Below are 111,911 nucleotides of genomic sequence, written 5' to 3'. Positions count from 1 at the left end.
TTTCTCGTCAGCCACTACATCTTCCGCTGGCGCACCGCCATGAACAATTACTACATGTCGCGCTGGAAAGAGGTCCGGCATATCGAGGGCGCCTCGCAGCGTGTCCAGGAAGACACCATGCGCTTCGCCGGCATCATGGAAGGGCTCGGCGTCAGCATGGTCGATTCCGTCATGACGCTGTTTGCGTTCCTGCCGGTCCTGTGGAGCCTGTCGGGCTATGTCAGCGAATTGCCGATCATCGGCGAAATCCCGTCGCCTCTGTTCACGGCCGCGATATTCTGGTCGCTCTTCGGCACAGTGCTTTTATCCGTTGTCGGGATCAAGCTGCCCGGTCTGGAGTTCAAGAACCAGCGGGTCGAGGCGGCCTACCGCAAGGAGCTGGTCTATGGCGAGGACGATGAGAAAAGGGCGCAGCCGCCGACCGTCGCCGAACTCTTCAACAATGTCCGCAAGAACTATTTTCGCCTCTATTTCCACTATATGTACTTCAATATTGCCCGGGGCTTTTTCCTGCAGGCGGACAACATCTTTGCCTATTTCATACTCATTCCGACGATTACCGCCGGCAAGATCACCCTCGGCCTCATTCAGCAGATCCTGACGGCCTTTGCCCAGGTCTCCAATTCGTTCCAGTACCTGGTGAACTCGTGGACGACGATCGTCGAGCTGATGTCGATCTACAAAAGGCTGAAGGCATTCGAGGCCGCGATCAGGAACGAGCCGTTGCCGGAGATTGACCAGGCCTATCTGGCGCGCATCGATGCCTCGTCCGATCCGCTTTCATCGGTGATCGAGGCAGAACGTCCTTAAACTGGAGATGATGGGTTTCTATGCGCCGCCGTCGACGCGGCTTCGCGCCTTGATGGTGTCGAGCGCGCCGGCATAGGTGATGCAGGAAACGTCCTCTCGGCCGCAGACATCGCTTAAGAGCCGCTCCACCGCCCGCCAATAGGCTCCGCCGTTCATTTCGACGAAATGCATCCCGATCTGCAGCGGCCGGCGCGGCCCCCGGTATTGCCGGTCGAAGGCGCGCCGGAAGGCCTGGTAGGCGCGCTCCTCATAGACCCCGGACTTGGCCGCGTTCTCGATGCCGCCGGAGTGGCGCACGAACATGTTGTAGTCCATGGCGATCACCCGCCTGTTGCCAGGACCCTCGGGAATGAGCGGCAGATCGAACGTGCTGAAGGCGAGGCCCGTGCGCGGTTGCACCGGCCCGCGCGACACGCCGCTCGCATCATAGGCGTAGCCGGATTTTTTCAGGGCGGGGTTCAGATTGCCGTTGGTCGACAGGTAAGGCGCCCTGAATCCGGTCACGTCCTCGCGGACGAAAGCCTGCCAGCCTTCCGGTTCCCGGTCCGCCACGCCTGCATTCGACCAAGCGTCTTCCATTGTCTTTGAAAATGCCGAGAGCTCGGACCGCCACTGACGCTCGCTCCAGTCGCCGCCGTCGAAATGTCCGCAGGCGTGGCTGGCAATCTCGTGGCCTTCGTTGCGCGCCTGCCAGATATGGTCAAGCCGCCTCTGCACCTCGGCCTCGTCCCTCGCAAATCCCACATTGGAGCGTCCGGCCTTCTGTGCGGGAGCCTTGTAAGACCATCTCTGGTCCTTCGTCATGAGGAACGTACAGGACAGGAAATAGGTGAAGCGCGCGCCGGTTCGCCGGGCGATATCCCGGCTCTTTTGCCACAGATCATTGTCGTGCGCGCCGTCGAACGAGACGATGACGAGCTGTTCCGGTCTGGTGTCCTTTGCCTGGGTTTGCGGTACGAGCAATGCGGATAGAAATACGATCGCGGTGAGTTTGTACAACTTGAACATGAGGCCCTTCGGATTCAGGGTAATTCACAATATCACGCGACTGCTTGATGCAGTGACGACCGCGCGATGACGATACAACGCCGAACCTGGTCGGGCAATTTACTCAAGTGACATTGTCAGGCGGATGCCTCGGCTACGAAGCACAATGCACACATTTTTCAGCCATTGGGTCGATTTCAAGGCGGCCGTCGGGGATTTCCTCGTCACATTCCGTGCAGTAGCCGTACTCGCCGTCCTTGATTCGCCGCTCGGCCATTTCGATTCGCACCAGGTCGCGCTTGCGCTGGCGCTCCTGCGCTTCGGCCATGGCCTGCTGCTGCATCGAATCCATGCGCGACAGCCGGCCGACCGCCTGCTGGTCGAGCACCACGGTCGATCGTGACTCTTCGGAAAGCTTCGACAGGGCCTCTATTTCGGCCTTGCGCGCGGCGAGCCGCGTTCTTGCAATTTCAAGATCAATGGCCATTTTCATATGCTAAGGATGCGATTCCGGTGACGCAAGTTGTGTCCGGCGCCATGGTGAACGCGCCGCAAACACCTTGATCGACGGCCGGCAGCCAGCGGTGGGGCACGTCTTGCTTGTTTGCGGCGGTGACCCGGGCAAGCAAGAGGGGACATCATGCTTATACTGATACTTGGACTGATCCTGTTCCTGGGCGTTCACTCTGTGCGCATATTCGCGCCCGACTTCCGCGCCCGCTTTATCGAGACCCGCGGCGACAATGCCTGGAAGGGGGCCTATTCGCTGGTCTCGCTGGTCGGCTTCATCCTGATCATCTGGGGGTTTTCAATGGCCCGCTTCGAGGGGCCTATCCTCTATACGCCACCGGTCTGGATGAGCCACATTGCGCTGTTCATAATGCTGCTTTCCTTCATTTCGCTCGCCGTCTACGGCGTTCCTACGGGCAGGCTGAAGGCGGTTTTGAAGCACCCGATGCTTCTGGCGGTCAAACTGTGGGCCTTTGCCCATCTGCTGGCCAATGGCGACCTCGCATCGGTGCTGTTGTTCGGCACCTTCCTGGCCTGGGCGGTGGCCGACCGGATATCGGTCAAACGGCGCGTGCCCGAGGGGCAGGCGCAGGATGTGGAACAAGGACCGGTGCGCAACGACGTCATCGCCGTGGTGGCGGGCGCCGCCATCTATGTGCTGTTCGTCTGGAAGCTGCACGAGTGGCTGATCGGTGTGCCCCCGGTCGTACTGTGAGCGGCAATTGAGCAATTTTGACATTTTTTCTTACATACGCTGTAAAATCGGCTACAAGGCCCGCCTGAACAAGAAGAGCAGATGGCGGCGGGCCGATGCCCGCGCCGAGTTGAGGGCCGGTGGATCCGGTAGGCACCATGTCTGACGACAGTTTTATCCGCGAGGTCGATGAAGAGCTGCGCTCCGACCGGATGAAATCGATCTGGAAGCGGTTCGGCAAATACATTATCGGCCTTGCCGTACTGATCGTGGTCGGCACGGCCGGCGTGCGCGGTTACGAATATTGGCAGCAGACCCAGGCCTCGCGGTCGGGCGATGCCTTCCTCGCCGCCCTCAATCTTGCCCGCGAGGGCCGTCAGGACGAGGCGCTGGCGGCGCTGCGCGAGCTCGAGACCACCGGCTACGGATCCTATCCGGCGCTGGCGCGCATGCGCGCTGCCACGGTGCTGGCCGACAGGGGCGATCACGAGGCGGCCATCGCCGACTTTTCGACCATCGGCAACGATCGTAGCGTTCCGGCCGCCATCCGCGACATCGCCCGCATCAGGGCCGCCTATCTGCTCGTCGATTTCGGCTCCTATGACGATGTCGCCGTTCAGGCCGAGGCGCTGAGCGGCGCCGACAATCCGTTGCGCCACTCGGCCAGGGAAGCGCTCGGCCTGTCGGCCTGGAAGCAGGGCGACTTCGTACAGGCGCGGCAGTGGTTCGAACTCATCGCCGGCGACACCGGTGTTCCGGGCGGCATTTCCCAACGCGCGCAACTGATGCTGGATGTTATCGCCGCCAGCGGGCAGGGCGGGCAGCAGTCCTGACCCATTGGACCGCTGCGTCGTCTCGAGACGGTCGGACACATGACATTTTCCGTGGCAATTATCGGGCGTCCCAATGTCGGCAAGTCGACATTGTTCAACCGGCTGGCCGGACGCAAGCTCGCCCTTGTCGATGACACGCCGGGCGTGACCCGGGACCGCCGTCCCGGCGAGGCTCGCCTTGTCGACCTGAAGTTCGGCATCATCGATACGGCCGGGCTCGAGGAGTCGGGCCCCGATACCCTCGAAGGCCGCATGCGCGCCCAGACCGAGGCCGCCATCGACGAGGCCGATCTGGCCCTGTTCCTCATCGATGCCAAGATGGGCGTGACACCGGCCGACGAGACGCTGGCAACCATCCTGCGCAAGCGCGGCAAGCCGGTCGTCCTCGTTGCCAACAAGGCCGAGGCGCGGGGCGCGGAGGCAAGTCTCCTCGATGCCTTCCGGCTCGGGCTCGGCGAGCCCTGTCCCATTTCCGCCGAGCACGGCGAAGGCATGCTCGATCTGCGCGATGCCATCGTCGCGGCGCTTGGCGAGGAAAGGGCCTTGCCGGCCGAAGACGAGGAAGCCGTCACCAATGTCGATATCGTCCCGTCCGAAGAGGACGAAGCGGAATCGGAGGACTATGACGAAAGCAAGCCGCTGCGGGTCGCGATCGTCGGCCGGCCGAACGCCGGCAAATCGACGCTGATCAACCGCTTTCTCGGCGAGGAGCGGCTTTTGACCGGTCCGGAGGCCGGTATCACGCGCGATTCCATATCCGTTGAATGGGATTGGAAGGGGCGGCGCATCAAGATGTTCGACACCGCGGGTCTGCGCCGCAAGGCGCGCGTCCAGGAGAAACTCGAGAAGCTCTCGGTCGCCGATGCGCTTAGAGCCATCCGCTTCGCCGAGGTCGTGGTGATCGTGCTCGACGCCGACGTGCCGTTCGAGAAGCAGGATCTGCAGATCGCCGATCTCGTCATCCGCGAGGGTCGGGCGCCGGTCATCGTTTTCAACAAGTGGGACAAGATCGAGGACCGTCAGCAGGCGCTTGCCGATCTGAGGGAAAAGACCGGGCGTCTGCTGCCTCAGGCGCGCGGCATCCGCGCAGTGCCGGTGTCCGGCCTGACCGGCTCCGGTCTCGACAAGATGATGCAATGCGTGATCGACACGCACCGGGTCTGGAACCGGCGCATTCCGACCGCCAGGCTCAATCGTTGGCTCGAATCCATGCAGGTCCAGCACCCGCCGCCGGCGGTCTCCGGCCGCCGCATCCGGTTGAAATACATGACGCAGGTAAAGGCCCGCCCGCCGGGTTTCGTCATTTCCTGCTCACGGCCCGAGGCCCTACCGGCCTCGTATACACGGTACCTGATCAACGGGCTGCGCGAGGATTTCGACCTGCCCGGCGTTCCCCTGCGGGTGTCCTACCGCAAGGGCGACAATCCGTATGCGCCACGCAAGAAACGGCGGTAGCTGATTTGTCGGCTGACCAAATGCTACACGTGTGAAACAATAATTTATCCGAAGATTGTGAAAAAAGGCGGGCCTGCCCGATTAACGCTCCATAAAGGTTAATACTCCATCATCCGAACAATAGTGTTCAGTACGGGTGCGCGGAGTAGGGTTTTTGCGTCAAAGATTAGCCGATTTGGGCCGGCTTGCGTCAATTGACCGTGGCTGGACAGCGCCCGTTGCGTTTGGGGTGCTGGGTTTCTTCATTTCGACATCGTCCACGGCATTTTCCGATATGGCCAGCGTGGTCACCGGGGGAATGAGTGGTGTTGACCGGTGGCAGACCTATCTCGTCGATGCGCCCGCGGGCTCCATCCACGATGTCGAACTGGTTTTCACCGACCCGATCACGACAGGCTCCACGGCCGGCAATGTCAGCATGAAGACGGCGGACGGGCGCACCATCGCGTTCCGCCACAAGAACGGCAATACGGATGCAGGACCGGACGAGGACCGCGTCACACGTGACCAGAAGCGCGGGCGGGTGACGAGCACCGTGCCGGTGGCGCCGCCCAGGCATTTCTCCGCCGGATCGATCCTTGAGCGCCGCAGCATGGTTACCATGCCCGCCGATCCCGACGGGCTGCGGATGGCCTTTTCCGAACCGGACATCCGCGGGCGGGAGGTCGAGATCGCCACGGCCTTCCACAGGCGCTCGGCCACCGGGACCAAGAGCAAGGTGCCGGTCATGCTGGCAAGCCTGGTCAACAACGACAATCACGACGTGCTTGCCACCGCCTATGCGCCGGAACCTGACTATGCAAGCGATTCTCCGTTCGCTTCGGTACTGCGCGACGAGGGCGGCCGCTTCGTTCCGCCTGCGCAGAAGAACGACCATGCCTGGGCGCGGCACGTGCTGCCGGAGCATGTCTTTTCCGATCGTGAACAGCGGTGCCTCGCCTCCGGTGTCTATTTCGAGGCGCGCGGCGAGCCGGTGAAGGGTCAGGCGGCGGTTGCGCAGGTCATCTTGAACCGTGTGCGCAACCCGGCCTATCCGAACACCATCTGCGGCGTCGTCTACCAGAACAAGCGCTGGCGCAACCGCTGCCAGTTCTCCTTCGCCTGCGACGGCATCCGCGACCGTGTTCGTTCGCGGCGCCACTGGTCGATTGCCAAGGACGTGTCCATGGCCGTGACCGCCGGCAAGATCTGGCTCGACGAGGTGGGTTCCTCGACCCATTACCATGCCACCTATGTGCGGCCGAAATGGGCGCGCCGCATGAAGCGCGTCGGCCGGATCGGTCTCCACATTTTCTACCGCACTTATGGCGGTGGCTGGAGCTAGTCACCAAGAACTCTGAAGTGCGTGAATCGCGCCGGCGCTTGCCGCCGGGCGCGACTGCGCCTATCTGTGGCGCACGGCGATGCGCCGTCTGACGCGCCGCGATTTTACTGAAAAGGGGAACCCATGGCGACCTGCAACATATGCGGCGGCACCGCCTTCCGGCCGGGACCGTCCGGCCGTCTGGCGAAGAACGGACAGGCGCCGCGCTGCATAACCTGCAAGTCGCTGGAGCGCCACCGCATCATCCGGCAGGTCTACGACGCACTGCCCGACACCATGCTCTCCGAGGCGTCCGCACTGCAGTTCTCGCGTGACATTGCCGCCCCGAAGGAGCGGTTCAAGTCCTTCGAGATTTCCGTCTTCGAGGAGGAGAACAGCCTCGATCTGAGCGCCATCGACCGTCCGGACGGAAGCTATGACTGGATTGTCGCGAATCATGTGCTCGAGCATGTCGAGGATGATTTTGCCGGCATGCGCGAGCTGTTTCGCGTGCTGCGGCCGCACGGTGTCCTTCAGATCACCGTTCCGGTCACCGCCTTCTGCGTCGAGACGTTCGAACTCGGACGGGCGGCGCCCGAGAGCCACTATCACTGGCGCGGCTACGGCAGCGACCTGCCGATGCGGTTTCGGCGCGAACTGGACGGGAAATTCGGCCTCGCGGCCATCGGCAGCGATGCCATGACGGAACGTTGGGACGTCGTCTACCTCTTCACGCCGGACCATGCGGTTATGCTGCAACTGAGCGAGGCCTTGTTCGCCGCCAACATGCCGGTGCTGCGCTGCTGCTGAGACGCGATCGACGGCAAACACGGGCGAGCGGGCGCCGGCCGGGAAATTGCCCGTCGCCGCCGCCGCGCCGCGGGCAAAGTGCCGCATCGCGGAATGATTCTTTGACACTTAAGTCTGAGAATCCGATGGCGAACCTATAATTTATTGATTTTTAATAAGAATTTCAGGCTGATATCGGTTCGAATGTCGCCTTGACTTGGCATGGGTGGAAAACTATGTTGCGCCCGACTTCGGAACGGTCCCGTTCCAGATCGTCAGGCACCTTGTGGAGCGCGACTTTCATGCGAAAACCAGCGCAAAACAAAGGAACAGATAAAACTGCTCCTGACGACGGCGAACGGAATGATCAGGCCGATGGTCTGGAAGAGCGCCGCAGGCAGCTGGAGGCAGAACTCGCTTCCCGCCGGCCGGCCGACAAACCGGGCAAGGAAGCCGAATGGGCGGGCAAGTCGTCCTACGCCAAGGCGTTTCAGCTTTCGACCGAATTTGTCGCTGCGATTTTCGTCGGTGCGCTTCTCGGCTATCTGATCGACCGTTTCCTGGGGACGACGCCGTGGGGGATGATCCTGTTTCTTCTGCTGGGTTTCGTTGCCGGGGTTTTGAACGTCATGCGTTCGGCCGGTCTGGTGGCGGATAACCGCCTCGACCGCAAGGACGACCGGGGCAAGAACCATAACGCCAATGGCTGAACGGGCCGGCGCAAAGAGAGAGGCATAAGGTGGCAAACGATCCGATCCACCAGTTCCAGATCAGCAAGATCATCCCGATCGAGGTCGGCGGTCTGGATTTCTCCTTCACCAATTCGTCGCTGTTCATGGTCGCCACGGTTGCCGCGGCATCCGGTTTCCTGTTTCTGACGACATCAAACCGCGGAATGGTCCCGAGCCGCATGCAGTCGATTTCGGAAATGTGCTACGAGTTCGTGGCCTCGATGCTGCGTGACGGGGCGGGATCCGCCGGCATGCGGTTCTTCCCGATGGTCTTCTCGCTCTTCATGTTCGTGCTGGTCGCCAACCTGCTCGGCATGTTCCCCTATTTCTTCACCGTTACCAGCCACATCATCGTCACCTTCGCGCTCGCCATCCTGGTGATCGGAACCGTGGTGGTCTACGGTTTCATGAAACACGGCCTCGGCTTTCTCAATTTGTTTGTCCCCAGCGGCGTTCCAGGCATGCTTTTGCCGCTGGTCGTGCTCATCGAGGTCATCTCGTTCCTTTCCCGTCCGATCAGCCTTTCGGTTCGTCTTTTCGCCAACATGCTGGCCGGACACATCACGCTCAAGGTTTTCGCGGGCTTCGTCACGTCCCTGGGCGCGCTGGGCGCGCTCGGCATCGGCGGCGCCATATTGCCACTGGTCATGACGGTCGCGCTGACCGGTCTCGAGTTTCTGGTCGCCTTCCTGCAGGCCTATGTTTTTGCGGTACTGACATGCATGTACCTCAACGACGCCCTGCATCCCGGCCACTAGGAGAAGAACACGGCGGCGAGGCCGCCTGTCACATAGCCGCAATTTTCCCATTCGAAGGAGTTCATCATGGAAGCGGAAGCAGCAAAATACATCGGCGCAGGCATTGCTTGTCTCGGCATGGGCGGTGCGGGCATCGGCCTCGGCACCATCTTCGGCAACTACCTGTCCGGCGCGCTGCGCAACCCGTCGGCAGCCGACGGCCAGTTCGGCCGCCTGATCTTCGGCTTTGCCGTTACCGAAGCCCTGGGCATCTTCTCGCTGCTCGTTGCACTGCTCCTCCTGTTCGCCGTCTGATCAAGCCGGCGTATCCGGCCATGCCGAACGGTGTGGCCGCGAGTGGTCCGCGCGAGCGAGCCGCTCCGGATATTGAACCGCGGTGCCTGGGCGCGATTGGCCGCCCGCGGCATTGTGGAACCCATTGGAGGCAATCATGCTCGTAACAGCGGCCCATGCAGCCACTGAACAAGCTGCTGAACATGCGGCGGAAGGCAACTTCCCGCCGTTTGACAGCTCCACATTTGCTTCTCAGCTGCTTTGGCTGGCCATTACCTTCGGCCTGTTCTACCTGTTCATGTCCCGTGTCGTACTGCCGCGCATCGGCAGCATCCTCGAGACGCGCCGCGACCGCATCGCCCAGGACCTCAACGAGGCAAGCCGCCTGAAGGAAGAGGCGGACCAGGCATTCGCGGCCTATGAGCAGGAACTGGCCGACGCCAAGTCCAAGGCCCATGAGATAGCCCAGGCCGCACGCGATGCCGCCAAGTCCGATGCCGATGACGAGCGTGCGAAGGTCGAGGCCGACGTTGCCGGCAAGCTGGAGAAGGCAGAAGCCGAAATCGCCGCCGTCAAGAAGAAGGCCCTGGCCGAGGTCGGTGCCATTGCCGCCGACACCACGGCAGCCATCGTAAGCCAGCTTATCGGCGGTACGGTCACCAAGGCCAAGCTGAACGCTGCGGTCAAGGCCGCAGCCGAGGGGAGGGATTAATGGACGCCACATTCTGGGCCCTGGTTTCGCTCGTCCTCTTCCTTGCGCTGATTGCCTATCTCAAGGTTCCGGGCATGGTCGCCAAGTCGCTTGACGAACGGGCCGACAAGATCCGCAACGAACTGGATGAGGCGCGCCGGCTGCGCGAAGAGGCGCAGCAACTCCTTGCCGAGTATCAGCGCAAGCGCAAGGACGCCGAGAAAGAAGCCAGCGAAGTCATCGCCGCCGCCGAACACGAGGCGGCCGGCCTTGTTGCCGAGGCGCGGGCCAAAACGGAAGAATACGTCACCCGCCGAACGGCAATGGCCGAGCAGAAGATTGCTCTCGCCGAAACCGAGGCCGTGAACGAAGTTCGCCAGTCGGCGGTCGACATCGCGGTCGCTGCGGCACAGACGCTCATCGCCGAGAAGGCCGACGAGAAGAAGACCGCGGAACTGTTCGAGGCGTCCGTCGCCGAGCTGAAGGAACGGCTCAACTGAGGCGTATCGACGATCGGATTGGACAAAGGCCGGGTTCGCCCGGCCTTTTCTTTTGCCGGTTTTTGATTTATCGCTTTGTGCGCACCGGCGGGAAACCTGCCGGCGCATTCGTTCTCAGGGCGGGGTGAAATTCCCCACCGGCGGTGACGAAGCCCTTAAGCGACAGCGACAGGGATTCGAAGCCCGCGAGCGCCCGGTCCGCAAGGATCGGGGTCAGCAGATTCGGTGCAATTCCGAAGCCGACGGTCACAGTCCGGATGGAAGAGAGCGGGTCAGGACACGGACGCATTCCGCCTTTGGAATGCCGACGGTCATGCCTGTATGCCCTGATTCTTATAGGTTCTTTTGAAGGAACATGTGATGAATCAGATCAATCCCCACTCAAATTCGCGTTCTTTTCAGCACAATCCGGCACTGGCCGGAGCCGCCTACATGGTTCTCGGCGGCGCAGCCTTCGCGCTCGTCAATGTCGGCCTCCAGGCCGTCACCATGCGGTTCGGCATGTTGCCGGCCTCGGCGGCGTTCTGGCAGTATCTCGTCGCCATGCTGTGCGGCCTGCCGTGGATCGTCCGCACCGGAATGGGCGTGTTGAAGACGGCCAATGCCGGCGCCCACGTGATGCGTGTGGCGCTGGCCGCGATCGGTGTCCAGTTCTGGGTCGCCGGCCTTGCGTCGGTGCCGATCTGGCAGGCGATCGCGCTCATCATGACATCGCCATTCTTCGTCACGCTCGGCGCCGGCCTACTGCTCGGCGAGCGTGTCGGCCCGGCACGCTGGCTTGCGACACTTCTCGGTTTCGTCGGCGGCATGATCATCCTGGCGCCGTGGTCCGACGCCTTCACCGGCGCGACGCTGCTGCCGGTCGCCGCGGCCGTGTTCTGGGCGGCGACGTCGCTGATGACCAAGAAGCTCACGGATACCGAATCCTCGCAGACCATCACGCTCTACATGCTGCTGTTGCTGACGCCCATCAATGCGGGCCTCGCCACGACGGCCGGCGGCTTCGCCATTCCCGGCATGGTGGCTGCGGCGCTGATCGTCGGCGCCGGTGTCATGACCATGGCGGCGCAGTTCCTGATCGTGCGTGCCTATGCCAGCGCCGACGCGGCCTACGTGCAGCCCTTCGATCACCTGAAGCTGCCGCTCAACGTGGTGGCCGGCTGGGTCGTCTTCGGCTTCGTGCCCACCGGAAACCTGTGGTTCGGCTCGTTGCTGATCGTCTCGGCGTCGATCTACATCGCCCATCGCGAGGCGCGCGAGCCGGCTGCGCAGGCGGCCTGACGGATTTGGGCGCGCGGTCAGTCGAGGACGGCGAAATCATCCGTCCGTGGCAGCGCGTCCATGCCGTCCAGCAACGCTTGCGGGCCGGTAACGGCCTTGCGGCGCTTCAGGTCGAACCACACGAACAGGCTCCGGATCTCGGCGTGGATCTGACCGTCCGTGCCCCTGGTCCTCCTCGAGCAGTGGCGATCGTCTCAGTGTGGGATTTAGGCCTAGAAACGCTGTGTCGCGTTGGGCTGAGTGCGACTTTGTCGCGAAATTGCCTTTCTGGACTTCCTGCTGTTTACTGATCGCAATACAAGAGGGCCGGCCCTTGATGTACCACCGTGGAAATCGAGACCTCCAAGACGCGTTTGGGTCGACATCTTTGGCTGACAGGCTCGTCGAGCAGTACAACCGGACTCAATTCGACGAAACCGACGTCAGTTTTGTTGGACAACTTCCATTCTTTTTTCTGGCAACATCTACCCCCGAAGGACAGCCCGACTGCTCATTCAAGGGTGGTCCGCCTGGATTTGTGAGGATCACTGGTCCGGATTGTTTGGTCTTTCCTGATTATGACGGGAATGGCATGTTCAAAAGCCTCGGTAATATCATGTCGAATCCGAATGTTGGCCTGCTGTTCATTGCGATGGGCGATACCCCAAGACGCTTGCGTGTCAATGGGACAGCGGTCGTGGATTTGGAGAGCCCTCTGATACATGATTTCGATGGCGCACAGGCCATTGTCCAGGTCACGCCCAGGCACATATTCCCCAACTGCCCGCGATATATTCCCGATTTGGAGAACGGCAAACCCTCCAGGTATCTGCCGGATGACAATGAACCTCCGGTCGAACCAGCCTGGAAAGGCTATGAGCAGTTCAAGGACGTTGTCCCAAGGAGAAGAAGGTAGCAGGCTCGTTCCAATGAGTCAGATTCCCTCTGCGCTGTTCTAACCGCAACATCCCCAACTCGGTAGAAATGGGCTCTGAACGGTCGCTGCCCGCTATCCGGCTCCGCCTGCGCGCTTATGAGCCCGTAGCTTAATCCCGCCGCATCGGCCGAAAGCTCATGCGGTGCAGCGGGCAGGGGCCGGTCTCGGCGATCGCCTTGCGGTGCGCCGCGGTAGCGTAACCCGCGTGTCGTTCGAAGCCGAATGCCGGGTGGTCGCGGGCCGCCCGTTCCATCATCCGGTCGCGGGTGACCTTGGCGACGATCGATGCGGCGGCGATCGACAGCGACCGGGCGTCGCCCTTGATCACCGCCCGTGCCGGACAAATGAGGCCGGGCGGCACGTCCCGCCCGTCGATCAGCGCGTGATCGGGCCGGTGTGAAAGCGCCGCGACCGCCCGGCGCATGGCGTCGAGGCTCGCCTTGAGGATGTCGGTGTCGTCGATGCGGGCGGGGCCGGACGATGCAACGGCGACGACGGCGGATGAAAGGATCTGGTCGAACAGCGATACGCGCTTTGATTCGGGCAGTTTCTTCGAATCGTCCAGCCCATCCGGAATGCGGTCCGGGTTGAGGATCACCGCGGCCGCGACCACCGGTCCGGCCAGCGGCCCGCGCCCGGCCTCGTCGGCGCCGGCGATCAGGCGTGCCGGCGCTCCGGCCTCGCGCTCCAGGCTGAAATCGGGAGCGTTGTCCGGCAGCGCGAACAGCGTTGCCTGTTCGCTGCCGTTTGATCGGCTCCGGGTGTTTGGTTTGCGAGAATCAGGTGGGGTGCGAGCCATGTGCGGCAAACTCGCACGCCCACCCGATCCCCTGCAAGTCCCTCCGTGAAAGAGCATTGTCCGGACGGCAGAAGCCGGATCAACTGCCCCTTGAAGACCGGATTCCCGTGTGAGGCTGGGTGGCGGGAATCCGGCTGCGGCTTGGCGGAGGGAGCCGCCGTCATGAACGCAGTCGGGGTAGGGCGGTCATGACGGAACCGGTGTCTACAGGAGATTGAGCTGCACGCCGGTGCCGTGCGGCGGCGTGAAGAGGTCGGTGCGCAGGGCGCGCCATTTCCTGTCCAGCCCGAGCTTCCTGGTGGTGATCTCGAAACGCCGCGCCAGCTGCCAGGCATAGGGGCCGCTGCCCTTCATGCGCTTGTTGAACTCGGCGTCGTAATCCTTGCCGCCGCGCATCGAGCGCACCAGCGACATGACATGGCGGTAGCGGTCTGGGTAGTGGCGCAGCAGCCAGTCGCGGAACAGCGGGCTGACCTCGAGCGGCAGGCGCAGCAGGATGTAGCTTGCCGTCGAGGCGCCGGCGGCCTTGGCCGAATCGAGGATGCGCTCCATCTCGTGGTCGTTGAGGCCCGGTATGACCGGCGATGCCATGACGGCGACCGGAATGCCCGCATCGGCAAGCCCCTTGATGGCCTCAAGCCTGCGCACCGGCGTCGAGGCGCGCGGCTCCATCGTCCGCGCCAGCTGCCGGTCCAGCGTCGTCACCGACACCGCGACCTTGACGAGATCCTTTTCCGCCATCTGCGACAGGATATTGGTATCGCGCAGCACCGTCGCCGACTTTGTCACGATGCCGACCGGATGGTCGCAGGCATTCAGCACCTCGAGGATCTGGCGCACGATCCGCCATTTCTTCTCGATCGGCTGGTAGGGATCGGTGTTCGTCCCGATGACGATGACCCGCGGCTTGTATCCGGACTTGGCCAGTTCCCGTTCCAGCAGCTTCGGCGCGTCCGGCTTGGCGAACAGGCGCGATTCGAAATCGAGGCCCGGCGAAAGACCCATGAAGGCGTGCGTCGGCCGCGCGAAACAATAGATGCATCCGTGCTCGCAGCCGCGATAGGGATTGATCGAGCGGTCGAAGGAAAGGTCCGGCGACTCGTTCCTGGTAATGACGGTGCGCGGCCGTTCGACCTGGACCTCGGTCTTGAAGGCGGGAAGGTCTTCCAGCGTTTCCCAGCCGTCGTCAAAGACATGACGGGTCTTGCTTTCGAAGCGGCCGCTCGGATTGATGCCGGCGCCGCGTCCGCGCCGGCGATCGATATCGATGCGCATGCCGGACCGGGCTGCAAGCGCATCGGCGACATCAGCCCGCTTCGCGGGGTCGAGCGCGTTCTGCCTGAAATGATCCATTTCACCCATGGCAACAGCCTTCCGTCATCACTTGGTTTGTGAATTTATTCCTAACAAAGGAATGAGAACATATCAAGAACAAAATGATGCCTGTGGAGAGAAGTTTCAAGACCGGGCCGTTGACCGCACCCGGCGCCGGTGCCAGCATCCTGCCGGGCAAAACTAGAGGCAATGGAGTGCGCAATGGGCGGAGCAAGCGGGCAGAAGGTAAAAACGGAACAGAAAGGCCCGGTCACCATCGTGACGATCAACCGGCCCGAAAGACGCAACGCGGTCGACCCGGAAACGGCCGGTCTTCTGCTCTCCGCCTTCGAGGCCTTCGAGGCGGATGACAGCCAGTCCGCCGCAGTGCTCTGCGGAACGGGCGGGACCTTCTGTGCCGGATTCGACCTTCACGCGGTCTCCGGAGGCGCGCTGGAATACGATCCGGTGGGCGAGGGGCCCATGGGCCCGACCCGCATGCTGTTGTCAAAGCCGGTGATCGCCGCCGTCGAGGGCCATGCGGTGGCCGGCGGTCTCGAGCTTGCTCTGTGGTGCGACATGCGGGTCGCCGCCCAAAGCGCCGTCTTCGGTGTGTTCTGCCGCCGCTGGGGCGTGCCGCTGATCGACGGCGGCAATGTGCGCCTGCCGCGGCTCGTCGGCCACAGCCGGGCGATGGACATGATCCTGACGGGACGGCCCGTGGGCGCCGAGGAGGCGCTCGCATTCGGCCTTGCCAACCGCATTGTCCCGGACGGCGAAGCGCTGACGGAGGCGGTCGACCTGGCGACGGACCTCGCGCGGTTTCCGCAGACCTGCCTCAGGACCGACCGGATGACCGCCTATCGTCAATGGGGCATGGATGTCGGCGAGGCGTTGCGTCTTGAAGGCATCGACGGCGAGAAACCGGTGCGCGAGGAGGCGCAAAAGGGCGCGTCCCGCTTTGCCTCCGGAAAGGGAAGGTCCGGTAGTTTCGAGGAGATCTAGTTTCGGATGTGGATGTTCAAGATAGCGATTGCCCTGGCCGGAGTCTACGCGGCGATCGTCGTCGCGGCCTATTTCCTGCAGACGCAGCTGATCTTTCCGGCCGGTCTTGTCGGTCGGTCCGCGCCGCCGCCGGGCGGCCGCAATGTCGAACTGACGACGTCGGACGGCGAAACGGTCGTTCTCATCCGTCTGTCGCCAGTCGGTGCTGAAACCGGCGAGCGGCCGGTTCTGCTCGGGTTCGGCGGCAATGCGTGGAGTGCCGATGCCGTCGCCGAGTTGCTGCACCGGATTTTCCCCGAATACGAGATCGCGGCGATGCACTACCGCGGATACGGCCCGAGCAGCGGGCGGCCGTCCGCTAAGGCGCTTTTCGAAGACGCGGCCCTTGCTTTCGATCACCTGTCCAGGCAGTCGCAGGCCGGCGTGGTGGCGGTCGGCTTCAGCATCGGCGCATCGGTCGCGGTCGATCTGGCGGCCAGCCGGCCGCTCAAGGGGCTGGTCCTTGCGACCCCCTTCGATTCGCTGAAAGAGCTCGCGGCAACACACTATCCCTGGCTTCCGGTGCGCCTGCTTTTGCGCCACCGCATGGAATCCGCCGCCACGCTGCGCGCTCTGACGCTGCCGGTGGCGATCATCACCGCCGACAATGACACCGTCGTGCCAGCGCCGCGTTCGAAGCCCGTTCGTGAGGCCGCGGCCGATCTGCGCGCCGACACGGTGATCGCCGGCGCCGGCCACAACGATATCTATGAACGGGCTGAATTCGTCGCGGCCCTGCGCCAATCGGTCGAGGCGGTTTCGAATGACTGAATATCGGGCGACGCGTGCGCTGATTTGCCGGTCCGCGGTCTTCCTTTGCCTGGCCGGCACCGCCGTTGATGCGCAGACCTTGCAAAAACGACAGGATGCCGAGGGCAACGTCCACTACGGAACGCCCGCCAATCCCGAGCTGTGTTGCATGTGCCAGCCGGCCCTGCGCTACGAAACGGAAGGTGGCCGCACGCGTTTTCATCTGCGCTACGGCATCGAGCGCGCGGTCGCAAACGAGCGGGTCTTTCTGTCGGAAGACGGCTCGGCCTGGTACTGTGAGGGTGCCCGGGAAATGGGCAATGCCGGCCGCAAATGCGGCCTCGTCCCGCCGGTCATGTGAAGGCAATCCGCACAGTTAGTTCCGATGTCACAGGTCTCGAAAGCCATTTCCACGCGGCTATCGCCGAAGACAACTCACTCATGATCCTCTCGCAACGCTGGTCCGAAGATCCGGCCCTGCGTAGCGGATTAGCAGAAACCCGGCGAAAATGGCGCCGATGACTATGGTGGCAAGAGCCGCCCGCCATGCATCGAAGAACCCGGCGATCAGCAAGAGCGCGCCGGCCAGCAAGCCAATGATCGAAACGGCCATGCCCAGGGTGCGGCTCCTTCGCCCGTGAATCTCCATTTGAAGAACGGCGAAATTGAGGATGACGTGTAGAAGTGCCAGCGGCCACCAGACGGCTCGGAACTCCGGAGCCAAGAGTGCGGCGCCGAATGCGATCATACTGCCGGTGAGCATCGGATGCCTAACCAGCGAGAAAGGAAACCCGATGACGCGTACAGGCGGCATGCCGCCGACCTCGACGCCGTAATAGGTGCGCTCGATGCCGAGGGCTCTGGCCGCCATGATGTTGAGCGCAAAGCCGGTAGCCATGACGATCAGAGACAATAGACTGGGATGTGTTTGGATAAAGGCGAAAGCAAAGGCGAGCAGCGATATCACCTTCAGCAATATCGAATCCCGGATGAAACGCTGCTGCGGGATCCGTCGCCAGAAGAAGGCCATTACATAGACCAGATAAATCCAGAAGCTCAGCGCGTAGACAGCAACATCCCATCGCCCGCTGGCGTACGCTACACCAAGCACGAGGAGCACGAAGGCAAGGATCCAGATCGGTGCCCGATCGCCTGACAGCACATCTTTCAGACCTTCCGCCGCTCGTGACATTCTCTCTATATCTCGTCCAAACCGCCGACCGGAAGAGATTGTACCTCGACGAAGATTCTTCGATTCCTCCGGGAGGCTAGGTCTATTGGTCTTTCGTATAGGAAGTATTACCCGAGGTTCCCAAAATGGCTTGCAAATTCGATTGGTTGGTAGCCGACCGGGCTCCATTTTGGAACCATGAATCGCAGCACCCCCGTCTTACCTCACCCGCCGGGTGATCCGTTCCGCGCCTTCAATTCCCGCGTTTCAAGTGCTCGTCCAGCCGCGGCATGATCTCGATGAAATTGCAGGGCATGTGCCGGTAGTCGAGCTGCTGGCGCAGGATCCCGTCCCAGGCGTCCTTGCAGGCGCCGGGCGAGCCCGGCAGGACGAACACGTAGGTCGCGCTGATGACGCCGCCGGTCGCCCGCGACTGGATGGTCGATGTGCCGATCTTGTCGTAGGAGATACGGTGGAAGACCTCGGAGAATCCGTCCATCTGCTTCTCGAACAGCGGCACGACCGCTTCCGGCGTTACGTCGCGTCCGGTAAAGCCGGTTCCGCCTGTCGTGATGATGACATCGATCTCCGGATCGTCCGCCCAGCCCTTGACCAGCGCGGCAATCTTGTCGGCGTCGTCGGTGACGATGTCACGCGCCGCCAGCACATGGCCGGCTTCCTCGATGCGCCCCGCCAGCGTGGCGCCCGACCGGTCATCCTCCAGGCTGCGGCTGTCCGATACCGTCAGCACCGCGATCCGGACCGGGATAAACGGGCGTGAATCATCTGTTTTCGACATCGGCCGTCTCCTGTTTTGCCGCGCCGCCGGTCACCGTCGAGCGCACCCACCAATGCGGATATTTATCACGAAGCACATCGCCGGCAAGGCGCGCCTCGACCGGATCGTGAAAGATGCCGAAAAATGTCGCGCCGGAGCCCGACATGCGCGCAAAAAGCGGATTGCAGTCCGCGAGTGCCGCGCGCACCTCGTCGACGACGGGCGCGATCCGCGCGGCCGGCGCTTCGAGATCGTTGCGCGTCGCCGCCAGCGAGCCGACGGTCCCGGCAAGATCGGTCGGGACTTCAGGAAAGTCCAGTTGATCGTTGTTTTTATTATCCAAAGCGCCAAAGACTTCTGGTGTCGAGACCGCTTCGAGCGGATTGACCAGCACCACCGGCATGGCCGGCAGACCGTCGATGGCGGTAATCTCGTCGCCGACGCCGCGCGCCAGCAGCGGCCTTGAGACGAGGCACATCGGCACGTCCGCCCCGAGCCCGGCGGCGATCGGGGCAAGATCGATGTCGGCCTGCGAAAGGCCCCACATGCGCGCAAGGCCGCGCAGGCAGGCGGCTGCGTCCGCCGAGCCGCCGCCGATGCCCGATGCGATCGGCAGGTTCTTTTCCAGATGAATGGCCGCGGGTGGCGCGGGAAGGCCACGCTCGGCGGCGGCATCGCGCAGTCTCGTGCGCGCCTTGAAGACAAGGTTGTCGTCTTCCGAGCCGAGTTCTTCGGCAAATATGCCGCTGATCGCCAGGCTGTCGTGGTCGCTTGATGAAAATGTCAGCACATCACCGAGCTCGGCGAATGCAACGAGACTGTCGATCAGGTGATAGCCGTCCGGCCGGCGGCCGGTTACATGAAGCGCGAGATTGATCTTGGCCCGCGCCGTTTCGGCCGTTTCATGCACGGGCGCTAGGGCAGCAGGATGATCTGCCCCGGATGAATGACGTCCGCGCCCTCTTTCAGCGAGGGATTGAGCAGGATGATTTCGCGATAGCGGTTGCCGTCGCCGAGAACCTCGTCGGCGATGGTCCAAAGCGTCTGCCCGGGCTTGACCTTGTACTGCGTGGCGGTCTCCTGGTTCCCGCCCTTCAACTGGCTTTTCTTGGGCGCGTCGACAGGTTTCACCGAGCCGTCGACATCGTCCTTGTCGCCGTCCGAATTGAGGGCGGACGGTGCCTTGGGTGCAAGTTCCGGAAGGCCCTTTTCGATCTTCGACCGGATTTTCGGGATCTCGGAGAGTTCCGGTTCCATGGTCAGCGACCGTTCCCACTGATACCGGGCTTCGATACGCCGGCCGGCCCGCCAGTAGGCATCGCCCAGATGATCGTTGATCGTCGGATCGCCGGGACGGATTTCCACCGCGCGTTCAAGTTCCTCAACGGCGCTCTCGAAATCGCCGAGACGGTAATAGGCCCAACCGAGCGAATCGACGATATAGCCGTCATTCGGACGCAGCCGCACCGCTTCCCGGATGAGATCCATTCCCTCCTCGAGGTGAATGTTCATGTCGATCCACGAATAGCCCAGATAGTTCATGACCTGCGGCTGGTTCGGATAAAGCTCCAGCGCCCGCTGGAAATTCGGTTCCGCCTTCTCCCATTCCTTCAGACGCTCATAGGCGATGCCGCGCTGGTAGAAGATGTTCCAGTGCGAGCGGTCGGGCAGCACGCCGATCGCCTGGACGGCGCGGTCGTAATTGTCGGCCATGGCCCGGTAGTCCTTGGCGTCCGACAGCACGCTGCCGAAGGCGATGTAGGAGCGCATGTCGGAGGGGTCGTCGTCGATCAGCTTCGCAAGGTGTTGCTTGGCTTCGTCGAGACGGCCGAGGTCGGCAAGGTTGAGCCCGAGCTGCAGTTCCGATTCCCGGTGAACGATCGAATCCTCCGGAATGCTCTCGTAGATCGCGATGGCCTTTTCCGGGTTGCCCTGGTTTTCGGCAAGGCTGCCGAGCATTATCAGCGTCGACGCATTCTTGGGATCGAGAACCCTGGCGAAATTCAGGTAAAGCGAGACGAAATCCTCGGCGCCGCTGCGATTGAGGGCGCTGCCGATCGTGTAAAGGACCGCCGAAGCACCTTCAGAGGGTGTACGGATTTCGGCACGCGGAACATTGTCCGACGCGATGCGGTCCTGCATCGTCTTCAACGGAGCATAGCCCGGCGCGAAGGCGCTTCCCGTGGCGATGGCGTCGAGCGCTTTTTGCTTGCCGCCGTTGCGCGCCTCCATGACGGCGAGCGCCATTGCGGCACGGATATAGGTGTCCGGTGCCATGCCGGCACTGTTCTGATCGGTGATGACGGACGTGTAGAGCCGGCGCGCCTCATCCGTGTTGCCCAGGGCCTCCTGCAGGGCCGCGCTGTGGAAACCCTTGAATATGCCGTACCATTCGGGGCCTTCCAGCGCATCGATCGTTTCCTGCGCCTTATCGCCCTGTCCGTCGCCGAAATAGGCCCAGGACTGCAGCAGGCCGTGCAACAGGCGTTCCAGATCGCTGACACCGGCATAGTCGAGCAGCGTTTGCGCGTTCTTGTATTCGCGCTGCCGGATGGCGTTGATGCCGAGTGCCAGCCGCGCCGTGCTCTCGATCACCGGGTCGCCCTTGAGGCCCTCGGCGAGCGCGACGCCCTCGTCGAAATCGCCATTGTTGAAATAGAGGACCATCAGCCGCTGCTGGATATCCGAATTGTCCTCTTCGAACTCGAGCGCCTTGCGGTAGAGGTCGATGGCGGTTTCCGCATCGCGGTCCGCCTCGGCCGTACGGCCCGCCAGTATCGCGCCGGCGAAGCTGTCGACGGTCTCGGTTTCGAAACTGTTCGGGTTTCGCTCGCCCTCCGCCGCAGCCGGCAGACCCATCATCAGCCCGATGACGGCTGCGCTGGCGGTCATGGTGAGAATCTTAAGCCGCATCTGATCCCGTTCCCGCTGTCTTATTCCTCAAAAGCGATTCCATAACGTTCTTCCAAAGCATGGCCTTTTTCGGCCTGCACGGCAAGCACGCGGGATAAATGTCCGAATTCTGTCAGTAAACTCTGCTGATGCAGAAATCGATCACCTCGAGCAGCGCCGATTTGGCCGGTGTATCGGCCAGCGGCGCAAGCGCGTCGCGTGCGATGGCGCCGTAGTGTTCGGCCCGCGCGGTTGTATCCTTCAGCGCATTCGATTGCGCGATGAGCGACAGCGCCTTTTCAAGCGCCGCGTCGTCATTGTTTCCGTCCTCTATGGCCGAGCGCCAGAAGGTCCGGTCCTCGTCGTTGCCGCGGCGGTAGGAAAGCACCACCGGAAGCGTGATCTTGCCCTCGCGGAAGTCGTCGCCGACATTCTTGCCGAGATCCTGGGCCGAGCCGCCATAGTCGAGAACGTCGTCAACGAGCTGGAACGCCAGGCCGAGATTGGTTCCGTAGGACCGGAGCGCGTCCCGTTCGGCCTTGGTTGCGCCGGCGATGATCGGCCCGACTTCGGCCGCGGCCGAAAACAGCGCCGCGGTCTTGGCGCGGATGACGGCGAGGTAGTCGTCTTCCGTCGTTTCCATGTTTTTCGCGACCGAAAGCTGTAGCACCTCGCCCTCGGCGATAATGGACGCGGCGTTCGACAAGACGTCGAGCGCATCCAGCGAGCCGACCTCGACCATCATCTTGAATGCCTGTCCGAGCAGGAAATCGCCGACCAGGACGCTGGCCTGATTGCCCCAGATCATGCGGGCCGTTGACTTGCCGCGGCGCAGGTCGCTCTCGTCGACGACATCGTCGTGCAGCAGCGTCGCGGTGTGCATGAACTCGACGCTGGTCGCGAGTTTCACATGCCCGTCGCCCTGGTAGCCGAACATGGTTGCCGAGGCCAGAGTCAGCATCGGCCGCAAACGCTTGCCGCCCGATGAAATCAGGTGATTTGCCACCTCGGGGATCATTTCGACATCGGACCCCGCTTTCGCGAGGATCAGCTGGTTCACCATGCCCATATCGGATTTGGTCAGGTCAACCAGCGGCTTGACCGATGCAGTATTCTTGCTTTTGTCCTTAAGCGGTACAACAACACCCAAAATGCGACTCCTCAAATGCTTCGACAGACAATAGAAACTGGCCGGTTCCGGTACAAGTGAAGAATCGACGCACCACGTGCTTTGCCGCCGACATTCGCTCACTTTTGCGTTGACGCGGCTGTCGCTGATGACAAATTGCCTGCAGACCTGCATATAAGGGTAAATGACACGACGACAATGGCTCCGGCGCCGGCCGGACCGCAATTGAATTGTTATCCGAAAGGCCTTGAAAATATGGAGGAATTGATCCGCACCAACAATGTCGTCACGCTTTCGTTTGTCGGATCGCTCCTCAAGGAGGCCGGCATTCAGTATTTCATCGCCGATGAGAATATGAGCGTGCTCGACGGATCGATAAACGCGCTTTCAAGACGCCTTCTGGTCGATGCCGAGCGCGTCAACGAGGCGCGCAGGCTTGTCGAGGGCGCCGGACTCGGCGACGAACTCAGACAACCGGGTCTATGACCGGGCGGCCGGACAGCGCCGGGCCCGAAAAGCCGCCGATACCGCAAACCACAGTCGACGCATTCCATCGGGGCCGGTTCCACCTTGTACAGCCGCGGGGCAGGGGCCACCGGGCCGGTGTTGACGCCATGCTGCTGGCATCGCTGGTTCCCGGCGGCGCGACCGGCAGGCTGGCCGATTTCGGCGCCGGTTCGGGCGCCGCCGGCATGGCCGTCGCCAGCCGCATCGAAACGATCGATGTGGTCCTGGTCGAGCGATCGGCGCACATGGCGCAGTTGGCGTCGGAATCGGTCCGCCTGCCCCAAAACGCGGGTTTTTCGGGCCGCGTGACGGTGCTGGCCGCCGATGTGACGCTGACCGGGCGCGAGCGGCTTGTGGCGGGGCTCGAGGACGCCGCATTCGACCATGTGATCATGAACCCGCCCTTCAACGATGCCGCCGACCGCGCGACGCCCGATTCGCTAAAGGCGGAAGCGCACGCGATGTCCGACAGGCTGTTCGAGCGCTGGATCAGGACGGCGGGCGCGGTTTGCAGGCCCGGCGGACAGTTGTCTCTCATTGCCCGGCCGCAATCGCTGCTTGAAATCCTGGGCGCCTGCCACAACCGTTTCGGCGGCTTGCAGGCGATTCCGGTTCACCCCCGACCCGGCGAGGATGCGATCCGTGTCCTGCTGACAGGAATCAAGGGAAGCAGGGCGCGCCTGACCGTGCGCCCGCCGCTTTTCATACATGACGGCGCGGAACAGGCGTTCTCGGTCGAAATCGACAATCTCAACAACGGCCGCGCCTTTATCGAACGCAAATCGGCGCACGGCTGACGGGCCATTGTGTTTTGCCGGAAAAGACTTACATCAGGCGGCAGTTATTCACGCAACACGGGCAGGATTGATGGCGTCCTTCAGGTCTTTACTTCCACGGCGTTTCAGAAAAAGCGACACCACCATCCCGGTGGTCAGGCTCCAGGGCATGATCATGGCCGGCGGTACGCAGTTCCGTCCGGCGCTGAATATGGCCACCGTCGCACCGCTGCTCGAAAAGGCCTTTGCGGACAAGAGGGCGCCCGCGGTGGCGATCGTCGTCAATTCGCCCGGCGGCTCGCCCGTGCAGTCGCGCCTGATTTTCCGGCGCATCCGCGATCTTGCCGAGGAAAAGGAAAAGAAGGTCTTCGTCTTTGTCGAGGACCTCGCCGCCTCCGGCGGTTACATGATCGCCATCGCCGGCGACGAGATCATCGCCGATCCGTCGTCGATTGTCGGCTCGATCGGCGTGGTTTCGGCCAGCTTCGGCTTCAACGAGATGATCAAGAAGATCGGCGTCGACCGTCGCGTCCACACGGCCGGCAAGAACAAGGTGACGCTCGATCCGTTCCAGCCGGAAAAGAAGACTGATGTCGATCACCTCAAGGCGCTTCAGCTCGAGGTGCACCAGGTGTTCATCGATCTGGTGAAGGAGCGCCGCGGCACAAAACTTGCCGACGACGGCGATCTCTTCACGGGTCTGTTCTGGTCGGGCATAAAGGGCAAGGAACTCGGCCTCGTCGATTCGCTGGGCGACCTGCGTTCGGTGATCAAGGAGCGCTATGGAGAAAAGGCGCGCCTGCGGCTGATAACGATGCCGCGCGGCCTGTTCGGCCGCAGGATGGCCGGAGCGGGCTTCGGCGACATGTCCACGCAGATCGCCGGTGCCGCGGCGGCCGGCCTTCTGGAAGCGGCGGAGGAAAGGGCGCTCTGGGGGCGGTACGGCCTCTGAAGACGTCGGCCCGGGGGAGGCATAGATGGTTCAGATCCTGCTACTGATCGCCGTGCTGATTGTCGGCTGGATGGGATACAAGCGTTTCCTGAAGGAGGCTGAACGGGTCAGCAAGTCGGTGCGGCGGCACGAGAAGGAGGCCAAGACCGGGGCGCAAGGCACGCTGGTCGAGGATCCGAAGACGGGCGAATACCGCGTCGAAAAGGACGAGGACGAGCAGTAGCGAGGGAGCCGGAGCTTCTTTCGCCGCTCGAAACCCTTGACCCCGCTGGGCCCGCATGGCACCTGTCGCGCCGAATTCCAATTGTGTCCGGAACCGATCCATGTCTTCGTCAGCGCGCCCAACGGCGTCCTTACTGCATCCCAGCCGCTCGTTTCAGGGGCTGATCCTTGCCCTGCACAATTACTGGGCCGAATATGGCTGCGTCATCCTTCAGCCATACGACATGGAGGTTGGGGCCGGTACGTTCCACCCGGCGACGACGCTGCGCTCGCTGGGACCGCGTGCGTGGAACGCGGCCTATGTCCAGCCGTCGCGCCGGCCGACCGACGGACGCTATGGTGAAAACCCAAACCGGCTGCAGCACTACTATCAGTACCAGGTGCTTTTGAAGCCCTCGCCGCCCAACCTGCAGGAGCTTTACCTCGGCTCGCTCGAGGCGATCGGCATCGATCCGCTGCTGCACGATCTGCGGTTTGTGGAGGATGACTGGGAAAGCCCGACGCTCGGTGCCTGGGGGCTTGGCTGGGAGTGCTGGTGCGACGGCATGGAGGTCTCGCAATTCACCTATTTCCAGCAGGTCTGCGGCATTGAGTGCGCGCCCGTTTCCGGCGAGCTCACCTACGGCCTTGAGCGCCTGGCGATGTACGTTCAGGGCGTGGACAACGTCTATGATCTCAATTTCAACGGCGGCAGCGACAGCGACAAGGTGACCTATGGCGATGTCTTCCTGCAGGCCGAGCGGGAATATTCGCGCTACAATTTCGAATATGCCGATACCGCCGCGCTGCTGCGCCATTTCGACGATGCCGAGGCCGAATGCCTTGCGCTGCTGGAAAAGGGCGCTGGCGAGCGCGGTCCTGCCGACGCGCACAAATGCGTGCTGCCCGCCTATGACCAGTGCATCAAGGCCTCGCATGTCTTTAATCTCCTCGATGCCCGCGGCGTCATCTCGGTGACCGAGCGCCAGAGCTATATTCTGCGGGTGCGCAATCTTTCGAAAATGTGCGGCGAGGCTTATCTGCTGACCGAGGCGGGCGGCTTCAGGGCCGATGCGGCCTGATGCGGCCCCGAACTGAATATGTGGAAATGAGTTGAAGATGCCCGACCTGTTGCTCGAACTCCGCTCCGAGGAAATCCCGGCCCGCATGCAGCGTCAGGCGGCGGGCGATCTCAAGAAGCTCGTCACCGACGGGCTGGTCGATGCGGGTCTAACCTATGAGGCGGCGCGCGAATACTGGACGCCGCGGCGCCTTGCGCTCGACGTGCGCGGTGTGACTGCGCGCTCCGCCGATATCCGGGAGGAGAAAAAGGGCCCGCGCACCGACGCCCCGGAAAAGGCGATCGCCGGCTTCCTGCGCGGCGCCGGACTGCAGTCCGTGGACCAGGCGGCGGTCCAGTCGGATCCGAAGAAGGGCGATTTCTATGTTGCCGTGATCGAGAAACCCGGCCGTCCGGCCGAGGAGATCATCGCCGAAATCATGCCCGGCATCATCCGCAATTTCCCCTGGCCGAAATCGATGCGCTGGGGCGAGGCCTCGGCGAAGCCGGGTGCCCTGCGTTGGGTGCGTCCGCTGCAGTCGATCGTCTGCACCTTCGGTCCCGAGACCGAGGAACCCGTCATTGTCGAGTTCGAGATCGGCGACCTGAGGTCGGGCAACGTGACCTACGGTCACCGCTTTCATGCGCCGGGGCCCATCACCGTCCGCCGTTTCGACGACTATGCCGAACAGCTAGAAAAGGCCAAGGTGGTGCTGGATGCGGGCCGCCGCCGCGAGATCATTCTGTCCGACGCGCGCAACCTCGCGTTCGCCCAGGGCTTCGAACTCGTCGAGGACGAGGCACTGGCCGACGAAGTCTCGGGCCTGGTCGAGTGGCCGGTGATCCTGATGGGCGAATTCGAGGAGGACTATCTGTCCATTCCGCCCGAGGTCGTTCGGCTGACCATCAAGGAAAACCAGAAATGTTTCGTGCTTCGTCCGCAGGGTAAGCCCGATGAACTGACCAACAGGTTCATCATAACGGCGAACATAGAAGCCAGCGACGGCGGCGCGGAAATTGCCTACGGAAACGGCAAGGTGGTGCGTGCGCGTCTCGCCGACGCGCTGCACTTCTGGAAGACCGACCAGGCGGACCTGCCCGATCTCGAAACGCTCTCGGCATCGGCCACAAGCTTCGGCCTCGACCTTGCAAAGCCGCTCGACCAGCGCATGGCGAAGCTCGATGCGCTCAACGTCACCTTCCACGCGAAGCTCGGCACGCAGGGCCAGCGCATCGGCCGCATCCGCAATCTGGCGCGGCAGCTCGCCCCGGTGATCGCGGAAGATCCCGAACTGTCGGCGCAGTCCGATCGCGCGGTGCTGCTGGCAAAAGCGGACCTGACGACGGAAGCCGTCGGGGAGTTTCCGGAACTGCAGGGTACGATGGGCCGCAAATATGCGCTGCTTCAGGGCGAAGCGCCGGAGATCGCCGCCGCCATAGAGGAGCATTACAAGCCGCAGGGGCCGTCGGACGACGTGCCGTCAAATCCCGTCTCGGTGGTCGTCGCGCTGGCCGACAAGCTGGACACGCTGATCGGCTTCTGGTCCATCGACGAAAAGCCGACCGGGTCGAAGGACCCGTACGCATTGCGCCGCGCGGCGCTCGGCGTCATCCGGCTGGTGCTCGAGAACGAAATTCGTCTGCCGCTCTCCGAGATCGGTGTCACGGAAGACCTGCTGTCGTTCTTCCACGACCGGCTGAAGGTTCACCTGCGCGACAACGGCGCACGCCACGACCTGATCGATGCCGTCATAGCGCCGGACGCGGACGATCTCCTGATGATCTGCAAGCGCGTCGAGGCGCTGGCCGAGCTGCTTGAATCCGAAGACGGCAAGAACCTTCTGGCGGGCACCAAGCGGGCCGCGAACATCCTCGCGGCGGAAGAGAAGAAGAAAACCCGCATAGCGGATTCCGTCGACTCCGCGCTGCTTCAGGAACCTGCGGAAAAGTCCCTGTCGGAAGCGGTCGACAAGGCGGAGGAAAGCGCCGCGGCCGCCATCGCAACCGAGGACTTCGCCACCGCGATGCGCGCGCTGGGCGCGCTGCGCCAGCCCGTCGACACGTTCTTCGATGATGTATTGGTCAATGCCGAGGACGATGCCGTGCGGGCCAACCGGCTGGCGCTGCTACGCCGCATCCGCACGGCGACGGAAACGGTCGCCGACTTTTCCCGCATCAGCGGTTGAACCCGACCGGTCGCATTATTTCACAAACGAAAAGGGGGTGATGCAATGATCACCCCCTCACGGAATTCGAAATCTTGGAAATCCGGCTAGTGCGTCGGGCGCAGCTCGATAATTTCCGGACCGTTGTTGTGCGGCTCCTCGCCGCCTTCCGGCGCTTGCGGACCTGCATTGTTATGCTGCGCGTCGGTCATATTCACCGACGAGGTCTGCGAGTCGTCGTCGACACCGTCCTTGCGGACATTGTTTTCGCCGACTTCCTCGACGTTGAATTCGCCGCCGCCCTCGAAGGTCGTGCCGCTGTCGGCAACGACGGGCTCCGCGCCCGGCTGAATGTGGATCGTGCCGTGGTGCTTGGAGGCAACGTTCGTTCCGGCCTTGCTGTGCGTGACGGTTTCGCCGGCATAATGCGGATCGGACGATGACGCCCGCACCGTGCGCACGGCGCTGCCGCCCATCATGTTGTCGGTCTGAACGGTTTTGCGCTGGCCGCCGATTTCCGTCTCGATCACTTCGACTCCGTGGACCGCCGATCCCTTTTTCTTCGGTTTCAGCGGCGGGCATGCCGAGCAGTCGACCTCGATGACGCTGCCGGCGCCGAGCGTGTCGGAGGTAACGTTGATGACAGAGTCGCCGGCCAAAGCCGGGCTAACGGCCAGGGCAAGAAACGATGTGAATACTACTAGGCGGGTCATGTCATTCTCCAGGGTTTTCCCCTCGAAGCTAACATACAAGCCTTTTCAAGCGGTTTTCAGGCATGGTTAATGTTCCGCAAACGCGGAATCGGGAAATTCCGCCTATTTTTCGCGCTCGATGGCGCGCCAGCCAATGTCGCGCCGGCAAAAACCCTGCGGCCAGTCGATCAGGTCGACCGCCATATAGGCCTGGTCATGGGCAGCCTTGACCGTCGCCCCCAGCGCCGTCACGCCCAGGACCCGCCCGCCATTGGCGACGATTGCATCGCCCTCGCGTTTCGTGCCGGCGTGGAAGATCTCGACATCGTGCAGGGCGGATGCCGCCTCGAGATTGCCGATTTTCGAGCCCTTGTCATAGGCGCCCGGGTAGCCCCTGGTCGCCATGACCACGCACAGGGCGGCCTCATCAATCCAGCGCGCGCTCATCGTCCACAGCAATTCGTCGGCCGCAGCCTTCATGAGCATCAGGATATCGTCCTTGAGGCGCATCATCAGTACCTGGCACTCCGGGTCGCCGAAGCGCACATTGTATTCGATGAGCTGCGGTCCCGACGCGGTGATCATCAGGCCGGCGTAAAGGACGCCGGTGAAGGGCGTGCCGCGGTCAGCCATACCGCGCAGGGTCGGCTTGATGATGCGCTCCATGGTCTGTTCGACGCGTTCGTCGGTCATGATCGGCGCCGGCGAGTAGGCGCCCATGCCGCCTGTATTCGGGCCGGTGTCGCCGTCGCCGACGGGTTTGTGGTCCTGTGCCGTGGTCAGCGGCAGAGCATTGGTGCCGTCACAGATGCAAAAGAAGCTTGCTTCCTCGCCGACCAGAAACTCTTCGACAACCACCTCGGCGCCGGCATCGCCGAAGGCGCCCTCGAAACAGTCGTCGATCGCTGCCAGGGCTTCGTCGAGGGTCCGGGCGACGGTCACGCCCTTGCCGGCGGCAAGCCCGTCCGCCTTGATAACGATGGGCGCGCCCATTTCCCGCGCATAGGCCTTGGCCTTGGGAGCGTTGTTGAACCGCATATAGGCGCCGGTCGGAATGTTGTAGCGGTCGCACAGGTCCTTGGTAAAACCCTTCGAGCCCTCGAGCTGCGCTGCCGCCGCCGTCGGGCCGAACACGGGAATGCCGGCCTCCTGCAGCGAGTCGGCGATGCCGGCGACGAGCGGTGCCTCGGGCCCGACGACGACGAGGCTGACTTCCATTTCGGCGCAGAAGGCGACAACGGCGTGGTGGTCGTCTACGTCGATATCCACACATTCCGCCTCTTGCGCGATGCCAGGGTTTCCGGGCGCGCAATAGAGCTTCTGAAGAACCGGAGAGGCGGCGATCTTCCACGCCAGTGCGTGTTCGCGGCCGCCGGAACCGATCAAAAGCACATTCATTGCCGCTATCCTCTTTTGTCCGGCCCCGTTTGCCGCGCAGGGCGCGGTTCCCAAAGCGTCAATCCGGCCAACGGGGTAGCATGCTGTGACGCAGGGTCAAGTGCCCGCTGGGGATGAGCGACGCACTCCCGGTCAACGCTAGGGCAACTGGCCGGCGCGTTTCGCCAGTTCGGTGCGGTTTCGCACGCCAAGCTTGCGCAGACTGTTTCCGACATGTGTGCGAACCGTCCAGAACGCGATGCCGAGTTCGGCCGATATTTCCCGGTCAGTCAGGCCCTCGGCAACCAGGGCGGCGACCTGCTTTTCCCGCCTGGTCAGGTCCGGATACCGCAAGCCGCCGCCCTGGGATCGCGGGATCACCGTGCACAGGATCGCGCAGTCCGAGTGAGCCGCGACATTGCGCCAGCCGATCCTCAGATCGAAACGCTGGAACCTTGCCGTGTTTTTGCGGCCGCGGACGGCGGCGATCACCGTGTTTTTGAATGCGCTCTCGCTGATATCGTCCTGATGCGCGATCCAGTCGATCAGCGCCGGCGAGCAGATGTACCGCCGCAGATCGGCCGACATGGCGACCGCCAGCAGGCCGTGACCGCTCACCGCGTCTTCGAGGGCTTCGCCAGAGGGCATCGCTCTGTAGGCATTCTTCAGCATCGGCCGCAAGGCACCGAGCAGCACTCGTTCCCTGCGCCCGAATTCGAAGGACGCCGATTTGCGCCAGATCCGGAAATCGCCGACGATTTTGCCGTCCTCGAACAGATATTGATCAAGCCCGTGCGAAACCCCGTGCGGCTGGAGAAAATCGCAGTAGTATTCGCTGCGCTCCAGCGCCCCGCGCGCGATGACCTCGTAAGTGGACGTTGCCAGCCGGCGGGTTCGGATGTGTTTCGAGATCGGGTCGCAATGCTGGTAGTAGGCCTCGAACTCCCAGGACATGCGCTGGTCGCGGTTGTAGCACAGCGGTTTCTCGAACACCCGTTTCTCCGGGTTCCACTGCGTCTGTCCGAGGAAGTCGGCGCGAAACAGCGACAGCAGCCGCTCCGCGAGCCGGCGTCGCGCAAGGATCGGCCGGTGGTCCGGCTGCGCGAGCGCATAGGCGACATGCGCCAGGTCGTTCATGGCTTGCGTGTTCAGGATCGGCTCATCCTCCAGTGGCCGGTCCCTATTTATAGCGATTGCGGTGGTTCCGATAAACCTCCTAGCCTTCGGCGGAAGTTCCTGGGAGGTATCGAATGACACGCATGATCAAGCTGCTGGCGGTTGCTGCAGCGGCAACCGCAATGGCAATGCCGGCAAAATCCGAACGTCTGGCCGGACTTGTGCCTTCGACGGTGACATCGCCCGACGGGGTGACGATTGCCGTGGTGGAAAGCGGCGAAACCGACGGTCCAACCATCCTCTTCGTGCACGGCTTTTCGCAAAGTGCCGCGGCATGGCGCAATCAGATGTTAAGCGATCTCGCCGACACCCACCATATGGTCGCCTTCGACCTTCGCGGCCACGGGTACTCGGCCAAACCGGAAGACCCGAAGAACTACATCGACAGCAAATTGTGGGCCGACGACATCGCCGCCGTGATTGCAGACAAGCAATTGGACGACGTGGTGCTGGTCGGTTGGTCCTATGGCGGCTTGCCGGTTCTTGACTATGTCGCCGAGCACGGCGAGGACAAATTGTCGGGCCTCGTCTTCGTTGCCACCGGATACAATCTCGATCTGCGCCCGCCGGACGCCGGTGGGCCGGAACCGGTCCTCGGGCCGGGCGTGGTCGAAAACACCGGTCCCATGGCCGGCATCCCCGCCGGTCCGCCCGATGCCGATCTCGACGGCTGCGCCGCCGCCGGAAATTGCGGCGATTACGGTCGGCAGCTCGCGGGGACCCGGCGCTTCCTCGAGATGGTTCCCGGCACGCCGCTGTCAGAGGCGGCCATGGCCGAGGCGCTGGCCTACAATCTCCAGACGCCGCCATACGTGCGGCGCGCCATGGTCGTCGACCGCTTCGTCGTCGGCGGTCCGCTCGATCACTCGCCGACGCTCGGCACGATCACGGTGCCGGTCCTCTTGATGCACGGCACGAAGGATCAGCACGTCCTTCCGCGCTCGACGGAGATCATGAAAGAGCTGATCGAAGCCGGCGGCGGATCGACGCAGCGGATCGTGCTGGAGGGCTTCGGTCACGCGCCGTTTGTCGAGGACCCGGCACGTTTCAACACCGAGCTGAAGGCCTTTGTCTCCGGCCTTTAGCGTATCGTCCGCATTGTTCCAATCCGGTATTGCTTCCGGCGGTACCGGGTTCTTGCGACGGCCCGCAGGCCGTTGCCGCCGCGTGCCGAAGGCTTGACTTCTTGCGGCCTATGCTGCCACCAAGGCCGCATGCAGGACATGTCGACTGATACCGGGCGGGTCGCCGACGCACCGTCCGACAATTGGGTCTACCGGCTGTTGCCGCCGTGGCTGTGGCCCTACGCGCAGCTCGCCCGCTGGGACCGGCCGATCGGCTGGCAACTTCTGATGTGGCCCTGCTGGTGGTCGACGATGCTAGCGGCCAACGCGCAGACGCTGTCGGGTCCGCTGCAGCCGGGCCTGGTGATCGGTCATCTGCTACTCTTCATGATCGGCGCCGTTGCGATGCGCGGCGCCGGATGCACCTATAACGATCTTGTCGACCATGATATCGACATGCAGGTGGCGCGCACCCGCTCGCGGCCGCTGCCGTCCGGGCGCGTATCGCGGACACAGGCCAAGATCTTCATGGTCGTGCAGGCGCTCGTCGGCCTCGTCGTCCTGCTGCAGTTCAACCTGTTCGCCATCGTGCTGGGCATCTGTTCCCTCGCGGTCGTCGCGATCTACCCCTTTGCCAAGCGCTTCACCGACTGGCCGCAGTTCTTCCTGGGCCTGGCATTTTCCTGGGGCGCTCTGATGGGCTGGGCCGGCGCCTTCGGAAGCCTGAGCGCTGCGGCAATCGTGCTTTACGCCGGCGCGGTGTTGTGGACGATCGGTTACGACACGCTCTATGCCCACCAGGACAAGGAGGACGATGCGCTCATCGGCGTGCGTTCCACGGCGCGCCTGTTCGGGGAGCGCACCAAGGCCTGGCTGACCGGCATCTATGCTGGAACGATCCTGTTGCTTGCCTCGGCTTTCTGGCTGGCCGGCGCCCCGTGGCTGGCCTTTGCCGGGCTTGTCGCCGCCGGCCTGATGCTTGCATGGCAGATCGCCGTCGTCGATATCGACGACGGCGACCAGTGCCTGGCGCTCTTCAAGTCCAACAACCGGGTCGGCCTGGCGATTTTTCTCGGGCTGTGCGCCGGTGTCGGCGCGAATGTTATCTAGGCCGTCGTCACCGATGTGGCGTGCTGGCCCTTTTCGCCTTCCATTTCGGTGTAACGTACTTCCGTTCCTACGCTCAATGCGCGCCAGCCGTCTCCGGTGACGTTGTCACGCTCGAAGAACAGCTCCCGCCCGTCCGGCGTTGCGACGAACCCGTAGCCGTCATCGGAAAACAGCCGGGCGACGGTTCCGTGCCCGCGCGGCGCGTGCTCCTTGACGCGGATTCCGCCGCGTTTCCTGAAATGGTCCTCGAGTTGCCGTTGCGCGGCGTTGAATGCATCCCGGACCGCCACGTAGACGTCCTCATGGGCGTGGTTCTTGCCCGGTTCGCGATTGACGATGATGTCGCGGCCGGGCACGCCCACATCGATGCGCACGTCGAATATCTTGCCCTTTCGGCTGTGCCGGTGGGGCGCCGAGACCGAGACCCGGCAGGACACGATGCGTTTATGATACTCCTCCAGCTTGTCTATGCGTTCCATGATCCGGGCTTCCACCGCGGGGGAGGGGTCCATGCCATGAAAACTGATTTTCGGGGGGACTTGCATTGTGTTTTACTCCGCATTTCAAAGCTGTTGTCGGTGATCCTGCGCGCTTGGGCAGGCACCTGCGTTGATTTGGATCAAGACCGCCGGCGCAGCTCGATTGACGCAGGAAATCAGATGGTTGATTTGACCCATCTCAAATCCGTCGCCCTCAATTTCATGTAGTTATTCTTATCGGCTCCGCAAGCGTGCGGAGCGCAGGATTGACCTTCGCATGGAGGATTGGGCAGTGATGGAAATTTCTACGGAAAAGGTCTGCTTCACGATCATCAAGGCGCGCGAATTCGACGTCAAGGACGCGGTCACCGACCCTGATCCCGGGTCGAACGCATCGGACGATGCGATGTATTCGGTGCTTGAAAGCCACCGCGACGATGCCGTCGAGGAGGAGCTGACATCCTTCATTTCGTCGCTTTCGGTCGACGAGCAGATCGACCTTGTGACCCTCGCCTGGCTCGGGCGGGAAGATTACGACCGCAGCGACTGGGACGACCTGCGCTCGCAGGCCACGGACGCCCACAATGAGCGCACGGCGCAGTATCTGCTCGGCATGCCGATGCTGGCCGACCATCTCGAAGAAGGGCTGGCGCAGATGGGGCACTCGTGCGAGGAGTTCGAGTACAACCGGCTTTAGCGCGCTTGCGGCGGGCCGGGCGCCGCCGCCATTTGCCTCGGATTTGCGGCGCGCCGTTTACCTCGTTTCAACGGCCATGCGCTAATTCTGGATCACCGATCGGCGGAGCAATCCCGCATCGCCGGTTCGACGTGGTTCGGGGTATCGCATGACTGTCCGACAGGAAGACGCGCCGGCGCTGTCCATTGCCGGCCTGTTCAAGAGTTTCGACAAGCCGGCCGTGTGCGGGCTCGACCTTGAGGTCGAAGCCGGGGAGTTCTACGCGCTGCTCGGCCCCAACGGAGCCGGCAAGACAACCACATTGCGCATGGTCGCCGGCCTGCTGCCGCCCGATTCCGGTTCCATTTCCATCTATGGTATCGACGCCCTGTTCCATCCCGTCGAGGCCAAGCGTGTCGTTGCCTGGGTCTCCGACGAGCCGATGATCTACGACAAGCTGTCGCCGCTCGAATATCTGGAATTCGTTGCCGGATTGTGGAGCGTCGACAACCGTGCGGCGGAGGCGCGCAGCGGCGAACTGCTGGAACTGCTCGGCCTTGCACCGCATGCCCACGAGCGTTGCGGAGGTTTCTCCAAGGGCATGCGCCAGAAGGTTGCGCTGGCGGGCGCGCTAGTCCATGAGCCGCGGCTGATCATCCTGGACGAGCCGCTGACCGGTCTCGACGCCGGGTCCGCCCGCCAGGTCAAGAGCGTGCTGCAGGAACGCGTCGCCGGCGGCGTCACCGTCATCATGACAACCCATATTCTCGAGGTGGCCGAGCGGATGGCTCGCCGCATCGGCGTGATCGACCGCGGCAGGCTGATTGCCGAGGGCACGCTGGAGGAACTGCGCGCCAGATCGGGCCGCGACGGCTCCAACCTCGAGGATATCTTCCTCGACCTGGTCGCCGAGAGCGGTTCCGGCGCCGACGAGGCGGCGGCCTGATGTCCAGCGCCTCGTTCGCCTGGTTCGCGCGCCACGAGATCGGCCTCTTCTGGCGCGACTGGACCGCGCTCGTGCTGCGCGGAAAGCCGCACCGCAGGATATTCGTCGGGCTTGCCATTGCCGGTTTCATCATCGGAATGCACGTCGTCGCCTGGTTCACGGTCACCGATACCGTCGATCTTGCCGCGACCGATCCGCGTGCCGTCTTCATATTCGTCTCCGGCTGTGCGCTCGTCTCGCTGAGCCTGATGGTGTCGCAATCGCTGGAGATGGTGACCCGGGCCTTTTACGCGCGCGCCGATCTTGACCTCATCCTGACGTCGCCGGCGCCCTCGGCCCGCATATTCATCGTGCGGTTCTGCGCGGTCGCGCTGATGAGCGTCGTCATGTCGGCGGCGCTCGCCGCGCCGTTCTTCAACGTCATGGCGTTTCTGGAGGGTCCGGTCTGGCTGCTCAGCTATTTCGCGCTGCTGTCGATGTCTGCAATTGCGACGGCGATCGCCATTGTCGTCGCGGTCGCCCTGTTCGCCACGGTCGGGCCGCGGCGCACCCGGGTCATTGCCCAGATTATTGCTGCCGTCATCGGCGCCGGCTTCGCCATCGCCATGCAGCTCGTCGCCATTGTCTATTTCGGCAATGTTTCGCGCCTGAGCGTATTGACGTCCCCGGAACTGACCGGCAGCCTGCCGCCGGTGGCTTCGCCTCTCTGGATTCCGGCACGCGCACTGCTTGGCGATATCTCCGCGGTCCTGGCCTTCTGCATCGCCGGTTTCGGCATTCTTGCACTGTCGATTGCCGCCTTCTCGTCGCGGTTCGCGACCCTTGCCCTTTCAACCGTCGGCGTGAGCGAGCAGAGCGCGGCCAATTCGGCGCGGCCGGCGCGGTTCCGGGCGGGAACCGTCCGCCGGACGCTGCGGCGCAAGGAACTGGTGCTGCTGGCGCGCGATCCCTGGCTTTTGTCCCAGACGCTCATGCAGATGCTCTATCTTCTGGTGCCGGCCTTCCTGCTGTGGCGCAACTACGGCACCGACATCGGCGCCGTCATCGTCGTCGTGCCCGTCGTGGTGATGGCGTCCGGACAGCTTGCCGGCGGGCTCGCCTGGCTGACCCTTTGCGGCGAGGACGCGCCTGATCTGGTGCAGTCCGCGCCGATGTCGCCGCATATTGCCTTGCAGGCGAAGATCGAGGCGGTGCTGATCGCAGTCGGTCTTGCCGTCTCTCCGATCGTCGCGTTCCTGGGGCTTGTCGATCTGCGTGCCGCGGCAATCACCGCCGGCTGCATGGTCCTGTCCGCATCGGCCGCCACCGCCATGCAGGTCTGGTTCCGTGCCCAGGCGAGGCGAAGCCACTTCCGCCACCGCCACGCCTCTTCGAAGATCGCCACCCTTGCGGAGGCGTTCTCGTCCATATGCTGGGCGGGAACCGCCGCGTTCCTGGCGCTCGGCAACTGGCTGGCCGCGATCCCGGCCGCGATGGCGATCCTGGTGCTCGTATTCGTCTGGATGATCAGGCCGCGCGAAGCGTAGCGCGCATATCTGGTTCTTTCAGAAGCTTCCGCTCAAACGGAAGCCGCGATCGCACGGACTGTGCAATCGCGGCTAACGCTTGAAACAGTGTGTCCGGCCGGTTTACTTGCGGGCGATGATTTCCTCGCCCTTGATGGCCATGCGGACGCCCAGCGTGCCGGTGCTTCGACGCACCAGGAAGCGCGGGCGGCGCGCGGTCAGGAACGAGTGGCGCCTGCGCGGCTTCGAAGCCTTCGTCTTGATCGGTCCGAGTTGATCGTCCAATGGCCTGGCTGTCCCGTCCGCGTCGATCATCAGCATGGGCAATTTATAGATTTCGCACCACGAATGCCAGTCCGCGGCGATGTCGTCGAGGTCATGCGCGACCAGCAGCGGCACGCAAAGATCGCTGTCCTGGTGATGCAGTTCCAGGGTCACGGTGACGGTGTCGTCGCCATGATCCATGGCCCGTGCGGCGATGCCCTTGAAGGCGCGCGCCGGCAAGGCGATGGAAAGCGGCAGACCGCTCTGCGGCAGCGTCCGGCGCAGGACCGCACCGCGCTTGTCGAGCGTGAAGGTGATGCAGTCCGTGTCCTGCCGCGACGCATAGGTGACCTGCTGGGGAAATCGCCCCGGGTCCAGTCGCAATTCGTCCCCGGCCCAGGCCGGTTTGCGCAATGAATTCGTCATATTTGCCTCTGTCTCTTCTGAGAGCCGGATCAATCCGGTGCGGGACTTTTGTCCTCTTGCAATCAGCAACTTACGCGAATTCCCTTCGAGCGGACTTAAAATCTACGGTTAAGAAAATGCTGCTTTCGCAAATGGTTAGCGAATTCACACAGGCGATAATCGTTTTTTAACGGGGCAGGTCGAGCGCCGATATCGCAGCGTTTGCGGATCAGTCGGGGCGGGCGACCACCTTGCCCGGGTTCATGATGCCGGCCGGATCGAACGCCGTCTTGATGCGCCGCATGAGATCGATCTCGATCGGCTGGCGGATTGCCGCGAGCCGGTCGCGCTTCATCTGCCCGATGCCGTGCTCGGCCGAGATCGATCCGCCGAATTCAAGGGCGATGTCGTAGATCCGTTCATTGATCTCGAAGCGCCGGGCAAGATAGGCGTCGGGGTCGGCGCCCGCGGGCTGCGAGATGTTGTAGTGGATGTTGCCGTCGCCCATGTGGCCGAAGGCGAAGATGCGCGCGTCCGGCATGGCGTCAAGCACGGCCCGGTCGGCGCGGGACATGAAACGCGCAATCTCGGCGACCGGCACCGAGACGTCGTGCTTGATCGAAGCGCCCTCGTGTTTCTGCGATTCCGACATCGTTTCCCGCAGGCGCCAGAATTCCGCGCGTTGCGTTTCCGACTGGGCAATGACCGCGTCGCCGATCAGCGTCTCCGTCAGCGCGTCTTCGAGCACCGCCTGCATCATCGCGTCGGCCGCTTCCTGCGATTGGCCGGAGGAGATGTCGATCAGCACGTACCACGGATGTTTCCCGGAGAGCGGATCCCGGTTGCCCGGAATGTGCGCCACGGTGAATTCCACGCCGATGCGCGGCATCAGCTCGAAGCCGGTGAGGGCGCCGCCGCAGCGCCTTTCCGCGAGCTTCAGCACGGCCAGCGCCGCCTCGGGGCTCTCCAGACCGGCGATCGCCACCTGGTGTCCGGACGGGACGGGGAAAAGCTTCAGCACCGCCGCCGTGATGACGCCGAGCGTTCCCTCCGCGCCGATGAAAAGGTCGCGCAGGTCGTAGCCGGTATTGTCCTTCTTCAGGCTGCGAAGGCCGCTCCACACCTCGCCGGTCGGCAAGACGACCTCGAGGCCGAGGCAGAGTTGCCTGGTGTTGCCGTAGGCCAGTACCGCCGTGCCGCCGGCATTGGTCGACAGATTGCCGCCGATCTCGCAACTGCCCTGCGAGCCGAGCGACAGGGGAAACATGCGCTCGATCTCGCCGGCTGCCCTGTGGATGTCCTCGAGGATGCAGCCGGCCTCCACCGTCATGGTGTTGCCCGTGGCATCGACCGCGCGGATCCCGTTGAGGCGCGAAACCGACAAGATGAGCTGGTCCCGCGTCCCTTCCAGCGGAACCTGGCCGCCCACATGGCCCGTGTTGCCCGCCTGCGGCACGATGGCCGTTCCCGTTTCAGTCGCCAGTCTCAGGATCTGCGAAACCTCGTCGACGGATCCCGGCCGAAGCACCATCGGTGTGTTGTCGTGATAGATGCCGCGCGGCTCCACGAGGAAGGGCGCGATTTGATCGGCGTTTCGAAGGGCGTTCCTTTCGCCGACGATGGCGGCAAAGCGGTCGAGCATGTCTTTCGTCATGCGCCATTAATAGCCACGACGCCTGCGCTGGTCTATTGGGGCGTGAGCCGTCAGGTGGAAATTGCGCCAGGTTCGGGGTTCATAGAGCCGGCACCGCTAATGGCAGCTTTGAGCCCGTTACGGACTCGGCAAAACCTGTGGCAGATGTTCTTTCTAAGTCGAGATTTCGTCTGTCGAGCTGGCGAGTTGAAGCGCAACAGTGAGTCGAACCTGCCCAAATTGGCTTAGCCCGACCCGGTATTGATCCAGGTTAAGTGTCTCTTCAACTACAATCGGTTCCGACGCCATATTTGGAACGTCAAGCCGAACAATGTCTATGTTTGGCAGGAGCAGCCTGAAGTACTCACAATCAGTGTCTGGGATTTGTTCTAAAACAACGATTTGATCTTTGCTCGACTCTGTCAGTCCGATTGCAAGAAGGATTTCACAACATCTCATATGTTCGACAAAGGTGCGCCGTGACCTTTGCAGCTCTTCTCTAAGTCGGTCTTCGGTCAGACTTCCAATAAGCTTCATGCGGGCAACATATTTAAAACCCTGTGACAAACGAAATTTTTGATTGGATGAGTGGGGTCACAGCCGCTGACATGCAAAATAGACTTCTATCGAACACCAACGGCAGCTTAGTCCGCGTTGCTGTCATTCACCAACTAAATTCAGCCCAAAGGCGGCCTGTCTGGAGCGACAGCGTCCGTTTACACTCTGTCCGGGCGCGGACATACTGTCGCTCATGACATTACCGCTTCAGGCAATAGGGGTCCGTCCGGACCCCGATCCACCGGCAACGTGAACCGCGCTCGGCTCCTTGAACTGGGCTTTGACCTAGGCCGTGCCTTTGGCGGGCGGTCCCAAGGCGCCTGGTCGGCGACGGCGCCCAACGGCACGCCTGTGGTCCTCAAATGGTCTGAGGACACTGCGATGGCCGGGCAGTACGCGGCGCTTCTGCCGGCGCTCGACGAACTGCGCGCCCGCGGCGTTCCTGTGCCCGACTACCTGCAGGTGACGCCCTTTGACGGCGGAACGCTCTCCGCGCAACGGTTTCTGCCCGGTCAGTCGCAAGACAACCCGTCTCCAGCGGTCATCGAAGCCGTGATCGAATGCATCGCCGCGCAGGACGGCATCGCCGGGCCGCCGCCTCCGGATGGCCAGCCCACATGGGGCGCGTTTGTCGTCCGCACGCTGACGGTCGGCCGGGACGGGATGCACGAGCCGCTGCGCAGCTGGAATCAGGGCACCGAAGCCGTGCTTGACCGCATCAAGGCGGTCGGTGCTGAAGCCGACCCGGACTGGTGCCCAGACGGCGGGCTGGTTCACCTCGACCTGCACACCGACAACATCCTCATCGATGGCGACACGCTGACCGGCATCATCGACTGGGAGGAGGCCTGCGCCGGTGACCACCGGTACGACCTGGTGCAATTCGCCTTCGATCTCGACGGTCACGACCAGCCGGTCTGGGACATCGTCGATGCCGCGGGCATCGAGCCGCGGGTGCTGCGCGCCTACATCGCGTTCCTCGTGCTGAAATGCACCTCCTCGGCGATCGTCCACCACCCCGAAGACGTGACGCGCCAGTTCGCCCGGGCCGGGCGGGTTTTCGACCGCTACGGGATCTGAGGTGCCGCAAACCGGTTGGGTGTCAATCGGGATAGTGAAGAGAGGCCGCCGCATCGGCGCGCTTCATGGTGTCGAACAGTTTGGCGGCGGCCTCGTGCAGGTCGCCGGCGGTGAGTGGTTCCGCCAAGCGCCGCTTGAGGCCCTTACCCTCGATCAACCGCATTCCAGGCAGGAGTGTCCACATTGGCGTCTGCAAACGATGCGGCATCGAAGACAGGTTGCTGCTTACCTGCACTCAACTGCGCCTTGTAGTCCTTGATGAGGACCAGAGCTTTCGGGAAAAGCATGGAAATGACAACAAGGTTGATCACCGCCATCAGGCCGAGAAGAGGGTCAAGAAAGAAAAGAACATTGTGCACCGTCGGGGTGAGCGCGCCCATAAACACCGCGACAATCGCGACAATTCGCAAGGCATGAAGCGCGATCCTGTTGCCCGTCAGGAAGGCCAGGCCGTTTTCAGCCATGTAATAGGCGTAGGTTATGGTGGTGAGCAGGATTAGCGTAATCACGAAAGAAAGCACGGGCGACGTCCAGCCGCCCAGTTCCGTGGCGAGTGACCTTTGAGCCAGCGCGATGCCGTCGACCTCTGTCGCACCCGGCACATACACATCGCTCAGCAGGATGATAAAGGCGGTGCAGGAACAGATGACAATCGTGTCTATGAATACTCCGAAGGCCTGGGTGATACCCTGATCCACCGGGTGTTTGGCGAAGGCCGCGCCCGCGACGTTCGAAGCCGACCCCAGTCCGGCCTCGTTGGACAAGAGTCCGCGTTGCATTCCATGGAGGATTGCGGCACCGACGCCGCCGCCAACGGCTTCGCGCAGTCCAAAGGCATTTTCCAGAATCAACAAAAACACTGCCGGGACTGCGGATATGTTGGCAACGATCACCAACAGCGCCATGACAATGTAGGCAATTGCCATCACCGGAACCATCACTTCGGAGGCAACGGCAATTCTTCGAATACCCCCCAGGATAATGGCCCCGACAATACCCGCCAGAATCAAGCCACCGATCCAGGGACTGAGGCTCAAACCTTCCTCAATGGCGGCGGCGGCACTATTGCTCTGGAAAGCCAATACAGCAACGCCATAGGCCGCGATCATGCAAAGGGCAAAGATCGCGGCGAGCCATCGGAATTCGCTGCCGAGTCCGAAGATAATCGTCTGGAGCGGGCCGCCCCGAAAGGTGCCGTCGGACATTTTTTGCTTGTAGAGTTGCGCGAGCGAGCATTCGACCAACATCGTCGCCATGCCGACGATCGCAAGCGCCCACATCCAGAAGACGGCGCCGGGCCCTCCGAGCGTTATTGCGACCGAGACGCCGGCGATATTCCCGGCACCGACGCGCCCCCCGACGGAAAGCAAAAGAGCCTTTCGATTGGAAATTCCGGTTTCAGCCTCGGTGCCCTTCTTAAGACCGGCAAACATGCGGCGGAAAAAACGCACCTGCGAAAACCGCGTGAAGAGTGTGAACACAATTCCAAAGATGACCAACATGGGGATGGTGGCAAAGCCCCATGTTGCAGCTTCCAGAAGATCAAATAATTGTTTCATAAGAATAATTTAATCCAATGCAATGCAATGCAGGAGGATGATGGACCTGACCTTGGTCCTTGACCGAGACCATTTGCATAAAAACGGAGCGCTTTGGGAATTTACAATCAAAGTGTTACTTTTTTGCTCGAATCCTCATCCCGGGCAGAACCGTTCTCACCAACTGGTCCGCCGTCATCAAACGCATCCGGATATCGTCCCGCAGTCTGCATTGCCGTTACGGGGATATCTTGGCTTTGAACACCCTGAGCCGCCGGCTACGACCTGGGCGCCGCCGCTCGCTGGAGCCGGTCGTTGATCGCTTCCCCGAGCCCTTCATTCGGGATCGGCGCGACGACGATTTCGTTTGTGGCAGCTTCGTCGGCGCGCTTCATGGTGTCGAACAGGTTGGCGGCGGCCTCGTTGAGGTCGCCGGACGGGGAGAGGTCGAGGACGATCGATGCATTCTCGGCGCCGGAAAGGGCGGCGCCGGCAAAGGTGATGACCGCGTCGCCGGCCGCCGCTGTCTGCGCGTTGATGCGCAAGGCGGCGCCCGGCGCATAGTGTGAGCGCAGCATGCCCGGCGCCTCGATGGCGGGCGCGGCTTCCTGCGGGCGCGCAAGGCGCACCCCGCAGACGGCCTCGATCTCGGCTGCGGCGAGGCCGCCCGGGCGCAAAAGGTCGACGCCCCTGTCGGTCGGCTTCACGATGGTCGATTCGAGGCCGATGGCCGCCGGGCCGCCGTCAAGGATCAGCGATACCCGGTCGCCGAGATCGGCGGCGACATGTTGCGCGGTGGTCGAACTGATCCTGCCGGACGTGTTCGCGCTGGGCGCGGCGAGCGGCTTGTCGAACCGGGCGATGAGGCTGCGTGCGAAGCCGGTCGGGACCCGGACCGCCAGCGTGTCGAGGCCGGCCGATGTCAGCGGGTGAACGGCGGCGCCCGGCTTCAGCGGCAGCACGAGCGTCAGCGGGCCCGGCCAGAAGGCTTCGGCAAGGCGCTCCGCCATCGCGTTGAATTCGACATAGCGCCGGGCCATGGCAATGTCGCTCATGTGGCAGATGAGCGGGTTGAACCGTGGCCGGCCCTTGACCTCGAAAATGCGCGCCACCGCACGGCCGTCGGTCGCGTCGGCGGCAAGGCCGTAGACGGTCTCCGTCGGCAGGGCGATCAGGCCGCCTTCCGACAGCGTCCTGCAGGCGTGCCTTCGCGCGCGGTCCTCGTTCTGTGCAATACTCAAAATAGCCATGTCTGCAACCGTTTTCAGGGCAGATAGCAGTCTTGCGGCCGGCGCTCAACGGGGCAGGGGGCGGTCTGCAGGAGATTGTTCAACCTTGCTGAATTTAATTGACGTTTACGTAAAAATCACATACGCCCTAGGCCAATAGCGAGCGAAGCCGTATTTCGTGTGGACAGGACCGTCGAAGCCTGCTGTTTTGGCGTGCAATTCAATTCCAAGGGAGGATGGAGCGACATGTACCGCGCACCTGTGGAGGATATCGCATTTACCCTGAAACATGTCGCCGGGCTGCAGGCGGCGCTCGACGCGGGCCATCTGGGCGACCTGACGGACGATCTGGTCGACGCGATCCTGACAGAGGCCGGGCGCTTTGCCTCCGAAGAGGTCGCGCCGCTCGCCGAAGAGGGCGAGAGGGGGACGCCGGTCAAGGACGGCGTGGTGACGACGCCGCCGGGATGGGCTGATCTTTACAGGAACTGGATCGCCGGCGGCTGGAACAGCCTGACCGGCACGCCCGATTACGGCGGGCAAGGCCTGCCGACGATGCTTTCGGTGGCAACGAGCGAGATGTGGAATTCCAGCTCCATGGCCTTCAGCCTGTGCTCGCTCCTGACGATGGGCGCCGTCGAGGCCGTCGAGGCGCATGCCGATGAGCGGCTCAAGCGGATTTACCTGGAAAAGCTCATATCCGGCGAGTGGACAGGGACGATGAACCTGACCGAGCCGCACGCCGGATCAGACCTCGGCGTTCTGAAGACGCGCGCCGAACCCGTCGGCGACGGCTCCTACCGCATCTTTGGCCAGAAGATCTTCATCACCTACGGCGAGCACGATTTCGCCGACAACATCATCCATCTCGTCTTGGCGCGCCTGCCGGATGCACCGCCCGGCACCAAGGGGATCTCGCTGTTCCTGGTGCCGAAATTCCTGGTCAACGACGATGGAAGCCTCGGCGCCCGCAACGACCTGATCTGCCACAGCGTCGAGCACAAGCTCGGCATCCACGGTTCGCCCACCTGCACCATGATCTATGGCGACGGCAAGTTCGGCGACGAAGCCGGTGCTATCGGATGGCTGGTCGGCGAGGAGAACAGGGGCCTTGCCTGCATGTTCACCATGATGAACAACGCCCGCCTCAATGTCGGCATCCAGGGTGTCGCCATGGCCGAGGCCGCCTATCAGAAGGCGCTTGAATACGCCAGTGAGCGCACCCAGGGCAGGGCGCCCGGCTGGCAGGGCCAGGGCATGAGCCCGATTGTCGAGCACCCGGACATCCAGCGCAATCTGTTGACCATGAAATCGCTTGCGCAGGCATCACGCTCGATCGCCTTCAGCTGCGCCCATGCGATCGACATGGCCGACAGCGCCGATGAGCGCGGCGACACCGAGGCTGCGAAGTTCTGGCGCGAGCGCGCCAACCTGCTCACCCCGATTGCCAAGGCCTTTTCGACCGACATCGGCGTCGATGCCGCATCCATTGGAGTCCAGGTGCATGGCGGCATGGGCTTTATTGAGGAAACGGGCGCGGCAAGGCTGCTGCGCGATTCCCGCATCGCGCCCATCTATGAGGGCACCAACGGCATTCAGGCCATCGATCTGGTGACCCGCAAGCTGCCCCAGTCCGGCGGCGAGCACGTCAAGGGCTATATCGGCGAGCTGAAGGAAATCGCAGCCGAGGTGGGCCGTAAGAACAACCCGGATTTCGGCATGACGGCGGACAAGCTGGAAGAGGCGCTGGCCGACCTGGAAACGGCAACGAGCTGGCTGCTCCAGGCGCTGCAGGACGGGCGCGTCGAGGAGGCGCTTGCCGGTGCGACGCCCTATCAACGCCTGTTCGGACTGACGTCCGGGGCGATCTATCTCGCCAAGGGCGCGCTCGTCGAAACCGGTGACGCGCTGGAGAACGGACGCATCGCCCTTTGTCGTTTCTGCGCCGAGAACCTGCTCGGGGAGACATCGGCGCTCAGGAACGCCGTGACCGAGGGCGCGCAGAGCCTGATCCAGGCGCGCAGCGCCCTGAACTGAACGAGGGAGAGAACATCGTGAGCGAACACATCATAGTCGAGCGGCCTGCGGAGCATGGCGGCGCGGTCCAGGTCATGCGTTTCAACCGGCCGGACAAAATGAACGCCATCACGCAGGACATGTACCGCATCCTGGTCGAGGCGATGCAGGCGGGCGATGCCGACGATGCGGTCCGTGTCCACGTCTTCCTCGGCACCGAGGGATGTTTCACCGCCGGCAATGACATGCAGGATTTCCTTTCCTACGCCATCAGCGGCCGGATCGGCGAGGGCCATGTCGGCCGCTTCCTCAAGGCGCTGGCGACCGTAAAGAAACCGATGGTTTCGGGCGTTGACGGCCTGGCGATCGGCATCGGCACGACCATGCATTTCCACTGCGACCTGACATTCGCCACGCCGCGTTCGCAGTTCCGCACGCCTTTTGTCGACCTCGCGCTCCTGCCGGAAGCGGGCTCCAGCCTGCTTGGCCCGGACGTGATGGGCTATCAGCGCGCCTTCGCGATGCTTGCAGCCGGAACCGGCTTTTCCGGCGAGGAGGCGCGCGAGGCCGGCCTGATCTACCAGGTCGTCGAGGAAGAAGCGCTGGAGGATGTCACCCTCGCGGCGGCCGCCGATATCGCGTCCAAGCCGCCGCAGGCCATGCAGCTCGCCCGCGACCTGCTGCGCCGCACCGACCGCGAATCCGTGGTCGCACGCATCGAGGAGGAATCGGCACTGTTCGGCGAGCGGCTTTCCTCGCCGGAGGCACGCGCCGCCTTCGAGGCCTTCATGGCACGAAAGAAAAGCGCTTAGCGTTCCAATAAAGCGATTGCCTCGACATGCGGCGACCACAGGAACTGGTCGATCGGCGTGACCGAGACCAGTTTGAAGCCGCCATCGATGAGAATGCGCAGGTCCCGCGCAAGCGTTGCGGGATTGCACGACACCGCCGCGGCCTTCGCAACGCCGGAAGCGGCGATTTCCCTTGCCTGCGCCTGCGCCCCGGCACGCGGCGGATCGAATACGATAGCGTCGGTCTTCTTCAGTTCAGCGGCGGTGACGGGCCGCCGGAAGAGGTCGCGCCGCTCCACGGTCACGGGTTTCAGGCCGGGCGTATGGCGCGCGGCATGATCGAGCGCCTTGAGCGCCGCGCCGTCGCTCTCGACGGCATCCACGGCACCGTGACGCGCCAGCGGCAGCGCGAATGTACCGCAACCGGAGAACAGATCGGCAATCCGTTTCGCGCCGTCGAGGTGTGCTGCGACGGTTTCGATCATCGCCTCCTGCGCTTCCGCGCTTGCCTGGACGAACCCGGCCGGCGGGGGCGAGACGTCGATGCCTGCGAATCGGAGCAGCGGCTTGCGCGCTTCCACCAGGATTTCGGTGCCGAGCGACAGCCGCGCATAGCCGAGTTCGAGCGCCCGGCCGATCGCCTCCTGCCGCTGTTTCTCCGGCAGGCCGCGAAGGCCGTCCACCGCGACATCGAGGCCCGTCAGGCTTTCCAGCACCTGCAGGCGGAACGGTTTGCCGCCGCGGGCGATCGCGCCGGCGAGCGTGCGAAGGCCGGGAAGCGCCTCGACAATTGACGGCCTGAGGACGGCGCATTCCCTGATGTCGGCGATGGTGTGAGTGCCGGCCCGGTTGAAACCGAGCACGATGCCGCCCTTGACGGCACGCGCCGAAAACACCGCGCGGCGTCGGCTGCCCGTCCTGCAGGCGATCAGCGGTGCGATATCGGCGTCGATGCCGCGGGCGGACAAGGCATCCGCCACAAGCTGTTTTTTCCAGCTATTGTAATAGTTTATGTCAAGGTGCTGAAGTAAGCAGCCGCCGCATCTGTCGCTGGACGGGCCGAAATGGCGGCATGGCGGACTGGTGCGCTCGGGCGCTGATGCGTCGATTGACACCGCTTCGCCCCGCGAACCGATGCGGTTGATCGTCACCCGCTCGCCTGGCAGCGTATACCCGACATAGACGGGTTCGCCGCCGACCGTCGCGATGCCGTCGCCTTGTGCGCCCAGCCGCTCGATCGTGACGGTTTCCACGCTCATCTCTTTAATCCTCCGAGCAGGAACTCCCGGTTGCCGCCGCCGCCCTCGATGGGCGAGGGGCAGGTTCCCTTGCTTTCCCAGCCGGGTTGCGCGCCGAGCCAGTCGGACAGGTCCTTTGCGATCCGCGGTCCCAGCGATGGATCCTTCAGCAACCCGCCCTTGCCGAGCGCGTCCTTTCCGGCCTCGAACTGCGGCTTCACGAGCAGGACGCAGAAGCTGCCCGGCGCGGCGAGCGACAGCGCGGGCGGGAGCGCAAGCCGCAGCGAGATGAAGCTGACATCGCTGACCACCGCGTCGATGTCGCGTCCGCCGATGTCGTCAGCCGCCAGGTTGCGGGCATTGACGCCCTCATGATTGCTCAAGCGCGGATCGCTCTCGAGGGCCGGGTGCAACTGGCCGTGACCGACATCCACCGCCGATACATGCGCCGCGCCGCGCTCCAGCAGAACCTGGGAAAAACCGCCTGTCGAGGCGCCGATGTCGAGGACACTCCGGTCGGCCGGATCGAAGCCGAAATGATCGAGGCCGGCGATCAGTTTGAGCGCCGCGCGGGAAACGTATTTCTGCGCCTTGTCGGAAACGGATATCGCCGCCTGCGGATCGAACCGCGCCCCGGGCCTTGTGCTGACAACCCCATCGATGCTGACGGTCCCGCGCGTCACCGCGTCGCGTGCCCGCGCGCGGGTTTCGAAATGGCCCCGTTGCACGAGCAACTGGTCAAGACGCGGCTTGTCCGGGGATTTGGCGTTGTCATCGGTCATTGCCTCTCATGGCCGTTGCCGGCCTGTGAGGCAAGACCTTTGTAGCGTATCAGCGCAGACCGGAAAGCGTTTCGAGGCCGGCGCTGTTCGTTCCGGCCTCATGGCGTGGCGCTGGGTGCAATGTCCCGTCCGAAGCACTCCGGACCTCGATCGGCGGGTAGAGCGAGTGCGGCTCGTTGATTTCGTGGGTGCCGCGGATCATGCCAAGCTTCCCGGCAACGATGGTGATGGCCGCCATTTCGATCTTGCGGTCGTATTTCGGACCCGCATGGGCCGAAACCGCCATGCTCGGGCAAAGGCACAGCGCACAGATCGTGGCAGGCAGAGCAATTGGCCGCATTTTCCGCATCCCCTGTAGGTGCGGCGGAATCTAGCAAATTAGTCGGTCGAGCGGGCGAAATGGCGCGGTTATCGTTAACGTCCGGTAGCCGCGCAGGACGCCGGGCTCAGGCCTGTGTCGAGGAAGACAGGACCGTTTCGTTGCCGAGGGCCTGGAACGCGGCATTGACAATGCCCTTCCGATCGAGGCCGGCGCGGGCATACATGACATCGGGCTTGGCCTGCTGCATGAAATGGTCCGGCATGACAAGCGGCCGGAATTTCAGGCCGTTGTCCAGAAGGCCCTCATGGGCGAGGAACTGCATGACATGCGCGCCGAAGCCGCCGACGGCGCCTTCCTCGACGGTGATCATCACTTCGTGGTGGCGGGCCAGCTGCAGGATCAGCTCGTGATCCAGCGGTTTGGCGAAACGGGCGTCAGCCACCGTCGCCGGCAGTCCCGCCGCGTCGAGATCCTCGGCCGCGAGCATGCAATCGGAAAGCCGCGTGCCGAAGGAAAGGATGGCCACCTTGCCGCCTTCCTTGATCAGGCGCCCCTTGCCGATTTCGATGAGGGAACCGCGCTCCGGCAGATCGACACCGGCGCCTTCGCCGCGTGGATAGCGGAAAGAAATCGGCCCTTCGTCATAGGCCGCCGCCGTGCGGACCATGTGTTTCAGCTCCGCCTCGTTGGCAGCCGCCATCACGACAAAGCCGGGCAGGGTGGACAGATAGGTCGTGTCGAATGAACCCGCGTGGGTCGGCCCGTCGGCGCCGACGAATCCGGCGCGGTCGATCGGGAAGCGCACCGGCAGTTTCTGGATCGCCACGTCGTGGACCACCTGGTCATAGGCGCGTTGCAGGAAGGTTGAGTAGAGCGCAGCGAACGGCCGGTAGCCCTCCGAGGCGATCCCTGCAGCGAAGGTGACGGCGTGCTGCTCCGCAATGCCGACATCGAAGCAGCGTTCCGGATAAGCATCCATGAACTTGTCCAGCCCCGTGCCCGACGGCATGGCGGCCGTCACGGCGACGATCTTGTCGTCGTGCGCCGCTTCCCCGATCAGCGCATCGGCAAAGACCCGCGTGTAGCTCGGCGCATTCGGCGGCGCCTTGGCCTGGGTGCCGGTGATGACGTCGAATTTGGAGACGCCGTGATATTTGTCGGCGGCCGCCTCGGCAGGCGGATAGCCCTTGCCCTTCTGCGTCACCACATGGATGAGGACCGGGCCCTGCGCATTGTCGCGCACGTTGCGCAGCACCGGCAGCAGGTGGTCGAAACTGTGCCCGTCAATCGGTCCGATGTGGTAGAAGCCCAGCTCTTCGAACAGCGTCCCGCCCGTCACGTAGCCGCGGGCGTGCTCGACCGCCCGGGTAATGGCCCGGTCGACGGCCTTGCCGAGATAGGCGGTCAGTTTCTTGCCGAACTCGCGCATGCCCATATAGGTCCGGCCGGAGGCCAGTCGTGCCAGATAGGCGCTCATCGCACCGGTCGGCGGCGCGATCGACATGTCGTTGTCGTTGAGGATCACGATCAGCCGGGCGTCGAGCGCGCCGGCATTGTTCAGCGCCTCGTAGGCCATGCCGGCCGACATGGCGCCGTCGCCGATCACCGCGATCACGTTGCGCGGCTTTTCCGAAAGCGCGCTGGCAACCGCCATGCCGAGGCCCGCCGAAATGGAGGTCGACGAATGCGCGGCGCCGAACGGGTCGTACTCGCTCTCGGCGCGGCGGGTGAATCCGGACAGGCCGTCTTCCTGCCGCAGCGTGCGGATGCGGTCGCGCCGGCCGGTCAGGATCTTGTGCGGGTAGCACTGGTGCCCGACATCGAAGATGAGCCGGTCGTGCGGCGTGTCGAAAATCTTGTGGATGGCCAGGGTCAGTTCGACGACGCCAAGGCCCGCGCCGAGGTGGCCGCCGGTGACGGAAACGGCGTCGATCATCTCGGCGCGCAGTTCCTCGGCGAGCTGCGGCATGTCCCGATCATCGATGTCTTTCAGGTCCGCGGGCCAGGTCACGCGGTCGAGAAGGGGAGTATCGGGCCGATCGCTCACTTTTGCTGCCTTCGTGTGGTTTGTCGGTTAACTAGCGCAGTCACGTATTTTGTTAACCTTTTGAGGTAAAGCAAGTGCCCAATCGTCGCAACCTGCGGCGGCCGATCTGCGGCCAGGTGCACGGTATTTCACCAGTAAATGCGGCAATTCTGCACAGAACGTTACTGGTCGGCGTCCAGCGGCTCGGTGCCTGCCGCCGCTCCGCTGCGGTCCAGGCGGATTTTCTCGATACGGTCTTCGGCCGCCTTCAGCAGTTTTTCGCAATGCAGTTTCAGCGCTTCGCCGCGCTCGTAGATCTCGATGGACTGATTGAGAGGCACGTCACCGGTCTCGAGGCTGGCAACGATCTTCTCGAGCTGTTCGAGCGCCTGCTCGAAACTCATTGCTGCGATGTCGTCGTTGTTATTCTTGCCGTCACTCATGGCTATCCTCTCATCAGTCGCTCCACATGCGACGCAGCCGATTCGGCCAGACCGACGAGATCATAGCCGCCTTCTAGGATGCTTACGAGGCGATTGTCGCAAAAACGTCCGGCCACTTCCATGAGCCGTCCGGTTGCCCAGTCGAAATCGTCCGTCGTCAGGTTTATCTCGGCAAGCGGGTCGCGGTGGTGGGCATCGAAACCGGCGGAAACGATGAGGAGGTCGGGACGCATGTTCTCGAGTGCCGGCAGGACGCGGGTCCTGAAGGCTTCGCGAAAACGTTCGCTGCCTGTCTGCGGCGACAGGGGCGCGTTGACGATGTTGCCAGCGCCGGTCTCGTCCTTGGCACCCGTTCCCGGATAGAGCGGCATTTGGTGTGTCGAACAGTAAAGCACGCTCGGATCGTCCCAGAATATGTCCTGCGAGCCATTGCCGTGATGCACATCCCAGTCGACGATCGCGACACGCTCCGCCCCATGCGCCCGTTGCGCGTGACGGGCGGCGATGGCCGCCTGGTTGAACAGGCAGAACCCCATGGCGCGGTTGGCCTCGGCGTGGTGCCCGGGCGGACGCGCCGCCAGGAAGACATTGTCCGCCGCGCCGGAAAACACATCGTCGACCGCGGCGATGGCGCCGCCGACTGCGGTCAGCGCCGCCTCGAGGCTCTTCGGGCTGGCCGATGTGTCGGCGTCGATCGGGGCGAGGCCCTCTTCCGGGATCGCCGCCTTGACGCGGGCGAGATGTTCCTCCGGATGCGCCAGAAGAACCGCGTTCTCGTCGGCCGCCGCCGGCTGCTGCCGGTCGAGCGCGTCGAAGCGCGCTTCGGCAAAGGTCTCGTCAAGCGCCCGCAGCCGGTCAGGTCGCTCCGGATGCCCCGGCGGCGTCAGGTGTTCCAGATAGATCGGATGCGTGTAAAACCGTGTTGCCATGTCACCCCGGACTTCTTTTTGAAACAGCCAGTTCGGCCCGTTTCCGGAATCGGATTCTCAACCCTCGATCACGGTCGTTTTCGCGATCGCGATGCCGAACCCTTCCAGGCCGACATAGTGGCGCTTGCGCGACGCAAACAGCTCGATCGAGGCGATGCCGAGATCCTTCAGGATCTGGGCGCCGAGGCCGATCTCGAGCCACTCGTTCTCGCGCGCCCGCGCTTCCTCGTGATATTCGCGTTCGCCCGCCGCCTTGCGGCCGTTGCCGAAATTGCCGACCCCGACCGATCCCTCGCGCAGATAGACGATGACGCCGCGTCCGTGCGTGGCGATGCGGTGCATGTAGTCGTTGATCGGACGCTCCTGGCCGAAGACATCGTCGACGACCGATTCCAGATGCAGCCGCACCGGAATGTCGACGCCGTCGCGGATGTCGCCGAAAACGATCGCAACGTGCTGCATCGGGTCCCAGGGCAGGGCGTAGGTGTGCGCGGTGGCTTCCCCGAAGGGCGTCTCGACGGCGAAGACTTCGCCCCGTTCGATCAGCGTTTCCTGGCGTTGCCGGTAGGCGATGAGATCGGCGACGGACACCTGTTTGAGTCCGTGCTCCTGCGCGAAGGCCGCCACCTGCGGTCCGCGCGTCACCGTGCCGTCGTCGTTGACCAGCTCGCAGATCACACCGACGGGCGGCAGTCCGGCAAGCCGGCACAGATCGACCGCGGCTTCGGTGTGGCCGGAACGCATGAGGACGCCGCCTTCCCGGGCGACCAGCGGGAAAATGTGGCCGGGCCGCACAAAATCAGCCGCGCCTGCGTTCGGATTGGCCAGGTTTCGCACGGTCAGGGTGCGGTCATCGGCGGATATGCCGGTGGTCGTTCCGTGCTTGTAGTCGACGGAAACGGTGAAAGCCGTCGCATGGGGCGCATCGTTCTCGGCCACCATGGCGGTCAGGTTCAGCCGCTTGGCGTCGTTGCGGGTCATGGGAGCGCACACGATGCCGGATGTGTGGCGCACGATAAAGGCCATCTTCTCGGGCGTGCAGTGACTGGCGGCAACGATCAGGTCGCCCTCGTTCTCGCGGCCGTCGTCATCCGTGACGACGACGATTTCCCCGGCTTCGAAGGCGCGCAGCGCCTCCACAACCCGTGTCTGATCATATGACATGATGCGTCCTGATATCCGATCCTATACGCGGCCGGTCTGGCCCCTGTGTCGCAAATAATGGTCGGCGAGCGTACAGGCAAGCATTGCTTCGCCGATGGGAACCGCTCTTATGCCGACACAGGGATCGTGCCGGCCCTTGGTCCGCACATTCACCTCGTTGCCGTCGGCGTCGACACTTCGGCGCTCGGTCAGGATCGAGGAGGTTGGCTTGACCGCGAACCGGGCGACGATGGCCTGTCCGGTCGAAATGCCTCCGGCAATGCCTCCGGCGTTGTTTGACAGGAACACAGGCTTTCCGTCCTTGCCCATGCGCATCTCGTCGGCGTTTTCCTCGCCGGTGATCGCCGCCGCGCCGAAGCCGTTGCCGATCTCGACGCCTTTGACCGCATTGATCGACATGAGGTTCGACGCAATGTCCTGGTCGAGCTTGGCATAGACGGGGGCACCGAGTCCTGCGGGTACGCCCTCGGCAACCACCTCGATGACGGCGCCGACCGAGGAACCGGCCTTGCGCACATCGTCCAGATGGGCTTCCCAGCGCGGCACGGTTTCGGGATCGGGGCAGAAAAACGGGTTGTCGTCGACGGCGTTCCAGTCCCATCTGTCGCGGTCGATCGCGATGGTGCCGATCTGGACCAGCGCGCCGCGGATCGTCATTCCGGGCACGACCTTTCGCGCCAGGCCGCCGGCCGCGACCCTGGCAGCGGTCTCGCGGGCGGACGAGCGGCCGCCGCCGCGGTAGTCGCGCAGGCCGTATTTCGCATCATAGGTGTAGTCGGCATGACCCGGCCGGTAGCGCCGAGCGATTTCCGAATAATCCTTCGACCGCTGGTCGGTGTTCTCGATCATCATCGATATCGGTGTTCCGGTCGTCACAAGGGCTTCGCCGTCCTCACGCGGCATGAAGCCCGACAGCACCTTGACCGCGTCCGCCTCGCGCCGCTGGGTCACGAAGCGCGACTGTCCGGGCTTGCGCTTGTCGAGCCAGTGCTGCAGCTCGGCCACCGTGAATTCGATCCCGGGGGGACAGCCGTCGACGACACAGCCGAGGGCAGGGCCGTGACTCTCTCCCCATGTGGTGACTCGGAACAGGTGACCGAACGTATTGTGTGACATGCATCCTGCCTGGATTTGATGCGACGGCGCGAAAACCGTCCCCCGGACATCGTCCGCGAATTTCCAAGCATCGTCTAGGCAGTTTTTCCCGGTGGGTCAAATGAATCGAATTGACCGGAATTCATGCTAGCCGGTTGAATTTGCGGCAAAACACCGGTCCGGAAGCGATTCTCAGGCCGATATTTCCATCCAGTTCAGGGTGCCGTCGTCGATTTTGAGGACCCGGTCGTGCGGGACGGGCAGATCGGCGGCTTCGGAGCCGGGCGTACCGGCAACGATGTGAAACAGCGTGCGAATGACGCCGCCATGGGTAACGCACACGGTCGGCGCCGTGACGTCGTTGAGCCAGGCCGCGACCCGCCAGCTCAGGATCTCGTAGCTCTCCGCATTCTCGCCGCGGGGCTGGAAATTCCACTTGTCGCGCAGCCGCTCCTCGATGTGATCCGGCACGGTCTCGGCGAGTTCATCATAGGTCTGCCCCTCCCAGTCCCCGAAACACACTTCGATCAGGCGCCGGTCGGTGCGGTATCCGTTCGGCTCGAGATCCATGGCGCCACGCAGCAATTCCATGGTCTCGCGCGTCCGGCTCAAGGGGCTTGAAACGAAATCGTAGTTTTCCGCCTGTTCGCCGATCAGCGATTTGAGGAGGCGTCCGTTATCAGCGGCCTGCCGTTGCCCGGTCGCGTTTAGCGGCACATTGCGCGCGCCCTGGAACCGTCCCTCAATGTTCCAGTCCGTCACGCCGTGCCGCACGACGTAGACCGGCGGTAGGGTGTCGTCCATGATGAATTGCCTCCGCCGTCACCGGGGCTCTTATCAGTCCTTGATGACGGAAATGTCCGGTGCGTCGACAGCCTTCATTCCGACAGTGTGGTAGCCGGAATCCACGTGATGCACCTCGCCGGTCACCGCCAGCGACAGGTCGGAAAGCAGATAGAGCGCAGATGCGCCGACTTCATCGGTGGTCACCGTGCGCTTGAGCGGCGCGTTGTACTCGTTCCACTTCAGGATGTAGCGGAAGTCGCCGATACCGGAAGCGGCAAGCGTCTTGATCGGCCCTGCCGATATAGCATTGACCCGGATCCCGCGACCGCCCAGGTCGACCGCCAGATAACGCACGCTGGCCTCGAGGGCCGCCTTGGCGACACCCATGACGTTGTAGTGCGGCATCACTTTTTCGGCGCCGTAATAGGTCAGTGTCAGGATGGAGCCGCCGTCGTTCATGATCGCCTCGGCGCGCCGCGCGAGGGCGGCCAGCGAATACACGGAGATTTCCATGGTCCGGGTGAAATTCTCGCGGGTGGTGTTGACGAAGCGTCCGGTCAACTCCTCCTTGTCGGAGAACGCGATCGCGTGCACGAGGAAGTCGATCTTGCCCCAGCGCTCTTCGAGATCGGCAAAGACCGCGTCCATGCTCGCAGGGTCCGTGACGTCGCAATGGCCCGCGACATGCGCGCCAAGCTCTGATGCGAGCGGCTCGACGCGCTTTTTCAGCGCTTCGCCCTGATAGGTCAATGCCAGTTCGGCACCGGCATCGGCGCAGGCCTTGGCGATCCCCCATGCAATCGATCGATTGTTGGCCACGCCCAAGATAACACCGCGCTTGCCCTTCATCAGACCCGCACCAAGAACCATATCCCACTCCTTGCTTATTGCTAACTTGGCTATGGCACAGAGGGCAAATGCGTTCAAGACGCTTGCGTCACGCTCCAAACCATCTTGCGCGGCGACCGATGGCGGACCGGGCGCTTGCCGCCTGCCGGCCGCCGGCCTCAATCCGATGATCTCGCGTAGGCCAGTAGGTCCTCGTCCGGCTCTTCGGGCAGCAAGAGCTTCACGTTTATGTAGAGATCGCCGCGTCGTTTGCTGCTGTCCGGCAGGCCCTTGCCGCGAACGCGCAGAACACGGTCGGAGCCGGACCAGGGCGGAACGGAGACGAGGAGCTTGCCGTCGAGGCCCTCGAAAGGCACCTTGGTGCCGAGGATCCCGTCTTTCAACGGCACCGGCAGGTCGGCCACCAGGTCGACGCCGTCGGTGCGCAAATACTTGTGCACCTTGTAACGTATTGTGATGAGGGCATCGCCCTTCTTGTCGTCGGACACGCGTTTGCCCTTGCCATGCAGGCGCAGCACGCGGCCGTTTTCGATCCCGGCCGGCAGATTGACCTTGACGGTCTTGCCGTCCGGGAGCTGGACCTTCTGGCTCGATGTCTTCAGGACCGTGTCGAGCGGTATGGTCAGCTCGGCGTGAAGATCCGCATCGGATTCTTCCGGCTCAGATTCAGGCTCCGGCTCAGGATGGTCGTCCAGTCCCGGCGCATCCCCGGCGGTCTTGCGCACGAAGGAATCGCCGAAGATCCGTTCCATGATCTCTTCGTGAGTGTCGTTTTCAAATTCACCCGACTTTGGCGCCTTGGTGTCCTCCGACGGCTTGTCTTCGTCGGTCTCGGCTTGCGTCGCGGTTGCGGCGTTGCCGCTCTTGCTTCGTCGGAAGTTGAACCCGTTCCAGGGATTGACGCCCGCAAATCCCGAAAAGACGGATTTCTTGGCTGTCGCACGACCGGTCGCATCGATCTGGCCGCTGTCGAAGAGACGTTTCTTGTCCGCGTTGCCCAGGATTTCGTAGGCGTGGTTGATGTCGTTGAACCGCGAAGCCGCGCGCGGGTTGTCCTGATTGCGGTCCGGGTGGCTGGCTTTCGCCTTCTTGCGGAACGCAGCCTTGATCTCCGGGCCGGTGGCTGATTTCGGAACACCGAGAACCGCATAGGGATTACGCATGGGACGACCCACCTGAACTGAGCTGCCGGTTGCGGCGGCAGTTAAACGTTGCTTCGGGTCGGTGATTCTAGGGCGAAGTTATGAAAAAAGGCTTGATTCAAGGAGCCGCGGCGGGGCGCCTGTCGTCCAGGGCGGGGAGGGTCAGCTTTGCTGGGCCAGGGACTTGAGTGACCAGGACTTGGTCAGGCGTGTTCGGCAGATTTCGCCGGTATATTGCATGATTCCGTCATAGCTGTGTTTTGATACGATGAAATCGCGGCAGACCTTGCCGACCGACTTGCTCTCGCGGACAAAACTCACCGAGCCGAAATTGCCGGTCACCGCATTGTTCCAGGGTATGTCCTGAACGTAGCCCGGCTTGATTTTGGCCTCGGCAACCGTGTCCGCTATGATCGCATCGTCGGAAGCCGTGTCGATTGCCGAGCTGATCGAGCCCGAAAGAAGGCTGGTATCCGGCTTGTCCTCGACCCCGAGGTCGAGACCCGAACTCACGCAGCCCGCGACGGACACCAGCGCGGCCAGTACAACAGCGCGCGGCAAGAAAGAACCGGATTGTCTCTCGCGCGAATTTCTGTTCTGTACACAAACGGGCTTCAACTGCGTCACTCGCTACAACCACTTAACAGTTCTGACGGTTACAATACTATGGCTAACAACACTTTGTTAATGAAAGATGATTTTACCCTTTCCGAAGAACCGCTCAAGTTGTTCGGCCAGTGGCTTTCAGACGCGCAGGACAGCGAGCCGAATGATCCGACGGCGCTGTCGCTGGCAACGGTTGATGAGGACGGATTGCCGAATGTGCGGATGGTTCTGCTCAAGGGATTCGATGAACGCGGTTTCACCATCTATACCAATTTCGAAAGCCAGAAGGGAAAGGAACTGTTGGCCTCAAAGAAGGCGGCAATGTGTTTCCACTGGAAATCGCTGCGCCGCCAGGTCCGGCTGCGCGGCACTGTATCGGTTGTCAGCGACGAGGAGGCCGACGAGTATTTCGCCACCCGGCCGCGCGGCAGCCGCATCGGCGCCTGGGCGTCCCAGCAGTCGCGGCCGCTGGAAGGCCGGTTCGCCCTGGAAAAGGCGGTCGCGGAATACACCGCCAAATATCCTGTCGGAGCGATACCGCGGCCGTCCTACTGGTCCGGCTTCAGGTTGTCTCCGGTGTCCATAGAATTCTGGCACGACCGCAAGTTCCGCCTGCATGATCGTATCGTCTTCAGCCGCGCCGCGGAGGGTGAGGCCTGGACGAAAACCCGGCTTTATCCCTGAACAGGGCGCTTGACCGGCTATCAGGCCTGCGTGCCGCCGACGGTCATCTGGTCCATCCGCAGGTGCGGCTGGCCGACGCCGACCGGGACGCTTTGCCCGGCCTTGCCGCACATGCCGATTCCGTTGTCGAGCTTGGAGTCGTTGCCGACCATCGAGACCCGGTGCATTGCGTCGGGACCGTTGCCGATAAGCATGGCCCCCTTGATCGGCGCGCCGACCTTGCCGTCCTCGATGAGATAGGCCTCGGTGCAGGCGAACACGAACTTGCCGGAGGTGATATCGACCTGTCCGCCGCCGAATGAAACGGCGTAGACGCCCTTGTCGACGGAGGCGATGATCTCCTCGGGCGCCTTGTCGCCGCCCAGCATATAGGTGTTGGTCATGCGCGGCATCGGCCGGTGCGCGTGTGACTGCCGCCGCCCGTTGCCGGTCGGCGTCATGCCCATCAGGCGCGCGTTCTGCCGGTCCTGCATGTAGCCGACAAGTTTGCCGTCTTCGATCAGGACGTTGTAGCCGGATGGCGTGCCCTCGTCGTCGATCGTCAGCGATCCGCGGCGCTCGGAAATTGTTCCGTCATCCACGACCGTCACGCCCTTCGCGGCCACCTGTTCGCCCATCAGGCCGGCAAAGGCGGATGTCTTCTTGCGGTTGAAATCGCCTTCGAGACCATGTCCGACCGCCTCGTGCAGCATCACGCCGGGCCAGCCGGCTCCGAGCACCACGTCGAACGTTCCGGCCGGTGCCGGGATGGCCTCCAGGTTGACCAGCGCCTGCCTCAGGGCCTCGTCCGCGCCGGCCTGCCAGCTGTCCTCAACGATGAACGCGCCGAACCCGCGGCGCCCGCCGGCACCGTAACTGCCGCTCTCCTGTCTGTCGCCTTCGCCGACAACGACGCTGATGCTCAATCGCGTGAGCGGCCGGATGTCGCGCAGGATCTGGCCGTCGGCCCGCAATATGTTGACCACCTGCCAGCCGGCGGCGAGCGACGCCGTCACCTGGCGGACCTTCGGGTCCTTGCCGCGCAAATAGGCGTCGATCTCCTGCAGGAGCGCCACCTTTTCGGCAAAGGCGGGCGCACCGATCGGGTTCTCGTCGCCGTAAAGATGCTTGTTCGTCCGCGCCGGCGCATCGGCGTAGGTGCCGCCATGGCCGCGCGTTACGGCAGCCACCGCATCGCTCGCGCGCCGGAGGGCGGCTTCCGAGAGATCGCCGGAATGGGCATAGCCGACCGCTTCGTCGGCCACGGCGCGCAGTCCGAATCCCTGGTCGCAGGAGAAATTCCCCGCTTTCAGCCGACCGTCGTCGAAGGTCAGTGCTTCCAGCTGCGCATATTCGACGAAAAGTTCGCCGTCATCGGCGCCGCCCAGGCTGTTCCTCACGATTTCGGATACGCGCTCCTCCGAGCAATCAAAGTTCTTGAGCAGGTCGGTATTCATATCGTTGTCCGGATACGGCACGGCCAATTCGGCAGCGCCCTGTTTCGGGAAAGGCCTTTCCCCATATATGGTATAGCGCATTCATATCCAATGCGAACGATCGGGCGAAGCGCGGGGAGGCTGTTGCGTGGCTGGAAATCGTGGAAAGACATCGCCGGGAAAGAAACGCGCGGTCACCCTCAAGACGCGGCCGGGCGCCGGCGATCCCGACAGCTTTCTGGCCAGCATCGAGGATGAGGCCAAGCGCACCGACAGCCGCACGCTCGTGGACATGATGAAGCGCGTGACGGGCAAGGACGCGGTCATGTGGGGTTCGTCCATCATCGGCTTCGGCACCTATTCCAGCACCTACGCGGACGGCCGGGCGATGCAATGGATGGCGACGGGTTTCTCGCCCCGCAAGGCCGCACTGACGGTTTACATCATGCCGGGCTTTTCCGCCTATGAAGGCCTGATGTCGCGGCTCGGCGGGTACAAGACGGGAAAATCCTGTCTCTACATAAAACGCCTTTCGGACATCGATCTCGACGTTCTCGAAGAGCTGGTGGCACACGCCTACCGTCATATGAAGGAAAAATATCCCGATTGAGCGGATTGAGCTGCGTCAGGGCAGGGCGCCGAAACCATCTGTAAAGCCGGCGAGATCAACCGGGATCCCGATCCCTTCCTCCGGGGTCTGGAACACGATGAACGTCGCCGTTGTTCCCGATTTGAGCGTATTGAGCAGTGCGTCCTCCAGGATCACCTCGGCATAGCAGCCGTCGGTGAAGCACCGCACGAAATAGGCCCGGCCGATGTCCTTGCCATCGACGTTCAAGCCGAGACCGTTGGGCAGCAGCACGCCGAGCGGCGCCAGCACGCGCAGCACCCGCGCCTTCTTGTCAGCGGTCTTCAGCACGACCACCGACAAGCCGATTTCCGGGCGGTCCTCCGCAATCACGTTCTGCATCAGCGCGCACTGCTCGCTCGAAGCACCGGCCGGCTGGTCGCACACGATCGACCAGGCCCCGTGGTTGGAGCGCACCGTTCCCGGCTGTTGAGCGACGGCCGACGCGGCCAGGCCGACGGCCGACACTGCAAATGCAATGGCGGCGATTTTCAGTTTCTTCAGTTGCGGCATGTTCGCTCCAGCGCTACCCGAATCATTCGCGGTATATTGTATTCGCCAATCGGCAATTGGAAGGTTCATGTTTCCCACGGGCTTGTCGGCGGCGTCCCTAGAGCACAATTGCGGCGACAATCGCGCAAGGGATTGTCCTTCCGATCGGAACGGCGCGAGGGTTCAACCGGTTGGACAGGATTTTTTTGCACGGGCTGCGTGTGATTATCAAGGCGGCTGTGCACTTTAGCCGGTTCAACTGCTTAAAATGTCGCACCCAAAGGCCTGTCAGCCAGTTGCGATTGGCTCTAAACTATGATTTTAAGCGCAGTCAATTAGAGGGAAAATGCGCCGCTGCGAAGCCAGCCGGCGTGTGCTCGAGGGAGAATTGTCGTGAGAATTCCGTTACAGGCAGTCTGGGCGCTGCTTGCCACATGGCTTTTGGCAACCCAGGCGCATGCCGCGCAGCCCGTGGACTGGCAGATGGGTTTTCAGCCCGCCGTCACCGATATCATGCGCGAGATTGCCTGGTTCAACGCCTACACACTGTGGTTCATTATACCCATCTCGCTCTTGGTGCTTGTGCTGCTGGTCATCGTGATCCTGCGTTTCCGCAAGGGTGCGAACCCCAACCCCTCCAAGACAAGTCACAACACGACGATCGAGATTATCTGGACCGCGGGTCCGGTAATCATTCTGCTGTGCCTGGCCATTCCTTCCTTCCAGCTCCTCAATGCCCAGTTCACGCCGCCGGATGAGCCGCAACTGACGATCAAGGCGACGGGATACCAGTGGTATTGGGGCTACGAATATCAGGTGGAGCAGGAGGTCGCCTTCGATTCCATCCTGCTCGCCGATGACGACCGGGCGGAATACGGCAAGGAAGACCGCGCCGAATATCCGCGGCTTCTGGCGGTCGACAACGAAATGGTCGTTCCGGTCGGCATGACCGTCCGCCTTCTGGTAACCGCGGGCGACGTCATCCATTCCTATGCGATGCCGGCCTTCGGCGTGAAGATGGATGCCGTTCCCGGCCGCATGAACGAGACCTGGTTCAAGGCCGACCGCGAGGGCCTTTACTACGGCCAGTGTTCGGAGCTGTGCGGCAAGGACCACGCCTATATGCCGATCGGCGTGCGCGTTGTTTCGGCCGAGCAGTACGGCGCATGGCTGGCCGCTGCGGCGGACGATGTCGAGGCCGCCAATGCGCAGTTGATGGCTTCGATTGAGGAAGCCGCAAAGACCGTTGAGCTCGCTGCCAACGAAGCACAGAAGATCGAGGAGTAAACCCATGGCCGGTGCAACAGCAGCTCATGACGCTCACGACCACAAGCCGACGGGCTGGACCCGCTGGGTTTATTCCACCAACCACAAGGACATCGGCACGCTTTATCTGATCTTCGCGATCATTGCCGGTGTCATCGGCGGCGCGCTGTCCATCTTCATGCGCTGGGAACTGCAGGACCCGGGCATTCAGATATTCCACGGCCTCGCGTCGATGGTTTACGGCTTCGACGGCGATGCCGCGATCGATGGCGGCAAGCACATGTACAATGTGTTCACCACCGCCCACGGCCTTATCATGATCTTCTTCATGGTCATGCCGGCGTTGATCGGCGGATTTGCCAACTGGATGGTGCCGATCATGATCGGCGCGCCGGACATGGCGTTTCCGCGCATGAACAACATTTCGTTCTGGCTGCTGCCGCCGGCCTTCATCCTGCTGCTGCTCTCCATGTTCGTGGAGGGTCCGGCAGGCTCCTACGGCGTCGGCGGGGGATGGACCATCTATCCGCCGTTATCGACAACCGGCCAGCCCGGCCCGGCGATGGATTTCGCGATCCTGTCGCTGCACATTGCCGGTGCCTCGTCGATCCTCGGCGCCATAAATTTCATAACCACGATCTTCAACATGCGCGCCCCGGGCATGACGCTGCACAAGATGCCGCTGTTTGCCTGGTCGGTGCTCATCACGGCCTTCCTGCTGCTCTTGTCGCTGCCGGTTCTGGCGGGCGGCATCACGATGCTTCTGACGGACCGCAATTTCGGCACCTCCTTCTTCACGCCGGAGGGCGGTGGCGACCCGATCCTGTTCCAGCACCTGTTCTGGTTCTTCGGGCATCCCGAGGTCTACATCCTGATCCTGCCGGCCTTCGGCATCATCAGCCACATCGTCGCGACATTCTCGCGCAAGCCGGTGTTCGGATATCTGGGCATGGCCTATGCGATGGTGGCCATCGGTGCCGTCGGCTTCATCGTCTGGGCACACCACATGTACACGGTCGGCCTTTCGCTCGACGCGCAGCGCTATTTCGTCTTCGCGACCATGGTGATCGCCGTTCCGACGGGTGTGAAGATCTTCTCCTGGATTGCCACCATGTGGGGCGGATCGATGACCATCCGCACGCCCATGCTGTGGGCGCTCGGCTTCATCTTCCTGTTCACCGTCGGTGGCGTCACGGGCGTGCAGCTGGCCAATGCCGGTCTCGACCGGGCCATGCATGACACCTATTACGTGGTCGCCCATTTCCACTACGTGCTGTCGCTCGGCGCCGTGTTCGGCATCTTCGCGGCCTGGTACTACTGGTTCCCCAAGATGACGGGCTACATGTACAACTCGCTCGTCGCCAAGACGCATTTCTGGGTCATGTTCATCGGTGTGAACCTCGTGTTCTTCCCGCAGCATTTCCTCGGTCTTGCGGGCATGCCGCGCCGCTATATCGACTATCCCGATGCCTATGCCGGCTGGAACGCGGTCTCCTCCTACGGTTCCTACATTTCGGCGATCGGCGTGGTGATTTTCCTGTTCGGCGTCTGGGAGGCATTTGCCAAAAAGCGTCAGGCAGAAGACAATCCCTGGGGCGAGGGCGCGACGACGCTCGAATGGAAACTGAGTTCGCCGCCGCCGTTCCACCAGTGGGAGCAGCTTCCGCGCATCAAATAGGCGCAAGAAATTGCGGGAGCCGCGCAAGCGGCTCTTGCCAGTACCGACAACAGGCAAATACACTCACAGCGATGGCAATAACCGGTGAACATGGCGCGTTGAAGGGAGCGGAACTCGGTCTGTCCGAAGCCGAACCCCGAGACTACTTTGCGCTTTTGAAACCGCGGGTCATGTCGCTGGTCGTATTCACGGCCTTTGTCGGGCTGATCATTGCGCCTGGCACGATCCACCCGTTCCTCGGCGTCGTTTCGATCCTGTGCATCGCCGTCGGGGCCGGCGCTTCCGGCGCGCTCAACATGTGGTACGACGCCGACATCGATGCCGTCATGTCGCGGACCGCCGCGCGTCCCATTCCGGCCGGCCGCATCGGCCGTTCCGAGGCCCTGACGTTCGGTCTCGTCCTTTCGGCGTTCTCGATCCTGACCCTCGGTCTGCTCGTCAACTGGCTGGCCGCCGGTCTGCTGGCGTTCACGATCTTCTTCTACGTCGTCATCTACACCATGTGGCTGAAGCGCTCGACGCCGCAGAACATCGTCATAGGCGGCGCCGCCGGTGCGCTTCCGCCGATGATCGGTTGGGCCTGTGTGACAGGCACAGTGTCGCTGGACAGCTTTGTCCTGTTCCTGATGATCTTCCTGTGGACGCCGCCGCATTTCTGGGCGCTGGCGCTTTTCAAGCAGGGCGATTACGACAAGGCCGCCATTCCGATGATGCCCAATGTCGCCGGTGTCGAATCGACCAAGCGGCAGATTTTCGTTTACGCGATCGCCACGGCGCTGGTCGGCGTTCTGCCTTATTGGATGGGCTTTGCAAGCCCCGCCTACGGGCTGTTGGCGACCGGCCTGGGACTGGGTTTCATCTGGTACGCCTACCGGGTTCTGCGCATGAGCCCGGCGGACGAGAAGATGAAGCCGGCAAAGGCGATGTTCGGCTTTTCGCTGATCTACCTGTTCGCCCTTTTCGCGACGCTGCTGGTCGACGGCCTCACCGTGAGCCTCGGAGCATGAGCATGATCGAGCAGGTGGAATTGACCGATCGGCAGAAACGCGCGCGCCGGCGGCGGTCCATTGCCCTGGCCTTGGCGCTCGCGGCCCTTGTGGTGCTTTTTTACGTCGCGACGATCGTCAAGTTCGGCCCCGCCATACTTGACCGCGCACTGTGACGGGTGTCCCGATGAGCGAATTGCAAAAAGGCGCGAGCAACAAGAAGAGCACCGGCAACTGGCGGGTGCTGGCCGCCTGCCTCGGCCTTGTCGTCGCGATGGCCGGCATGTCCTATGCCGCTGTTCCGCTCTACCAGCTGTTCTGCCAGGTGACCGGTTACGGCGGAACGACGCAACGCGCCGAGCAGTATTCCGAGACGATCCTCGACCGCACGATCACCGTCCGCTTCGATGCCAACACGGCCGGTGCGCTGGGCTGGGACTTCAAGCCCGTCGAACGCGAGGTCGAACTGCGTATCGGCGAGACGAAACAGGCTTCGTATGTTGCAATCAACACCGGAAGCGCCGCGAGCGCTGGGCAGGCGACATTCAACGTCACCCCGCAGGCTGCGGGGGCCTATTTCAACAAGGTCGAATGCTTCTGCTTCACCGAAACGGAACTGGCGCCGGGCGAAAGCCTCGACATGCCGGTCGTCTTCTTTGTCGACCCGGCAATCGTCGAAGCGCCGGAGACGAGGAACATCAACGCGATAACACTGTCCTATACGTTCTTCCCGCTGGACGGGGAAAAGCCCGTGGCCGAGGCCGCCGGTCCGGACGGCAGGGACAGGCTCTAGAAACAATGCTGCGGCCGGGCCGCAGCCGCAGGGAAAAGACAATTCGGGGACTTTGAGTATGGCTGATGCCCATCAAAAGCAGCACGACTACCACATAATCGATCCCAGCCCGTGGCCGTTTATCGGTTCGGTCGGTGCGTTGACAATGGCGATTGGCGGCATCGCCTATATGCGCTATCTGGCCGGCGGCTCGCTGGACATATTCGGGATACAGCTGGCCAATCCGTGGATATTCTTCGCCGGTCTGGTCATCGTGCTTTACACGATGTTCGGGTGGTGGTCGGACTGCATCAAGGAAAGCCACGAAGGCCACCACACGCGTGTCGTATCGCTGCATTTGCGCTATGGCATGATCATGTTCATCGCCTCCGAAGTGATGTTCTTCGTCGCCTGGTTCTGGGCCTTCTTCGACGCCGCGATCTTTGCCGGAGAGGCAGCGCAGGTCGCGCGTGTCGAACATACAGGCGGACAGTGGCCGCCCGTCGGCATCGAGGTGCTCGATCCGATGCACCTGCCGCTCTACAACACGATCATCCTGCTTCTGTCGGGAACGACCGTGACCTGGGCCCACCACGCGTTGTTACACGACAACCGGCGCGGCCTGGTCACCGGCCTGGTCCTGACCGTGGTGCTCGGCGCGCTGTTCTCGTTTGTGCAGGTATACGAGTACATCCACGCGCCTTTCGCCTTCAAGGACTCGATCTACGGCGCGACATTCTTCATGGCCACCGGCTTCCACGGTTTCCATGTTCTGGTCGGCACGATCTTCCTGCTCGTCTGCCTGATCCGCGCGACCGCCGGGGACTTCACGCCGAAGAAACATTTCGGTTTCGAGGCCGCGGCCTGGTACTGGCACTTCGTTGACGTTGTGTGGCTGTTCCTGTTCTTCAGTATCTATATCTGGGCCTCCTGGGGCGCAGAGATCGCCGCGCACTAGCAAGGGCCGATACCGCGAGTTGGGAGGGGGCGCCGCGCCGGACGCGCGCGCCCCCGCTTCTTTGGAGCCGCCGCATGAGCGACAACGACAGCGCCAGTTATCCGCCGGTCGATCCGTACCGTTCAGGCATACTCGGGCTCTGCCCGCGGTGCGGAAACGGGCGGCTGTTTGACGGCTATATCAAGGTCGGCAGGTCCTGCCCGAACTGTGGCCTGGATTACGGCTTTGCCGATGCCGGCGACGGTCCCGCGATCTTTGTCATCCTGCTGATCGGCTTCCTGGTGGTCGGTCTGGCGCTGTGGGCAGAGGTGTCCTACGCACCGCCATTGTGGCTTCACCTGGTGCTGTGGATACCGCTCAGCCTCGCCCTATGCCTGCTGCTGCTGCGTGCGCTCAAGGGCCTGCTGATCAATCTGCAATACAAGAACAGCGCCCATGAGGGTGAGCTCGACAATGACTGATGAAGCGCAAGACAAGCGGGAAGGGGCCGATTCGAACCGCGGGCGCTCGGTTGCCTTGCTGCTGGCTTTTGTGCTCCCGGTATTCGTCATGCTGCTGCTGCTCGGCAATTGGCAACTGCACAGGCTTGCCTGGAAGCAAGGGCTGATCGCCACCATCGAGACCCGCATGGCCCGGGCTCCGCAAACCCTCGACGAAGTGCGTGCCGAATGGGAACAATCGGGCGACGTCGAGTATCTGCCGGTGCGCGCCGACGGCGTCTTCCGCCATGCGGCCGAACAGCATTTCCTTGCCACCCACGAGGGGCAGTCCGGCTGGTATGTCTATACGCCCTTCGAACTCGCTGACGGGCGGGTCGTCATCGTCAATCGCGGTTTTGTCGCCTATGACCTGAAGGATCCCGCCAGGCGCACCTGGCAGCCGATTGAGGGGCCGGTAGCCATCACGGGTTTTGCCCGCAACCCGCTGTCCGAAAAACCGGGCCGGCTTGTCCCCGACAATGTACCGGCGGACAGGGTCTGGTACTGGAAGGACTTCTCAGGCATGGCCCGGGCCATGGGACTGCAGGAAGCGGCGCTGGTGCCGTTTTTTGTCGATGTGTCGACGACAGACGGCGAAGTGGCCGCCGGTCCGGTGGGCGGCGTCACACGCGTTTCGCTGCCGAACAATCACCTGCAATACGCGGTGACCTGGTTCGGGCTGGCCGCGGCATTGCTTGTGGTCTCCGGATTTTTCCTCTGGCGGCGGCTGCGCCGGTGAGAATAGCGTCGGGACGGGCGGTTTCCTAATCGGAACTCTTGCTCTACAAGTTCTGCAGACTATTTCGGAAATGCGATGACCAAGGTTTCGAAACCTCCACTGACAATCCGCCTGTGCGGACCGCGCGGCTTTTGCGCCGGTGTGGACCGTGCCATCCAGATTGTCGTCCTGGCGCTGAAGAAATACGGCGCGCCGGTCTATGTCCGGCACGAGATCGTCCACAACCGCTATGTCGTCGAAGGGCTGCGCGCGCGGGGCGCGGTTTTCGTCGAGGAACTCGATGAGATTCCGCCCGAGCACAGCAGCCAGCCGGTGATATTCTCCGCTCACGGCGTGCCGAAATCAGTCCCGGCGGATGCGGCGGCCAGGAACCTTTTCTATCTCGATGCGACCTGTCCGCTTGTTTCGAAGGTCCACAAGCAGGCGATGCGCCACCAGCGCCTGGGAAGACACGTGATCCTGATCGGCCATGCCGGACATCCCGAGGTCATCGGCACGATGGGGCAGTTGCCGCCCGGGGCCGTGAGCCTCATTGAGACCGAGGAGCAGGCGAGGAACTACGCGCCGGCCGATCCGGACAGTCTCGGTTTCGTTACGCAGACGACCTTGTCGGTCGAGGATACCGCCGGCATCATCGACGTGCTCAAGGCGCGCTTTCCGCAACTGGCGGCGCCGGCGGCCGAATCCATCTGCTATGCGACGACCAACCGCCAGGAGGCCGTCAGCGCTGCCGCGCCCGGCTGCGATCATTTCCTGATTGTCGGTGCGCCCAACTCGTCCAACTCGAAGCGGCTTGTCGAGGTCGCCCGGCGCGCCGGCGCCCGCAATGCCCTGTTGGTGCAACGCGCAGGCGAACTGCCGTGGGGCGAACTCGGCCCGGATGCAACGCGCACCATCGGCCTTTCGGCCGGTGCGTCCGCGCCCGAGATAATCGTCGACGAGATCATCGATGCCTTCCGAAACCGGTTCGAGGTGGCCATCGAGCTCGCCGAGACGGCTGTGGAAGACGAGAATTTTCCGGTCATGCGCGATCTGCGCGATATTGAATTGACGGGCGCTGACATGGCATTTGTCAATGGCGGCGGGCAGGGGTAGCGCGCAGGCGGGACAAGCGTCCGCGCGGGATTGAAGGGCCGGAATTTGGCAGTCTATACCGACATCACCGAGGCTGAACTCAGGGAGTTTCTCGAGCCCTACGATCTGGGCGCGCTGCTTTCCTACAAGGGCATAGCCGAAGGTGTCGAGAACTCCAATTTCCTGATGCATACCGAGAGCGGGTCCTACATCCTGACGCTCTACGAAAAGCGCGTGGACCGCAATGACCTGCCGTTTTTTCTCGGCCTGATGGAACATCTTGCCGGCAACGGCCTGATATGCCCGCTGCCGGTACACCGCCGCGACGGTGTCGTGCTCGGCGAACTCGCGGGCCGGCCGGCGGCGGTCATAACCTTCCTGGAAGGCATGTGGCCGCGCCGTCCGACACCGGATCACTGCAGCGAGGTCGGCAAGGTCGCCGCGAAGCTGCACCTGAGCGGCCGCGATTTCGACCGCAGCCGGAAAAACGCGCTGTCCGTGCGTGCCTGGCGGCCCCTCTGGGAATTGTCGGCCGGAAGGGCTGACGAGATCGAGGCCGGGCTTTCGCGGGAAGTGGAGGCCGATCTCGACCGGCTGGAAAGCAACTGGCCCGAAGGCCTGCCGTCCGGCGTCATTCATGCGGATCTTTTTCCGGACAATGTGTTCTTCCTCGGCGAAACGCTGTCCGGCGTCATCGACTTCTATTTCGCCTGCAACGACCTGTTTTCCTACGACGTGGCCGTGTGTTTGAACGCATGGTGCTTTGAAAGGGACGGTGCCTTCAATGCGACGAAAGGCATGGCGCTGCTCTCCGGGTACCAGTCCGTCAGACCGCTGAGCGCAGCAGAGGCCGAGGCGCTGCCGATGCTCGCCCATGGTGCCGCGCTGCGCTTTTTCCTCACCCGTCTCTATGACTGGCTGAACGTGCCGGACGGCGCCATGGTGGTGAAGAAGGACCCGACGGAATATCTGCGCTACATGCGCTTTCACCGCAATGTCGCCAACGCCGCCGAATACGGTCTGCGGCAACCAGGAGCGGGGTCGCATTGAAGCACGTGGAGATCTACACGGACGGCGCCTGTTCGGGCAATCCGGGGCCGGGCGGCTGGGGCGCGATCCTGCGCTACGGCAAGATCGAGAAGGAACTGTCCGGCGGCGCCGCCGATACGACCAACAACCGGATGGAATTGACGGCGGCGATCGAAGCGCTGCGTGCGCTCAAGGAGCGATGCCGGGTCGATCTCTACACCGATTCATCTTACGTCAAGGACGGGATCGGCGGCTGGATCGAGGGCTGGAAGCGCAACGGCTGGAAGACGGCGTCCAAGAAACCGGTCAAGAATGCCGATCTGTGGCAGGCGCTGGAAGAGGCGCGCAACCGCCACGAGGTCACATGGCACTGGATCAAGGGCCACGCCGGCCATCCCGAGAACGAACGCGCCGACGAGCTTGCGCGCAAGGCCATGGCGCCGTTCAAGGCGCCACAGCGGGAAGCATGATCAAAGCTGCTCGATAAGGGCGGCCGCGCCGGATGTCACCGCTTCGCCGGGTGAATCCTCGACATTCAGCGACACCACCGTGCCGTCATCGACAATCATCGAATAGCGCTTGGAGCGGATGCCGAGCGTTCCGGCCGAAAGGTCGGCATCCATACCGATCGCCTTGGTGAATGCTGCGTCCCAGTCCGCGAGATAGCGGATCTTTCCTTCGCCGCCGGTTGCAGCCGCCCATGCGCCGACGACAAAGCCGTCATTGACCGCGAGCACGACGATTTCATCGACACCCTTGGCCAAAATTGTTTCGCGGTTCTGCAGATAACCCGGAAGATGATTGAGATGGCAGGTCGGCGTAAAGGCGCCGGGAACGGCGAACAGAACCACCTTCTTGCCGCCGAAGATGCTCGAGATCGTCACCTCGTTCATGCCTTCGGAGTTGGCTTCCTTCAGTGTCAGTTCGGGCAGTTTGTCTCCAACGGAAATGGTCACGGTCGTATCCCTCTAAAATATGCGGCGGTCTGCCGGCCGGTTTAAAGAATTCCAGGCGCCACTGGTCGGGACGCCGTCCACGGCTCAAAATAGGAAATCCGGCGATCATGTCCACATCATGTCGCCGGCTTTGTGCAGGAACGCAACGATGCCCACTCGATGCGGAGTCAGGGAAGCGCTATTTCCGTTTCCATGCTGCGCCCCGATGCCTTGACCACCACACGGACGTTCTCGCCGGAAAGGCTGTCGCCATCGCCGTCGCCGTCCACGAGGAAGGTCGCGACATTCGCGTCGAAGCCGGTGATCCGCGGCGGGTCGAAACGCCATCCCTGCGGGCCGGTGACGAAAAGCTCGCTACCCTCGTCGGCATCCGGAAGCGCGACCGACAGGGTGAAGCCGTCGCCGGTGTCGCGAACACGCGCATCGACGATCTCGAAACCGTCCCCCGGTTCCTCGGGCAGCGATTCAAACGCCTTTTTGACGAGGCGCTTCTCGAACGCATTGGCCGGCTTGTCGGGATCGACGGTCAGTGAAAAGCTGGTCTGCAGCGGAATGCAGATGGACTCGCAGATGCCCAGAAACACGTCCGCCTCGACGACGCTCTTTTCACCCGCCTTTTCCTGGCGCAGCGTGATCGGCAGGACCACCGGGTAGGGATAGCCGGCCCAAATGGAATAGGCGTCCTCGATGCGTTCGGGCGCCGGAAAATGGATCTCGGCGGCGCTGATATTGTCGCTGCGATCCACCTTGAACGACGGGGGAACGCCCGCTTCGCCCGGGTCGCGCCAGTAGGTCTTCCAGCCGGGCAGGAGCTCGATATCAAGGGCCGCCCTTATGGTTCCGTCGGCGGCCGGTTCGAGTGCCGATACGCGAATACGTCCACCCTCTGTCTCAACCCATTCGCTGGACGCGGCGTCGGCGGAAAGCGGGATCAATGCGAGAAAACAGGCAAGAGAGCACGCGGCCCGTACGGCGCCATGGGTTTTGAAACGATAATTGATCATGGCGGCAATCTATACACAGGCACCTTCGGAAACCAGTCACGAGCGTTGCCGGTTCAATCATATTCCGGTGAACGGCCGGCCCGCCGCAAACCCCTAAACCCAGTCGAACCAGCAGCTTCGCCGGCCCCGTCCGCGCGCAACCGCAAAGCGCGGCGATTGGGCCGTTCGTGTCGGTCCCGTTGCCTTTTGTCGGCCGCGCGGAATCGCCGGTAAACATTCGTATCCGGCGCTGTTTCAATTTGTCCGGCAATTGCGTTAAGCTGCCCGCATGGACATTCTTCACGAAAGTCTCCTCGGAGATGGAGAACGCGGTTGTTTCGACGGGCAGTTCCTGCTCGCTATGCCCGGATTGTCCGATTCGAATTTCTCACGCACCGTGATCTATATCTGCGCCCACAACAGCAGCGGCGCGGTCGGCTTCATCCTCAATCGGCCGCAATCGATCTCCTTCAGCGAACTGATGGTCCAGCTTGAGCTCATTCAGCCGGATGAGGAGCCGACGCTGCCGCGCTCGGCGCTGGATTTGAACGTGCAGGCCGGCGGGCCGGTCGAGACGGGAAGGGGCTTCGTGCTGCATTCCGACGACTACCACAGCGATGCAACGCTTCCGGTATCGGAAGAACTGTCGCTGACCGCGACGGTCGACATCCTGCGAGCCATCACCGAGGACCGGGGACCCAAGCGGGCGACCATGATGCTCGGTTACTCCGGGTGGGGCGCCGGACAGCTTGAAAACGAGGTCAGCGCCAATGGCTGGCTGACATGCCCCGCCGTCGATGACATCATCTTCGATGATGTGCTGGAGACGAAATACGAGCGTGCGTTCGCCTCGATCGGGATCGATCCCGCGATGCTTTCAAGCGAGTGCGGTCAGGCCTGACCGCACACTGATCCTCACATGACCGGGAAATGCTCGCGCAGCAGCTTGAGCACCGAATTGGCGCCGATGGGCGGTCCGAACAGGAAGCTCTGCGCGTAGTCGCATCCGAGCTCCGCCAGTTCCTCCGCGTCCTCCTCGGTCTCGATCCCCTCGGCGACGATGTTCATGTCGAGGTCACGCGCCATGGCGACGATCGAGCGCAATAGGACGAGCTGCTTCTCATTGGTGGCCCTGACCAGCGACTGGTCGATCTTGATCGTGTCGAAGGGAAAGCGCGTCAGGTAGGACAGCGAGGAGTGCCCGGTTCCGAAATCGTCGAGCGCCAGTTGCAGGCCGAGATCCTTGAGGCGCGCGAGCACGCGCGCGGCCTGTTCGGGATTGTGCATGACCACGGATTCGGTGAGTTCCAGCTTCAGCATCGGCGGCTTGCAGCCGGTCTTGGTCAGCACCGAGCGGATATCGTTGTAGAGGTCGTTGCGCAGAAGCTGCGCGCTGGAAAGATTGACCGACATGAAGATCGGAATCTGCCCGAGCGTGCGGTACCAGGACGCGATGTCCTCGCATGCCTGTTGCAGCGCGTACATGCCGAGCTCGACGATAAGGTCGGAACTCTCTGCGATCGGGATGAATTCCGTCGGCGGGATATTGCCCTTGCGCGGGTGGTCCCAGCGCATCAGCGCCTCGAAGCCGGCGATCTCCGCGCTCTCGATGTCGACGATCGGCTGGTAGACCATCGTCAGCTCGTTGCGTTCCAGCGCCCGCCGCAGGTCGGATTCGATCTGCAGCTTGTCGGCCCCGGCGGCACGGAACGCGGGACGATACGGTTCGATGCGGTTGCCGCCGACGCGCTTCGCCTGGTACATGGCGAGCTCTGCATCCTTCACCAGTTCCAGCGGCGAAGCCATCTCGTCGACCCAGGTCACCAGGCCGATCGATGCCGTCAGGATGATTTCCTTCTGCCCGAAATTTATCGGCACCATGATCGCCTTGGCGATGCTCTCCGAAAAGGCCGCCACCTTGGCCGGTTCCTGCTCCGACAGCAGGATAAGGCCGAACTGGTCGCCACTGATGCGCGCCAATGTGTCCTGCGGCTTGAGCAGCCGCTTCAGCCGGCGGGCGATGGTCAGCAAGATGGTATCGCCGGCGGAGATGCCCAGCTCGTCATTGACCTGCTTGAACCGGTCGATATCGATGGCGAAGATCGTCGGCCGAACCGCTTCCTCGGCGCTGGCGAGCGCGATGATCGCGTCGAGCCGGTCGACGAAGAGTTCGCGGTTCGGAAGGCCGGTGAGGTTGTCGTGGACGGCGTCGTGCAGGAGCCTTTCCTCGGAGCTCTTCTGCTCGGTGACGTCGATCAGCGTGCCGACGCAGCGGATGACCTCGCCGTCGGAGCCGACCACCGGGCGCGCGCGCAGGGCCAGCCAGTGATAGTGGCCGTCTTCGGCGCGAATGCGGAACTGGTGGTTGAGCCGGCCGCGACGGTGTTCGAGCACCACGTCCAGGGTCGTGCGGAATCGGTCGCGGTCGTCCGGGTGAATGCGCGGGAGCCAGTTGCGGGCCGGGCCGAACAGGCTGCCCGGCGAAAGCCCGAGCTGGCGGCTGACATCCGGCATGGTGACGATGCGGTCGCGCGAAACGTCCCAGTCCCAGACGATGTCGCCCGAGCCCGTCAGCGCCAGCGACTGGCGTTCCAGGTCGCTGAACAGGCCCTGTTGCGCGCCGCCGCCGGCAAAGGCGTGCTGCATGACGGTGAAGCCGATCAAAAGCACGATCAGCACCAGTCCGCCGCCGAGCGCCGGCTGAACGATGTCGTTGGACAGCTGGCCGCTCACGGTCAGCCAGGCGCCGAACAGCCAGCAGATGATCAGAACCCAGGTGGGGATCAGCATGATGGCCCGGTCGAAACGGTTGAGGCCGAGATAGGCTATCAGCCCGGTTCCGGCGATGACGGTCGCCGCGAAGGAGAAGCGGGCGAGGCCGGTCGCGATCACCGGATCGTAGACCGCGAATGCCGAAAGGATGCCGAGCCCGACGATCCATGCCAGGGTCGCGAAGCTCAGATTGGTGTGCCAGCGATTGAGGTTCAGATAGGTGAACAGGAAGATCACCAGGCCGGCCGCCAGCGTGATTTCCGTGCCGGCGCGCCAGATGCGCTCATCGGTCGGGGTCGTCTGGACAAGCTTCGACAGGAAGCCGAAATCGACGCAGATATAGGCAAGGACCGCCCAGGCCAACGCCGCGGTCGCCGGCAGGACCGATGTTCCCTTCACCACGAACAGGATGGTCAGGAAGACGGCCAGCAGGCCGGCGATCCCGAGCACTATGCCTTTATAGAGGGTGAAGGAGTTGATGGTGTCCTTGTAGGCTTCCGGTTCCCACAGATAGAGTTGCGGCAGGTCCGGCGACGAAAGCTCCGCGACAAAGGTGATGATGGCGCCCGGATTGAGGGTGATGTGAAACACATCCGCCTCGTCGCTCGGGACCCGGTCGAGCGCGAAGCCCTCGCTGGGGGTGATCGAGACGATCCGTTCCGAACCCAGGTCCGGCCAGAAGAGGCCGGAATTGGCGAGCCTGAAATGCGGCGCGACGATCAGCCGGTCCAGCTGCTCGTCGGAGACATTCGCCAGTGAAAACTCGGCCCAGTCGCCGCTGTGCCGGTCGGAGCTCGCGCGAACCTCGATGCGCCGGACGATGCCGTCGGCATCGGGCGCCGTCGATGTCTGGAAAGCATTGCCCCTTTCGACGTGGACATCGGTCGTCGCCGTCAGGTCGAGAGCGGTGTCGTCCCTTGAGATTTTCACCGTTTCCGCCGGGAAGGCCGAGACGGCCGAAAACAACAACGCCAGCAACGCGCAGGCCGCGAGGGCCAAGTGCCGCATGTCTCGAACTGTCTGGGCAGGCTGACAACGCATGGTGCTAACTATGACCCGGTATTTTCTTTTGTTTTAGCCGTCGCAGGGCCATCCCGCGCCACATCGTCGGAAAGCAACGCATAAAGATGGTGATCACGCCACTTCCCATTGATCTTAAGATAACCTCGCAGATAGCCTTCATACTGAAAATTGGCCTTTTCAAGGAGCCTGACCGAACGATTGTTCTCCGGAATACAAGCAGCTTCTATTCGGTGCAACTGCAACGTCTCAAAGATATAGGGAATTGCCGCCTTCAGACCGGCGAGCATAAGGCCCTTGCCGGCGCTGTCTTCCGACATCCAGTAGCCGATCATGCAGCTCTGGGCGGCTGCGCGCCTGATGTTGCCGATGTTCAATCCGCCGACCAGCTGATTGCTGCCCGAAAGGAACAGGAACAGCGGTACGGCCCTGCCTTCGCGATAGTCCTGCTGGTAGCGGTCGATACGCCTGCTGAAGGACTGACGCGTCAGATCGTCATGCGACCAGACCGGCTCCCAGGGTTCGAGAAAGCGACGGCTTGAGCCGCGTACCTGCGACCACATGGCATAGTCACGGCGGGACGGGAAACGAAGATAGACCCCGTCGCCGTCAATACGCAGCGCTGCTCCGCGCCTCGGCAGGAAACGAAGCGGCGACACGGCGATTACCCGATGGCGGCCTGACGCGTGCGCCCGGTCGCAAGTCCGGATCCGATCTCTTCAAGGGCCATCAGCTTGTCCAGAGGCCCGACGGCCGAAAGCGTGACCGGTGTGTCGAAGAACAGCCGGCCCGACAGGTCGGTCAGGCGCTGCGGGGTGATGTTGGCCAGCCGATCCATCAGCTCGTCATTCGGAATCGGGCGGCCGTAGAGCAGCATCTGCCTGGCGATCTGGCTGGCTCGCGCCGCCGGGCTTTCATGCGCCATCAGCAGCCCGGCCCGGAACTGCGCGCGTGCCCGCTCGATTTCCGATTCATCGACACGTTCCGCCACCTTGTGCAGTTCGTCCAGGATAACGGGCACAAGTTCCGGTATGTCCTCTTCGCCGGTTGCCGCGTGGATCCCGAAGACGCCGGTGTCGGAAAAACCCCAGTGCAGGGCGTAGACCGAGTAGCAAAGGCCGCGGTGTTCGCGCACTTCCTGGAACAGGCGCGACGACATGCCGCCGCCGAGCACATTGGCGAGGATCTGCGATGCGTAGAAATCCCGGGCGTGGTAGGCGCGCCCCTCGAAGCCGATGAGAAGCTGGACGTCCATCAGGTCGCGCTTTTCGCGGTATTCGCCGCCGGTGTAGAGAGCCGTCTTTTCCTGCGGCATCACGTCGGGGGAGGTGGGAATGCCGGCGAACCCGTCTTCCACCAGCCGCACGAGTTCCGCGTGATCGACGGCGCCGGCCGCCACGATGATCATCTTCTCGGCGGTGTAGTTGCGCTTCAGATATTTGCGGATCTGGTCCGGCGTGAACGACTGAACCGTGTCCGGCGTGCCGAGAATGGATCGGCCGATGGTCTGGTCGCGGAATGCCGTCGAAGAGAACTTGTCGAAAACGACATCGTCGGGCGTGTCCATCGCTGCCCCGATCTCCTGCAAAATGACGTGCTTTTCGCGGTGCAGTTCGGTTTCGTCGAGCACTGAATTCGTCAGGATGTCGGCGAGGATGTCGATCGCCAGCGGAACGTGGTCTTTGAGAATGCGGGCATAGTAGGATGTCGTCTCGACGGAGGTTGCGGCATTGACCTCGCCGCCGACATTCTCGATCTCCTCCGCGATCTGCCGCGCCGACCGCCTGTCCGTGCCCTTGAATGCCATGTGTTCAAGCAGGTGGGCAATGCCGTGTTCGCCGGCCGTCTCGTCCCTTGAGCCCGATCTGATCCAGACGCCGAGAGCGACGCTCTCAAGGTGGGGCATGGTTTCCGTTACGACTGTCAACCCGCTTGCGAGACGGGTACACTCAACGCTCATTTTTTGTCCCGGTTTTATGCCGCAGCGCGTGCATTTCGGGCAATGTAGGTCTCAACCTGGTCGAGATCCGGCTGCAGTCTTTCATAGGTCTCCTCCCGATGCATCAGATCAGAGAGCCACGACGGGAGGGCGGGGTCAATACCGCTGGCGGATTTTACTGCATCGGGGAACTTCGCCGGATGCGCTGTCGCCAGTGTCACCATGGGCGCGCGCGGTCTTTCAAACCTGCGTGATACATAAATGCCGGACGCTGTATGCGGGTCGAGGAGGTAGCCGCTTTCCTGCAGCGTTTCCTTGATCGCCGCGGCCGCTTGCCGCTGTGTCGCCTTGCCGGCGCCGAACTCCTTCTTGATCCCCTTCAGCGCGTCGGGGTCGATCGTAAAGGCGCCGGATTGGCTCAGTCCGTCCATGCACTGGCGCACGGCGCCGGAGTCACGGTCGAACGCATCGAAAAGCAATCGCTCGAAATTCGACGAGATCGCGATATCCATCGATGGCGACGTCGTCGGCACGACTTCGCGCATCTCGTAGCGTCCGCTGCGCAGCGTGCGCGCCAGGATGTCGTTTTCATTGGTCGCGATGATGAGCTTCGCGACCGGCAGGCCCATGCGCTTGGCGCAGTATCCGGCGAAGATGTCGCCGAAATTGCCTGTCGGCACCGTAAATGAGACCTTGCGGTCCGGTGCGCCGAGCGAGATGGCACTGGTGAAGTAGTAGACGATCTGCGCCATGATGCGCGCCCAGTTGATCGAATTGACGCCCGACAGGCGGACGCGATCGCGAAAGGGACCATCGTTGAACATCGCCTTGACCAGGTTCTGGCAGTCGTCGAAATTCCCTTCGACGGCGATGGCCCGCACGTTCGACGCGCCGGATGTGGTCATCTGGTGCTGCTGCACCGGCGAAACCCGCCCATGCGGGAACAGGATGAAGATATCGGTGTTGTCGCGCCCGGCGAACGCCTCGATGGCAGCGCCGCCGGTATCGCCAGACGTTGCCCCGACGATCGTCGCCCTTTGGCCGCGCGCGCGCAGCACGTGATCCATCAGCCGCGCCAGGAGCTGCATGGCAACGTCCTTGAAGGCGAGCGTCGGTCCGTGGAAGAGTTCCATGATGAAACTGTTGGCGCCGCTCTGCACCAGCGGAACCACCGCCGGATGCCTGAACGTGCCGTAGGCCGCATCGATCATGGCGCGGAATTCGTCGTCGGGAATCTCGCCGTCGACAAAAGGCTGGAGCACGGTGAAAGCAATGTCCTGGTAGGATTTTCCGCGCAGCGCACGAATCTCTTTTCTCGATAGCTGCGGCCATTGTGCGGGCACATACAGTCCGCCGTCCCGGGCAAGGCCCGTCAGGAGCGCATCGCTGAAGCCGAGTGCAGGGGCTTCACCTCTCGTCGAGATGTATTGCAACGGGTCTGTTCCTGTTAGCTTTCACCCGCGGCCTTGCGGATGGTGTTGTGATGAAATAATGCGCTGGTATAGAACATTGAAAAGACTCGTGAAAGAGCGGAGATTCAGCGACCACAATATGGTCCACCTTCGCTCCTAGCCTGTCTGGTTAACTGGACTGAGAGGGACGGGAAGTGGCATCTGAAAATATCGTTCGTCTGTTCGTCGTGGGGGCGCTTGCAGCGCTGGTTGCCGGCTGTAACTCCTCCGGTGTGGGCGGGCTCAATATCGGCCAGGGCGGCTCGGGCGGCCAGCAGGGCGGCGGTGTCGATCAGGCCACCGGGTCCAAGGTGGTGCAGGGTACATGCCCGAAAATCGAGCTGCGCGAGGGGACGGCCTATTTCAGGAAATATGCCCGCGGCGGCGAGGACGACCCATCGAAAATCCTCTACCAGGCGGCCATTGCGGACACCACGCGCCAGTGCAGCGTCACCGGCGATCAGATGACCATACAGGTGGTCGCGGCCGGCCGTGCCGCGGCTGGCCCGGCGGGCAAGGCCGGCACGATTAAGATGCCGATCAGGGTCGCGGTCATCGAGAAGGGCACCAATAAGGTGATCTATTCGGAGCTGTCGCAGTTCGAGACCACACTGCCGCCCGGCACGCCGACGACGCAGTTCCTGTTTACCGACCCGAAGGTGAACATTCCGATCACCGCCTCGCGCTCGGTGCGCATCTTCGTCGGTTTCGATGAAGGTCCCTACGATCAGGGTTGACGGCCGGCGTCATTTTCAGGCGACCATGGTTGGTTAAAGTCACCGGATTGTGCAACTATCTGACCGGCGATTCTTGATCGACGGTGAGGGATGACTGTCTACCGCAAAGAGGCCGCCACGCTGGTGGCGATTGCCGCGCTGATCTTCTTTCTGTTTTTTGGCGAGTCGCTGGCTCCCGATATCGTCGGCCCGGCGACCTCCATGCTGCTCCTGGCCGTCCTCTTTTGCGTCATGCTGTGGGCGGCTTTCAGCGTGGTGCGTCACGCCGAATGCCTGGCTGTCATTCTCGGGGAGCCCTATGGCACGCTGATCCTGACCCTGTCGGTCATCGGCATCGAGGTGGCGCTGATTGCAGCGATCATGATCGCCGGCGCAGACAAGCCGGCACTGGCGCGCGACACGATGTTTTCCATCATCATGATCGTGCTGAACGGGCTCGTCGGGCTCAGCCTGGTCTTCGGCGGTCTGAAACACCGGCTGCAGGAGTACAATCTCCAGGGCGCCAGCGCCTATCTGGCGGTGCTGATGCCCTTCGCGCTGCTCGGCCTGGTCCTGCCCAGCTACACGCAGTCGGCGCCCGGAGGCCAGCTTTCCGTCCTCATGGCGGCGTTTCTGATCATCATGTCGGTGCTGCTCTACGGTATTTTCCTTGCCGTGCAGACGATCACCCACAGCGACATCTTCAAACACCGTGTCTCCACCGCCGCCGGTGTTGATGATGACGACGACCACCATGGCGACCATGTCCGGTCGATTCCCTACCACACCGCCGGCCTGGTCGCGGCGCTGCTGCCCATCGTGCTGCTTTCCAAGCAGTTGGCGGTTTATGTCGATTTCGGCATCGGAGCCCTGGGGGCGCCGCTGGCGTTCGGCGGCTTCATGATCGCGGCGCTGATCCTGACCCCCGAGGCGCTCAGCGCCATCCGCTCGGCGCGCCGGAACCAGCTGCAGCGGTCGGTCAACATCTGTCTGGGCTCGTCGCTTTCGACGATGGGGCTGACGATCCCGACGGTGCTGATTATCGGGTGGATCATCAACGAGCCGGTGGAACTGGGCCTCGAGACGACGGAGATCGTCATGCTCGCGGCGACGCTTGCGGTCAGCCTCGTGACCTTCATGAGCCTGCGCGCCCATGCGCTGCTGGGGGCAGTGCACCTGTCGCTGTTCGCGGCCTATGTGGCGCTGTTGTTCGACGGATCGGTCTAGCGGCAGCGCCGCCTCACGAGAATTCCGACCAGCCGGACAGCGCCTCGACCACCGGGGGCAGGTCGACGAGCCGATTGATGACCGTCTCTGCGCCTGCCTCGGTCAGCCGGTCGGCATGCGAAGGGTAGGTGTGGGAGGCGCCGGTGAAGCCGACGACCCGCATCCCGGCGGCGCGGGCGCCCTCGATGCCGTGGACGGAATCTTCCAATACGATGGTCCGCGACGGGTCGGCCTGCATCTGTTGTGCGGCGTGCTCGAACACGTCCGGCGCCGGCTTTGGCCGCTTTTCGCCGACCGCGGCTGCAGAAAAGATGTTCGGCGCGAAGATTTCATGATAGCCGGCGCGCTTGAGCATCGCCTCGATGCGGTGCGGCTTGGAATTCGAGCAGACGCAGCGCGGCAGGTCGATCCGGGCGACCGCCTGGTGCACGCCGCCGATGGCCTTAACGGATTTCGCCAGTTTCTCGTCCAGCATCTTTTCCGATTTGTCGAGCAGGCTCGCCTGGAGCAGCAGGCCCGCTTCCTTTTCGACCGTCAGCAGGATGGTCTTCCAGTCCATCCCCGCGAAGCGCTCGGCAAGCTCCGATGCCTCGATCGGATAGCCGGCCTCGGTCAGAAGCTTCGCCTCCATCTGTGTCGCGATGATTTCGGAATCGACCAGAACGCCGTCGCAGTCGAATATGATGAGGTCGAAGCCCGCCATGAACAGTTCCCGCAATGAAAGAGAATGGCCGCGCTGATACACCATGGGCGCTAACGGCACAATGTCACGTTTATTATCCGCGCCGCGTTTTCGATTTGATAACCATATTGAGCAACCATGGCCCGAGTTCTTCGAGTAAGCGTATTCGGGTATCCTATGTCAGTTCTTTCCCTCGCCGACATCCAACGTGCACCGCCGTCGCACGCCGCGCCTGTGATCGACACGATAATCAAGGGCGATTGCGTTGCCGCCCTGGAGGCGCTTCCGGAGAAATCGGTTGACGTGATCTTCGCCGATCCGCCCTACAACCTGCAGCTTGGCGGCGATCTTCACCGTCCCGATCATTCGAAGGTGGACGCGGTCGACGACGCCTGGGACCAGTTCGATTCCTTCCAGGCCTATGACGCCTTCACCCGCGCCTGGCTGCTGGCCTGCCGCCGCGTTTTGAAACCGGCCGGTACGGTCTGGGTCATCGGCTCCTACCACAACATCTACCGGGTGGGCGCGATTCTCCAGGATCTCAATTTCTGGATTCTCAACGATATCGTCTGGCGCAAGACCAACCCGATGCCGAATTTCCGCGGCCGACGCTTTCAGAACGCCCATGAGACCATGATCTGGGCGAGCCTGGGCCAGAATGCAAAAGGCTATACCTTCAACTACGAGGCCATGAAGGCGGCCAACGACGATGTTCAGATGCGTTCGGACTGGCTGTTTCCGATCTGCAGCGGTTCCGAGCGCCTCAAGGGCGCCGACGGAAAGAAGGCCCATCCGACGCAAAAACCCGAAGCGCTGCTGGCGCGTGTCCTGATGTCGTCCAGCAAGCCCGGCGATGTGGTGCTCGATCCGTTTTTCGGCTCCGGTACGACCGGCGCGGTCGCCCGGCGGCTGGGGCGGCACTACATCGGCATCGAGCGCGAGCAGGACTATATCGATGCCGCGTCCGAACGGATTGCCGGCGTAAAGCCGCTTGGAGACGTCGAACTCACGGTCATGACCGGCAAGAAGGCAGAGCCGCGCGTCGCGTTCAACGTTCTGATCGATGCCGGACTGATGAAGCCGGGCACGCGGCTACATTGTGCAAAACGGCGCTACAGCGCGATTGTCCGGGCCGACGGAACGCTTGCCAGCGGCGATGATTCCGGTTCCATCCACCGCCTCGGCGCGAAACTGCAGGGCCTTGATGCCTGCAACGGCTGGACGTTCTGGCATTTCGAACAGTCGGGTGCGCTGCAGCCGATCGACGCCTTGCGTCGGATTATCCGCGACGAAATGGCCCGCGCCGGCGCCTGACCACCGATATACTGAGGTCGAATAATTCGGCTTTTCAGTATTTTACGCCCAAACCCTCAAGCTGTGAGGCGAGATTCTCCGCGCCGGCAAAATGCACCGCCTTCCAGCCCGCCGCACGGGCGCCCTCGACATTGGCCGGGCTGTCGTCGATGAACAGCGTCGCCGCCGGCTCAAGCGCGAAACTGGTGACATGTGTGTCATAGATTTCCCGCTGCGGCTTGATGACGCCGACATCGCCTGACACGGTCACGCCGCGTGTCTCGCTGAGAAAGTCGAACCGGTCCACCACCTCGCGAAACGTGTCGGACGCGAAATTCGTCAGCATCGTCACATCGTGCCCGCTGCGGATCAGGCCGCGCATGATATCGACGCTGCCTTCATAGGCGTGCGGTACCATCTCGTGCCAGTTGCTCCTGAAGGCGCGGATGTTCTCCACGTGGTCGGGATGCTCCTCGATCAGCAATTCCTCGGCCTCGCGCCAGCCGCGGCCGCGGTCCTGCTCGACATTCCAGTCATGTGTGCAGACATTCTCGAAGAACCAGCGCCGGTCGTCTTCGTCAGGAATGATACGGCTGAATGGAATTTGCGGATCGTAGTGCAGGAGCACCCGCCCGATATCGAAAACGACGTGATTGATCGTTGCGTGCGTCAAAGCAAAAGTCCCTTTTTGGTGAGGTTCGTATCCGGTTCCGACTGAATAGCGGCGGCGATTGCCTTTTTCATGACAGTCGGCAGGGCTTCGCCGGAAAGCCGCTCCGGCTCAGACCACCAGCCGCCGTCAAGGGCCGGCCTTTCCGTGAAGTCGGCCCTGTAGACGTCGAGCCGCAGCTCGAAATGGGTAAAGACGTGCCTGATCGTGCCGGCCATCTTCCAATTGCCCGCAAATGGCGCCGCCTGCGGCCCCAGTTCGCCGTCCCGGCGCGCCGTCCAGGCGCTTCCCGGCACTTCCGTCATGCCGCCGAGCAGGCCCGCCGGCGGCCTTTTGCGCAGGAGGACGGCGCCGTCGCCGGCGACGGCGACGAACGTGGCGCCGCGCCGGACCGGCCGCTCCGCTTTCGGCGGCTTGACCGGGAAGGACTCCGCGTCGTCCCGACCGGCGACCGCGCAGGACAGGTTCAGCGGACAAAGGCCGCAGGCCGGGCGTTTCGGTGTGCAGATTGTCGCGCCGAGATCCATCATCGCCTGGGCGAAATCGCCCGGCCGGTGCTGTGGCGTCAGCCGGGCCATGTGGTCCTTGATCGGCGCCTTGGCTGCCGGCAGCGCCTCCGAAACTTCGAACAGCCGCGCCACGACCCGCTCGATATTGCCGTCGACCACGGCCGCGTGGCGGTTGAAGGCAATCGCGGTGATCGCGGCGGCGGTATAATCACCGATGCCGGGCAGGGCCTTGAGGCCGGCGATGTCCTCCGGAAACCGGCCACTGTGGTCGGATACGATCCGTTCGGCGCATTTTTTCAGGTTGCGCGCCCTGGAATAGTAGCCAAGGCCCGCCCAGGCCTTCATGACGTCGTCGTCATCGGCGGCTGCGAGCGAATGCACGTCCGGCCAGCGCTCGACGAATGTCAGGAAATAGGGACGCACGGCCTGTACGGTGGTCTGCTGCAGCATGATTTCAGAGAGCCAGACATGGTAGGCACGAGGTGTCACACCGCGCTTCCGGTCCGCGGGCGACACGCGCCACGGAAACGTCCTGTGGTTCCGGTCGTACCATTGCAGCAAGGCGTCTGTGATGTCCTGGTTGGCCATGATCTCCTGCGGGCGTTGCGGCGCTTCCAAGGGAGTTGTAAGCTTCGTCCGCACCGTGGCAAGTTCCCACGGCGCAATACGGGGATCAATTCACAGGGCAGCCGCAATCCATGGCCGATCGCAAGGGCATTGTTCAGATCAGCGAGATCGCCAACGGCGTGCTCGATCCGGTGCTCGCCAAGCGGGCGGGCATCAACACGATGCTGCTTGGCATGTGGGACGAGATCGCCGGACCGGATTTCGCCGAATGTACCCGTCCGGAGAAGATTAAGTGGCCGCGCCGTACCGGCGCCGATTCCTTCGTTCCGGGGACCCTGACCATCGCCTGCGAAGGTGCGCGGGCCCTGTTCCTGGTCCATTCGCAGGACCAGCTTATACAGCGTCTCAACAGTTTTTTCGGTTTTCCGGCGATCGATCGCATCAAGATCGTGCAAAAGCCGGTTTCCGACAGCCGCCCCCGCGCGCGACCGGTGCGCGAGTTGCCGCCGCACCGGCAGAAACGCCTCACCGATCTCGTATCGGGAATCGAAAACGACAAGCTGCGCGAGGCATTGTCGCGGCTGGGCAGGGGCGTGTTCGGAAAAAACGGGAGCAACGGGTAACGCGGTTGTGAAGTTCGCCGCCCTAAAACGGTTGTCCTGCCACAATTGTGGCGATAACTAACGTGCAGCAGAAAACCGCGAAATGCAGGATTCCGAGAAAGGTCGTTTGAATGCTCCAGTCCACGAAATCCGCCACCCGCACGATGTCCAGACTGGTTGCCGGCGTGGCACTGGCCGCCCTTGTCGCCGCATGCAGCGACAGCGGTCAGGATACGACCCGCGTGTCCGAGGCCGACAATGCCGCAACCACAAGCGGAGCCGGGGTCGATCCGGTAACGACGGCGGCGGTGGAATTGCCGCGGGCCGCGGGCGACGTCGACATGGCCGAGGTCATGAAACCGGGCCCGATGGAGGAAATGTACCTGGGCGAACCGGATGCGCCGGTCAAGATCGTTGAATACATGTCCTTGACCTGCCCGCACTGCGCCAATTTCCACAACAGCACGTTCAAGCAGATCGTCACGGATTACGTGGATACCGGCAAGGTTCAGTTCATTGTCCGCGAGTTTCCGTTCGATCCGCGCGCCACTGCCGCCATCATGCTGGCGCGCTGTGCACCGGACGGAAAATTCTTCCCGATGGTCGACGTCCTGATGCAGCAGCAGGCGAACTGGGCGCGCGCCGAGGACGCCGCAGCGGCGCTCTTCAACATCTCCAAACTTGCCGGTTTTACACAAGAGTCCTTTGAGGCCTGCTTGACGAACCAGAAGCTTGTGGACGATGTGAATGCAGTCAGGAAAAAGGCGGCGGAGGAATTTGGGGTGAATTCGACGCCGACCTTCCTGATCAACGGAAAGCGGTATCCGGGGAACATGTCGGTTGAAAGCATGTCGGCACTCATCGATAGCCTGCTTTAACCCCGATCATTCCAAAGGCGGTGATCGGGCGCCGTGCGTCGCGTTTGTTCGCGGCGCGGGGCCACCCGGAATTGGCAGCAGGGTGATCTGATATGAAGTTCACCAAACTGCGGCTTTTGGGTTTCAAATCTTTCGTAGAACCAACTGAATTCGTTATTGAAAACGGTCTGACGGGCATCGTTGGACCGAACGGATGCGGCAAGTCCAACCTGGTCGAGGCCATGCGTTGGGTGATGGGCGAGAACTCCTACAAGAACATGCGCGCGTCCGGAATGGACGATGTGATTTTTTCGGGCTCCGGCAACCGTCCGTCGCGCAATACGGCCGAGGTCGGCCTGTTCCTGGATAACCACGACCGTACCGCCCCGCCGGCCTTCAACGATGCCGACGAGGTGCAGGTTTCGCGGCGAATCGAACGCGAATCAGGCTCCGTCTACCGCATCAACGGCAAGGAAGCGCGCGCCAAGGACGTGCAATTGCTGTTCGCGGACGCCTCGACAGGCGCCCGTTCGCCGTCGATGGTCGGTCAGGGCCGCATCGGCGAGCTGATACAGGCCAAGCCGCAGGCGCGCCGCCAGCTCCTCGAAGAGGCGGCGGGCATTTCCGGCCTGCATTCGCGCCGCCACGAGGCGGAGTTGCGCCTGCGAGCCGCGGAAACCAATCTGGAGCGCCTCGACGACGTCACCTCGGAACTCGAGAGCCAGATCGAAAGCCTCAAGCGCCAGGCGCGGCAGGCAAACCGCTTCAAGAAAGTCTCGGCTGACATCCGCGAGGCCGAGGCGACCCTGCTGCATATCCGGTGGAGCGAGGCGAAGACCGCCGAGGGCGAGTCTGAATCCGCGCTTTCCAAGGCGACGGCCGAGGTGGCCGAACGGGCGCAGGAGCAGATGGAGGCGGCCAAGCAGCAGGCGATATCCGCGCAGAAGCTGCCCGCCTTGCGGGATCTTGAGGCAAAGGCCGCCGCCGCGCTGCAGCGGCTGCAGATCGCCCGCGGCCAGATCGAGGAAGAGGCCGAGCGCATTGCCGGCCGCAAGGCCGAGATCGAGCGGCGTCTGGTACAGCTCAAGGAAGACATCGCCCGCGAACAGCGGTTGATTGCCGACAATGCGGGCATTCTGGAAAGGCTCGATACCGAGGAAAAAGAGCTGAGCGAAGCACTGGCGGAAGCCGGTTCCCGGTCTCAGGCCGCTGAAACCGCCTTTTCGGAGGCCGAGGCGAAGCTGAAGCAAAGCGAAGCGGCGCTGGCGAGCGCGACGGCTGAGCGCGCCGAGGCCGCCGCGACCCGCGGCCAGCTGGAGCGGACCATTCGCGATGCCGGCGAACGCCACGACCGCCTTGGGCGGCAGATTGCCGAAAGTCGGGAAGAACTGGCCGGCATTGCAGAGAAAATCTCCGGCCTTCCCGATCCGGTCGAGAAGAAGGCCGCCGTCGAAACCGCCGAACAGGCCGTTGCCAGGCTCGAGGCGGGACTGGTCGAGATCGAGGAGGCGATCGAGGCAGAGCGGCGTCGCGAGGTTGCGCTGCGCCAGCCAGTGCAGGAGGCGCGTTCGAACCTCAATCGCATCGAGACCGAGTCGCGGACGATTTCGAAGATCCTCAATTCCGGCGCCGGTGCCGATCTGTTTCCGCCGGTCGTCGAGCAGATGCGTGTCGACCGCGGCTTCGAGGCCGCCCTCGGCGCGGCCCTTGGCGACGATCTCGACCAGCCGGACGATCCGGCGGCGCCGGCGCACTGGCGTGTTGTCGAGACGCCGGCGGACGATCCGCAATTGCCGGCGGGCGTCGTTGCGCTCAGCGACCATGTTGCCGCCCCGCCGGCGCTGGGGCGGCGCCTGGCGCAGGTCGGCGTTGTCGCGACGCAGGAGGAGGGCGATGCCCTGCGATCTGAGTTGCGGCCCGGTCAGCGGCTGGTCAGCCGCGAAGGCGCGCTCTGGCGCTGGGACGGATTTACGGCCGGCGCCGACGCGCCCACGGCGGCGGCGCAGCGTCTGGCGCAGAAGAACCGCCTCGCCGAACTCGACGCCGAGGCCGTCAGCGCCACCAAGGTGTTGCGGCTGGCCGAGGAGGACCTGAAGAAGACCGAGGATGAACTCAAATCCCGGGAAACGTTGCTGCGCGAGACCCGCGACACGTTGCGCGAGGCGCAGCGGGCGCTGGTTGCTGCCCGGGAGGCCCACGCGGGCGCAGAAAAGGCCGCCGGTGAGTTCAGCAGCCGCCGGGCGGTCCTGACCGAATCGCAAAAGCAGCTGACCGCACAGAGCGACGAGGCGGCCGGGCAACTAAAGCAAGCCGAAATCGCGCTTGCCGCGGCACCCCCGTTGGAGGCGCTGGAGGAACGGCTTCAGCGCCTGACGGCCGAGGTCGCGACCGACCGTGCGGGGCTTGCCGAGGCGCGCGCCGGTTTCGAGGGTCTGCGACGTGAGAACGAGGCACGCGAGCGACGCATCGAGGCGATTGCCGCAGAGCGTGACAGTTGGGTGGAAAGGGCGAGCAGCGCGCAGGGGCATATCACGACGCTCAAGCAGCGCCTGGAGGAAGCCGAGGCGGAAGCGCTCAAGATCGCCGACGCGCCGGACGAGATCGACCGACAGCGCCGCGCGCTGATGAACGAGCTTTCAAAGGCCGAGGAACAGCGCAAGGAAGCCGCCGACATCCTGGTCACGGCCGAGGAAACGCAGCGCGAGGCGGACCGCACTGCCGCCAAGGCGGTCGAGGTGCTGGCACAGTGCCGCGAGCAGCGCGGCCGCGCCGAGGAACGGTTGACCGCGGCGAAAGAGCGGCGCACCGACGCCGAGACCCGTATCCGCGAAACGCTCAATTGCGCGCCGCACGAGGCAATCAGGCAGAGCGGACTGGAGCCGTCCGACGCGTTGCCGGATCCGGATCAGGTCGACCGCAGGCTGGAGCGGCTCAAGATCGAGCGCGAACGGCTCGGCGCCGTCAACTTGCGTGCTGAGGAAGAACAGACGGAGCTGGCGGAACGCCTGGAGACGATCGTCGTCGAGCGCGAGGACGTCATCGAGGCGATCGGCATGCTCCGCCAGGCGATCCAGAACCTCAACAAGGAGGGCAGGGAGCGCCTGTTGAAGGCGTTTGACGTCGTCAACGAACAGTTCAGCCGCCTCTTCACACATCTGTTCGGCGGCGGCACAGCGGAACTGCAACTGATCGAATCCGACGATCCGCTCAATGCCGGTCTCGAGATCCTGGCGCGGCCGCCGGGCAAGAAGCCGCAGACGATGACGCTGCTGTCCGGTGGCGAGCAGGCGCTGACGGCCCTGGCGCTGATATTCGCCGTGTTCCTGACCAACCCGGCGCCGATCTGCGTGCTCGACGAGGTGGACGCGCCGCTCGACGACCACAATGTCGAGCGCTTCTGCAACCTGATGGACGAGATGGCGGCCTCGACGCAGACCCGGTTCATCCTGATTACCCACAATCCGATCACCATGGCCCGCATGAACCGGCTGTTCGGCGTGACCATGGCGGAGCAGGGTGTATCGCAGCTCGTGTCGGTGGACCTGGAAACCGCCGAACAGATGCGCGATGCCAGCTGATCTGGAATTCGCCTGTCGATTCAATCGATAATATTGTGGCCTGTGACCTGATGGCCTATGGCGTTCCTGCCCACTGATCGGCTATCAGAACCCCGGCGGCTCATCCCGGTTGGAGGGGAATAATGACCAAATGGGTCTACACGTTCGGCGACGGTACGGCTGAAGGCAGCGCGCAGGACCGGAACCTGCTCGGCGGCAAGGGAGCGAATCTCGCCGAGATGAGCAATCTCGGCCTGCCGGTGCCGCCTGGCATGACCATCACCACCGAGGTGTGCAGCTGGTTTTACGACAACGGCCGGTCCTATCCCGGTGACCTTGCGGATCAGGTGAAGGCGGCGCTGGCGCATATCGGAAAGCTCACCGACCGCACCTTCGGCGATGCCGAGCGCCCGCTGCTTTTGTCGGTGCGTTCGGGTGCGCGGGCCTCCATGCCGGGCATGATGGACACGGTGCTCAACCTGGGCCTCAACGACCAGTCGGTGCTGGCCATGGCCCGCGACGCCGGCGACGAGCGATTCGCCTATGACAGCTACCGCCGCTTCATCCAGATGTATGCCGATGTCGTCATGGGTCTCGACCACGAGGTTTTCGAAGACATCCTCGAGGACGAGAAGGCCCGCCACGGCCATGAACTCGATACCGACCTTTCCGCCGAGGAATGGAAACAGGTGATCGCCCGCTACAAGCAGACGATCGAGGAGGAACTGGAAGAACCGTTCCCGCAGGATCCCGAAGAGCAGCTCTGGGGTGCGATCAGCGCGGTGTTCTCCAGCTGGATGACGGCCCGCGCCGTCACCTACCGCCAACTGCACGACATTCCCTCTGACTGGGGCACGGCGGTCAATGTCCAGGCCATGGTTTTCGGCAATCTCGGCGACGCGTCGGCAACGGGCGTTGCATTCACCCGCAACCCGTCGACGGGCGAGAACGCGCTCTACGGCGAATTCCTCGTCAACGCCCAGGGCGAGGATGTGGTGGCCGGTATCCGCACGCCGCAGAACCTGACCGAGCGGGCGCGGCTGGAGGCGGGATCGGACCGCCCGTCGCTGGAAAAGCTGATGCCGGACGCCTTCGAGGAGTTCAAGGGTATCTGCGATCGGCTGGAGAACCATTACTGCGACATGCAGGACCTGGAATTCACCGTCGAGCGCGGCAAGTTGTGGATGCTGCAGACCCGTTCCGGCAAGCGAACGGCGAAGGCGGCACTGAAGATTGCCGTGGAACTCGCCGAGGACGGCGTGATTTCGCGCGAGGAGGCGGTCCGGCGCATCGATCCGGCCTCGCTCGACCAGCTTTTGCACCCGACCATCGATCCGCGCGCCGCGCGCGACGTCATCGGCAGCGGCCTTCCGGCATCGCCCGGCGCTGCGACCGGCGAGATTGTCTTCACTTCCGAGGAGGCCGTCGCCAAGGCCGAAGCCGGCCACAAGGTCATCCTCGTGCGCGTCGAAACCAGCCCTGAGGACATTCACGGCATGCATGCGGCGGAAGGCATCCTGACGACACGCGGCGGCATGACCAGCCACGCTGCCGTGGTCGCCCGCGGCATGGGAACGCCCTGCGTTTCCGGTGCCGGCAGCCTGCGCGTCGACATGCGCTCCGAAACGCTGCTGACGGTGTCCGGCCCGCTGAAGAAGGGCGATGTGATCACCGTCGACGGCTCGACAGGCCAGGTGCTCAAGGGAACGGTCGCCATGCTGCAGCCTGAGCTTTCCGGCGATTTCGGCCGCATCATGGAATGGGCCGACACCGCGCGCCGCATGAAGGTCCGCACCAACGCCGAAACCCCGGCGGACGCGCGCGCCGCCCGCTCGTTCGGCGCCGAAGGAATTGGCCTGTGCCGCACCGAGCACATGTTCTTCGACGGCGACCGCATCGTTGCCATGCGCGAGATGATCCTTGCGAACACCGAAGACGGCCGCCGTTCGGCGCTTGCCAAGCTGTTGCCCATGCAGCGCTCCGATTTCACCGAGCTGTTCGAGATCATGAAGGGTACGCCAGTCACGATCCGCTTGCTCGATCCGCCGCTTCACGAGTTCCTGCCCAAGTCGGACGAGGAGATCGACGAGGTGGCCGCGGCCATGGGTGTTCCCGCCGACCAGTTGCGCGAACGCACCGAGGCGTTGCACGAGTTCAACCCGATGCTCGGCCATCGCGGCTGCCGGCTGGCGATCTCCTATCCCGAGATCGCAGAGATGCAGGCGCGCGCGATCTTCGAGGCGGCGATTGCCGCCGGCGCGGACACCGGCGAACCTGTGGTGCCTGAAATCATGGTGCCGCTGGTCGGCCTGCGCGAGGAGCTGCGCTTCGTCAAGGCGCGCATCGACGCGGTGGCGAAGGACGTCATGGGCGAGGCGGGCCGGCAGATCGACTACCTCGTCGGCACGATGATCGAACTGCCGCGCGCCGCGATCCGGGCGCACCGGATCGCCGAGGAGGCGGAGTTCTTCTCCTTCGGCACCAATGACCTTACGCAGACCACCTTCGGCATCTCGCGCGACGATGCCGCGGCGTTCCTCGGCACCTACCAGAAGAAGGGCATCATCGAGCAGGACCCGTTCGTGTCGCTCGATCTCGACGGCGTCGGCGAGTTGATCGAGATCGCCTCGGACAAAGGCCGTGGCGCGCGCCCCGGGATCAAGCTCGGCATCTGCGGCGAGCACGGCGGCGATCCGCTGTCGATCCGTTTCTGCGAGAAGATCGGCCTCGACTACGTCTCCTGCTCCCCCTTCCGTGTGCCGATCGCGAGGCTGGCGGCAGCGCAGGCGGCGCTGGAGGGGTAGGGGAGATCCTGCACTCGTTCCGGGGAATCTAAGGCTGTTGCTGCGATTGCCTGTGCCGCATCGCGGCCGGAGACTGGCCGATTTGCTCGCGGTGTTGCGGCGCATCGGACCAGGCCGCACCGCCCGGTTGCCTAGCGTTCCTGACCGCTTCCAGTGCCTGTTCGACCGCGTTCCGGTTGAGATCTTCCTGCGCATTTTGCCGGATCATAAACAGCGCAACCCCTGCGATGAGCAGCGCGGCGACAATTTTGAAGGTTTTGTTCATTGGTGGGCCTGGATCACTTCACCAGTTTGGATCCGGAAACACAGCAGTCCGACCTGCGGGCCGGCGGCACGCTGTGCTTCAGCCAGCACACCGATCGGGGGCCCTGGACACCGGGGCGAACCCATGTCCACGCCCTGCATCTTGATTCATCCGTGCACGCGGCCCAGCAGATGTTCGGGTCGGCATATGCCTGTTCGAAATTGCGGTAGTCCTGGCCCGGCCGGTCAATGCCTTGCTCCATGCCCGCGGGAAGGCTCGTGTCCTCCGCTTTCGAATATCGGTAGAGGAAGACGAGGCGGCTAAAGGCGGAAGAATGGCCGACATTCATGGCGAACGCGGTGTAGGGGACGTCCTTTTTCGCTTCCGCCTTCAGGATGACCGTCGCCTCGGACTTGTTGTCGGGCCACAGCTTCACGGAACCGGCCTGGATCGTGCCGATGTTCGAGTTGGTTTCGTAATCCGACGGATACTGGGAGGAGGTGCTTGCTAGGATGTTATTCGCTGAAAAAACGGTGGCGGACGTCCATTTGTGCCCGCAGGGCGGGCGGCCGGAGAGCTTGCGAATGCGAATGGCGAACTCTTCGCCTTCATGCAATTCCCTGACGTCACGGTCCAGCGTGAAGCGCACCCTGTAGGATCCGATACACTTGTCGGATCTGTACCGGATGGAGAAGCCGGCCTCAAAATCGGATCCTCTCCGGTCCCAGGCCACCGGCATGTTCTTGTTGTCGGTGATCTCGAAAACCTTCCACAACACGAATGTGTCCCGAGCGCCCGCATGTCCCGAAAGGCCGGCAAGAATAACGGAGGTAATAGCGAGACAGCGCATCCAACCCTTGAACATCGGTTCCATCCTTCCCTTTCGCCCGTCCCGGACCGGCCCGAAAGCCCCGAGGCGGGAGACCGCGATCATTCCCGATTGGAATGAAATACTAGCAGCGCCGCCGCGCCGGCGGCAGCTGCCTTGTCTCTGCAAATTGCGTACGGATGTTCATCCTGACCCTGGGTAACAACTGGGGGCTCGGATGTTGCCCCCTGCCTGTCAGCGGGATGATTTCACAGGGTAATTCGCGTTATTTACAAACCTTGGATATAATCCGGCGGCGGCAAATCAATACGCTCAATCAGGTAGCTGCACGACCAGGATGAACACAAACGAAGATAATGTTCTCGGTATCCTGAACGAACTTTATGCCACGGGTCTCGGGGAACGAAGCTGGCTCGACACCTTGAGTTCGATCAACGCGCTGTTCGGCGGCGCCGGGGTGAATGCGTTTGACTTCAGCCGACCCACCGGCGCACCCACGACATGCTATATCGGTGACGGAAACGATGTCGGGCGAAGCGACTATATCGACCACATCCATTCCATCGACCCGCGCCTTCAATACGTGATCGCAAGACAGGGGCCCATGATGTCGTGCGACTACGATGCGCTCCCTGAAGAAGCCATGCGCCGCCATGAATATTATGATTGGCTGGGCCGGGTTTGCGGCATGAAGTATCACATCGGAGCGAAATTCATCGATGACGGTGACGTGTTCTCGTGCATCTCCATCGAGCTTGGCATAAAGCACGGACCGCCTGAACGCGAGGATTTCAATCTGCTTGGGTTTCTCGCGCCCCATATCGCCAATTCCTGGCGCATGTCGCAACGCCTCGCTCAGGCTGCCCGTGTCGACGATTTCAACCTGGCCCTGTTGGAAACAGTGCCCTGGGGGGTTGTGACGATCGACCACAGCGGCCGCGTATTGTCGGCAAACAGCGCAGCACGGAAGATCGTGAATCGCGGCGACGGACTGCGCATCGAGCACAGGTCCTTGTGCGCACGCCGGCCGGCTGACGACCGGCGCCTTCAAGGCGAGATCGGATTGTCGCTGAAGACGGCCCGCGGCGAAGGGCTGCATCCCGGCGGCAAACTGGCGATCGGCCGGCAGGACAAGGACCTTCCCTACGGGGTTCGGGTCATGCCGCTTAAACACGTGACGGGCATGCGGCCGCAGGGCGTGCCGTTCGTGGCGGTGGTGATCGCGGACCTTGTCGAGCCGCAACTGCCCGACACGGAGGATCTGGTGACCTTTCTCGGCTTCAGCCTGCGCGAGGCGGAGGTCGTCCTTCTCGTTGCGAAAGGCCTGCCGCCGGCCGATGTGGCGAAAACCTTGCGGATCTCTGCAGGCACCGTTCGGACCCACCTGTCCAACGCGATGGCAAAGGCCGGCACCAACCGCCGGTCCGCGCTGGTTGGCCTGATTCACAGCCTGCCGGGCCGCTACGGGCAGTCCTAGTGCTACGGGATCGGCGACCGAAGGCGCGCCGTCCCGCGATGCCTGACGCGGCGGTCGGCCCGCCGTCCTAGGTCCCGCAGCGATGGACAACCCAGACATTCGGTTCAATGTAGCGGCCGGTGTTGTGCTCGACGTCCATTTCGACGGGATTGAGCGCGAAAGGCACAATATGTTGCCCCGATCCGGGAAATCGCTGCCCCGTCCATTCCTCCCACTCGTCAATGGTTCCGGAAATGATCATCGACTCCCGGCAGATCCCGACGGTTTCGCCCCCCAGGCGCTGATGCACGCGAAGCCAACCGTCGAAGGCCCGGCCTTCCGGGTCCTCCCAGCCGATATAGTCTTCCATCGCGATCAGCGGATAGGCGTGTTTTCCGTTGGGCCGCACCGGCAACAGCACAAATGCCAACTCTCGCCCTTTGGCGTGCCTGATCATCTCGCGTGCTGCGGCCTCGCTGAGGTTCCGGCCTCTGAACGCCTTGTCAACGACGACCTGCACGCCCATCAGGGCATTGGGCCTGGTTCCACGCTCGTGATCCGCCACGGATTTCTCGACGCCCCAATCCACGCCCCTGTCCGGCAGATTGTCGAAGTCGGGGCCGACGCTCAGAGGCACCATGTTGATGACCGCTGCGATCTGGCCGTCGATGAGCACGGAAACCTGATCGGCCGCGAAATAGGAAATCATCTTGTCCCAATTGGCGATCGCGACAGGATCGTGACGCATGAATTCAGGCCAGGCGGAACTGCCGACGGCCCCGTGCTGGCTCTCCAGATCAGGCCGGTCCGACAAGGAGGATATGGTGTAGACCACGCCGTTCGAAGCGGCGCCTGAAGTGTGTTCGGAAGACATGGATATTCTCCGTTGAGCTTAGTCAAAAGGTGCTTGTTTTCGTGCTCAGGCGGTATCCATGCTGCGGTCAACTCCCGTTCCCGATGATGCGGTCAAGTGTGCCGCTAAAACAATCCGATTTGCAAGCCTACGCCGGCGATTTTGGCGCAATGTCAATCGACCTATCGGTAGAGATCGCTGTTGAGATAGCGCAATCCGGTGTCGATGATGACAGTGACGATCCTCTTTCCCGGTCCGAGTTCCCTGGCGCGCCGGAGCGCGGCCCAGACATTGGCGCCCGAGGTGATGCCGCCGATCACGCCTTCCCGTTGCGCCAGCAGCCGCGCGCCCGAATAGGCGTCCTCATCCTTGACCGGGATGACATCGTCGATCAGGTCCCGGCGCATGATGCGGGGCACAAAGGAAAGGCCGATCCCTTCCAGCTTGTGGGTGCCGCCGGTGTCGCCGCCCGAAACGTTGCGCACGTTATAGGGCTCCACTGCGACGACCCGTGTATCCGGATTGTGTTCCTTCAATATCTCCGCATTGCCCGAGATGCAGCCTCCGCCGCCGGCCGCCATCACGAATTCGTCTGGCGGGCCGTCCATTTGCGCAAGGATTTCCCGCGCCATCCCGTGGTAGCCGCGCTTGTTGTCCATATTGTTCACCTGGTCGGGCCAGAAGGTGCCGGGCTCACCGGCCAGCTCTTTCGCCCGGGCGATCATGCGGTCAAGCACGTCGGCCGTCAGCCTGCCGCCATCCGCATGGACGATCTCGAGCGTTGCCCCGAAGGCCTGCATCGTTTGCAGCTTCTCCTCCGAGAACCCGTTTGAGGTTACGAAATGGGCCTCGTAGCCGCGGACCGCGCAGACCATGGCGAGGGAACTGCCTGTGCTGCCCCCGGTATATTCCACGACACGACCGCCCGGTTTAAGCACGCCGCGCCGTTCCGCCCCCTCGATCATCGACAGGGCCATGCGGTCCTTCATGCTGCCCGTGGGGTTCGCTCCCTCCCATTTGACGTAAACGTCGGCGCTGTCCGGACCGGTCAACGTCTTCAGCCGGATCAGCGGCGTGTTTCCAATTCCCTGCATATCGACTCCGCTCGTGGTGGAGTAACTTTCATATAGAAAGTCACTTCACCGGTCAAACTTTCATTTTTAAAGTTACTCGCGTATAGAGGGGCGGAACATAAGAGGCCGACCATGACACGGACCGGACATGAATTTCGTTCGCGTTGCTCCATTGCGCGCAGTCTTGAGATCCTGGGCGACAGGTGGACCCTGCTGGTGGTCCGCGATCTCATGTGGCACGGCAAGCACACGTTTCAGGAGCTGCAGAACAGCGAAGAGCGCATGCCGACCAATCAGTTGTCGCAGCGCCTCAAGCGGCTGATGGACTGGGGCCTGGTTTCCCGCAAAGCCTATCAGGACCGCCCAGTGCGCTACCGCTACGAACTGACCGACAAGGGCAGGGCGCTGGAGCCGCTGCTGCGGCAGATCATGCACTGGGGCTACGACAATCTGGGTGGCGGCTTCTACGATCCGGTCCACAAGAAAAGCCTGCCCGCCAAACAGCCGTAATTGGTGGCAGTACAAACGCCGAACCGGACCTCGCTCGAATGTCCGGAGTCACGCGGCCATCTCGCGTGCACTGAGGATGCGGTCGATCAGGCCCCACTCGAGCGCCTGTTCGGCCGTCATGAAGAAGTCGCGGTCCATTGCGCGCTCGAACTCCTCATATTTGCGGCCGCAGTGCTCGGCATAAAGCCGCGTCATGCGCTGCTTGGTGCGCTGCGTTTCCTCGGCATGAATGAGAATGTCGGAGGCCTGGCCCTTGAAGCCGCCCAATGGCTGATGGATCAGGATGCTGGCATTGGGCAGTGCCGCCCGCTCGCCCTTTTCGCCGGCCATCAAGAGAAACGATCCCATCGAGTAGGCGGTCCCCATGCAAAGCGTGTGCACCGGTGGCTTGATGTACTGCATGGTGTCGTACATCGACAGGCCGCTGGAAACGACGCCGCCGGGCGAGTTGATGTACAAAAACACCGGTTTCTTGGGATTCTCTGCCTCCAGAAAGAGCAACTGGGCGCATACGAGCGCCGAAACATCGTCATTCACCTCGCCGTTCAGAAAGATGATCCTTTCGCGAAGCAGCCGGGAATAGATGTCGAACGAACGTTCGCCGCGGCTGGACTGCTCGATGACCATGGGGACGAGTTGCATCGTTTCGCGCATTGGGCGAACTCCTGTTTTTAGGTGATGTCGGTTGGGAAGCGTCAGGCGGCGCGCATCAGCAGGAGGCCGTTGTTGTTGGCAGCCGGAGGCGCTTGCCGGTCGTTTTGACAAGCGGTCAACGCGTGGACGATCCTCAATACCGTGCCGCCGTTTCGGTCGGCGCTGATGTGGAAGATGACGGTGCTTTCGACAAAGGGCGGCTCCTTCTCGCGCAGCCTGAAGTGGATTTCCTCATCCTCCGCGGTGAAGGCCGGTTCCGGGTCCGCCAGGTCCTCGCCGGGCAACCACCGCTCCCGGAATGCCGGGATGCTGATCGCCCGCCAGACCTTCTCGGGCGGCGCATCGAGCGCGTATTCGAACACCAGTTCCTTTTCCCGTTCCTCATGCTCCTGATCGCTCATTGGTCCATATCCTTCAAAAGGTCCCTCAGTGCATCGACGCGCGCCGGCCAGTATGCGCGGTATTTGGCAAGCCATCCGGCGATAAGCGCCAGCCCCTCGGGATCGACCTCGTAATTGACGAAGCGCCCCTGGCGCTCCTCCCGCACAAGCTTTGCGTTGCGGAGCACGGCAAGGTGCTGGGACATGGCGGGCTGGCTGATGGTCATGCCCTGCCGCAGGTCGCTGGCATTCATGCTGCCATCGGCCAGCTTCTCGAAGATCGCCCTGCGGGTCGGATCGGCCAGCGCCTTGAAAAGGTCATTCTCAATCATTACGTCATATAAGCACAGACTTATCTGATTCGCAACACGGTCTTGACCGTTTCGTGCCCGGTTCCGCCTCGATGTCATTGACAATGAGATGACGCAATGACTTCTTGCCCGTCATGGTAGAGACGTTGTCCGGTTGAATGAGGCGGTTCCGTGATTCGAAAGCTCCTGTTTGTCTCAATCCTGATTGCCGGCCTGGGCGCTGTGTTCATCCTCGTCGCCTTTCCGCCGATTTCGGCGACGCATCCGGCGCTGAAGGAAAGCCAGTTGCCCGAACTGGTTCCGCTGCGGTCCTTCTATGCGGATTCGTCTTCGCGCTGGCGCTTTCGCCTCTCGCCCGACGGCAGGCGCATTGCCTGGCTTGAAAGCAAGTGGTTCAAGCCGGCCCTGTGGGTCCGCGACCTGGAAGGCGAGGGATCTGAGATCTATCACACGCCGGACCGCGTTCGCTGGTACGCATGGTCCCCGAACGGGCGTTACCTTCTCTATCTGGCCGATCGGGACGGCTGGGAGAACGACCAGATCGTTTCCATAGACGTGACCGAAAGCGGCGGCGAACCGCGGACCTATGATTTCGGGAAGGACGTCAAGGCATGGATCGCCAACATACCGCCGGAAGGCGGCGATGAGATCCTCATCGCCCACAACGGCCGCGACCGCACGAAGTTCGATCTTTACCGGCTTAACCTCGAGAGCGGCGAGACGGTTGCGCTCGACCTGATTTCAGACAGGCAGGTTTTCTGGTCATTTGACCGGGAAGGCAATGTCTTCGCGCGCAAGAGATCGGGCGCGGATAATGACTGGCATGTCGAACTGCGGGAGCCGGCCGGCTGGCGCGAAATTGCGAGCGGCGGGATGGAGGAGAACTTCCATATCCTCGCCCAGCCCGATGACAAGGGAGAGCTTCTCGCGATCTCCGATCTCGGGCGCGACAAGCGGGCGCTTGTGCTGAGAAATCTGGAGACCGGCGGCGAAAAGGTCCTTTATGACCACGAGGCGGTCGATCTGAGCTGGGTAAGGAGCCATCCTCTGACGCTTCAGCCGATCATGGCGGTCGCCTATCCCGGCCGCCAGGAGCGTTTTGTGTTCCAGGAAAATGTCGCCGAAATGATCGAGCGCATTGGCGCGCCGCCGGACGCCTCGCTCCATCTGGTCTCGGCAACGCACGATTTCTCGAAGGCAATCTGGGAGGTCGAGGACGATACGCGCGGCTGGAGCAAGTATCTGGTCGACAACAACGCGCAGACGGTTGAACTGATCGATGAGCCGCCCATTGCGGAACGCGCCGAAGCCCTGTCCGAAATGGAGCCGGTCAATATCGAAGCCGGCGATGGTCTTGTCATCTCTGGCTATCTGACCAGACCGAAAGGCGTGTCCGGACCCGCGCCGACAGTGATACTCGTCCACGGCGGGCCCGTCGCCCGGGTCAGGTGGGGCTTTGACGGTCTGGCCCTCTGGTTGGCCAACCGCGGCTATGCGGTGCTGAATGTGAACTATCGCGGCAGTGCGGGATACGGGCGCGCCTTCCGCGAGGCGGCGGTCGGGGAGGTCAGCCGCAAGATGCATCAGGACATCGTCGATGCGCGCAACTGGGCTGTCGACCAGGGTGTTGCCGACCCGGGCCGCATTGCGGTGATGGGCGGCAGCTTCGGCGGGCTGAAGACGCTCACCGCCCTGACGCAAAGTCCGGACCTGTTTGCCGCGGGGGTCAGCATCAACGGCATCAGCGACATCTCGACGATGCTGCAGGAGGTTCCCGTCTACTGGACCGGATGGCCGGACTGGTACCGAAAATATATCGGCGATCCGGGCGATCCCGAAGACCTCGCGGACATCCGCGACCGATCGCCGCTCTACAACGCGGAAAACGTGCAAAGTCCGATCCTGATGATCCAGGGCGCCAACGACGTCCGCGTCATACGCGACCAGTCCGACCGCATGGTCGAGGCGCTGCGACGGTCGGGCAAGGATGTCCGCTACACGCTCCTCGACGGCGCCGGACACTCGCTGTCGAACATGACCTGGCAAACGAGAATACTGATGTTCCGTCAGATAGAGCGCTTCCTGGCGCAGCATCTCGGCGGGCGGGCGGACGGCTTCGACTATGCCGTTCTGGGAGCCAGGATAATCCCCTGAATGGGCCTCCTCAAAGGGCTTGCGGCGCGGTTCCCGGAATGTCAGGGTTGACGTTCTGAATCACAGGAGAGGGGCCTTGAAACACCGGGAAATGACGCCGCGTTCCATCGTGGCGGCGGCGAGCGGCAACGTCCTGGAATGGTACGATTTCACCGTCTACGGGTTTCTTGCCCCGGTCATCGGAAAGGTCTTCTTCCCCGAGACAAGCCACTTCGCCGCCACGCTCTCGGCCTTCGCCGTGCTCGCCATCGGCTATGGCGTTCGCCCCATCGGAAGCATTCTGTTCGGACATATCGGCGACCGGCTGGGACGCAAGCCGACCCTGGTCGTGACGGTTGTTATCATGGGTGTCGGCTCGCTGGCGATTGCGCTGCTGCCCGGTTATCAGCAGATCGGCATCACCGCCGCCGTCCTCCTTGTCGTCATCCGGATCATACAGGGCATTGCGGTCGCCGGTGAATATCCGACCTCCGGCGTCTACATCGTCGAACAGGCCGAACCCGCGCGCCGTGCGCTGGCCGGCAGCTGGGTGGCTGTCGCGATGATGCTCGGTTGCGTGCTGGGCGCCTTCGTGCCCGCTTTCGTCTCCTCGCTGTTGAGCGAGGCGCAGATGTCCAGTTGGGGCTGGCGCGTGCCGTTCCTGATCGGCACGAGCGCTGCGTTCCTGAGCCTGTTCATGCGCCGGCATCTGACGGAATCGGCAGCGATGGAGGGCGTCGAGCGGGTTGGCCCGTCTCCTGTCTACAAGACTTTACGCAACCATTGGCGCCTGCTCCTCCAGATGATCGCGATTCTGATTCCGCCTGGAATTTTATACATGCTGATCTTCGTCTATGCCGCATCCTATCTTACCGATCAGATGCATGTGTCCTCGGCACGGGCGCTGGATATCAGCTCGTTCAACCTGTTTGCGATGGCAGCCATTTTACCGCTATACGGCTGGCTGGCCGACCGGATGGGCCTGCGCCGGACCTATCTGGCGGGGGCCCTGGCAACGGGGGTTTTGGCGATACCGCTCTGGAGTTTGATGTATTCGCAAAGCCTGGCAATCGTCTTTGCGGCCCAACTGCTGTTTTCGCTGGTCAGCGGGGTTGCCTGGGCGCTCGCCATTACCATTTTGACGATGATATCACCGCCCGGACTGCGCTGCAGTTCAGTGGCGATGGGCTATAATCTGTGCATGGCCGTGTTTTGCGGCACCACTCCGGCGCTGGCAACCTTCCTCGTAAACCTGACCGCGGACAATTACACCCCGATCTACTACTTCATAATCAGCGTCCTGCTCTCAATTCCGGTCATCTGGCGGCTGCCGAAACTCATCGCCGCGGCACGGGACACTTAAGAGCTGCAGCCGCTCTCTGGTTGAGGCGTTCAATGCCGTCTGTCATGACAGCGCTTCACCCCTCAGCCTTGCGGCGGGTTAGATTAACCGTCAAACTCTTGCATCTATAATCGACTTTTGGTTGAATTATTCGGCGGCTGCCCTTCCGGTTGAACGGCACATTGTGACCATACCATGAATAAGTAAGAGTATTAGTTGAAACAATAAACGACAAAACAAGAATTACGCGGATGGTGATAAAAATTACGAGAAATAATCCGACATAAAAAAAGAGGGATCATTAATGGATATCTCTGGATTCTTTGGCTTTGTAATTGATGTTGCTAGTAGTCTGTCCGATGCTTTTGCAAAGGCTGTAGCTGAATATCCTCTAGTCACAATTATTGTTATAATTGTTGTTTATAGCTATTTTCACAAGAATGGATACTTAATTCTATTTGATTTCAATTCAAAGAAAATAATACTTCCGAAAACCGTAAAATCTTGGATTGCAATAATCGTTGGATTTATTGTTGTGGCGATTGTTGCAAATGTGATTGGCTGGATACTATCCACTATACTAAACGCTATCGGAAGAGCATTCAATATGGTCGGATTTTTTGCTGCTTCCTTCGACGAAAATCCTTTGGAATTTACAATTTCATTCCTAATATTCGCTATTTTAGGAATTTTATACTTGTGGTTACGTGCTGGGCGGCAGTTTAATCAGATATCGATAATTCGAGCAGCTGTTGTAGGCTTTGTTGTTCTATTTTGTAGCTACATTTCGAGTTCTCTTTTCGTTTCCATCGCGGATTTGAGAGATAGCCCGTCGATCGAAGAGGCCTCTCAGTGAGGTATTGGATCTGAGTTTTGATGTGAGGTTGTGGATTGGTCTCCAGCTCTTTCTGAGCGCTAGTCCTCCTCACCCCCGCAGGCCTTCCTTGGCCACCCAGCCTTCCGCCTCGTCCAGCGCGCCCTCCAGCCGGTCGAAGAGGGCATTGAGCTCGTCTTCCTTGATGATCATCGGCGGGCAGAGCGCGATTGTGTCGCCGAGCGGACGAAGGATGGCGCCGCGTTTTTCGATCAGCGACGAGACCTTCGCACCGACGCCGCTGGCCGGATCGAAGGCGCGCTTGGTCGCCTTGTCGGCCACCAGCTCCAGCCCGCCGACAAGGCCGGAGAACCGTGCTTCGCCGACCAGCTGGTGCTCGGCAAGCGCCGTCAGCCGCCGCTCGAACAGCGGCGCGAGGGAGCGCACATGGCCGAGAATGTCGCGTTTCTCGTAGATCTCGATGGCCTTGACCCCCAGCGCGCAGCCGAGCGGGTGGCCGCCATAGGTGAAGCCATGACCGAAGGTGCCGAGCCGCGACGTGTAGTCGACAAAGGCCTGGTAGATGTCGTCGGGCACCATGACGGCACCGAGCGGCGCATAGGCCGAGGTGAGCTGCTTGGCGACGGACATGGTGGTCGGCACCATGCCGTGCGTCTGCGCGCCCCACCAGTTGCCTGTCCGGCAGAAGCCGTTGATGACCTCGTCGTCGATCAACATGATGTCGTGTTCGTCGAGGATCGGCTTGATCGCCGCGAAATAGCCCTTCGGCGGCACGATGACGCCGCCGGCGCCCATCACCGGCTCGGCGATCATGGCGGCGATGGTCTCCGGGCCCTCGCGCTCGATCAGTTCGCTCAAGGACGTCGCCATGCGGGCGGTGAATTCCGCTTCGCTCTCGCCGTCGAGGCCGTTGCGGTAGTAATGCGGGCACTCGGCATGCAGGACACCGTCCACCGGCAGGTCGAAGCCCTTGTGGTTGGGGCCGAGGCCGGTCAGCGAGGCGGCCATGATGGTCACGCCGTGATAGGCCTTCTGGCGGGAGATGATCTTCTTCTTTTCCGGCCGCCCGACGGCATTGTTGTAATACCAGGCGAGCTTGACCTGCGTGTCGTTGGCCTCTGAGCCCGACGATGTGAAGAACACCTTGGAGATCGGCACCGGCGCCAGCTCCTTGAGCTTCTCGGCAAGCTCGATCGCCGGTTCCGTGCCCCGTGCGGCAAAGAGGTGGTAGTAGGGCAGGGTGCGAAGCTGCTCGGTCGCCGCGTCGATCAGCTCCTCGTCGCCGAAGCCGAGCCCCGCGCACCAGAGCCCCGACATGCCCTCGATATATTCATTGCCCTGCGTGTCGGTGATGAAGACGCCCTTGCCGTGGTCGACGACCAGTGTGCCGGTCTCCCCCAGCTTGTGAAGCGGTGTGTAGGGATGAAAAACGGAATCGATGTCGCGTTGTTGCACATTGCTGAGCGGTGGCATGGGGCGTTGTCCTGACGGGAAGTTGTAGGTGTGGGGAGAATCCTTACGCCCAATCGGAACCCGCGGCAATATCCATACCCGCCCGTCCACCTCGGCTATTCCGATAAACGGGCACATGCGCTATTGCTGGTGTCCAATGCACACCGAATCTGCCCGCCCATGAAGATCCGCTACGAACGCCCGGTCTGCTACACCGCCTTCTGGTCCCACCGGCTGAGCCTGTTCGCGCTGGTCCTTTTCGCGATTTCCGCCGGCCTGCACCGTTTCGGTGTCATGGAAACCGAGATATTCGTTGTCCTCTTTTCGATCTGTGCCGGCATCGCGCTGCTGGCGTTCTTGATGGCCGCCTACGGTATCCTGCGCCTGTGGATGGTGGGCGCGGAGGGCGGACGCGCCTCCGCCAAGGGCAGCTTTTTCGCGCTGCTGGTGCTGATCCCGGCGGGCATTGCCGGCTATCGGGCGGCAACGCTCCCGCCGCTCTACGACATTTCCACCAACACGGCCGATGTGCCGGTTTTCCTGGAGCCGGTTGCCCACGGCCCGGACTGGATACCCGATGTCGAATACCTGAAGGTCGCGCCCTATGCGGGCCAGGATAAGGCCTATCCGCAGGTCACTGGCCGCCGTTACGAAGGCGCGCTCGACCGCGTCCTCGAGGCGGTCCGCCTTGTCGCGGAGAACCGTGGCGTCAAGATCTCGGCGACGCGGCTGCCGGAACCCGAAGAGCCGCCGGCGCCGGAAAAGCAGGAGCCGGTCGTCGTCCCGCAGGAGGCCATCGGCGAAATCGAGGCGCCGGCAGAAGAACCCGACGAGGACAGCGTCATCGGCCTTTCGGAAATCCTGGCCGACGACGACCCGGCGGTGGCGGTCGAGCCGGTGATCCTGCGGCAGGCGCAGATCGTGCTTCAGGGAGAAACGCGCACGCCGATCTTCGGTTTCACCTCTGATGTCAGCATCCGGCTGAGCGAAGAGGCGGAAACGACCTTTGTCGACATGCGTTCCGTGTCGCGCTTCGGCCCGCACGATCTTGGCACCAATGCGCAGATCATCGCCGGTTTCCTGCGCGCCCTCGACACCGAGCTCGTCGGCATCTCGGTGCGTTAGGCCTACTTACTTCAAGCGATAGATTCCGTCGATGGAGGGTGCGCCCTCGGTCTCGACCTGGCCCCGGGCCACGAGGTCCTCCAGATGGGCGAGCAATGACAGCGCAGCGGCCTTGTGCAGGCGCGGGTCGGTGTCGCGATAGATCACCTTGACCATGTCGGCGATCTTGCGGTCGCCCTTCTTCAGGCGGTCGAGCACGGCGGCCTCGCGCATCTTGCGGTGGGTGCGCAGGGCCCGCACGAACCTGTCCGGATCGTTCACCGGCCCGCCATGGCCCGGAAGGTAGAGCCGGTCGTCGCGCGCCAGCATCTTGTCGAGCGAGGTCATGTAGTCGCTCATCGAGCCGTCGGGCGGCGCAACGATGGACGTCGCCCAGACCATGACATGGTCGGCGGAAAAGACGATGTCCCGGTTCTGCAGCGCGAAGACGGCATGGTTGGCCGTGTGTCCCGGCGTATTGATGACTTCCAGCGACCAGCCGTCCCCGTCGATGACCTGACCGTCGGCAGTGTGGATATCCGGTTCGAAATCGGTATCCGAACTTTCCTGTAACGGATTGATTTCACCGGTATAAAGCGGTCTCGCCGGTCGGTGCTTGCCTTCCGCCGCGATGGCCGCTCCGGTGTCGGCGGCAAGGCGCCGTGCCAGCGGCGAATGGTCCTTGTGTGTGTGGCTGACCAAGATGTGCGTGACTTCGCGGCCCTCCAGCGCAGATTTCAGCGCCTGGTAATGGCTCTCGATGTCCGGGCCCGGATCGATGACGGCGACGGAATCGCCACCGACGATATAGCTGTTGGTGCCGTGGAAGGTGAGGGGGCCGGCATTCGGTGCCGTGATGCGCTGGATCCCCGGCGCGACGGTCACCGCCTCGCCATGCGCCGGATCGAACTCGGTTTCGAATTTGGGTGAAGCCATGGACAAAGAGCCCGGATCAGGCCGCGCCGATGCGCAGCATGTCGAGGACGTGGATGACGCCGACGGCCTGGCCGTCCTCCTCGACGACAAGCGCGCCGACCTTGTGGTCCTGGATCATCTTCAGGGCCGCGGCGAGCAGCATGTCCGGTTCGACCGTCAGGCCACCGACGGTCATGACCTTGTCGACGACCGTGGTCGCTGCGTCGACATGGGCGTTGCGCCGCAAGTCGCCGTCGGTGATGACCCCCTGCATCTTGCCGCTCGCATCGGCGACGATGGTGAGGCCAAAGCCCTTTTCCGATATGGTGTCGATGGCCTCGATCAAAAGGGTGCCCGACTGCACCACCGGCAGCGCGTCGCCCGCATGCATGGCATCGCGCACCAGCGTCAGGCTGGCGCCGAGCGTGCCGCCCGGGTGGAAATGCCTGAAATCGCGCTCCGAAAAGCCGCGGCGCACCAGAAGGCCGATGGCGACCGTGTCGCAGACCATGAGCTGCATCAGCGAGGACGTCGTCGGCGCGAGCCCCAGCGGGCAGGCTTCCTCGACGCTCGGCAGGACAAGCGCCACGGTGGCGTTGTTGGCCAGCGTGCTGTCGGCCCGGCCGGTCACCGCGATCAGCGGAATGTCGGCCCGCTGCACATGATAAAGAACGTCGGAAAGTTCCCGGGTCTCGCCGGAGTTCGAAATGGCCAGCACGCAGTCCTCGGCGGTGATCATGCCGAGATCGCCGTGGCTGGCCTCGGTGGCATGCACGAACTGGGCGGGCGTTCCGGTGGACGCGAACGTGGCGGCCGCCTTGGCGCCGATATGGCCGCTCTTGCCGACGCCGGTGATGACGAGCCGGCCGGTTTTCGACCCGATGATCTCGATGGCCTCAGAAACGGCGTCGCCGAGCGGGCCGTCGAGCCCCTTGACGATGGCATCCGTGCCGTTGGCGGACGTCCGTGCCGCCTTGAGGATTTCCGCGCGTATATTTCGCTCGGGAGACATCTAGTTTCCTTGTCCTTTGGCGAGATCGTCGAAGGCCTTGAGCTGGGCCAGCAGCGTTTTCATCTCGTCCAGCGGGATCATGTTGGGACCGTCCGACGGGGCGGCGTCCGGATTTTCGTGGGTCTCGATGAAGAGCGCCGCGCAGCCGACGGCGAGCGCCGCCCGTGCAAGCACCGGCGCGAATTCCCGCTGGCCGCCGGAGGAGGTGCCCTTGCCGCCCGGCTGTTGCACCGAGTGCGTGGCATCGAACACGACCGGATAGCCGGTTTCGGCCATGATCGGCAGTCCGCGGAAATCGGTCACCATCGTGTTGTATCCGAAGCTTGCGCCGCGTTCGCACAAGAGGATGTTGTCGTTGCCGGTCGAGGCCACCTTGTCCGCGACATTCTTCATGTCCCACGGCGCCAGGAACTGGCCCTTCTTGACGTTGACGGCCTTGCCGGTCTCGCCGGCGGCGAGCAGAAGGTCGGTCTGGCGGCACAGATAGGCCGGGATCTGAAGGATGTCGACGGCCTCAGCCACGATGGCCGCCTGCTGGCGCTCGTGGATGTCGGTGACCACCGGACAGCCGTGCGTTTCGCGCACGTCGGAGAGGATCTGCAGGCCCTCGTCGATGCCGACACCGCGTCCGCCCGAAACGGACGACCGGTTGGCCTTGTCGAAGGAGGATTTGTAGACCAGCGGAATGCCCAGTTCATCGGTCATCGCGACCAGTTCCGCAGCGATTTTCATCGCGTGATCGCGGCCCTCGATCGCGCACGGACCCGCAATCAGGACAAAAGGCGCGTTGTTGGCAAAGGTAACCGGTCCGACCTCGACGGATCTGCTTTTTGTCACCCGATATCTCCAGTTTGCCGTCTGTCCACGCGAACCGCCCGGCGGCGGCAATGGACCCACGACAGTGCCGTATTCCATAAATCGCGCCAGTTCAAGCGAATGCGGAAAAAGCCATGTGCATTGTCGAACCTATTCGTCCGCGGCAAGGCCGGCGACATGGTCGCCGATGACGAGGCACGAGGTGAGGGCGGGCGATTCCATGCCGAAGAGCTGTACAAGGCCGCTGATGCCGTTTTCGTCCGGCGACTGGATCATGAAATCGGCGGGCGCGTGACCGGACGGCACCATTTTGGGCCTGATGCCGCAATAGGACGGCATCAGGGCATTCTCCGGCAGACCCGGCCAGTAGGTCCTGATCGCATCAGTGAAGGCCTGCTCCTGGCCGGTCACCACCGTGTAGTCGAGCGTCTCGCCCTCCATCCAGTGGACATCCGGCCCGAAGCGCGCCTGGCCGGCGAGATCGCGGGTGAAATGGATACCGAGCGAGCCGTCGCCCGGCACGGGATAGATGAGCTGCCTGAACGGGCTTTTATGCCCGGAAAGCGCGTAGTAATTGCCCTTGGAGAGATAGTGCGGCGGGATGAGGCTACTGCCGAGGCCCTCGATCGACCGGGCGATCTCCCAGGCGCCGTGCCCGGCGGCGTTGACGAAGGTTTTGCAGGAAAGCGTGTAGGTGCCGTCGCCCTGGACGTCGAGCACGAAGCCTTGCCTTTGCGGCCGCACCGCAATCACCTTGCTGTTGAAGGCGATCATTGCGCCGGCGTCCTCCGCCTCGCCCTGCAGCGACAGCATCAGCGCATGGCTGTCGATGATGCCGGTGGAGGGCGAATGAAGCGCGCTGACGCAATGAAGCTCCGGCTCGTATTCGATGGCTTCTTCCGCCGAAATGGCGCGAATGTCGACGCCGTTTTCGACGGCATGTTCGTGGATCGACTGCAGCGTCGCGCGTTGGCTGTCGTCGGTGGCGACGATCAGCTTGCCGGTGCGTTCATGCGGTATGCCGCGTTCGGCGCAATAGGCGTAGAGCGCCTTTTTCCCTTCAACGCAGAACCGCGCCTTCAGAGAGCCCGCCGCGTAGTAGATACCGGCGTGGATAACCTCCGAATTGCGCGAACTCGTCTGTGTGCCGATCATGCCCTCGGCCTCGACGATGATCACATCGCGGCCCCTGAGCGCCAGCGCGCGGGCAACGGCAAGACCCAGCACCCCGGCGCCGGCGACAATGCAGTCGACATGATCCATTCAGCTTGCGTTCCGTGTTGAAAGCGAACCGGCATGGGTTAGCGCGGGGTGAGGCGGGGGGCAAGAGCGATTTTGCTGTGATCACCCAAGATGGCGCTGCCCCTCAAATGGAACGCCATTGCGGCTTCGATGACGAAGACCGGAATTTCTATTTCGACGAATGGCCGCCGGTGCGTGTGGGTGTTCTCCCGCCGCCTGCCGATGATGCACCGCGACGGATGGGCGGGGCAGACCGCGTCTTCGCAGATGAACACGGCATGGTTCGTTTGGGACCGCACGGGCGGCGGCACCCGCAAGCGGCCCTATGGCGACATGACGGAAGTGCGGCGGATCAACTGGAAAGCGCGGCTTGAATTGCCGGTGTTGAAGCCGGAGGGGGTGGAATGAGAAACCCATCATTGCATTCCGACACTACGCCTTATGTACCCTCGTTGGGCTTTATGAAGAGCATCTATGTCGAGCTTAGACACCGGTTTGTAGATTGGAAGTTCGTCTACTCGGCCTTCGGACAGCAACCGATCATAGGTTTCAAGTACATTAAGAAAGTCCATGCAACTGTCATGCAACCAGGTGAGAGCGTCGCCGCAATTGTCGACCAATTGGAGCCGAATGTCCGCAGCCAAATTGCCGGCTTCGACCTGTTTCATATACTCGTCAAACACAGCCATTGCGTGTTGTTGCGCGCTTTCAATCGACTGATAAGTCATTGTTATCTGGCCGAAGTCGAATCTCAAGATTTCTGGCCATGGTTCGTTTTCGATGTCAATAATTGGAACGATGTTTATGTCATCGAGAATGTCCTCGATGGAAGACTGGCCATCTGTCTGCTCTTGCAATCTCCAATTCCTGAACGCCAAGCGAAGGAGATGATTGTTTATCCTCGTGCTGATCTTTGGCAGGGCGCGGTGGAACAGTGCCGCTGGCTGCATAATCTGAAGAAACACCTCTTTACGGTGTTGTGCCTGGGCCTTCAGCACCTGATCGGAGATCACCAAGACAGTCAACAAACCGCCAAATACGGCAGCGGCACCTACCCAACTGCGTGCGCAAGACAAAAAGGGCTCGCCAACGGCGCAGATGCTAGCGGTCGCGGAATCCTCAAGGTAGGCAGCGGCGCCGAAGAGCATTGCGATCAGAATAAAAGCAACCAACAAAACGGCTGCGGCGGCACGCAAAAACTGTGTCATCCCCAATTCCTCCAGCAGTCCGACCATATTCACAACTCTGGGTGTTCTCAATCTAAGGAAGGGGCTGTGTGACGGTGGATGTCGCCAAGCTGCATACCGCATCGGACGCTGATCAAGCGCTCATTCGCGGTCTATGCGCTGTGGTGCGCCGGGATGTTCGACACGATGGACACTGCCGAGTTGCTTTCGCTGGACGAGGCGGAAGTCAGCCGGATCATTCATCATTTTCGTGGGCGGGAGAGGGAAGGAATGTGATGGAACTAGAAACGCAATTGCTGGATCCGGACTTTGTATTCGCTTTCAGTCAACGCTTCCAAACCTGCTCCAAATTTTTCGATAATGATATCGTATGGTTCCCTTCCGATCAGATAGTAACAATCGTCGGCAAGAATCTGATCCAATTCTTCACGGTTTCGACCTGTTTCACAATTCGAAAGGTCGCAGTTGTTGAAGACGACACCTGCGCCGCCTTTGCATCTGATGCTTGGTAATTTGCGAAATCGGCAAGCATCAAAACTCGAAGCACCTACAATGATGGTTCCGCCACAGTTAAACGTGCAATTCTCAAATCGGGCTTTGTCAAATGCATTGTAAACATTTGCGTTGAAGTCGCGCTTAAAATACAAGGGGGATGTCCCGTTCTCTGTTGAAAAAGAACTGAGGATTGGGTGGCGTTGCTTCCCCTGAGCATTAAGCTCAGGGCATTGAACCTGAAAGGAAGCAACACCATGAAGACGATTAGCACAT

115 protein-coding genes and 1 riboswitch (1 of these 116 running past the window's edge) are annotated in these 111,911 nt (G+C 62.6%); of the genes, 61 read left to right on the top strand and 54 right to left on the bottom strand.

Annotation, left to right across the window (positions count from 1 at the left end; all coding sequences use genetic code 11):
• Positions 1-810, top strand: partial view of a peptide antibiotic transporter SbmA gene (gene sbmA, locus E4M07_RS21325; RefSeq protein ID WP_136660431.1) — the 3' portion only. Its footprint begins 477 nt before the window's first position; 810 of the gene's 1,287 nt are visible here — the last part of the coding sequence; the start codon falls outside the window, past its left edge; it ends in the stop codon at positions 808-810.
• An 18-nt stretch (positions 811-828) separates the two neighbouring features.
• Here sbmA and E4M07_RS21320 read toward each other — a convergent pair whose 3' ends face one another.
• Both E4M07_RS21320 and E4M07_RS21315 read right to left on the bottom strand, forming a co-directional pair.
• Positions 829-1,818 (bottom strand): polysaccharide deacetylase family protein, encoded by a 990-nt coding sequence (locus E4M07_RS21320; RefSeq protein WP_136660430.1) that lies wholly within the window; start codon positions 1,816-1,818, stop codon positions 829-831.
• 133 nt (positions 1,819-1,951) lie between these two features.
• Positions 1,952-2,284, bottom strand: a complete 333-nt coding sequence (locus tag E4M07_RS21315) for a TraR/DksA C4-type zinc finger protein (protein ID WP_136660429.1) — start codon at positions 2,282-2,284, stop codon at positions 1,952-1,954.
• A gap of 153 nt (positions 2,285-2,437) precedes the next feature.
• Here E4M07_RS21315 and E4M07_RS21310 point away from each other — a divergent pair, with 153 nt between their 5' ends.
• The 12 genes from E4M07_RS21310 (at position 2,438) to E4M07_RS21255 (ending at position 12,510) form a co-directional block, all read left to right on the top strand.
• Positions 2,438-3,022, top strand: coding sequence for an NnrU family protein (locus E4M07_RS21310; protein ID WP_136660428.1), 585 nt, complete (start codon positions 2,438-2,440; stop codon positions 3,020-3,022).
• A 137-nt stretch (positions 3,023-3,159) separates the two neighbouring features.
• Entirely contained in the window at positions 3,160-3,834 is a 675-nt protein-coding gene (locus tag E4M07_RS21305) for a tetratricopeptide repeat protein (RefSeq protein WP_136660427.1), read from the top strand.
• 39 nt (positions 3,835-3,873) lie between these two features.
• A complete protein-coding gene (der, locus tag E4M07_RS21300; protein WP_136660426.1) occupies positions 3,874-5,289 on the top strand; it encodes a ribosome biogenesis GTPase Der in 1,416 nt (471 codons plus the stop codon).
• 229 nt (positions 5,290-5,518) lie between these two features.
• Complete coding sequence (locus E4M07_RS21295; RefSeq protein ID WP_246660551.1) at positions 5,519-6,613, top strand: cell wall hydrolase; 1,095 nt, start codon at positions 5,519-5,521, stop codon at positions 6,611-6,613.
• Positions 6,614-6,736: 123 nt separating this feature from the next.
• Positions 6,737-7,402: a class I SAM-dependent methyltransferase gene (locus E4M07_RS21290; protein ID WP_136660424.1), complete on the top strand. Its 666-nt coding sequence runs from the start codon at positions 6,737-6,739 to the stop codon at positions 7,400-7,402.
• Between the two features lie 281 nt (positions 7,403-7,683).
• Positions 7,684-8,091, top strand: a complete 408-nt coding sequence (locus E4M07_RS21285) for an AtpZ/AtpI family protein (protein ID WP_136660423.1) — start codon at positions 7,684-7,686, stop codon at positions 8,089-8,091.
• Between the two features lie 29 nt (positions 8,092-8,120).
• Positions 8,121-8,870: a F0F1 ATP synthase subunit A gene (locus tag E4M07_RS21280; RefSeq protein WP_136660422.1), complete on the top strand. Its 750-nt coding sequence runs from the start codon at positions 8,121-8,123 to the stop codon at positions 8,868-8,870.
• 66 nt (positions 8,871-8,936) lie between these two features.
• Positions 8,937-9,164, top strand: a complete 228-nt coding sequence (locus tag E4M07_RS21275; RefSeq protein ID WP_131569648.1) for a F0F1 ATP synthase subunit C — start codon at positions 8,937-8,939, stop codon at positions 9,162-9,164.
• A gap of 136 nt (positions 9,165-9,300) precedes the next feature.
• On the top strand, positions 9,301-9,855 hold the full coding sequence (locus E4M07_RS21270; RefSeq protein ID WP_136660421.1) for a F0F1 ATP synthase subunit B: 555 nt from the start codon (positions 9,301-9,303) through the stop codon (positions 9,853-9,855).
• On the top strand, positions 9,855-10,334 hold the full coding sequence (locus E4M07_RS21265; RefSeq protein WP_136660420.1) for a F0F1 ATP synthase subunit B: 480 nt from the start codon (positions 9,855-9,857) through the stop codon (positions 10,332-10,334). Before E4M07_RS21270 ends, E4M07_RS21265 begins: the two co-directional genes overlap by 1 nt.
• Before the next feature lie 106 nt (positions 10,335-10,440).
• Positions 10,441-10,607: riboswitch (FMN riboswitch) on the top strand.
• An 87-nt stretch (positions 10,608-10,694) separates the two neighbouring features.
• A complete protein-coding gene (locus E4M07_RS21260; RefSeq protein ID WP_136660419.1) occupies positions 10,695-11,615 on the top strand; it encodes a DMT family transporter in 921 nt (306 codons plus the stop codon).
• Between the two features lie 367 nt (positions 11,616-11,982).
• Positions 11,983-12,510, top strand: a complete 528-nt coding sequence (locus tag E4M07_RS21255) for a pyridoxamine 5'-phosphate oxidase family protein (protein ID WP_169054332.1) — start codon at positions 11,983-11,985, stop codon at positions 12,508-12,510.
• 130 nt (positions 12,511-12,640) lie between these two features.
• Here E4M07_RS21255 and E4M07_RS21250 read toward each other — a convergent pair whose 3' ends face one another.
• Both E4M07_RS21250 and E4M07_RS21245 read right to left on the bottom strand, forming a co-directional pair.
• The gene (locus E4M07_RS21250) at positions 12,641-13,330 is read right to left on the bottom strand and encodes a ribonuclease HII (RefSeq protein WP_136660417.1); all 690 of its coding nucleotides are present in this window, start codon (positions 13,328-13,330) and stop codon (positions 12,641-12,643) included.
• Between the two features lie 204 nt (positions 13,331-13,534).
• Complete coding sequence (locus E4M07_RS21245; RefSeq protein WP_136660416.1) at positions 13,535-14,692, bottom strand: PA0069 family radical SAM protein; 1,158 nt, start codon at positions 14,690-14,692, stop codon at positions 13,535-13,537.
• 174 nt (positions 14,693-14,866) lie between these two features.
• On the opposite strand from E4M07_RS21245, the gene E4M07_RS21240 reads away from it, so the two are divergent.
• Genes E4M07_RS21240 through E4M07_RS21230 form a run of 3 tightly spaced genes read left to right on the top strand, consistent with a single transcriptional unit; the run spans position 14,867 to position 16,799 of the window.
• The gene (locus E4M07_RS21240; protein ID WP_136660415.1) at positions 14,867-15,649 is read left to right on the top strand and encodes a crotonase/enoyl-CoA hydratase family protein; all 783 of its coding nucleotides are present in this window, start codon (positions 14,867-14,869) and stop codon (positions 15,647-15,649) included.
• 12 nt (positions 15,650-15,661) lie between these two features.
• Positions 15,662-16,459 carry an alpha/beta hydrolase gene (locus tag E4M07_RS21235; protein WP_169054331.1) on the top strand — a complete coding sequence of 266 codons (798 nt, stop codon included), beginning with the start codon at positions 15,662-15,664 and terminating at the stop codon, positions 16,457-16,459.
• Complete coding sequence (locus tag E4M07_RS21230) at positions 16,452-16,799, top strand: hypothetical protein (protein WP_136660413.1); 348 nt, start codon at positions 16,452-16,454, stop codon at positions 16,797-16,799. The genes E4M07_RS21235 and E4M07_RS21230 overlap by 8 nt, the downstream gene beginning before the upstream one ends.
• Before the next feature lie 78 nt (positions 16,800-16,877).
• Here the strand turns inward: E4M07_RS21230 and E4M07_RS21225 are convergent, their stop codons facing one another.
• The 5 genes from E4M07_RS21225 to E4M07_RS21205 all read right to left on the bottom strand — a co-directional run bounded on the left by E4M07_RS21225 (position 16,878) and on the right by E4M07_RS21205 (position 22,429).
• Positions 16,878-17,630, bottom strand: a complete 753-nt coding sequence (locus tag E4M07_RS21225) for a methyltransferase (RefSeq protein WP_169054330.1) — start codon at positions 17,628-17,630, stop codon at positions 16,878-16,880.
• A 232-nt stretch (positions 17,631-17,862) separates the two neighbouring features.
• Positions 17,863-18,408 carry a molybdenum cofactor biosynthesis protein B gene (gene moaB / locus E4M07_RS21220; RefSeq protein WP_136660411.1) on the bottom strand — a complete coding sequence of 182 codons (546 nt, stop codon included), beginning with the start codon at positions 18,406-18,408 and terminating at the stop codon, positions 17,863-17,865.
• The gene (locus E4M07_RS21215) at positions 18,392-19,297 is read right to left on the bottom strand and encodes a 4-(cytidine 5'-diphospho)-2-C-methyl-D-erythritol kinase (RefSeq protein ID WP_136660410.1); all 906 of its coding nucleotides are present in this window, start codon (positions 19,295-19,297) and stop codon (positions 18,392-18,394) included. Before E4M07_RS21215 ends, moaB begins: the two co-directional genes overlap by 17 nt.
• A gap of 5 nt (positions 19,298-19,302) precedes the next feature.
• A complete protein-coding gene (locus E4M07_RS21210; protein WP_169054329.1) occupies positions 19,303-21,300 on the bottom strand; it encodes a tetratricopeptide repeat protein in 1,998 nt (665 codons plus the stop codon).
• Positions 21,301-21,412: 112 nt separating this feature from the next.
• Positions 21,413-22,429 carry a polyprenyl synthetase family protein gene (locus E4M07_RS21205; RefSeq protein ID WP_136660409.1) on the bottom strand — a complete coding sequence of 339 codons (1,017 nt, stop codon included), beginning with the start codon at positions 22,427-22,429 and terminating at the stop codon, positions 21,413-21,415.
• Between the two features lie 234 nt (positions 22,430-22,663).
• On the opposite strand from E4M07_RS21205, the gene E4M07_RS21200 reads away from it, so the two are divergent.
• The 6 genes from E4M07_RS21200 to glyS all read left to right on the top strand — a co-directional run bounded on the left by E4M07_RS21200 (position 22,664) and on the right by glyS (position 28,090).
• Entirely contained in the window at positions 22,664-22,894 is a 231-nt protein-coding gene (locus tag E4M07_RS21200; RefSeq protein WP_136660408.1) for a DUF2007 domain-containing protein, read from the top strand.
• Entirely contained in the window at positions 22,891-23,712 is an 822-nt protein-coding gene (locus tag E4M07_RS21195; protein WP_136660407.1) for a methyltransferase, read from the top strand. Before E4M07_RS21200 ends, E4M07_RS21195 begins: the two co-directional genes overlap by 4 nt.
• A 70-nt stretch (positions 23,713-23,782) precedes the next feature.
• Positions 23,783-24,643 carry a S49 family peptidase gene (locus tag E4M07_RS21190; RefSeq protein ID WP_136660406.1) on the top strand — a complete coding sequence of 287 codons (861 nt, stop codon included), beginning with the start codon at positions 23,783-23,785 and terminating at the stop codon, positions 24,641-24,643.
• Positions 24,644-24,668: 25 nt separating this feature from the next.
• Entirely contained in the window at positions 24,669-24,866 is a 198-nt protein-coding gene (locus E4M07_RS21185; protein WP_136660405.1) for a hypothetical protein, read from the top strand.
• Between the two features lie 100 nt (positions 24,867-24,966).
• Positions 24,967-25,926, top strand: coding sequence for a glycine--tRNA ligase subunit alpha (locus E4M07_RS21180; protein WP_136660404.1), 960 nt, complete (start codon positions 24,967-24,969; stop codon positions 25,924-25,926).
• Positions 25,927-25,963: 37 nt separating this feature from the next.
• Positions 25,964-28,090: a glycine--tRNA ligase subunit beta gene (glyS, locus tag E4M07_RS21175; RefSeq protein WP_136660403.1), complete on the top strand. Its 2,127-nt coding sequence runs from the start codon at positions 25,964-25,966 to the stop codon at positions 28,088-28,090.
• Between the two features lie 86 nt (positions 28,091-28,176).
• Here the strand turns inward: glyS and E4M07_RS21170 are convergent, their stop codons facing one another.
• The 3 genes from E4M07_RS21170 to E4M07_RS21160 form a co-directional block, all read right to left on the bottom strand.
• A complete protein-coding gene (locus tag E4M07_RS21170) occupies positions 28,177-28,782 on the bottom strand; it encodes a plant virulence effector HPE1-like domain-containing protein (protein ID WP_136660402.1) in 606 nt (201 codons plus the stop codon).
• 102 nt (positions 28,783-28,884) lie between these two features.
• Positions 28,885-30,159, bottom strand: coding sequence for a phosphoribosylamine--glycine ligase (purD, locus tag E4M07_RS21165; RefSeq protein ID WP_136660401.1), 1,275 nt, complete (start codon positions 30,157-30,159; stop codon positions 28,885-28,887).
• A gap of 138 nt (positions 30,160-30,297) precedes the next feature.
• Positions 30,298-31,275 carry a helix-turn-helix transcriptional regulator gene (locus E4M07_RS21160; RefSeq protein ID WP_136660400.1) on the bottom strand — a complete coding sequence of 326 codons (978 nt, stop codon included), beginning with the start codon at positions 31,273-31,275 and terminating at the stop codon, positions 30,298-30,300.
• Between the two features lie 113 nt (positions 31,276-31,388).
• On the opposite strand from E4M07_RS21160, the gene E4M07_RS21155 reads away from it, so the two are divergent.
• Entirely contained in the window at positions 31,389-32,399 is a 1,011-nt protein-coding gene (locus E4M07_RS21155; RefSeq protein WP_136660399.1) for an alpha/beta hydrolase, read from the top strand.
• 138 nt (positions 32,400-32,537) lie between these two features.
• A complete protein-coding gene (gene ubiA / locus E4M07_RS21150; protein ID WP_246660540.1) occupies positions 32,538-33,488 on the top strand; it encodes a 4-hydroxybenzoate octaprenyltransferase in 951 nt (316 codons plus the stop codon).
• Here the strand turns inward: ubiA and E4M07_RS21145 are convergent.
• The gene (locus E4M07_RS21145; RefSeq protein ID WP_246660539.1) at positions 33,485-33,967 is read right to left on the bottom strand and encodes an HPF/RaiA family ribosome-associated protein; all 483 of its coding nucleotides are present in this window, start codon (positions 33,965-33,967) and stop codon (positions 33,485-33,487) included. The two genes, ubiA and E4M07_RS21145, sit on opposite strands and share 4 nt — an antisense overlap.
• A 36-nt stretch (positions 33,968-34,003) precedes the next feature.
• On the opposite strand from E4M07_RS21145, the gene E4M07_RS29175 reads away from it, so the two are divergent.
• The 4 genes from E4M07_RS29175 to E4M07_RS21130 all read left to right on the top strand — a co-directional run bounded on the left by E4M07_RS29175 (position 34,004) and on the right by E4M07_RS21130 (position 37,115).
• Positions 34,004-34,195, top strand: a complete 192-nt coding sequence (locus tag E4M07_RS29175; protein WP_169054324.1) for a hypothetical protein — start codon at positions 34,004-34,006, stop codon at positions 34,193-34,195.
• Positions 34,196-34,262: 67 nt separating this feature from the next.
• Entirely contained in the window at positions 34,263-34,664 is a 402-nt protein-coding gene (locus tag E4M07_RS21140) for a DUF3775 domain-containing protein (RefSeq protein WP_246660538.1), read from the top strand.
• A 148-nt stretch (positions 34,665-34,812) separates the two neighbouring features.
• Positions 34,813-35,589 (top strand): ABC transporter ATP-binding protein, encoded by a 777-nt coding sequence (locus tag E4M07_RS21135; RefSeq protein WP_136660395.1) that lies wholly within the window; start codon positions 34,813-34,815, stop codon positions 35,587-35,589.
• Complete coding sequence (locus E4M07_RS21130; protein ID WP_136660394.1) at positions 35,589-37,115, top strand: permease; 1,527 nt, start codon at positions 35,589-35,591, stop codon at positions 37,113-37,115. Before E4M07_RS21135 ends, E4M07_RS21130 begins: the two co-directional genes overlap by 1 nt.
• 102 nt (positions 37,116-37,217) lie before the next feature.
• Here the strand turns inward: E4M07_RS21130 and E4M07_RS21125 are convergent, their stop codons facing one another.
• Positions 37,218-37,784, bottom strand: coding sequence for a DUF6101 family protein (locus tag E4M07_RS21125; protein WP_136660393.1), 567 nt, complete (start codon positions 37,782-37,784; stop codon positions 37,218-37,220).
• Positions 37,785-37,992: 208 nt separating this feature from the next.
• Positions 37,993-39,417, bottom strand: a complete 1,425-nt coding sequence (locus E4M07_RS21120) for an FAD-binding oxidoreductase (protein WP_136660392.1) — start codon at positions 39,415-39,417, stop codon at positions 37,993-37,995.
• A 786-nt stretch (positions 39,418-40,203) separates the two neighbouring features.
• Here E4M07_RS21120 and E4M07_RS21115 point away from each other — a divergent pair.
• On the top strand, positions 40,204-41,034 hold the full coding sequence (locus E4M07_RS21115; protein ID WP_169054328.1) for a phosphotransferase: 831 nt from the start codon (positions 40,204-40,206) through the stop codon (positions 41,032-41,034).
• A gap of 22 nt (positions 41,035-41,056) precedes the next feature.
• Here the strand turns inward: E4M07_RS21115 and E4M07_RS29895 are convergent, their stop codons facing one another.
• The 3 genes from E4M07_RS29895 to E4M07_RS21105 form a co-directional block, all read right to left on the bottom strand.
• Complete coding sequence (locus E4M07_RS29895; RefSeq protein ID WP_281404994.1) at positions 41,057-41,191, bottom strand: hypothetical protein; 135 nt, start codon at positions 41,189-41,191, stop codon at positions 41,057-41,059.
• Positions 41,178-42,593, bottom strand: coding sequence for an alanine/glycine:cation symporter family protein (locus E4M07_RS21110; protein WP_206057337.1), 1,416 nt, complete (start codon positions 42,591-42,593; stop codon positions 41,178-41,180). The genes E4M07_RS29895 and E4M07_RS21110 overlap by 14 nt, the downstream gene beginning before the upstream one ends.
• A 257-nt stretch (positions 42,594-42,850) precedes the next feature.
• Complete coding sequence (locus E4M07_RS21105) at positions 42,851-43,822, bottom strand: L-threonylcarbamoyladenylate synthase (RefSeq protein WP_136660389.1); 972 nt, start codon at positions 43,820-43,822, stop codon at positions 42,851-42,853.
• Positions 43,823-44,047: 225 nt separating this feature from the next.
• On the opposite strand from E4M07_RS21105, the gene E4M07_RS21100 reads away from it, so the two are divergent.
• Together E4M07_RS21100 and E4M07_RS21095 are read left to right on the top strand one after the other, a co-directional pair.
• Positions 44,048-45,838 (top strand): acyl-CoA dehydrogenase, encoded by a 1,791-nt coding sequence (locus E4M07_RS21100; RefSeq protein WP_136660388.1) that lies wholly within the window; start codon positions 44,048-44,050, stop codon positions 45,836-45,838.
• Positions 45,839-45,855: 17 nt separating this feature from the next.
• A complete protein-coding gene (locus E4M07_RS21095; protein WP_136660387.1) occupies positions 45,856-46,629 on the top strand; it encodes a crotonase/enoyl-CoA hydratase family protein in 774 nt (257 codons plus the stop codon).
• Here E4M07_RS21095 and E4M07_RS21090 read toward each other — a convergent pair.
• The 12 genes from E4M07_RS21090 to E4M07_RS21035 form a co-directional block, all read right to left on the bottom strand.
• Positions 46,626-47,867: a class I SAM-dependent RNA methyltransferase gene (locus tag E4M07_RS21090; protein WP_136660386.1), complete on the bottom strand. Its 1,242-nt coding sequence runs from the start codon at positions 47,865-47,867 to the stop codon at positions 46,626-46,628. The two genes, E4M07_RS21095 and E4M07_RS21090, sit on opposite strands and share 4 nt — an antisense overlap.
• Positions 47,864-48,628, bottom strand: coding sequence for a TlyA family RNA methyltransferase (locus tag E4M07_RS21085; protein ID WP_136660385.1), 765 nt, complete (start codon positions 48,626-48,628; stop codon positions 47,864-47,866). The genes E4M07_RS21090 and E4M07_RS21085 overlap by 4 nt, the downstream gene beginning before the upstream one ends.
• A 49-nt stretch (positions 48,629-48,677) precedes the next feature.
• Positions 48,678-48,968, bottom strand: coding sequence for a hypothetical protein (locus E4M07_RS21080; RefSeq protein WP_136660384.1), 291 nt, complete (start codon positions 48,966-48,968; stop codon positions 48,678-48,680).
• Between the two features lie 106 nt (positions 48,969-49,074).
• Positions 49,075-50,997 carry a 1-deoxy-D-xylulose-5-phosphate synthase gene (gene dxs, locus E4M07_RS21075; protein ID WP_136660383.1) on the bottom strand — a complete coding sequence of 641 codons (1,923 nt, stop codon included), beginning with the start codon at positions 50,995-50,997 and terminating at the stop codon, positions 49,075-49,077.
• A gap of 161 nt (positions 50,998-51,158) precedes the next feature.
• Entirely contained in the window at positions 51,159-51,419 is a 261-nt protein-coding gene (locus E4M07_RS21070) for an exodeoxyribonuclease VII small subunit (RefSeq protein WP_136660382.1), read from the bottom strand.
• A gap of 2 nt (positions 51,420-51,421) precedes the next feature.
• Positions 51,422-52,348, bottom strand: coding sequence for a histone deacetylase family protein (locus E4M07_RS21065; RefSeq protein WP_136660381.1), 927 nt, complete (start codon positions 52,346-52,348; stop codon positions 51,422-51,424).
• Positions 52,349-52,405: 57 nt separating this feature from the next.
• Positions 52,406-53,512, bottom strand: a complete 1,107-nt coding sequence (gene ribB / locus E4M07_RS21060) for a 3,4-dihydroxy-2-butanone-4-phosphate synthase (RefSeq protein WP_136660380.1) — start codon at positions 53,510-53,512, stop codon at positions 52,406-52,408.
• Positions 53,513-53,533: 21 nt separating this feature from the next.
• Positions 53,534-54,628 (bottom strand): chorismate synthase, encoded by a 1,095-nt coding sequence (gene aroC / locus E4M07_RS21055; RefSeq protein WP_136660379.1) that lies wholly within the window; start codon positions 54,626-54,628, stop codon positions 53,534-53,536.
• 171 nt (positions 54,629-54,799) lie between these two features.
• A complete protein-coding gene (locus tag E4M07_RS21050) occupies positions 54,800-55,411 on the bottom strand; it encodes a histidine phosphatase family protein (RefSeq protein WP_136660378.1) in 612 nt (203 codons plus the stop codon).
• Between the two features lie 33 nt (positions 55,412-55,444).
• A complete protein-coding gene (gene fabI, locus E4M07_RS21045; RefSeq protein WP_136660377.1) occupies positions 55,445-56,263 on the bottom strand; it encodes an enoyl-ACP reductase FabI in 819 nt (272 codons plus the stop codon).
• A 137-nt stretch (positions 56,264-56,400) separates the two neighbouring features.
• Positions 56,401-57,405: a DnaJ C-terminal domain-containing protein gene (locus tag E4M07_RS21040; RefSeq protein ID WP_136660376.1), complete on the bottom strand. Its 1,005-nt coding sequence runs from the start codon at positions 57,403-57,405 to the stop codon at positions 56,401-56,403.
• Positions 57,406-57,546: 141 nt separating this feature from the next.
• Complete coding sequence (locus E4M07_RS21035) at positions 57,547-57,945, bottom strand: RT0821/Lpp0805 family surface protein (protein WP_169054327.1); 399 nt, start codon at positions 57,943-57,945, stop codon at positions 57,547-57,549.
• A 126-nt stretch (positions 57,946-58,071) separates the two neighbouring features.
• Here E4M07_RS21035 and pdxH point away from each other — a divergent pair, with 126 nt between their 5' ends.
• Positions 58,072-58,674, top strand: coding sequence for a pyridoxamine 5'-phosphate oxidase (gene pdxH / locus E4M07_RS21030; protein ID WP_136660374.1), 603 nt, complete (start codon positions 58,072-58,074; stop codon positions 58,672-58,674).
• A 20-nt stretch (positions 58,675-58,694) separates the two neighbouring features.
• Here the strand turns inward: pdxH and tldD are convergent, their stop codons facing one another.
• Entirely contained in the window at positions 58,695-60,110 is a 1,416-nt protein-coding gene (tldD, locus tag E4M07_RS21025) for a metalloprotease TldD (RefSeq protein WP_136660373.1), read from the bottom strand.
• 127 nt (positions 60,111-60,237) lie between these two features.
• On the opposite strand from tldD, the gene E4M07_RS21020 reads away from it, so the two are divergent.
• Positions 60,238-60,699, top strand: coding sequence for a DUF1801 domain-containing protein (locus tag E4M07_RS21020; protein WP_136660372.1), 462 nt, complete (start codon positions 60,238-60,240; stop codon positions 60,697-60,699).
• Between the two features lie 15 nt (positions 60,700-60,714).
• Here E4M07_RS21020 and E4M07_RS21015 read toward each other — a convergent pair whose 3' ends face one another.
• The gene (locus E4M07_RS21015) at positions 60,715-61,230 is read right to left on the bottom strand and encodes an invasion associated locus B family protein (protein WP_136660371.1); all 516 of its coding nucleotides are present in this window, start codon (positions 61,228-61,230) and stop codon (positions 60,715-60,717) included.
• Between the two features lie 372 nt (positions 61,231-61,602).
• Between E4M07_RS21015 and coxB the strand changes: the two genes are divergently transcribed.
• The 11 genes from coxB to rnhA all read left to right on the top strand — a co-directional run bounded on the left by coxB (position 61,603) and on the right by rnhA (position 70,660).
• Positions 61,603-62,496: a cytochrome c oxidase subunit II gene (coxB, locus tag E4M07_RS21010; RefSeq protein WP_246660536.1), complete on the top strand. Its 894-nt coding sequence runs from the start codon at positions 61,603-61,605 to the stop codon at positions 62,494-62,496.
• 4 nt (positions 62,497-62,500) lie between these two features.
• Positions 62,501-64,153: a cytochrome c oxidase subunit I gene (gene ctaD, locus E4M07_RS21005; protein ID WP_136660370.1), complete on the top strand. Its 1,653-nt coding sequence runs from the start codon at positions 62,501-62,503 to the stop codon at positions 64,151-64,153.
• 71 nt (positions 64,154-64,224) lie between these two features.
• Positions 64,225-65,160 (top strand): heme o synthase, encoded by a 936-nt coding sequence (locus E4M07_RS21000; protein WP_246660535.1) that lies wholly within the window; start codon positions 64,225-64,227, stop codon positions 65,158-65,160.
• Between the two features lie 2 nt (positions 65,161-65,162).
• Positions 65,163-65,315, top strand: coding sequence for a hypothetical protein (locus E4M07_RS29170; RefSeq protein ID WP_169054323.1), 153 nt, complete (start codon positions 65,163-65,165; stop codon positions 65,313-65,315).
• Between the two features lie 11 nt (positions 65,316-65,326).
• Positions 65,327-65,932, top strand: a complete 606-nt coding sequence (locus E4M07_RS20995) for a cytochrome c oxidase assembly protein (protein WP_136660368.1) — start codon at positions 65,327-65,329, stop codon at positions 65,930-65,932.
• A 58-nt stretch (positions 65,933-65,990) separates the two neighbouring features.
• Complete coding sequence (locus tag E4M07_RS20990) at positions 65,991-66,869, top strand: cytochrome c oxidase subunit 3 (RefSeq protein WP_136660367.1); 879 nt, start codon at positions 65,991-65,993, stop codon at positions 66,867-66,869.
• Positions 66,870-66,943: 74 nt separating this feature from the next.
• On the top strand, positions 66,944-67,330 hold the full coding sequence (locus E4M07_RS20985; RefSeq protein ID WP_136660366.1) for a DUF983 domain-containing protein: 387 nt from the start codon (positions 66,944-66,946) through the stop codon (positions 67,328-67,330).
• On the top strand, positions 67,323-68,087 hold the full coding sequence (locus E4M07_RS20980; protein WP_136660365.1) for an SURF1 family protein: 765 nt from the start codon (positions 67,323-67,325) through the stop codon (positions 68,085-68,087). Before E4M07_RS20985 ends, E4M07_RS20980 begins: the two co-directional genes overlap by 8 nt.
• A 75-nt stretch (positions 68,088-68,162) precedes the next feature.
• On the top strand, positions 68,163-69,182 hold the full coding sequence (ispH, locus tag E4M07_RS20975; protein ID WP_136660364.1) for a 4-hydroxy-3-methylbut-2-enyl diphosphate reductase: 1,020 nt from the start codon (positions 68,163-68,165) through the stop codon (positions 69,180-69,182).
• Positions 69,183-69,227: 45 nt separating this feature from the next.
• Positions 69,228-70,211: a homoserine kinase gene (locus E4M07_RS20970; protein WP_136660363.1), complete on the top strand. Its 984-nt coding sequence runs from the start codon at positions 69,228-69,230 to the stop codon at positions 70,209-70,211.
• Complete coding sequence (gene rnhA, locus E4M07_RS20965) at positions 70,208-70,660, top strand: ribonuclease HI (protein WP_136660362.1); 453 nt, start codon at positions 70,208-70,210, stop codon at positions 70,658-70,660. Before E4M07_RS20970 ends, rnhA begins: the two co-directional genes overlap by 4 nt.
• Here the strand turns inward: rnhA and E4M07_RS20960 are convergent, their stop codons facing one another.
• Both E4M07_RS20960 and E4M07_RS20955 read right to left on the bottom strand, forming a co-directional pair.
• Positions 70,661-71,146 (bottom strand): peroxiredoxin, encoded by a 486-nt coding sequence (locus E4M07_RS20960; RefSeq protein WP_136660361.1) that lies wholly within the window; start codon positions 71,144-71,146, stop codon positions 70,661-70,663.
• Between the two features lie 167 nt (positions 71,147-71,313).
• Complete coding sequence (locus E4M07_RS20955) at positions 71,314-72,150, bottom strand: protein-disulfide reductase DsbD domain-containing protein (protein ID WP_136660360.1); 837 nt, start codon at positions 72,148-72,150, stop codon at positions 71,314-71,316.
• 268 nt (positions 72,151-72,418) lie between these two features.
• Here E4M07_RS20955 and E4M07_RS20950 point away from each other — a divergent pair, with 268 nt between their 5' ends.
• Entirely contained in the window at positions 72,419-73,030 is a 612-nt protein-coding gene (locus E4M07_RS20950; protein WP_136660359.1) for a YqgE/AlgH family protein, read from the top strand.
• A gap of 14 nt (positions 73,031-73,044) precedes the next feature.
• Here the strand turns inward: E4M07_RS20950 and E4M07_RS20945 are convergent, their stop codons facing one another.
• Genes E4M07_RS20945 through thrC form a run of 4 tightly spaced genes read right to left on the bottom strand, consistent with a single transcriptional unit; the run spans position 73,045 to position 79,293 of the window.
• The gene (locus tag E4M07_RS20945) at positions 73,045-75,909 is read right to left on the bottom strand and encodes an EAL domain-containing protein (protein ID WP_246660534.1); all 2,865 of its coding nucleotides are present in this window, start codon (positions 75,907-75,909) and stop codon (positions 73,045-73,047) included.
• Between the two features lie 41 nt (positions 75,910-75,950).
• Complete coding sequence (locus tag E4M07_RS20940) at positions 75,951-76,586, bottom strand: GNAT family protein (protein ID WP_136660357.1); 636 nt, start codon at positions 76,584-76,586, stop codon at positions 75,951-75,953.
• Positions 76,586-77,881, bottom strand: coding sequence for a pitrilysin family protein (locus E4M07_RS20935; RefSeq protein ID WP_136660356.1), 1,296 nt, complete (start codon positions 77,879-77,881; stop codon positions 76,586-76,588). The genes E4M07_RS20940 and E4M07_RS20935 overlap by 1 nt, the downstream gene beginning before the upstream one ends.
• Before the next feature lie 14 nt (positions 77,882-77,895).
• Positions 77,896-79,293, bottom strand: coding sequence for a threonine synthase (gene thrC, locus E4M07_RS20930; protein ID WP_136660355.1), 1,398 nt, complete (start codon positions 79,291-79,293; stop codon positions 77,896-77,898).
• 173 nt (positions 79,294-79,466) lie between these two features.
• On the opposite strand from thrC, the gene E4M07_RS20925 reads away from it, so the two are divergent.
• Both E4M07_RS20925 and E4M07_RS20920 read left to right on the top strand, forming a co-directional pair.
• Positions 79,467-80,048: a hypothetical protein gene (locus E4M07_RS20925; RefSeq protein ID WP_246660533.1), complete on the top strand. Its 582-nt coding sequence runs from the start codon at positions 79,467-79,469 to the stop codon at positions 80,046-80,048.
• A gap of 90 nt (positions 80,049-80,138) precedes the next feature.
• Positions 80,139-81,254: a calcium:proton antiporter gene (locus E4M07_RS20920; protein ID WP_136660354.1), complete on the top strand. Its 1,116-nt coding sequence runs from the start codon at positions 80,139-80,141 to the stop codon at positions 81,252-81,254.
• Positions 81,255-81,267: 13 nt separating this feature from the next.
• Here the strand turns inward: E4M07_RS20920 and E4M07_RS20915 are convergent, their stop codons facing one another.
• Positions 81,268-81,957: an HAD family hydrolase gene (locus E4M07_RS20915; protein ID WP_136660353.1), complete on the bottom strand. Its 690-nt coding sequence runs from the start codon at positions 81,955-81,957 to the stop codon at positions 81,268-81,270.
• Between the two features lie 156 nt (positions 81,958-82,113).
• On the opposite strand from E4M07_RS20915, the gene E4M07_RS20910 reads away from it, so the two are divergent.
• Positions 82,114-83,250: a site-specific DNA-methyltransferase gene (locus tag E4M07_RS20910; RefSeq protein ID WP_136660352.1), complete on the top strand. Its 1,137-nt coding sequence runs from the start codon at positions 82,114-82,116 to the stop codon at positions 83,248-83,250.
• A 34-nt stretch (positions 83,251-83,284) separates the two neighbouring features.
• Here the strand turns inward: E4M07_RS20910 and E4M07_RS20905 are convergent, their stop codons facing one another.
• Together E4M07_RS20905 and mutY are read right to left on the bottom strand one after the other, a co-directional pair.
• Complete coding sequence (locus tag E4M07_RS20905; protein ID WP_136660351.1) at positions 83,285-83,902, bottom strand: HAD family phosphatase; 618 nt, start codon at positions 83,900-83,902, stop codon at positions 83,285-83,287.
• Entirely contained in the window at positions 83,899-84,996 is a 1,098-nt protein-coding gene (mutY, locus tag E4M07_RS20900; RefSeq protein ID WP_136660350.1) for an A/G-specific adenine glycosylase, read from the bottom strand. Before mutY ends, E4M07_RS20905 begins: the two co-directional genes overlap by 4 nt.
• Before the next feature lie 110 nt (positions 84,997-85,106).
• Here mutY and E4M07_RS20895 point away from each other — a divergent pair, with 110 nt between their 5' ends.
• The 4 genes from E4M07_RS20895 to ppdK all read left to right on the top strand — a co-directional run bounded on the left by E4M07_RS20895 (position 85,107) and on the right by ppdK (position 92,795).
• The gene (locus tag E4M07_RS20895; RefSeq protein WP_136660349.1) at positions 85,107-85,598 is read left to right on the top strand and encodes a DciA family protein; all 492 of its coding nucleotides are present in this window, start codon (positions 85,107-85,109) and stop codon (positions 85,596-85,598) included.
• Positions 85,599-85,708: 110 nt separating this feature from the next.
• A complete protein-coding gene (locus tag E4M07_RS20890) occupies positions 85,709-86,455 on the top strand; it encodes a DsbA family protein (RefSeq protein WP_246660532.1) in 747 nt (248 codons plus the stop codon).
• Positions 86,456-86,547: 92 nt separating this feature from the next.
• On the top strand, positions 86,548-90,012 hold the full coding sequence (smc, locus tag E4M07_RS20885; RefSeq protein ID WP_136660348.1) for a chromosome segregation protein SMC: 3,465 nt from the start codon (positions 86,548-86,550) through the stop codon (positions 90,010-90,012).
• Positions 90,013-90,134: 122 nt separating this feature from the next.
• A complete protein-coding gene (gene ppdK / locus E4M07_RS20880; RefSeq protein ID WP_136660347.1) occupies positions 90,135-92,795 on the top strand; it encodes a pyruvate, phosphate dikinase in 2,661 nt (886 codons plus the stop codon).
• 28 nt (positions 92,796-92,823) lie between these two features.
• On the opposite strand, the gene E4M07_RS20875 is transcribed toward ppdK, so the two are convergent.
• Positions 92,824-93,060 (bottom strand): hypothetical protein, encoded by a 237-nt coding sequence (locus tag E4M07_RS20875; RefSeq protein ID WP_136660346.1) that lies wholly within the window; start codon positions 93,058-93,060, stop codon positions 92,824-92,826.
• Positions 93,061-93,073: 13 nt separating this feature from the next.
• Positions 93,074-93,904 (bottom strand): PAN domain-containing protein, encoded by an 831-nt coding sequence (locus tag E4M07_RS20870; protein ID WP_206057336.1) that lies wholly within the window; start codon positions 93,902-93,904, stop codon positions 93,074-93,076.
• A gap of 301 nt (positions 93,905-94,205) precedes the next feature.
• On the opposite strand from E4M07_RS20870, the gene E4M07_RS20865 reads away from it, so the two are divergent.
• Positions 94,206-95,345, top strand: a complete 1,140-nt coding sequence (locus E4M07_RS20865; RefSeq protein WP_136660344.1) for a LuxR C-terminal-related transcriptional regulator — start codon at positions 94,206-94,208, stop codon at positions 95,343-95,345.
• 67 nt (positions 95,346-95,412) lie between these two features.
• On the opposite strand, the gene E4M07_RS20860 is transcribed toward E4M07_RS20865, so the two are convergent.
• Positions 95,413-96,198 (bottom strand): hypothetical protein, encoded by a 786-nt coding sequence (locus E4M07_RS20860; protein ID WP_136660343.1) that lies wholly within the window; start codon positions 96,196-96,198, stop codon positions 95,413-95,415.
• Between the two features lie 161 nt (positions 96,199-96,359).
• The gene (locus tag E4M07_RS20855) at positions 96,360-97,271 is read right to left on the bottom strand and encodes a cysteine synthase family protein (RefSeq protein WP_136660342.1); all 912 of its coding nucleotides are present in this window, start codon (positions 97,269-97,271) and stop codon (positions 96,360-96,362) included.
• Positions 97,272-97,382: 111 nt separating this feature from the next.
• Here E4M07_RS20855 and E4M07_RS20850 point away from each other — a divergent pair, with 111 nt between their 5' ends.
• Positions 97,383-97,760: a helix-turn-helix domain-containing protein gene (locus E4M07_RS20850; RefSeq protein WP_136660341.1), complete on the top strand. Its 378-nt coding sequence runs from the start codon at positions 97,383-97,385 to the stop codon at positions 97,758-97,760.
• Between the two features lie 48 nt (positions 97,761-97,808).
• Here the strand turns inward: E4M07_RS20850 and E4M07_RS20845 are convergent, their stop codons facing one another.
• From E4M07_RS20845 to E4M07_RS20835, 3 genes are read right to left on the bottom strand one after another with little or no spacing between them, the layout of a single operon-like run.
• Positions 97,809-98,414 (bottom strand): ATP-dependent Clp protease proteolytic subunit, encoded by a 606-nt coding sequence (locus E4M07_RS20845; RefSeq protein WP_136660340.1) that lies wholly within the window; start codon positions 98,412-98,414, stop codon positions 97,809-97,811.
• A gap of 41 nt (positions 98,415-98,455) precedes the next feature.
• Entirely contained in the window at positions 98,456-98,815 is a 360-nt protein-coding gene (locus tag E4M07_RS20840) for a polyketide cyclase (protein WP_136660339.1), read from the bottom strand.
• Positions 98,812-99,126 carry a metalloregulator ArsR/SmtB family transcription factor gene (locus E4M07_RS20835; protein WP_136660338.1) on the bottom strand — a complete coding sequence of 105 codons (315 nt, stop codon included), beginning with the start codon at positions 99,124-99,126 and terminating at the stop codon, positions 98,812-98,814. The genes E4M07_RS20840 and E4M07_RS20835 overlap by 4 nt, the downstream gene beginning before the upstream one ends.
• Positions 99,127-99,276: 150 nt before the next feature.
• Between E4M07_RS20835 and E4M07_RS20830 the strand changes: the two genes are divergently transcribed.
• From E4M07_RS20830 to E4M07_RS20820, 3 genes are all read left to right on the top strand, one after another.
• A complete protein-coding gene (locus E4M07_RS20830) occupies positions 99,277-101,259 on the top strand; it encodes a S9 family peptidase (protein WP_136660337.1) in 1,983 nt (660 codons plus the stop codon).
• A 76-nt stretch (positions 101,260-101,335) separates the two neighbouring features.
• Positions 101,336-102,601 carry an MFS transporter gene (locus tag E4M07_RS20825; protein ID WP_206057335.1) on the top strand — a complete coding sequence of 422 codons (1,266 nt, stop codon included), beginning with the start codon at positions 101,336-101,338 and terminating at the stop codon, positions 102,599-102,601.
• Between the two features lie 283 nt (positions 102,602-102,884).
• Positions 102,885-103,436 (top strand): hypothetical protein, encoded by a 552-nt coding sequence (locus E4M07_RS20820; protein ID WP_136660336.1) that lies wholly within the window; start codon positions 102,885-102,887, stop codon positions 103,434-103,436.
• Between the two features lie 69 nt (positions 103,437-103,505).
• On the opposite strand, the gene E4M07_RS20815 is transcribed toward E4M07_RS20820, so the two are convergent.
• Complete coding sequence (locus E4M07_RS20815; RefSeq protein WP_136660335.1) at positions 103,506-104,888, bottom strand: aminotransferase; 1,383 nt, start codon at positions 104,886-104,888, stop codon at positions 103,506-103,508.
• 159 nt (positions 104,889-105,047) lie between these two features.
• Here E4M07_RS20815 and E4M07_RS20810 point away from each other — a divergent pair, with 159 nt between their 5' ends.
• Positions 105,048-105,992: a DUF1499 domain-containing protein gene (locus E4M07_RS20810; protein ID WP_136660334.1), complete on the top strand. Its 945-nt coding sequence runs from the start codon at positions 105,048-105,050 to the stop codon at positions 105,990-105,992.
• Between the two features lie 6 nt (positions 105,993-105,998).
• Here E4M07_RS20810 and E4M07_RS20805 read toward each other — a convergent pair whose 3' ends face one another.
• The 4 genes from E4M07_RS20805 to E4M07_RS20790 all read right to left on the bottom strand — a co-directional run bounded on the left by E4M07_RS20805 (position 105,999) and on the right by E4M07_RS20790 (position 109,977).
• On the bottom strand, positions 105,999-106,907 hold the full coding sequence (locus tag E4M07_RS20805) for an MBL fold metallo-hydrolase (protein WP_136660333.1): 909 nt from the start codon (positions 106,905-106,907) through the stop codon (positions 105,999-106,001).
• 16 nt (positions 106,908-106,923) lie between these two features.
• Positions 106,924-107,898: a KpsF/GutQ family sugar-phosphate isomerase gene (locus E4M07_RS20800; protein WP_136660332.1), complete on the bottom strand. Its 975-nt coding sequence runs from the start codon at positions 107,896-107,898 to the stop codon at positions 106,924-106,926.
• Positions 107,899-108,735: a 3-deoxy-8-phosphooctulonate synthase gene (gene kdsA / locus E4M07_RS20795; RefSeq protein ID WP_246660531.1), complete on the bottom strand. Its 837-nt coding sequence runs from the start codon at positions 108,733-108,735 to the stop codon at positions 107,899-107,901.
• Positions 108,736-108,864: 129 nt separating this feature from the next.
• Positions 108,865-109,977, bottom strand: a complete 1,113-nt coding sequence (locus E4M07_RS20790) for an NAD(P)/FAD-dependent oxidoreductase (RefSeq protein ID WP_136660330.1) — start codon at positions 109,975-109,977, stop codon at positions 108,865-108,867.
• 90 nt (positions 109,978-110,067) lie between these two features.
• Between E4M07_RS20790 and E4M07_RS29360 the strand changes: the two genes are divergently transcribed.
• Genes E4M07_RS29360 through E4M07_RS29165 form a run of 3 tightly spaced genes read left to right on the top strand, consistent with a single transcriptional unit; the run spans position 110,068 to position 111,419 of the window.
• Entirely contained in the window at positions 110,068-110,364 is a 297-nt protein-coding gene (locus E4M07_RS29360) for a hypothetical protein (protein WP_206057334.1), read from the top strand.
• The gene (locus E4M07_RS20780; RefSeq protein WP_136660329.1) at positions 110,361-111,236 is read left to right on the top strand and encodes a hypothetical protein; all 876 of its coding nucleotides are present in this window, start codon (positions 110,361-110,363) and stop codon (positions 111,234-111,236) included. The genes E4M07_RS29360 and E4M07_RS20780 overlap by 4 nt, the downstream gene beginning before the upstream one ends.
• 6 nt (positions 111,237-111,242) lie before the next feature.
• Entirely contained in the window at positions 111,243-111,419 is a 177-nt protein-coding gene (locus E4M07_RS29165; RefSeq protein ID WP_169054325.1) for a hypothetical protein, read from the top strand.
• 5 nt (positions 111,420-111,424) lie between these two features.
• Here the strand turns inward: E4M07_RS29165 and E4M07_RS29160 are convergent.
• On the bottom strand, positions 111,425-111,911 hold a 487-nt coding region (locus E4M07_RS29160), incomplete at its 5' end, for a hypothetical protein (protein ID WP_206057333.1).

It is taken from the genome of Nitratireductor sp. XY-223 (assembly GCF_004959855.1).
Taxonomy (GTDB): domain Bacteria; phylum Pseudomonadota; class Alphaproteobacteria; order Rhizobiales; family Rhizobiaceae; genus Hoeflea_A.
Note: the sequence above shows the minus strand (reverse complement) of the source record. Positions and strands in the feature narration are given on the sequence as shown.

Excerpts from the sequence above, each read along its gene's own strand:
- E4M07_RS21320 (WP_136660430.1), bottom strand. The coding sequence starts at position 1,818 with ATGTTCAAGTTGTACAAACTCACCGCGATCGTATTTCTATCCGCATTG.
- E4M07_RS21315 (WP_136660429.1), bottom strand. The coding sequence starts at position 2,284 with ATGGCCATTGATCTTGAAATTGCAAGAACGCGGCTCGCCGCGCGCAAG.
- E4M07_RS21310 (WP_136660428.1), top strand. The coding sequence starts at position 2,438 with ATGCTTATACTGATACTTGGACTGATCCTGTTCCTGGGCGTTCACTCT.
- E4M07_RS21305 (WP_136660427.1), top strand. The coding sequence starts at position 3,160 with ATGTCTGACGACAGTTTTATCCGCGAGGTCGATGAAGAGCTGCGCTCC.
- der (WP_136660426.1), top strand. The coding sequence starts at position 3,874 with ATGACATTTTCCGTGGCAATTATCGGGCGTCCCAATGTCGGCAAGTCG.
- E4M07_RS21290 (WP_136660424.1), top strand. The coding sequence starts at position 6,737 with ATGGCGACCTGCAACATATGCGGCGGCACCGCCTTCCGGCCGGGACCG.
- E4M07_RS21285 (WP_136660423.1), top strand. The coding sequence starts at position 7,684 with ATGCGAAAACCAGCGCAAAACAAAGGAACAGATAAAACTGCTCCTGAC.
- E4M07_RS21275 (WP_131569648.1), top strand. The coding sequence starts at position 8,937 with ATGGAAGCGGAAGCAGCAAAATACATCGGCGCAGGCATTGCTTGTCTC.
- E4M07_RS21270 (WP_136660421.1), top strand. The coding sequence starts at position 9,301 with ATGCTCGTAACAGCGGCCCATGCAGCCACTGAACAAGCTGCTGAACAT.
- E4M07_RS21265 (WP_136660420.1), top strand. The coding sequence starts at position 9,855 with ATGGACGCCACATTCTGGGCCCTGGTTTCGCTCGTCCTCTTCCTTGCG.
- E4M07_RS21260 (WP_136660419.1), top strand. The coding sequence starts at position 10,695 with ATGAATCAGATCAATCCCCACTCAAATTCGCGTTCTTTTCAGCACAAT.
- E4M07_RS21250 (WP_136660417.1), bottom strand. The coding sequence starts at position 13,330 with ATGGCTCGCACCCCACCTGATTCTCGCAAACCAAACACCCGGAGCCGA.
- E4M07_RS21245 (WP_136660416.1), bottom strand. The coding sequence starts at position 14,692 with ATGGGTGAAATGGATCATTTCAGGCAGAACGCGCTCGACCCCGCGAAG.
- E4M07_RS21240 (WP_136660415.1), top strand. The coding sequence starts at position 14,867 with ATGGGCGGAGCAAGCGGGCAGAAGGTAAAAACGGAACAGAAAGGCCCG.
- E4M07_RS21235 (WP_169054331.1), top strand. The coding sequence starts at position 15,662 with ATGTTCAAGATAGCGATTGCCCTGGCCGGAGTCTACGCGGCGATCGTC.
- E4M07_RS21230 (WP_136660413.1), top strand. The coding sequence starts at position 16,452 with ATGACTGAATATCGGGCGACGCGTGCGCTGATTTGCCGGTCCGCGGTC.
- E4M07_RS21225 (WP_169054330.1), bottom strand. The coding sequence starts at position 17,630 with ATGTCACGAGCGGCGGAAGGTCTGAAAGATGTGCTGTCAGGCGATCGG.
- moaB (WP_136660411.1), bottom strand. The coding sequence starts at position 18,408 with ATGTCGAAAACAGATGATTCACGCCCGTTTATCCCGGTCCGGATCGCG.
- E4M07_RS21210 (WP_169054329.1), bottom strand. The coding sequence starts at position 21,300 with ATGCGGCTTAAGATTCTCACCATGACCGCCAGCGCAGCCGTCATCGGG.
- E4M07_RS21200 (WP_136660408.1), top strand. The coding sequence starts at position 22,664 with ATGGAGGAATTGATCCGCACCAACAATGTCGTCACGCTTTCGTTTGTC.
- E4M07_RS21195 (WP_136660407.1), top strand. The coding sequence starts at position 22,891 with ATGACCGGGCGGCCGGACAGCGCCGGGCCCGAAAAGCCGCCGATACCG.
- E4M07_RS21190 (WP_136660406.1), top strand. The coding sequence starts at position 23,783 with ATGGCGTCCTTCAGGTCTTTACTTCCACGGCGTTTCAGAAAAAGCGAC.
- E4M07_RS21185 (WP_136660405.1), top strand. The coding sequence starts at position 24,669 with ATGGTTCAGATCCTGCTACTGATCGCCGTGCTGATTGTCGGCTGGATG.
- E4M07_RS21180 (WP_136660404.1), top strand. The coding sequence starts at position 24,967 with ATGTCTTCGTCAGCGCGCCCAACGGCGTCCTTACTGCATCCCAGCCGC.
- glyS (WP_136660403.1), top strand. The coding sequence starts at position 25,964 with ATGCCCGACCTGTTGCTCGAACTCCGCTCCGAGGAAATCCCGGCCCGC.
- E4M07_RS21170 (WP_136660402.1), bottom strand. The coding sequence starts at position 28,782 with ATGACCCGCCTAGTAGTATTCACATCGTTTCTTGCCCTGGCCGTTAGC.
- purD (WP_136660401.1), bottom strand. The coding sequence starts at position 30,159 with ATGAATGTGCTTTTGATCGGTTCCGGCGGCCGCGAACACGCACTGGCG.
- E4M07_RS21160 (WP_136660400.1), bottom strand. The coding sequence starts at position 31,275 with ATGAACGACCTGGCGCATGTCGCCTATGCGCTCGCGCAGCCGGACCAC.
- E4M07_RS21155 (WP_136660399.1), top strand. The coding sequence starts at position 31,389 with ATGACACGCATGATCAAGCTGCTGGCGGTTGCTGCAGCGGCAACCGCA.
- ubiA (WP_246660540.1), top strand. The coding sequence starts at position 32,538 with ATGTCGACTGATACCGGGCGGGTCGCCGACGCACCGTCCGACAATTGG.
- E4M07_RS21145 (WP_246660539.1), bottom strand. The coding sequence starts at position 33,967 with ATGGAACGCATAGACAAGCTGGAGGAGTATCATAAACGCATCGTGTCC.
- E4M07_RS29175 (WP_169054324.1), top strand. The coding sequence starts at position 34,004 with ATGAAAACTGATTTTCGGGGGGACTTGCATTGTGTTTTACTCCGCATT.
- E4M07_RS21140 (WP_246660538.1), top strand. The coding sequence starts at position 34,263 with ATGGAAATTTCTACGGAAAAGGTCTGCTTCACGATCATCAAGGCGCGC.
- E4M07_RS21135 (WP_136660395.1), top strand. The coding sequence starts at position 34,813 with ATGACTGTCCGACAGGAAGACGCGCCGGCGCTGTCCATTGCCGGCCTG.
- E4M07_RS21130 (WP_136660394.1), top strand. The coding sequence starts at position 35,589 with ATGTCCAGCGCCTCGTTCGCCTGGTTCGCGCGCCACGAGATCGGCCTC.
- E4M07_RS21125 (WP_136660393.1), bottom strand. The coding sequence starts at position 37,784 with ATGACGAATTCATTGCGCAAACCGGCCTGGGCCGGGGACGAATTGCGA.
- E4M07_RS21120 (WP_136660392.1), bottom strand. The coding sequence starts at position 39,417 with ATGACGAAAGACATGCTCGACCGCTTTGCCGCCATCGTCGGCGAAAGG.
- E4M07_RS21110 (WP_206057337.1), bottom strand. The coding sequence starts at position 42,593 with ATGAAACAATTATTTGATCTTCTGGAAGCTGCAACATGGGGCTTTGCC.
- E4M07_RS21105 (WP_136660389.1), bottom strand. The coding sequence starts at position 43,822 with ATGGCTATTTTGAGTATTGCACAGAACGAGGACCGCGCGCGAAGGCAC.
- E4M07_RS21100 (WP_136660388.1), top strand. The coding sequence starts at position 44,048 with ATGTACCGCGCACCTGTGGAGGATATCGCATTTACCCTGAAACATGTC.
- E4M07_RS21090 (WP_136660386.1), bottom strand. The coding sequence starts at position 47,867 with ATGAGCGTGGAAACCGTCACGATCGAGCGGCTGGGCGCACAAGGCGAC.
- E4M07_RS21085 (WP_136660385.1), bottom strand. The coding sequence starts at position 48,628 with ATGACCGATGACAACGCCAAATCCCCGGACAAGCCGCGTCTTGACCAG.
- E4M07_RS21080 (WP_136660384.1), bottom strand. The coding sequence starts at position 48,968 with ATGCGGCCAATTGCTCTGCCTGCCACGATCTGTGCGCTGTGCCTTTGC.
- E4M07_RS21070 (WP_136660382.1), bottom strand. The coding sequence starts at position 51,419 with ATGAGTGACGGCAAGAATAACAACGACGACATCGCAGCAATGAGTTTC.
- E4M07_RS21065 (WP_136660381.1), bottom strand. The coding sequence starts at position 52,348 with ATGGCAACACGGTTTTACACGCATCCGATCTATCTGGAACACCTGACG.
- ribB (WP_136660380.1), bottom strand. The coding sequence starts at position 53,512 with ATGTCATATGATCAGACACGGGTTGTGGAGGCGCTGCGCGCCTTCGAA.
- aroC (WP_136660379.1), bottom strand. The coding sequence starts at position 54,628 with ATGTCACACAATACGTTCGGTCACCTGTTCCGAGTCACCACATGGGGA.
- E4M07_RS21050 (WP_136660378.1), bottom strand. The coding sequence starts at position 55,411 with ATGGACGACACCCTACCGCCGGTCTACGTCGTGCGGCACGGCGTGACG.
- fabI (WP_136660377.1), bottom strand. The coding sequence starts at position 56,263 with ATGGTTCTTGGTGCGGGTCTGATGAAGGGCAAGCGCGGTGTTATCTTG.
- E4M07_RS21040 (WP_136660376.1), bottom strand. The coding sequence starts at position 57,405 with ATGCGTAATCCCTATGCGGTTCTCGGTGTTCCGAAATCAGCCACCGGC.
- pdxH (WP_136660374.1), top strand. The coding sequence starts at position 58,072 with ATGAAAGATGATTTTACCCTTTCCGAAGAACCGCTCAAGTTGTTCGGC.
- tldD (WP_136660373.1), bottom strand. The coding sequence starts at position 60,110 with ATGAATACCGACCTGCTCAAGAACTTTGATTGCTCGGAGGAGCGCGTA.
- E4M07_RS21015 (WP_136660371.1), bottom strand. The coding sequence starts at position 61,230 with ATGCCGCAACTGAAGAAACTGAAAATCGCCGCCATTGCATTTGCAGTG.
- ctaD (WP_136660370.1), top strand. The coding sequence starts at position 62,501 with ATGGCCGGTGCAACAGCAGCTCATGACGCTCACGACCACAAGCCGACG.
- E4M07_RS21000 (WP_246660535.1), top strand. The coding sequence starts at position 64,225 with ATGGCAATAACCGGTGAACATGGCGCGTTGAAGGGAGCGGAACTCGGT.
- E4M07_RS29170 (WP_169054323.1), top strand. The coding sequence starts at position 65,163 with ATGATCGAGCAGGTGGAATTGACCGATCGGCAGAAACGCGCGCGCCGG.
- E4M07_RS20995 (WP_136660368.1), top strand. The coding sequence starts at position 65,327 with ATGAGCGAATTGCAAAAAGGCGCGAGCAACAAGAAGAGCACCGGCAAC.
- E4M07_RS20990 (WP_136660367.1), top strand. The coding sequence starts at position 65,991 with ATGGCTGATGCCCATCAAAAGCAGCACGACTACCACATAATCGATCCC.
- E4M07_RS20985 (WP_136660366.1), top strand. The coding sequence starts at position 66,944 with ATGAGCGACAACGACAGCGCCAGTTATCCGCCGGTCGATCCGTACCGT.
- E4M07_RS20980 (WP_136660365.1), top strand. The coding sequence starts at position 67,323 with ATGACTGATGAAGCGCAAGACAAGCGGGAAGGGGCCGATTCGAACCGC.
- ispH (WP_136660364.1), top strand. The coding sequence starts at position 68,163 with ATGACCAAGGTTTCGAAACCTCCACTGACAATCCGCCTGTGCGGACCG.
- E4M07_RS20955 (WP_136660360.1), bottom strand. The coding sequence starts at position 72,150 with ATGATCAATTATCGTTTCAAAACCCATGGCGCCGTACGGGCCGCGTGC.
- E4M07_RS20950 (WP_136660359.1), top strand. The coding sequence starts at position 72,419 with ATGGACATTCTTCACGAAAGTCTCCTCGGAGATGGAGAACGCGGTTGT.
- E4M07_RS20945 (WP_246660534.1), bottom strand. The coding sequence starts at position 75,909 with ATGCGGCACTTGGCCCTCGCGGCCTGCGCGTTGCTGGCGTTGTTGTTT.
- E4M07_RS20935 (WP_136660356.1), bottom strand. The coding sequence starts at position 77,881 with ATGAGCGTTGAGTGTACCCGTCTCGCAAGCGGGTTGACAGTCGTAACG.
- E4M07_RS20920 (WP_136660354.1), top strand. The coding sequence starts at position 80,139 with ATGACTGTCTACCGCAAAGAGGCCGCCACGCTGGTGGCGATTGCCGCG.
- E4M07_RS20915 (WP_136660353.1), bottom strand. The coding sequence starts at position 81,957 with ATGGCGGGCTTCGACCTCATCATATTCGACTGCGACGGCGTTCTGGTC.
- E4M07_RS20910 (WP_136660352.1), top strand. The coding sequence starts at position 82,114 with ATGTCAGTTCTTTCCCTCGCCGACATCCAACGTGCACCGCCGTCGCAC.
- mutY (WP_136660350.1), bottom strand. The coding sequence starts at position 84,996 with ATGGCCAACCAGGACATCACAGACGCCTTGCTGCAATGGTACGACCGG.
- E4M07_RS20895 (WP_136660349.1), top strand. The coding sequence starts at position 85,107 with ATGGCCGATCGCAAGGGCATTGTTCAGATCAGCGAGATCGCCAACGGC.
- E4M07_RS20890 (WP_246660532.1), top strand. The coding sequence starts at position 85,709 with ATGCTCCAGTCCACGAAATCCGCCACCCGCACGATGTCCAGACTGGTT.
- smc (WP_136660348.1), top strand. The coding sequence starts at position 86,548 with ATGAAGTTCACCAAACTGCGGCTTTTGGGTTTCAAATCTTTCGTAGAA.
- ppdK (WP_136660347.1), top strand. The coding sequence starts at position 90,135 with ATGACCAAATGGGTCTACACGTTCGGCGACGGTACGGCTGAAGGCAGC.
- E4M07_RS20875 (WP_136660346.1), bottom strand. The coding sequence starts at position 93,060 with ATGAACAAAACCTTCAAAATTGTCGCCGCGCTGCTCATCGCAGGGGTT.
- E4M07_RS20870 (WP_206057336.1), bottom strand. The coding sequence starts at position 93,904 with ATGTTCAAGGGTTGGATGCGCTGTCTCGCTATTACCTCCGTTATTCTT.
- E4M07_RS20865 (WP_136660344.1), top strand. The coding sequence starts at position 94,206 with ATGAACACAAACGAAGATAATGTTCTCGGTATCCTGAACGAACTTTAT.
- E4M07_RS20860 (WP_136660343.1), bottom strand. The coding sequence starts at position 96,198 with ATGTCTTCCGAACACACTTCAGGCGCCGCTTCGAACGGCGTGGTCTAC.
- E4M07_RS20855 (WP_136660342.1), bottom strand. The coding sequence starts at position 97,271 with ATGCAGGGAATTGGAAACACGCCGCTGATCCGGCTGAAGACGTTGACC.
- E4M07_RS20850 (WP_136660341.1), top strand. The coding sequence starts at position 97,383 with ATGACACGGACCGGACATGAATTTCGTTCGCGTTGCTCCATTGCGCGC.
- E4M07_RS20845 (WP_136660340.1), bottom strand. The coding sequence starts at position 98,414 with ATGCGCGAAACGATGCAACTCGTCCCCATGGTCATCGAGCAGTCCAGC.
- E4M07_RS20840 (WP_136660339.1), bottom strand. The coding sequence starts at position 98,815 with ATGAGCGATCAGGAGCATGAGGAACGGGAAAAGGAACTGGTGTTCGAA.
- E4M07_RS20835 (WP_136660338.1), bottom strand. The coding sequence starts at position 99,126 with ATGATTGAGAATGACCTTTTCAAGGCGCTGGCCGATCCGACCCGCAGG.
- E4M07_RS20820 (WP_136660336.1), top strand. The coding sequence starts at position 102,885 with ATGGATATCTCTGGATTCTTTGGCTTTGTAATTGATGTTGCTAGTAGT.
- E4M07_RS20815 (WP_136660335.1), bottom strand. The coding sequence starts at position 104,888 with ATGCCACCGCTCAGCAATGTGCAACAACGCGACATCGATTCCGTTTTT.
- E4M07_RS20810 (WP_136660334.1), top strand. The coding sequence starts at position 105,048 with ATGAAGATCCGCTACGAACGCCCGGTCTGCTACACCGCCTTCTGGTCC.
- E4M07_RS20805 (WP_136660333.1), bottom strand. The coding sequence starts at position 106,907 with ATGGCTTCACCCAAATTCGAAACCGAGTTCGATCCGGCGCATGGCGAG.
- E4M07_RS20800 (WP_136660332.1), bottom strand. The coding sequence starts at position 107,898 with ATGTCTCCCGAGCGAAATATACGCGCGGAAATCCTCAAGGCGGCACGG.
- E4M07_RS20790 (WP_136660330.1), bottom strand. The coding sequence starts at position 109,977 with ATGGATCATGTCGACTGCATTGTCGCCGGCGCCGGGGTGCTGGGTCTT.
- E4M07_RS29360 (WP_206057334.1), top strand. The coding sequence starts at position 110,068 with ATGGCGCTGCCCCTCAAATGGAACGCCATTGCGGCTTCGATGACGAAG.
- E4M07_RS20780 (WP_136660329.1), top strand. The coding sequence starts at position 110,361 with ATGAGAAACCCATCATTGCATTCCGACACTACGCCTTATGTACCCTCG.
- E4M07_RS29165 (WP_169054325.1), top strand. The coding sequence starts at position 111,243 with ATGTCGCCAAGCTGCATACCGCATCGGACGCTGATCAAGCGCTCATTC.